This is a genomic window from Streptomyces composti, from assembly GCF_012034205.1.
GTDB classification, from domain to species: Bacteria; Actinomycetota; Actinomycetes; order Streptomycetales; family Streptomycetaceae; genus Streptomyces; species Streptomyces composti.
Map to the genome: position 1 here is coordinate 57,260 of NZ_JAATEM010000014.1, position 114,920 is coordinate 172,179.

A 114,920-nucleotide genomic window follows, 5' to 3' on the forward strand; every position below is an offset into this window, starting at 1 on the left:
AGATGCTGCGGGCTCTGGACGGGTCGTACGTGCTGAAGCCGACGGGGAACGGGGCGACCGAGGTCACGTACCAGCTGACGGTCGACGTGAAGATCCCGATGCTGGGGATGATCAAGCGGAAGGCGGAGAAGGTCATCATCGACCGGGCCCTGGCGGGGCTGAAGAAGCGGGTGGAGTCCGGCGTCTGAGCCCTCGTTTCCGGGGACCGGCGCCGCGGTGAGGTGCGCCGTTCCCCGCGCCCCCGAGCGGGTGGCCCGGCGTTGCGGTAACCGGGGTCCGTTACCGTTCACGTTCATGCGGACCCTCCTGATCACCGGCCCCGGGGGCAGCGGACGTACCACCGCTGCCGCCGCCACCGCGGTTGCCGCGGCGCGTGCGGGCAACCGGACGCTGCTGCTGGCCACCGACCGGACCGACACGGTGACGCCGGTGCTCGGTGCCGGGGACGTTCCGGGGCTGACCGTGCGTCTCCTGGACGCCGCCGCCGGCTTCCGGGAGGACCTGGCCGCCCTGCAGGAGCGTGCCGCCTCCGCCCTCGACCTGCTGGGGGCCTCCCGCCTGGATCCGGAGGAGATCACCCCGCTGCCCGGTGCCGAGGAGCTGGCGCTGCTGCGGGCACTGCGGGACGCCGCGTCGGCCGAGGCGCACGATCTGCTCGTCGTCGACCTGCCCCCCGTCGCCCGCGCCCTCGATCTGCTCGCCCTCCCCGAGGAGCTGCGGCGCTGTCTGCGCCGGCTGCTGCCGCCCGAGCGGCAGGCCGCCCGTGCGCTGCGCCCGGTGCTCGGACGGCTGGCCGGAGTCCCGCTGCCCGCCGAGTGGCTGTACGAGACGGCGGCACGATGGGACGTGGAGCTCGGCGCCGCCGAGGCGGTGCTCGCCGATCCCGGCACCTCCGTGCGTCTGGTGGCCGAGCCCGGTCCGGCCGGCGCCGACGCGGTGCGCACCGCCACGCTCGGCCTGGCCCTGCGCGGACTGCGCACCGATCTGCTGATCGCCAGCCGGGTCCTGCCGGAGCAGGTGGCGGACGCCTGGCTGGCCACTCCGGTCGCCCAGCAGCGCAAGGTCCTGGACGAGTGGCGGGAGACCCACCGGGTCCACGTCGTTCCGCATCTCGGCCGCGATCCGCGCGGACCGGACGACCTCGCCGAGCTGGGCCTGCCCGGCGCCGATGCCGCGCCGGGCCGGGTCGAGTGGCCGGTCACCGACCGGCTCACCCGGGACGGGGTGCTGGTCTGGCACATCCCGCTGCCCGGCGCCCGCCGCGAGGACCTGGACCTGATCCGGCGTGGCGACGAACTCGCGGTCACCGCGGGACCCTTCCGCAGGACCGTTCCGCTGCCCTCGGCGCTGCGCCGCTGCACCGTGGACGGCGCGTCCCTGCGCGAGGGCGAGCTGCGCATCCGGTTCCGGCCGGATCCCGGGCTGTGGCCGCGCGGCCGGTGATGGCCGTGCGGCCGTTCGGGTAACGTCGGAGGGGCTCACCGCAGTCAGGAGTCCGTCATGAGCGAACAGCTCCCCCCGCCCGACGACGCACGCGAGGGCGCTCGCGACCACGCAGGGGACGAGGCCCCGGACGACGTACGGGCGGACAAGGCCCGCGAGGAGGACGTCCCCGCCGAAGACGTGCCCGTGGTGGAGGCGCCCGCTGCCGGACGGTCCGGCCAGGCCGATCCGGATGCCTGGGCGACCGCCGTCGCCGAGGACCTGGAGGCCGAGAAGGCCCGCCGCCGCGCCCAGCACGGACCGCCCCCCGGCTCCGCCGCCGAGGAGCTGAAGAAACTCGTCGACACCGTGGCCGAGAAGCTCTCCGGACTGCAGTCACCGCTGCTCGGCGCCGTCGCCGGGCCCGCCGCGCAGCAGGTCGTGCGCCAGGTGGTGGAGCAGGCCAGGGCCGCGGTGGAGCCGGTCATCGAGCGCAACCCGGACGTCTTCGACCACCTCGCCGCCGCCGGCAACGAGCTGCTCGCCGCCTACCGCTCCGCCGTGCAGGGCCAGGAGCGCCGCTGGACCTCCGGCGGCCGGCCCGACCCCCGCGACGTCACCGATCGGCGCGACGGCGGGGACGACTCCGGGCCCGGCGAGCGCATCGACCTCGACTGAGACGCCCGGGAGGCGAGCCGGTCCCTCGGTACCCGTTCACCGTACGGACGCCGCGAAATCCGGGGCAGCGCCTCGGGTACCGTGGGCGGTAGCGGGGCTCGACCGAAACTGAGGGATTCATGGGACTCACCATCGGCGTCGACATCGGCGGCACGAAGATCGCGGCCGGCGTGGTCGACGAGGAAGGCAACATCCTCTCGACCCACAAGGTGCCGACCCCGGGCACGCCCGAGGGAATCGTGGACGCCATCTCCTCCGCGGTGGAGGGAGCGCGCGCGGGACACGACATCGTCGGCGTGGGGATCGGTGCGGCCGGCTACGTCAACCGTCAGCGTTCCGAGGTGTACTTCGCGCCCAACATCCACTGGCGCAACGAGCCGCTGAAGCAGAAGGTCGAGGCCCGGGTGGGCCTCCCGGTCGTCGTGGAGAACGACGCCAACGCCGCGGCCTGGGGCGAGTACAAGTTCGGCGCGGGCAAGGGACACCGCAACGTCATCTGCATCACGCTGGGCACCGGCCTCGGCGGCGGCATCATCATCGGCAACAAGCTGCGCCGCGGGCACTTCGGTGTGGCGGCCGAGTTCGGTCACATCCGGATGGTGCCGGACGGCCTGCTGTGCGGCTGCGGCTCGCAGGGCTGCTGGGAGCAGTACGCCTCCGGCCGCGCCCTGGTCCGCTACGCCAAGCAGCGCGCCAACGCCACCCCGGAGAACGCGGAGCTGCTGCTCTCCCTGGGCGACGGCACCCCGGAGGGCATCGAGGGCAAGCACATCTCCATGGCCGCCCGCCAGGGCGACCGGGTCGCCGTCGACTCCTACCGCGAGCTGGCCCGCTGGGTCGGCGCGGGCCTGGCCGACCTGGCCTCGCTCTTCGACCCCTCGGCGTTCATCGTCGGCGGCGGCCTCTCCGACGAGGGCGAGCTGGTCCTCGGCCCGATCCGCAAGTCCTACAAGCGCTGGCTGGTGGGCGGCAACTGGCGCCCGGTGGCCGAGGTCCTCGCCGCCCAGCTGGGCAACAAGGCGGGCCTGGTGGGCGCGGCGGACCTGGCCCGCGAGCCCGACCCGATCATGTAACGCCGTCCGGAGAACCACGGGACCGCAAGGCGGCAGCCGTACCTTCAGGGGCGCGGGGACTGCGCGGCCGGGGCGCGACGCACCGGCACCGGCGCACGACCTCGCGCCCCGGTCCGTGGGCGTACATTGACCTGCATGGAGCCGCTGCCCAACTCCCGCACCGAGCCGGACGGTTCTGCGATTCTGCGCGTGCTGAGCTACAACGTCCGCTCGCTGCGCGACGACACGGCCGCCCTGGCCCGGGTCATCAAGGCCTGCGCCCCCGATCTGGTCCTGGTCCAGGAGGCACCCCGCTTCTTCCGCTGGCGCAAGAAGCTCGCCCGGCTCGCCCACGCCGCCGACCTGGTGATCCTGACCGGAGGTGCCACCGCCGCCGGGCCCGCGATCCTCTGCTCGCTCCGGGCCGCGGTCGAGCGCACCGAGGACGTGCTGCTGCCGCTCACCCCGGGCCTGCACCGGCGTGGCTTCGCCACCGCCGTCGTCCGGTTCGCCGGGGCCCGCCTCGGTGTGCTCAGCTGCCATCTGTCCCTGGACCGTGAGGAGCGCTACGAGCAGGGCGGCATGCTGCTGGACCGGCTGGCGGCCCTGGGCACCGAGCACGCGATCGCCGGCGGCGACCTCAACGAACGCCCGGACGGCCGCACCTTCCGCCGGCTGGCCGCAGGACTCCAGGACTGCTGGGCCGCCGCCCCCTGGGGCACCGAGCACACCTGGACGCCGGGCAACCCCTACCAGCGCATCGACGCGATCTTCGCGACCAAGGGCGTCGAGGTCCTGGGCTGCGGCGTCCCCACCGGGCATCCCGGGGTGACCGAGGCGGACCTCTCCGCGGCCAGCGACCACCTGCCGGTGCTGGCCGCGCTCCGGGTCCCGGCGGGGTGACCGGCGGCCGGCCCGGCAGTGGCTAGACGACCGCGCCGCGGCCCGGGTCGTCGTCCTCCTCGTCGCCCGTGCGCATCCGCATCACCAGCGTGGCGACGCCGCCCAGGAAGCCGCCGATGGTCACCGTGGTCAGCCACCACGACATCTCCCAGCCCAGCACCACCGCCAGCAGGAGCAGCACCGGACTGCCCAGCACGCCCAGCCAGGCGAACTTGGCGGTGGTGTCGGCCTCCGGCAGCGGGGGCGGCTCCGGCGGCACGAAGTGGCCCTCGTCGCTCTCGTCGAGGTCGTCGTCGGACGGCTCGGCCACGCTGTAGTCGCGCGGTCCGACACCGGGGGCGAAGGCGACCGAGCTGCCGAGCGGCCGGGCCGGACCGCTCTCCGGCTTCTTCGGCGTCTCCTGCGTGGGCGCCTCCCCGTCCACCGGGCCGTCGCCGTTGGTCCCGGACTCCAGCAGTGCCAGGTCCTCCACCGACTTGAAGGGCTTGGCGCCCGGCGGGTCCGGCGGCTCCTCGCCGTAGCCTGCGACGATCGCCGCCCAGGCGGCCTCCTCGTCGAAGGGGACGCTCTGCTCCCCGGGCTCACGGCCCTCGCGCCGGTCGCGGCCCTCGCGCTCCTCGCGGTCCTCGCGCTCCGAGTCGTGCTCAGCCACGTGCGGTCGTCCCTTCCTTGCCGAGACCGGGCTCCTTGACGGCTCCGGGCAGGCACCCCTCGGGCGCGAGCCGGTCGATGAACGCGGTGCTCTCCTCGAAGATCCGCGCCGCGTCGTGGTCCAACGTCGCCACGTGGTAGCTGTGTTCCAGCAACACCTCGGTGACGTCCGTCGAGGAGATCCGGGCGAGGATCCGGGCCGTGTCGGCGGGCGGCACCACATGGTCCTGCGGGCTGCGCAGCACCAGCAGCGGCTGGGTGACCTGCGGCAGCTCCCGGTCCACCAGCCGCAGGAAGGCGCGCAGGGAGTGCGCCGCGTGCAGCGGCACCCGGTCGTACCCCGGCTCCCGCTGGACCGGCTTGGCGATGTCGCTGCCGATGCCCCTGGTGGTGGGCACCAGATGCCGCAGCACGGGCAGGGCGCGCGCCCCGAGACCGTGCACCCGGTTGGCCGGGTTGACCACCATCACCCCGCTCACCGCGTCACCGTGCCGTGCCGCCAGCCGCAGGGCCAGCGCGCCGCCCATCGACAGACCGGCCACGAACACCCGCTCGCACCGCTCCCGCAGCAGCCGCAGCTCCCGGTCCACCTCCGCGTACCAGTCCTGCCAGCCGGTGACCCGCAGGTCCTCCCAGCGCGTGCCGTGCCCGGGCAGCAGCGGCAGCGAGACCGTCAGCCCCTGCCCGGCCAGGTGCGCGGCCCACGGGCGCAGCGACGCGGGCGACCCCGTGAAGCCGTGGCAGAGGAGCACGGCGGTCTCGCCGCCCCGGTGGTGATACGGCTCGGCTCCGGTCAGGAGCGGCACGTCGGCCTCCTGTTCCTGGGACGGCGGTTGCAGGACCTTCACCGTACGCGACCGCACTGACACCGACCAGGGCCGTCGGAGCTGTCGGCCGGGCTTGGGGTTAAGGTCTGAGCGACACATACAGGAGGCACTCGGTTGTTGTACGGCGCGATGAAGGTGACCATCGGGGGGCCGCTCAGGCTCGCCTTCAGGCCCTGGGTGGAAGGCCTGGAGAACGTCCCCGCCGAGGGTCCCGCGATCCTGGCCAGCAACCACCTGTCGTTCTCCGACTCGTTCTTCCTGCCGGCCGTGCTGGACCGCAAGGTCACCTTCATCGCCAAGGCCGAGTACTTCACCACGCCGGGAGTCAAGGGCCGGCTCACCGCCGCCTTCTTCAAGGGCGTGGGCCAGCTGCCCGTGGACCGCTCCGGGGCGCGCGGCGCCGGTGAGGCCGCCGTCAAGAGCGGCATCGAGGTGCTGGAGCGCGGGGAGCTGTTCGGCATCTACCCCGAGGGCACCCGCTCGCCCGACGGCCGCCTCTACCGGGGCAAGCCCGGCGGCCTGGCCCGGGTGGCGCTCGCCACGGGCGCGCCCGTGATCCCGGTGGCCATGATCGACACGGAGAAGATCCAGCCGCCCGGCAAGATCGTCCCGAAGCTGATGCGCCCGGGCATCCGGATCGGCAAGCCGCTGGACTTCAGCCGCTACCAGGGCATGGAGCACGACCGCTTCGTGCTGCGGGCGGTGACCGACGAGGTGATGTACGAGATCATGAAGCTGTCCGGCCAGGAGTACGTCGACATGTACGCCACCGCCATGAAGCGGCAGCTCGCCGAGGCGGCCAAGGCCGAGAAGGCGGCCAGGGCCAAGCTCGCGCAGGCGGCGAGGGAACAGCGGCAGCCGGAGTAGGCTTCGGCCCTCCGATCGGGGGTGGGGGAGTTGGCCAAGCGCGAGCGGGTCATGCGGATGTCGGTCGAGCTGCCGCTGTGGCGTGCCCTGGCCGCGTACCGCGTGCTCACCATGGTGTACGCCATCGGTCTGTTCGTCACCGCGCACGAGGAGTTCGCCCGGCCCTGGGTCGCCGTCGCCTACTACGCGGTGCTCGCCGGGTGGACGCTGGCCACGCTGCCGCGGGTGCAGAACGCGGCGAGCTGCACCAAGGGCTTCCTCGCCGCCGACCTCACCATCGCGCTGTCCGGCATCCTGCTCACCCTGGTCGCCGACTCGCCCGAGCGGATCGAGTCCGGCGGGCCCACCCTGCCGTCGATATGGACCGCCGGTTCGGTGCTGGCCTTCGCCATCAAGGGCGGCTGGCGCTGGGCGGCGCTCGCCTCCACCCTCGTCGCCGTGGTCAACCTGATCGAACGCGGCAGCCCGGCCCGCGACACCGTGCACAACGTGATCCTGGTGTGGGTCGCCTCCATCGCCATCGGCTACGTCGTCGAGGTGGCCCGCGCCTCCGAGCGCACCCTCGCCCGCGCCCTGGAGATCGAGGCCGCGACCCGGGAGCGGGAACGGCTCGCCCGGGACATCCACGACGGCGTCCTCCAGGTGCTGGCCATGGTGCAGCGGCGCGGCGCGGTGATCGGCGGCGAGGCGGCCGAGCTCGGCCGGCTGGCCGGCGAGCAGGAGGTCGCGCTGCGCACCCTGGTCTCCGGCGGCGTGGTGCCGGTGTCCCGGGCGTCGGAGGACGCCGCCGAGGGAGCGGTGGTGCGCACCGTGGAGGAGCCCGACGAGGACACCGGGGACGAACCGGTCGACCTGCGGGCCCTGCTCGCCCCGTACGCCGGGGCCCGGGTCAGTCTCGCCGAGCCGGGCGCCCCGGTGCGGCTCGCACCGGCCGCGGCGCGGGAGGTGGCCGCCGCCGTCGGCGCGGCCCTGGACAACGTGCGCAAGCACGCCGGGGAGCAGGCGCGGGCCTGGATCCTGGTCGAGGACGAGCCGGACGAGGTGATCGTCACCGTCCGCGACGACGGACCCGGCATCCCCGAGGGCCGGCTCGCCCAGGCCGAGGGCGAGGGCCGGCTCGGGGTGGCCCTGTCCATCCGGGGCCGGCTGCGCGACCTGGGCGGCAGCGCGGAGGTGATGTCGGTGCCCGGCCAGGGCACCGAGGTCGAGCTGAGGATTCCCAGGGCCGGCAACGGCCCGGACGACACGAAGGACGCGCGGGGGAAGGCGGAACGCAGATGACGGACACGAACGAAGGCGGCGGCCCGGTCAAGGTCATGGTGGTCGACGACCACCCGATGTGGCGCGACGCGGTCGCCCGCGACCTGTCCGAGTCGGGTTTCGAGGTGGTCGCCACGGCCGGCGACGGCGACCAGGCGGTCCGCCGCGCCAAGGCCACCGCCCCCGACGTGCTGGTCCTCGACCTGAACCTGCCCGGCAAGCCCGGCGTCCAGGTCTGCAAGGAGGTCGTGTCCGGCAACCCGGCGATACGGGTGCTGGTCCTCTCGGCAAGCGGGGAGCACGCCGACGTACTGGAGGCGGTGAAGTCGGGCGCCACCGGCTACCTGCTGAAGTCGGCGTCCACCGAGGAACTCCAGGACGCGGTCCGCCGCACCGCCGCCGGCGACCCGGTGTTCACCCCGGGCCTGGCCGGGCTGGTCCTCGGCGAGTACCGCCGCCTCGCCTCCGAGCCGGCCCCCGCCCCCGACGAGGAGCGGTCCCGGGCACCCCGGCTGACCGAGCGGGAGACCGAGGTGCTGCGCCTGGTCGCCAAGGGGCTGAGCTACAAGCAGATCGCCGAACGGCTCGTCATCTCCCACCGCACCGTGCAGAACCACGTGCAGAACACCCTCGGCAAGCTCCAGCTGCACAACCGGGTCGAACTCGTCCGCTACGCCATCGAACGCGGCCTCGACGACGCGTGAGACGCGGGTCACACTGACTCTTCGTCAGGCATCCGCGGCGAAGGGACTGTGCCATGCGCGTCGGAGTACTGACCGGGGGCGGCGACTGCCCCGGCCTCAACGCCGTCATCCGGGCCGTCGTCCGCAAGGGCGTCCAGGAGTACGGCTACACCTTCACCGGCTTCCGGGACGGCTGGCGGGGCCCGCTGCAGGACCGCACCGTCCCCCTCGGCATACCGGCCGTCCGCGGCATCCTGCCCCGCGGCGGCACCGTCCTCGGCTCCTCCCGCACCAACCCGCTGAACGAGGAGGACGGCATCCGCCGCATCCAGGACACCTTGCGGCGGCGGGAGATCGACGCCCTCGTCACCATCGGCGGCGAGGACACCCTCGGAGTGGCCGCACTCCTCTCCGAGGAGCACGGCATCCCCTGCGTGGGCGTCCCCAAGACCATCGACAACGACCTGTCCGCCACCGACTACACCTTCGGCTTCGACACCGCCGTCAACATCGCCACCGAGGCCATCGACCGGCTGCACACCACCGCCGAGTCCCACATGCGGGTCCTGGTCGTGGAGGTGATGGGCCGTCACGCCGGATGGATCGCCCTGCACTCCGGACTGGCCGGCGGCGCCAACGTCATCCTCATCCCCGAGCAGCCCTTCGACATCGACCAGGTCTGCGCCTGGGTGACCTCCCGCTTCAAGGCCTCCTACGCGCCGATCGTGGTGGTCGCCGAGGGCGCCGTGCCCAAGGACGGCGACCTGGTGCTCAAGGACCAGTCGCTGGACTCCTTCGGGCATGTGCGGCTGTCGGGCATAGGGGAGTGGCTGGCGAAACAGATAGAGAAGCGGACCGGCCACGAGGCCCGCACCACCGTCCTGGGGCACATCCAGCGCGGCGGCACGCCCAGCGCCTTCGACCGCTGGCTCGCCACCCGCTTCGGCCTGCACGCCATCGACTGCGTGCGCGACCGCGACTTCGGGAAGATGGTCGCCCTGCGCGGCACGGACATCGTGCGCGTGCCGCTCGCCGCCGCCACCGCCCGCCTGAAGACCGTCGACCCGGCGCTGTACCAGGAGGTCGGCGTCTTCTTCGGCTGACACCCCTCGCGTTCTTCCTCGGCTGACACCCGCGCGTCCACGGGGACCGACGGCGGCGAACCAGGGACCATCGGCCGCAGACCGGCCCCGCGGCCGGCGGCGAGAGTGGTGACGGAGCGGACAGCAGACCCGGTACGACCCCGGAGGGCAGCCGTGGACATCCTGGCGTTCGGCGTGCAGGCCGACGAGAAACCCCTGCTGGAGAGGGCCTTCCGGGGCCACCACGAGGTGCGCTGCCTCGACGTCTTCCTCAACGCCGACACCGCCCCCATCGCGGCCGGCCACGAGGCGGTCTCCACCAGCGTCAACTGCGACCTCGGCCCCGAGGCGCTCGACTGCCTCGCGGCCGGCGGCACCCGGATGATCGCCCAGCGCTCCACCGGCTTCAACAACATCGACCTGGAGGTCGCCGAACGGCTCGGCCTGACGGTCGCCCGGGTGAAGTACTACTCGCCCTATTCGGTGGCCGAGTTCGCCTGGGCGCTCGCCATGGCCGTCAACCGCCGGATCGTGCGCGCCTCCCGGCGCACCCGCGACTTCGACTTCCGCCTCGACGGCCTGATGGGCCGCGACATGCACGGCCGCACCGCCGGCGTCCTCGGCACCGGACGGATCGGTGCGGCCTTCGCCCGCATCGCCCACGGCTTCGGCATGCGGCTGCTCGGCTGGGACGTCGCCGAGAACCCCGCCTGCCTGGACCTCGGCATGACCTATGTGCCCAAGGAGCAGCTGCTGGCCGAGTCCGACCTGGTCAGCCTGCATGTGCCGCTGGTGCCGGAGACCAGCCGGCTCATCGACGGGCCCGCCCTGAGGACCATGCGGGACGACGCCATCCTGATCAACTCCAGCCGCGGCGGCCTGATCGACACCGCCGCCCTCGTCGACGAGCTGCGCGCCGGCCGCTTCACCGGCGTCGGGCTCGACGTGTACGAGGCGGAGGCGGGCCTGTTCTTCCTGGACAAGTCCCTCACCCCCATCGAGGACGACGTCCTGGCCCGCCTCGTCACCTTTCCGAACGTGCTGGTCACCTCGCACCAGGCGTACTACACCGTGGACGCCGTCACCGAGATCATCGAGACCACGGTGCGCAACGTCCTCGACTACACCGCGGGCCGCCGCTCGGAGAACGTGCTGGTGCCTCGCAGCTGACCGATCAGCTCACGGACGATCGCCGCCCCGTTCAGCGTCAGCACCGACTCCGGGTGGAACTGCACGCCCGCGAAGCCCGGGCCGCGCAGCGCGTGCACCTCGCCCGAGGAGTCGCGGCTCACCTCCACCCGGTGCGCGGCCAGTTCCCCGGCCGCCTCGTCGTCGCAGTGCGCCACGAAGCTGTTGTAGAAGCCGACCGTCTCCGGCCGCCCGAACAGGTCGATCCTGGTCTGCGCCCCCTGGTACGGCACCTCCTTGCGGACGATCTCGAGCCCCAGCTCCGCCGCGATCAGCTCGTGCCCGAGGCAGACCCCCAGCACCCCGTGCCGGTGCGCCGCCAGCGCCTCCCCGGTCAGGGCGCGCAGCAGGCGCATCTTCGGGTCGCCCAGGTCGGAGGGGTCGCCGGGTCCGGGTCCGAGCACCAGCGGCCCCCCGTGCCCGCGTACCGCCTCGCGCAGTCCCGGCTCGTCGTAGCGGCGGACCGTCACCTCGAGGCCGCCGGAACGCAGCACGTGGGCGAGCATCGCGGTGAAGGTGTCCTCCCCGTCCACCACCAGGGCGTGCCCGGTCAGCTCGGCGGACCGCTGCTGCATCCGCAGCCAGAACGGCGCGAGCGAGGCCCGCCGCCCGTCGAGCGCGGCCCGCACCCGTGGGTCGTCGGCCAGCCGGGGACGCGCCCGCTCCGCCCGCGGACGGGCGGGCCGCACGCCCAGCGCGGCGAGCACCCCGGCCGCCTTGGCGTGGGTCTCCGCCACCTCGCTCGCCGGGTCCGAGCCGCGCACCAGCGTGGCCCCGACCGGTACCCTCAGCCGGCCGGCCGCGTCGATGTCGGCGGTGCGGATGAGGATGGGCGAGTCCAGGGTCTGGGCGCCGCCCGCGTCCCGGCCGAGCAGCGCCAGCGCGCCCGCGTAGTAGCCGCGCCCGCCGGGCTCGTACCGCTCGATGACCCGGCAGGCGTTCTGCACCGGCGAGCCGGTGACGGTGGCCGCGAACATGGTCTGCCTGAGCACCTCGCGCACATCCAGCGTGGACCGGCCGCGCAGCTCGTACTCGGTGTGCGCCAGATGGGCCATCTCCTTCAGCCGGGGCCCCACCACCACGCCGCCCATGTCGCCGACGGTGCACATCATCTTCAGCTCCTCGTCGACCACCATCGACAGCTCCTCGATCTCCTTGCCGTCGGCGAGGAAACCGAGCAGGTGCTCGGGCGTGGGGCCCTCGGCGGGGTAGCGGTAGGTCCCGCTGATCGGGTTCATCACGACGGTCCCGCCGGAGACCCGCACATGCACCTCGGGGCTGGCGCCCACCAGCGTGCGGTCCCCGGTGTGCACCACGAAGGTCCAGTAGGCGCCCCGCTCGCTGACCAGCAGCCGCCGGAACAGGGCGAGGGCGTCGGCCCTGCCGAACCCGGGGATGCCGCCCCGGTAGGTCCGCCGGATCACGAAGTTGGCGCCCTCGCCGCGCCCGATCTCGTCCCGCAGCACCCGGCCGACGATCTCGCCGTACTCCTCGTCACCGACGTCGAAGCCGCCGCCCTCGACCCGCACCGCGTGGTCCGGGAGCTGCCCCAGCGCCTCGGCCAGCGGCAGCGTGCCGGACTCCTCGGGCGTCAGCACACAAAGCGGCGTCCCGTCGTCGCGGACGTCGAAGCCGCGCTCGCGGATCTGCCGGAACGGGACGAGGGCGAGGCCCTCGCCGGGCAGATCGGCGAGGCGCTCGTGCCGCGTGACCGGGCCGACGAGGACCTCGACCGTGTCGTGGTCGTGGCCCGGGGTGCGGCGGCGCAGCAGGGCGAAGGGGCGGGGATCGTCGAGCAGACCGAGCAGGTTCACGGGTCCGGGCTCCTTGTCGGGGTGTGGGAGACGACCGGGAGAGGGAGCGGGCCCGCCGCGAAACGCCGAAGGCCGCCCCTCGGGCGGCCTTCGCGGAGTCTGGGTACGCGCAGTCAGTGGGCCGCCGGACGAGCGGTCCACCACCAGTTCTGGTTCTGGGTCGAATGCGCGAGCATGCCCCGACCCTAGCGCATCGGCGCCGCCCGCGGCGGCGGCACGGCGAAGCCTCGTCTCATTTGGTGAGCGGCGGGATGGACGGGACGGCCGACCCCGTAATGTGGAAGTCGTGACCGTGAACGCTAAGACCAGCACGAGCGCTGGCAACACCTGGCGAAACCTGCCCGCGGCGCAGCAGCCCGAGTACCCCGACCCCGAGGCTCTGCGCGCAGTGATCGCGGACCTCGAGTCGTATCCGCCGCTCGTCTTCGCGGGCGAGTGCGACCAGCTGCGCGCCCGGATGGCGGCCGTCGCCAAGGGAGAGGCGTTCCTCCTCCAGGGCGGCGACTGCGCCGAGGCGTTCGACGCGGTGTCCGCCGACCAGATCCGCAACAAGCTCAAGACGCTGCTCCAGATGGGCGCCGTGCTCACGTACGCCGCCTCGGTGCCCGTGGTGAAGGTGGGCCGGATCGCCGGCCAGTACTCCAAGCCGCGCTCCAAGCCGACCGAGACCCGCGACGGCGTGACCCTGCCGTCCTACCGGGGCGACTCGGTCAACGGTTTCGAGTTCACCGAGGAGGCCCGCGTCCCGGACCCGGAGCGGCTCAAGCGGATGTACCACGCCTCGGCCTCCACGTTGAACCTGGTGCGCGCCTTCACCACCGGCGGCTACGCCGACCTGCGCCAGGTGCACGCCTGGAACCAGGACTTCGTGAAGTCGTCCCCGTCCGGCCAGCGCTACGAGCAGCTCGCCCGCGAGATCGACAACGCGCTGAACTTCATGCACGCCTGCGGGGCCGACCCGGAGGAGTTCAAGACCGTCGAGTTCTACTCCTCGCACGAGGCGCTGCTGCTCGACTACGAGACGGCGCTCACCCGCGTCGACTCGCGCACCGGGCTGCTGTACGACGTCTCCGCGCACATGGTGTGGATCGGTGAGCGCACCCGGCAGCTGGACCACGCGCACATCGAGTTCGCCTCCAGGATCCGCAACCCGATCGGCGTCAAGCTGGGCCCGACCACGACGGCCGAGGAGGCGCTGCAGTACATCGAGCGTCTGGACCCGGAGCGCGAGCCGGGCCGGCTGACCTTCATCGTCCGGATGGGCGCGGACAAGATCCGCGACAGGCTTCCCGAGCTGGTCGAGAAGGTCACCGCCTCCGGCGCCACCGTCGCCTGGGTGACCGACCCGATGCACGGCAACACCTTCGAGGCGGCCTCCGGGCACAAGACCCGCCGCTTCGACGACGTGCTCGACGAGGTCAAGGGCTTCTTCGAGGTCCACAAGGCGCTGGGCACCCATCCGGGCGGCATCCATGTGGAGCTGACCGGCGACGACGTCACCGAGTGCGTGGGCGGCGGCGACGAGATCTTCGTCGACGACCTGCACCAGCGGTACGAGACGGCCTGCGACCCGCGGCTCAACCGCAGCCAGTCGCTGGATCTGGCCTTCCTGGTCGCGGAGATGTACCGGGACCAGTGAACCGGCCGACGGCCGCCCGGAGTGGTGACGGAAGCAAAGACTCCGAGCGGTGACGTAAGCAAAGAGTGGGGCGCGGATCACATGCGATCCGCGCCCCACGGCACTTTTCCGGCCACCCGCCGGCGGGTAAGGTTAGGTTTGCCTCACCGATCCAGGGGTCGGGACGGCACGGCCCATGGACTCGATCGGGAGGTGACCGCGTGTACGTCTGCAGTTGCTTCGGCATCACCGAGCAGCAGGTCAAGAAGCACGCGGAGGACGGCGCCTGCACCCCCCGGCAGATAGCGTCCGCCTGCAAGGCCGGCACCGACTGCGGGTCGTGCGTACGCCGTATCCAGGCGCTCCTCGGCCGCGGCGGCTGCCCGCGGCGCGACCTGGCCGACCAGGGCAAGCCCGTGCTCGCCGAGGTCACCGCCCTGAACGAGGCCGCCTGACCCGCCCCGCCCGGCGGCGATCCGGCCGGCGACCCCGCCGGCGCCGCGGTCAGCTCTCCGGCTGCTCGATCACCTGGGAGATGTAGAGCGCCTCGCCGAGCTTCTCCACCAGATCCAGCTGGGTGTCCAGGTAGTCGATGTGGTGCTCCTCGTCGGCGAGGATCGACTCGAAGATGTTCGCGGATGTGATGTCGCCCTTCTCGCGCATCAGCTTGATCCCGCGGCGCAGCCGGTCGATGGCCTCGACCTCGATCTGCTTGTCCGCCTCGAACATCTCCTTGACGGTCTGGCCCACCCGCACATGGAACAGCCGCTGATAGTTGGGGAGCCCCTCGAGGAACAGGATCCGGTCGGTGAGCACCTCGGCGTGCTTCATCTCGTCGAACGACTCGGCCCGTGTGTACTTGGCCAGCTTGTACCAGCCGAAGTTCTCCTGCATCTTCGCGTGCAGGAAGTACTGGTTGATCGCGGTCAGCTCGGCGGTCAGCTGCTCGTTGAGGTACTCGATGACTTCGGGGTCGCCCTGCATCGCGAAGGCTCCTTCCACGCGGACTGGCGGGTTGCGCCGCATGATTCCACCCGTGCAGAAGATCGTCCAGTAAGTCTCTACTTAGTAAGTAAGTGCAGGCTTAGTCCGTTTTGACCGGTCTTTTCAGTCTCTTTCGCTTTGCCCTGCTGTAAGGGGGGCAGGTCATGGGCATCGGTCCGGGTCTGTCAGGATGGAGACATGGGTCAGCCGGCGGAACGCGAATCGGGGGAGCGCGCAGGAGAAGGAGCGGCACGGCTCGAGCTCCCGCCGGGACAGCGACTGCAACGGGGCTGGCCGGTCACGCACTACGGACCGGTCCCGAAGTTCCGGCCCGAGCGCTGGGAGTTCCGGGTGTTCGGCGCCACCGCCGACGGCGAGAAGCACTGCTGGACCCACGAGGAGTTCACCGCGCTGCCGTACACCACCGTGGTGGCGGATCTGCACTGCGTCACCAAGTTCAGCATGGTCGGCGCCGAGTGGGGCGGCATCCCCGCCCGCACCATCCTCGAGACCGCACCGCCCGCGGACGACGTCACCCATGTGATGGTGTGGGCCGAGTACGGCTACAGCGCCAACCTGAGACTCGACGACTTCGCCGCCGAACGCACCCTGTTCGCCACGCACAAGGACGGCGAGCTGCTCACCGCCGAGCATGGCTTCCCGCTCCGGCTGATCGTCCCCCATCTGTACGCATGGAAGGGACCCAAATGGGTCCGCGGCGTGGAGTACATGACCGCCGACCGCCGGGGCTTCTGGGAGGAGCGCGGCTACCACAACATCGGCGACCCCTGGAAGGAGCAGCGCTACTCCTACCAGGAGGAGCCCGGGGACGGGCCCGAGCTCTGAGACCCCGCGGAGTCTGGCGGGTCAGTCGTCGCGCAGCTTCTTCAGGCGCTCCACGTCCGCCGCGTGCCCCTCCTTGCCGCCCGGGGTCTCGATGATCAGCGGGACGCCCTCGGTCGCCGGGTGGGTCATCAGCGCCCGGAACGGCTCCTCGCCGATATGGCCGGCGCCGATGTTGGCATGCCGGTCCTTGTGCGCGCCCACCACGTCCAGCGAGTCATTGGCGTGGATCAGCCTCAGCCGGCCCTCGCCGACGGTGTCCACCAGCTCGTCCAGCGTCCGGTGCATCCCGTCCGGTCCGGTCAGGTCGTGGCCGGCCGCGAAGACATGGCAGGTGTCCAGGCACACCCCGAGCCGCGGATGCGCCTCGAGCGCCTCGAAGTACGGCCCGAGGTCCCGGACCAGCGAGCACAGCGAGGCGCCCTGGCCCGCCGTGGGCTCGAGGAGCAGATACGGATCGTCGGGGTGGGTCAGCTCGTCCAGCAGCGGCAGCATGCGCTCGCGCACCTGCCGGAGCGCCACCGGGCGCTCCCGCCCGCCGGTCGCGCTGCCGGTGTGCACCACCACACCGAGGGCGCCGATCTCCCGCCCGCGGCGCAGCGAGTGCCGCAGCGAGGCGACCGAGGAATCGACGGTCGCCTCCGTGTGGGAACCGAAGTTGATCAGATACGGGGCGTGCACATACGCCGGGACGCCCTCCTCGGCGCAGGCCGCCCGGAACGCCTCGTCCTGCCGCGGGCTGCCCCCCGGGGTGGCCCAGCCGCGGGGGTTGGCGACGAAGACCTGCACGGCCTCGGCGCCCATCTCACGGGCGTAGGCCAGGCCGGTGGAGTGCAGACCGCCGGCCACGGGCACATGGCCGCCGACCGGGTTGCGGGGGAGACGATCCTTCACCCGTTCAGGGTGTCATGACCGCCGGGGCACCCGGGACGGGGCCTGCACCTTCGCGCACCTCACCTGATCTTGATGGTGATCGTCGAGCCCTTGGGCGCCTTCTCTCCGCCCGCCACCGACTGGTCCTTGACGGTGTCGCCGAACAGCCCGAGCAGACCCCGGTCCTCGTCGACCTCGAACCCGGCCCCCTCCAGCTTCTCCCTGGCCTCGTCCACGCTGTCGCCGACCACGTCCGGCACCTCGACCATCTCCGGGCCCTTGGACAGCGTCAGCGTCACCGTGTCGCCCTCGGCCGCCCGGCCGCCAGGAGCCGGGTTCTGCCGGGCCACCCGGCCCGCCTCGTGCTCGGAGGTGACCCGCTGGGGAGCCACCTTCACCTTCAGCCCGGCCTCCCGCAGCGCCGCCCGCGCGTCCGCCAGGTCGTCGCCGGTCACGTCCGGTACGTCCACCGGGCTGCCCTTGCTCACCGTGAGCGCCACCGCAGCGCCGCCGCGGACCTTGGTGCCCTTGCCCGGCCTGGTGGAGATCACCGAGCCGCGCGGCACGGAGTCGCTGAACTCGCGGGTCACCATGCCCGGCTCCAGGCCCTCCTCCTTCAGCAGGGCGCGCGCCTTGTCCAGCGGGTAGCCGTCCAGATCGGGCACCCGCACACGCTGCGGGCCCTTGGAGATCACCAGCGACACCGAGCCGTTGCCCCGGATCCGGGCGCCCGCCTTCGGGTCCGTGCTGATCACGGTGCCCCGCTCCACGGTGTCGCTGTACTCCTCGGTGACCTCACCGACCTCGAGGCCCTCCTCGGCCAGCCGGTCCCGGGCCTGCTGCTCGGTCTTCGCCAGCAGCGGCGGCACCTTGGTGAACTGGCCGGAGTTGATGTACCAGATGCCGGTGCCGAGGCCGAGCACCAGCAGCACCGCCACCACCACGGTCATCGGGCCGCGCCGCAGCGCCGGGCGCCGCCGGGGCGGCAGCGGCGGTGACGCCAGCCGGCTGGTGCGGTGCACGTCACCGGCGTCCGGGTCGTCCGCTTCGTCCCCGTCGATCGGCAGCGGCCGGGGCATGGTCAGCGACCTGGGGATGACGCTCGTACGGTCCTCGGAGATGTCGTGCTCCGAGGACAGGGCCTGCGGCGGCACGGCGTCCAGCTGCTCGTCGTCGAGCCGGGCGCGCGCCTCGCGGACCCGGGCCAGCAGCGCCACCGCGTCCTGCGGGCGGATCGCGGCCGAGCGCGCCGTCGCGGCGGCCACCAGCTCGTCCAGCTCGTAGGCCATGCCGGGCACCACGGCCGAGGGCGGCGGCACGTCGTCGTGGAGATGCTTGTACAGCACGGTCGCGGGGGAGTCGCCGTCGTGCGGCTTCTCGCCGGTGAGCATCTCGTAGAGCAGGATGCCGCAGGCGTAGACGTCGACCCGGGGATCGGCGGTGCCGTGCTCGATCTGCTCGGGCGCGAGGTAGGAGACCGTGCCGAGCACGGTACCGGTGGTGTTGGTCACCGAGTCCACGGCACGTACCAGACCGAAGTCGGCGACCTTGACCCGGCCGTCGTCCCCGATGAGGACGTTCTCCGGCTTCATGTCCCGGTGCACGAAACCGGCGCGGTGCGCGGCGCCGAGCGCGGCCAGCACCGGCTCCAGCACGTCCAGCGCGGCCCGCGGCTGGAGCGCGCCCCGCTCGCGCAGCACGTCGCGGAGGGTGCAGCCGGCGATGTACTCCATCGCCAGGTAGACGTACGCCCCGTCGGTGCCCTGGTCGAAGACCTGCACCACATTGGGGTGGGCCAGCCGCGCGACCGACTTCGCCTCCCGGATGAACCGCTCGACGAACGAGGCGTCGGCGGCGAGGGAGGGGTGCATCACCTTGACGGCGAGCACCCGGTCCAGGCGGGTGTCCAGGGCCCGGTAGACCGTTGCCATCCCGCCGACCGCGATCCGGGCGTCGACGCGATACCGGCCGTCGAGCACCTGCCCGACCAGAGGGTCCTGAAGGGTCGTGTCCACGCAGGGAGTCTACGAGCCGCAACCGGCCCCCCGACCCCGTCCACCCCTGTCCAGGGCCCTATTGCAGCGGAGCTGTGACGCGTCTCGCACATCCGCGCGCACCCGGGAGCCCCTCAGAAGGCGGGCCGCTCCGGGTCCAGGGCCGCGAGTCCCTCGGCCGGGGAGGACGCCTCGGCGAAATGCCGCTTGGGGATGCGTCCGGCCAGCCGGGCGAGCCTGCCCGCCTCCACCGCGCTGCGCATCGCCTGGGCCATCAGCACCGGCTCCTGGGCCCGGGTCACCGCGGAGGCCAGCATCACCCCCGCACAGCCCAGCTCCATCGCCAGGGCCGCGTCCGACGCCGTACCGGCGCCGGCGTCCAGGATCACCGGCACCCCGGCCCGCTCCACGATCAGCTCGAAGTTGTGCGGGTTGCGGATGCCCAGCCCCGACCCGATGGGGGAGCCCAGCGGCATCACCGCCGCGCAGCCCACGTCCTCCAGCTTCCGGGCCAGCACCGGATCGTCATTGGTGTACGGCAGCACCGTGAACCCGTCGTCCACCAGCGTCTCCGCCGCGTCCAGCAGCTCCACCGGGTCCGGCAGCAGGGTCCGCTCGTCGGCGATGACCTCCAGCTTGATCAGATCGGTGCCCAGCGCCTCCCGGGCCAGCCGCGCGGTGAGCACCGCCTCCCCGGCGGTGAAGCAGCCGGCCGTGTTCGGCAGCACCTGGATGCCCAGCCTCTGCAGCACCGACAGCACGGATCCGTGCACCGAGGGGTTCACCCGCCGCATCGCGACGGTGGTCAGCTCCGTCCCGGACGCCACCAGCGCCCGCTCCAGCACCTCGAGGCTCGGCGCCCCTCCGGTGCCCATGATCAGACGGGACGTGAAGGACGCGCCGCCGAGAACGAGAGGATCGTCGGCCATGGTCAGCCTCCCTGGACGGCGGTGAGCACTTCCACCCGGTCCCCTTCGGACAGGGGGGTGGAGGACCACCGGTCGCGGGGGACGACGGTCTCGTTGAGAGCGGCGGCCACCCCCGACGGCGCCGCGGTGAGCGAGGCCACGACGGCATCCAGCCGGGTGCCGGGCGCCACCTCGCGGGGCTCTCCGTTGACCGAGACGGTCAGAGCCCGCTGCCCGTCGGTCTGTGTGTGGGGGTGCGTGTCCGTGCTCGGGTTCGTGCTCATGCGTGTGTCCATGCGGGCTGCTCCCTGACTCGCTGCTCCATGACTGTGCCGGCGGTGAAGCGCCGGGGGGTGAAGGGGCGGGCCTCCTCGGGCAGTTCACCGGTGGTCAGGACGTGCGCCAGCACGTCCCCGGTGACCGGCGTCAGCAGCACTCCGTTGCGGTAGTGCCCGGTGGCCAGCAGCAGCCCTTCCAGGTCCGTCGGCCCGAGCAGCGGCGCGTTGTCGGGGGAGCCGGGCCGCAGCCCCGCCCGGGTCTCGGTGAGCGGCAGCTCGGTGATGCCCGGCACCAGCTCGTGGGCGTCCCGCAGCAGCTCGTACACCCCGCCCGCGGTGACGGTGGTGTCCCAGCCCAGCTCCTCGCTGGTCGCACCGATCACCAGCTCGCCGCTCTCGCGCGGCACCAGATACACCTGGCTGCCCCGCACCACCGCCCGCACCGTCCGGCTCAGGAACGGGCCGTGCTCCTCGGGCATCCTCAGCCGCAGGACCTGACCCTTCACCGGCCGCACCGGCGGCAGCACCTCCTCGGGCACCCCCGCGAGCCGCCCGCTCAGGCTGCCCGCGGCCAGCACCACCTGCCCGGCGCTCAGCCCGGTGCCGTCCGCGGCGACCGCCCCGGCCGCCCGCCCGCCGGTGACCACCAGCCGCTCGGCCCGGGTGCGGTGCAGCACCGCACCCGCCCGCTCGCAGGCGGTGACCAGCGCGGCCGCCAGCCGCCGCGGGTCGATCTGGTGATCGCCGTCGACCCGCAGCCCGCCGCGCACCCCCGGCGCCAGCATCGGCTCGAGCCGCCGGCACTCGCGCCCCGACAGCCATTGCGAGTCCAGCCCCGACCGCTGCTGCAGCGCGTGCAGCTCGCGCAGATGGGCCCGGTCGTCGGCGTCCAGCGCCACCGCGAGGGTGCCGCAGCGGCGGTAGCCGGGGTCGTGGCCGGAAGCCTCGATCAGCTCGGCGACGAAGGCCGGATAGCGGCGGGCCGAGGCGAGATTCAGGCCGAGCAGCATCTCCTCGCCGTAGTGCAGCTCGGTGACGGCGGCCAGCATCCCGGCGGCCACCTGGGCGGCTCCGCCGCCCGGCTCGGGGTCGAGCACGGTGACCGACAGACCGCGCTGCGCGGCCCGCCACGCCGTGACCAGACCGATGACACCGCCCCCGATGACGAGGACGTCGGACGTACGCGTGGGCGACATGGGCGTCCAGCCCCTCCCTTCGCCGGCATGACCCGGATCAGGTTCGTACGGTCGGAGGCCGCCAGCCTCCCTCTCAGCCCGGTGCGTCCGGGCTCCCGCGAGTGCTTCACCCGCCACCCTAGCCCGCGGCCGATCGCAGCGGTAAGGGAGCCTCCGCGAGCACGGGCGGGGGAGCGGAGGAACGCGGCGCGGACGGCGGGGGTCGTGCAGAGGCGCGCGGAGGGCGATGCGGAGGAGACCACGGCGCGGAGGGGCTGACCGAACCGGAAGCCGGATGTCTATGGTGATCAGGTGAGCGAGCAGACGCAGGGTTCTCAGCCGTCCGGGCCGGGGCGGGTGGTGGTGGCCGGAGCGGGCATGGCCGGGGTGCAGACCGCGGTCGCCCTGCGGGAGCAGGGCTACACCGGCACCGTCACCCTGCTCGGCGCCGAGCCCCACCAGCCCTACGACCGGCCGCCGTTGTCCAAGGCCGTGCTGCTCGGCAAGGCCGAGGACTCCGCCCTCGACGTCGACTTCGAAGGGCTGGACATCGAACTGCGCCTGGGCTGCGAGGTGTTCGGCCTGCGTCCCGGCGAGCACGAACTGGACACCGGGGCCGGGACCGTCCGGTACGACGTCCTGGTGATCGCCACCGGGGCGGAGCCGGTCCGGCTGCCCGGCGCGGACGGGGTGCCCGGCGTGCATCTGCTGCGCACCCTCGACGACGCCGAGCGGCTGCGCCCGGTGCTGGCCCGGCAGCACGACATCGTGGTGGCCGGGGCCGGCTGGATCGGCGCCGAGTTCGCCACCGCCGCGCGCGAGGCGGGCTGCGCGGTCACCGTCGTCGAGGCCGCCGACCGGCCGCTCGCCGAGGCGCTGCCCGCCGAGGTGGCCGCCCCGATGACCGCCTGGTACGCCGAGGCCGGCGTCGAGCTGCGCACCGGGGTGCGCGTGGAGCGAGTGGAGCCCGGCACGGTGGTGCTGGCGGACGGCTCGCGGCTCGCCGCGGGCGCCGTGGTGGTCGGCATCGGGGCCCGCCCGGCCACCGGCTGGCTGGCCGGGTCCGGCATCGCCCTCGGGGAGCACGGAGAGGTCCTCGCCGACCGCACCCTGGCGACCTCGCTGCCCGATGTGTACGCGGTCGGCGACTGCGCCTCCTTCCCCTCCGGCCGCTACGGCAAGCGGCTGCTGGTCCATCACTGGGACAACGCGCTGCAGGGGCCGCGCACGGTCGCCGCCAACATCCTCGGCGCGGCCACCGGTGAGCCTTCGGCGGTGTACGACCCGGTGCCGTACTTCTGGTCCGAGCAGTTCGGGCGGTTCGTGCAGTACGCCGGTCATCACGAGGACGCCGACCGGACGGTGTGGCGCGGGGATCCGAACGGACCGGCGTGGACGGTGTGCTGGCTGCGGGAGTCCCGCCTGGTGGCGCTCCTCGCGGTGGGCCGCCCCCGGGACCTGACGCAGGGGCGCCGGCTGATCGAGGCGGGTGCGCGGCTCGACCCGGAGCTGGTCGCCGACCCGGCCCGCCCCCTGAAGTCGGCGACCGCCTGACCGACGGCGGACGTCGTCGCACCGCGACGCGTCCACGCAGGCGGACCGGGCCCGCTTCCGGCTGTCAGTGGCAGATGGCAGGCTTGTCCCGTGACCGAGATTGACGCAAAGATCGATGCTCTCGTCCCCGCCTGGCTCACCCTGCCCGACATCGCCGAGAAGCTCGGCGTCGAGGTGACCCGCGTCCGGCAGCTGGTCAAGGAGGGCCAGCTCATCGCCGTGCGCCGGGGTGAGAACCGCGCGCTGCACGTGCCCGCCGACTTCATCGACGGGGACAGGGTCGTCAAGGGCCTCTCCGGCACCCTGACGCTCCTCAGGGACGACGGCTTCACGGTCGAAGAGATGCTGGAGTGGCTGTTCACCCCCGACGACTCCCTGCCGGGCACGCCCGCGCAGGCCCTCCGCGAGAACCGCGGTACGGAGGTGAAGCGCCGCGCCCAGGCCCTCGCGGTCTGATCGAGCGGGACCCCGAGAGCCCCACGGACAGCCCGTCCGGCGCTCCCGGAAACGGCCGGCGCCGGACGTTCGGAGCGAGACGGCCGCCGCATCCCGCCCGGGCGGCGGCCCCAGACCCTCGTGTGCCGTCTCCGGCGGGCCGTTCCGGTCCGTCCCTGCCGGCCCCGGCAGCCGACGCCGGTGCGGACCCGGGGGAGGCGGCACCCACCCGCGCCGCCCCGGGCGGCGCGCATGCCCGCAGCCGCGGGCGATCCCGGGCCGGCCCGCCGCCGACCTCGTACCGTGGTCGTCCGCACAGCCCGCTCGCACCGGCCCGATCGCGGCCGGTACCGAGATCCGACCGACCCCTGGGGGACTCCCGCATGTCCGACGCCGCCGTCACCGCCCGGGCCGGGCTCGCCGACGCCCGGCTCTATCTGTGCACCGACGCCCGCAAGCGCCAGGGCGACCTCGCGGAGTTCGCGGACGCCGTGCTGGCCGCCGGTGTCGACATCGTGCAGCTCAGGGAGAAGGGCATGGAGGCCGCCGAGGAGCTGGAGCACCTCGCCGTCCTCGCCGAGGCCTGCGCCCGGCACGGCAAGCTGCTCGCGGTCAACGACCGCGCGGACGTCGCCCATGCCGCAGGGGCCGACGTCCTCCACCTCGGCCAGGGCGACCTGCCCGTGCCCGCCGCGCGGGCGATCCTCGGCCCGGACGTGCTCATCGGCCGCTCCACCCACGCCGAGGCGGAGGCGGCCGCGGCCGCCGTCCAGGACGGCGTCGACTACTTCTGCACCGGGCCCTGCTGGCCCACCCCCACCAAGCCCGGCCGGCCCGCGCCCGGCCTCGGCCTGGTGCGCTACGCCGCCTCCCTGGACACCGACCGCCCCTGGTTCGCCATCGGCGGCATCGATCTCACCAACCTCGACCAGGTGCTGGACGCCGGCGCTCGCCGGATCGTGGTCGTGCGGGCCGTCACCGAGGCCGACGACCCCGGCGCCGCGGCAGCCGAACTGGCCCGCCGGGTGCGCGAGGCGCAGGACCACTGACCGGACCGCCGGCTCGGCCGCGTCGTCTCAGGTGTGTCCAAGGAGTGGACAAGAAGTCGGCGATTCAGACAAATCTCCCGCATGTGGTTGGGGGACCGCCGACCCCTGGTTAACCTGCGAGTATGGCCCTCGGCACCGCATCCGTCCGGACGGATCACGCGCGAACCGTGCGCGAGATGCTCGCGACGGGAAAGACGACGTACTCGTTCGAGTTCTACGCGCCCAAGACGCCGAAGGGCGAGCGCAATCTGTGGAACGCGCTGCGCCGGGTCGAGGCCGTGGCCCCCGACTTCGTCTCCGTGACCTACGGCGCGGGCGGCTCCACCAGGGCCGGCACGGTCAAGGCGACCGAGCGGATCGCCTCGGACACCACCCTGACGCCGATCGCCCACCTCACTGCGGTCGACCACTCCGTCGCCGACCTGCGCAACATCATCGGGCAGTACGCCGACGCCGGGATCCGCAACATGCTCGCGCTGCGCGGCGACCCGCCCGGCGACCCCATGGGGGAGTGGGTCCCGCACCCGCAGGGCCTCACCTACGCCGCCGAGCTGGTGGAGCTGATCAAGTCCTCCGGTGACTTCTGCGTGGGTGTCGCCGCGTTCCCCGCGATGCACCCGCGGTCCACGGACTGGGACACCGATGTCCGGCACTTCGTCGACAAGTGCCGGGCCGGGGCCGACTACGCGATCACCCAGATGTTCTTCCACCCGGAGGACTACCTGCGGCTGCGCGACCGGGTTGCCGTGGCCGGCTGTGACACCCCTATCATTCCCGAGGTCATGCCGATCGCGAGCGTGAAGACGCTGGAGCGGATCCCGTACCTCACCAACGCGTCGTTCCCCGAGGACCTGAAAGAGCGGATCCTCACAGCGAAGGACGATCCGGCCGCTGTACGCTCGATCGGGATCGAGTTCGCCACAGAGTTCTGCGCCCGGCTGCTGGCCGAAGGAGTGCCCGGTCTGCACTTCATCACGCTGAACAACTCCACGGCGACGCTGGAAATCTACGAGAATCTGGGTCTGCACCACCCGCCGCAGGCCTAGACCGGTCGCACCGGCATACGACACACTGCGTAGCGGCCACTGGGAGAGGGGCGTACATGGGCTGGACGGTCCTCTATATCGCGTTCGGCATCGTCGCGCTGTGGCTGCTCGGCGAGGTGCTGCTGCAGTACAAGGCGCGTCTGCGCTGGCGGCTGCTGGCCTTCGTCGGCTTCCTCGGAGTCGTGGCCGGTGTGCTCACCGCGTCCGTCGTCGTCATCGGACTCGGCGCCGCCGCCTTCGCGGTCGGCCAGACCTATGTCACGCTGTCGTTCCGCCGCGGCTTCGCCGCCGGCTGGGCGGTGAACGCGCCGGTGCTCGGCGGCCGCCGGGACCACGAGCACGAGGAGCCCGTGCTGGAGGTCTCCGATCTCGAGGCGTCCGCGGGCGACGCGTACGAGGAGGACTCCGGACGCGGCCGCGACCGGTCCGCCTATGACGCGGTCGACGACTACGACCGCGACGACGTCTTCACCCCGGGCCGCCCCGACCGGCAGACGGCCGCCGAGACCACCGCGGTCTACGCCCCCCAGCCGATGCCCGACGACACCGGCTCGTACGGCATCTACGACACCGGGTACGGCACCCAGACCCAGGACCAGTACGCCGCCGCCACGCAGAGCGCGGACCAGGGCTACGGCTCCTACGACTACTCCGGCTACGGCCAGCAGGCCTACGACACCGGCCAGCAGCAGTACGCCGCCTACTCCGACCCGTACATCGGCACCGGCACCTACGGCGGCGCCGGGTACGACACCGGCTACACCGACCCGAACCAGTACGGCCAGCAGGCGGCCTACGGCCAGGACCAGTACGGCACCTACGGCGGCGACACCCAGGGCGGCGGCCTGTGGGTCCCGCAGCAGCGGACCACCGACGACCCGTACGGCGGCGAGCTGCCGCCCGAGCAGCAGGCCTACCCCTATCAGGGCGGCGGCCAGCAGCCCCCGGCGGGCGGCTACGACGAGCAGTACCGCTTCTGACCGGCCTCCGGGCGGCCGGCCCCGGTCTCACTGTCTGATCCGGTCACGGGCGCCGGCCCCGGTCTCACTGCGAGCCGCGGAAGTCGGGACCCTCCACGATCAGCCCGGCGACCAGCGCCCCCGACATCCCGGCATGCGCCAGTCCGCCGCCGGGGTGGGACCAGCCGCCCACCGTGAACAGGCCAGGAGTACGGGTGCTGTTGGCGGGATGCAGCCGGCGTCCGCCGTCCGCGGCCAGGGCGGGGGGCGGCACCGCGCCGTCCTCGGCGCCCGTCTCCTCGGCGATGTCGGCCGGGGTGTGCACCTGGTGCCACAGCAGCCGCTCGCGCAGATCCGGAATGGCGCGTCCTGCGACGGTGATCAGCTCCTCGGCCAAGGCGGCCGGGTCCCCGCCCCGGGCCGGGACCGCCGCCGTCAGCGTCACCGACTCGTGCCCCGCGTCCGGCACCAGCGCCGGATCACCGGGCCGCAGCACCGTCACCGTGGGCGCGGCGGACCGCCCCGTGCCGCCCGACAGCGCCTCCAGTGCGGCGTCCCGGTCCGCGGAGTGCACCACCGTGCGGTGGGCGGCGCCGTCCGGGCGTGCCCCGCGCAGCGCCAGCAGCACCGTCAGCCGGCTCGCCCCCGGCCGCTGCGCCGGAACCTCGCCGTCGCCGCGCACCGGCGTCCCCCGGTTCAGCCGGTCGAGCACCGCCGGGGAGACCCCGGCCACCACGAAGTCCGCCTCGGCGACCGTCCCGTCGGCCAGCTCCACACCGGCGGCCCGGCCGTCCTTCTCCACCAGCGCCGTGACCTCGGCACCGAAGACGAACTCCACCTTCCGGGCCAGGCACCGCTCGTACACCGCCCGCGCCAGCTCCCGCATGCCGCCCCGCACGTACCAGGTGCCGAAGGCGTGCTCCATGTACGCCAGGATCGCCGCGTTCGCCGGGGCGGTGCGGGGATCCAGACCGAAGGCGAGGGCGTGGCTCTCGAGCAGCGCGATCAGCCGGGGTTCGCGCAGCTCCCAGGCGCCGACCTCGGCGAGGGTGCCCGCCACCCGGGTGCGCAGCAGCCTGCGGTGCGGCACCGCCGGGTAGGGCTCGCGCTCGGCCAGCACCTGCCAGTTGGGCCACAGCGGCTCCTCGAGCAGCGGCCTGCGCATCCGGTTCCATGCCTCGCGGGCCCGGACCAGCAGGTCGCCCCAGCGCCGGCCGGCCCCGGCGCCGAGCGCCTCGTCCAGGGCCAGGACCACGCCCGCCCGGGAGGCGTTGGGCAGTGACACCCGGGTGCCGTCCGCGAAGACATGGTGCGAGGACGGGTCGACCTGGACCAGCTCGACGCACTCCTCCAGCGGCTCCCGGCCGGTCTTCAGGAACAGATCGCGGTACACGGCGGGCAGGGTGAACAGACCGGGGCCGGTGTCGAAACCGAACCCGTCCCGCTCCAGCCGGCGCACCGCACCGCCGTAGGTCCCGGTCCGCTCGTACACCACCACCCGGTGGCCCGCCACGGCCAGCCGGGCGGCGGCCGCCATCGCGCCCATCCCGGCGCCGATCACCGCAATACGTGCCATGTCAGCGACTGTATCCGCCGCCCTCCGGCGCCCCGGAGGCGAGTACCCGCGCCCATGCGCCGGTGACCAGGCGGCGCCGGCGCGCCGTGGGCCCGGGCACACAGCCGTGAGTATCCGTACCTAGGTGCCGAGATGAGTACCCGGGCGGATGGGCCGCGACCTGCGGGACGACACAGTGGAGACCACGGAGAGAGGCACCGGGACGGCACCGGCGACACGGGGCGCCGGAACGGCCCGGGCCATGATCCGCTCCTTCCGCCGGCCGCAGTCGGCGGGAGCGAGACGGGGGAACCGGGGGGACGACCGAACGGGGCAGCCCCGCGGGGGAACGTACGGGGTGCAGGCGCCGGTCCGGCGGTGGCCCGCGGGGGACGCGGCCACACCGGGCCGGCGTCATCGTTCCCCGTCCGTCCGGACTCTCGTGCACCGCCCGCCCGCCGCTCCGGCGCGCCGCCCCCGAGGCGTGGGCGCACCGCCCGCCTCAGCGGCGGCCGCTCACCCGGCCCTGGAGCAGCCGGGACAGGGCCGCATGCACATCGTCCAGGGACCGCTCCGGCTGGAAGGACTTCCAGTCCAGCGCCGCCACCAGCACCATCCCCACCAGCGCGGCCGCGGTCAGCGGAACGTCGATCTCCTCGCTGAACTCGCCGTTCTCCACGCCCTCGCGCAGCACCTCCTCGACCACCGCCACGGCCTGCTGCCGCACCACCATCAGCGTGGACTGCCAGGCCCGGTTGGTGCGCCACAGCTCCGCCACGTACAGCTGGGTGAAGGCCGGGTAGCGGTCGATGAAGACAAGGCCCGCGCGGATCATCGCGTCCAGGGCGTCCACCCTGCTGCCGCCCCGCGCCGCCGTCTGCTCCGCCGCCTCCTTCAGGGAGGCGGTCAGCAGGCCCACTCCGTGCCGCAGCAGCTCCTCGAAGAGGACCGACTTGCTCGCGAAGTTGTAGTAGACCGTGCCCTTGGCCACCCCGGCCCGCTCGGCGATCTCGTCCACCGTGGTGGCGGAGAAGCCCTGCTCGGCGATGAGGGTGACGGCCGCCTCGTAGAGCTTCTGCCGGGTGGCCTCACGGCGGGCCCTGCCACCCGGGGTGGTGCTGCTGCTTTCCATGGTCCTGATTCTCACAGCACGGCCGGACCGCCCGCGGGCGGGCCCGGTGGCCCGCCCGCTCACAGGGTCAGCTCCGGGTGCAGCTTGTCCAGCGTCCACACCTGGCGGCGCCGGGCCGACAGCGCGGTCAGCGCCAGCGCGCCCAGGGTGAACGCCGTCAACACCGCGCACGCCTGCCACACCGGCCCGAGACCGCCGCCGGTGATCAGCCTGCGCAGCGCCTCCACCACATGGGTCATCGGCAGGAAGGGATGCAGCGCGTTGAAGAAGCCCGGGCTGGTCTGCACCGGGTAGGTGCCGCCGGCCGAGGTCAGCTGGAGCATCAGCAGCGCGAGCACGAGGATCCGCCCGGCCGCCCCGAAGCGGGCGTTGCACCACTGCACGATCGCCGCGAAGCAGGCCGTCACCAGGAACAGGAATCCCACCGTCCCGGCGGCCCTGGCCATCTGCAGCCCGATCGCCCAGTGCAGCACCGACATCAGGGCCACCGTCTGCAGCACCCCGATCGCCACCACCGGCAGCCAGCCCGCCAGCGCGATCCGCCAGGCCGAGGCGCCCGCGACCAGCGCCCGCCGGTTCATCGGCGCGATCAGCATGTAGGCCACCATCGCGCCCACCCACAGCGACAGCGGGATGAAGTACGGGGCGAAACCGGTGCCGTAGTTGGGTGCCCTGTGCAGATCCTGCGTCGCCAGCCGCACCGGGTCGGCCATCACCTCGGTGCGCCGGTCGCGCTCCTGCTTGTCGTAGTCGGGGATCTGCTCGGCGCCGTCGCGCAGCCCGCCGGCCAGTTTGCCGGAGCCGTCGACGAGCTTGTAGATGCCGCCGTTCAGATCCTTCGCGCCGGCCCGCAGATCGCCCACGCCCTCGTCCAGGTCGACGGCGCCCTTCTTGGCGGTGCCGAGCCCGGAGTGCAGCTTCTTCAGACCGGCGGCCACCTTGCCGGCCCCGCTGTTCAGCTTGTTGACCTTGGTGACGGCGTCGTCCAGGTCCTCGGAGAGATGCGGCGCCCGGTCGGCGAGGGCGTCGGCCTGCTTCTCCAGCGTGCGCAGATGACCGTCCAGCTTCTTCAGGTCCTCGCGGTGACCGGTGACCAGCGCGCTCGCGTCCTCCGCGGCCGTCGCCGCCGAGGCCGCCGCGTCCTTGGCCTTCTTCAGGTCGGAGCAGGCGGGGTCGGGCAGGGCCGCCTCCTCGCACCGCTGCCGGTACACCTCGTCCATCGCACCGGACGCCTCCCGGGCGTCCTTCGCCGCGCCCGGGGCCTTCTTCTGCAGGGAGTCGAGGTCCTCGCGGAGCTTCTTGGAGGCGTCGGCGACGAACCGGGCCGTCTTCGCGATGGTCTTCTCGTTCTTCTTCAGGAACGGGCCGGCCTTGGCGTCGATCGCGTTCACCTTGTCGGCGAGTGACTGCGTGCCGTCCGCGACCTTGCGGGAGCCGTCCTTGAGCGAACCGGCGCCCTTGTGCAGGTCCTTCAGGCCCTTGGCGAGCTTGCCGCTGCCCTGCTCCGCGTCCCCCAGCTTGTCGGCGAGCCGCTTGGAGCCCTTCTCCGCCTTGCCGATGCCGCCGTTGAGCCTGTCCGCCCCGTCGGCCGCCTCCTTGGTCTTGCCGTGGATGTCGGAGAACGAGACGAAGATCTTGTCCAGGAAGGAGCGGGAGGTCTTGGCGGACGCTGCCTGGCGCACCTCGGAGAACACCGAGCGGGAGATCTGCCCGACGATGTAGTTGTTGGCGTCGTTGGTCCGCACCTGGAGCGCGCCGGTCTCCGGGGCGTCGCCCGAACTGGACGCAATACGGCGGCTGAAGTCGCGCGGCATGGTCAGCGACAGGTAGTAGGTGCCGTCCTCGACACCCCGGCGCGCCTCCTCGGCGCTCACCTCGTGCCAGTCGAAGACCTTGCTGTCGCGCAGGCCCTCGGCGATGTCGTCGCCCGCGGTGATTCGCTTCCCGTCCGCCGTCGCCCCCGCGTCGTCGTTGACGAGCGCAACGGGGACGCGGTCGAGCCGGCTGTACGGGTCCCAGAACGACCACAGGTACAGCGCCCCGTAGAGCAGCGGCAGCACCAGCAGTGCGACCAGCGCGGCGCGCGGCAGCTTGCCGCGGCCGAAGCGCCGGAGCTCAAGAGCGGCCAGTCTCGGCGAGCGCATCGGCCGCCTCCTTCTCTGCGTGGTCGCCTTCGTCGGCCGGGCCGGTGGCGGTGGTGTCGGTCCTGGTGCCGGTTCCGGTGGCGGTTTCGGTGGCGGTTCCGGCGGCGCCGGCGCCGCCGGAACCGCCGTTCGCGCCGGCCTTGTGGCTCGTCCCGCCGTCGCCGTCGCCGCCGGCACAGGACCCGGCCCCGGCGGAAGACCCGGCCCCGGCGGTGTCGCCGGGCTCGCCGGCCTCGCCGGTGCTGTCGGCCTCGCCGGTCTGGCCGGTCTGGCCGGTCCTTCCGGTCTTTCCGGTGTCCGTGCGCACCACCACCGCGTCCTCGGGCGGCTCGCTGCACACGGCGACCACCGTGATGCCCCGCTCGGTGAGCGACCTCAGCTGGTTCCAGATCTCCGCTCGCTCGGCGGCCGACAGCTTCAGGTCCGTGTCGTCCACCCCGAGCAGCCGCGGACGCCCGATCAGGGCCAGCGCCAGGGACAGCCGCAGCGCCTCCGTCCGCTCCAGGTCCCGGACCGCCGTCCGCGCCCCCTTGGGCAGCGACTCGATGTCGAGCCCGGCGGCGGTGAGCGCCGCCTCGATGTCCCGCCGCGTCCGGGCCGCCCGCTCCCGGCGCGGGCGCAGCAGCGCGCGCAGCGAGGTGAAGCGGCGCTGCAGCAGCGCCCGTTCGCGCAGATGCTCGCCGACGGTCAGTGCCGGGTCGAGGTCGGTCACGCCGGTGACGTGCGCCAGCGCGCTGACCCGGCGCAGTGCCGCCATGCGCTTCGGCAGCTCGTGACCGCCCACCGAGGCGGACCCGGCGGTCGGCTTCATCCGCCCGGTGAGCGCCAGCAGCAGACAGGTGCGGCCGGAGCCGGACGGTCCCGCGACGGTGATCAGCGAGCCGGGCTCCGCCTCCACGGTGATGCCGCGGAACACCCAGCCCCGCGGTCCCTTGAGCCCGAAGTCCCGGGCGGAGACGGCGAGTCCGGGCGGACCGCCCACAACGCCCCCCATGCGTCCCTCATTTCAGAAGCCCCCGAAGGGGACTGTTTTTGAACTGACTGGTCAGTGCAAAAGCTAACCCGAACGGTCGATCGAGGCAAAACCCCTGGTCAGAACGGATTGTCAGTGCCATACCGCACGATGAGGGCATACGGCACCCCCTCACCGGGCGTGCCGTCACGAAGACGACAGGAGGTTCGTCATGGCCCACTCGTCCGCAGCTGCCGCCCGCCGGCGCCGCGCCACCGGCCCTGCCCCCTCACTGACCGGCCCGGCGAGCGACATCCACCCCGTGCTCCGCCGTGCCGCGGCCCCGCCCGCCGCCCTCGACCTGCTCGCCCAGGCCCGTGCCGGACTCGACGAGGCCGCCGTCCTCGACACCCCCAACGAGCGCTACGCCACGGCCCACCTCGCGGCCCTGCGCACCGCGGCGGCCGTCCTCGCGGCGCGAGGCAGGCCCGAGACCTCGCCCCGGGCCAGGGCGAAGATCAGGAGCGCCTGGGAAGTGCTCCCCGAGATCGCACCCGAACTCACCGAGTGGTGCGCCCTCTTCGCCTCCGGCGCCCGGCGCCGCGCCCTGGCGGAGGCGGGTGTCCAGGGCGCGGCGAGCCGACGGGACGCCGACGACCTGATACGGGACGTGGCGATGTTCCTGCGCCTGGTGGAGCGGATGCTGGTCCTGCAGCCGGTCCTGCCCCAGCCGCGCCCCGACACGGACGCCCCGTCGGGCGAGGGCACGGCACGCGGCGTCCCGCCCCGCAGCCAGGGGATGCCCGACCAGGGGATGCCGGACGCCGGCTGACGGGCACCCGCGCGGGCGACGGCCCCGCGGTCGCACCGCAGGCAGGTGACCGGGTACCGCCGCATAGGCAATAGGGTGGGAGTCGCCTGAAGCCTTCGCCCCGCCGCCCCCGCCGAGGGGGCCGGGGGAGACAGACCGATCGCTCCGCCGAGAACGAGGCGGTGCCGCGCCGAGGAGTCAACTGCCGTGTCGGACCTGCGCCCCCGCGCCGCCCTGCGTACCGCCGTGGTCTGGGAGGTTCTCCAGGACGCCCTGGAGCGCCGGGTCAAGGCGACCGGACGGCAGGCCCTGGACGTGCTCGACACCGGCGGCGGCAGCGGCAACTTCGCCGTGCCCCTCGCCCGCCTCGGCCACCGGGTCACCGTGGTCGACCCCAGCCCCAACGCGCTGTTCGCCCTCGAGCGCCGTGCCGCCGAGGCCGATGTCGCCGAGCGCGTCCGGGGCGTGCAGGGCGACGCCCACGGCCTGCTCGACGTGGCCCGGCGCGGCGGCTACGACATCGTGCTCTGCCACGGTGTCCTGGAGTACGTGGACGACCCGGCGGAGGGCGTGCGCAACGCGGTCGCCGCGCTGCGGCCCGGTGGTGTGCTCAGTCTGCTCGCCGCGGGGCTCGGCGGTGCCGTGCTCGCCCGCGCGCTGGCCGGGCACTTCGCCGAGGCCCACCAGGCGCTCACGGACCCGAACGGCCGATGGGGCTCGGGTGACCCCGTGCCGCGGCGCTTCACCGCCGAGCAGCTCACCGGGCTCGTCGAGCAGGCCGGCCTGCGGGTCGGGGCGGTGCACGGCGTGCGGGTCTTCTCCGACCTCGTGCCCGGAGTGCTCGTGGACACCGAGCCCGGCGCCCTCGACGCCCTGCTGAAGCTGGAGGCCGCCGCGGCCGAGCTCGCCGCCTTCCACTCCGTGGCCACCCAGCTGCACGTGCTCGGCGAGGCTGCCGGGTCCGCGGCCGGATGAGCACCGCGGCCGGCTCCCCGGCAGGGCGCCGCTGATCAGCGCCCCGTCGCCGGGCCGTACCCCTCGCCCATGGAGTCCGCCACAGGCCCCCCGAATGGCGGCCGAGCGCCGTATGATCGAGGGAGACCGTCCGGCATGACGGGTCGGCTCCAGGGGAATGTGAACCTCAGCGAGCCGGGACGTCACTGGCGGATCCGGTTGGCCAATTGGCGCAGAGGGGCGGGTTTCACGGGGGCGATTCCCTGCCTATCCTGAAGAGACCCCCCCGGTCGCCCCGGCGACTGCACGATGAGGAGGACTCCGTGCCGCTCTCGGAGCACGAGCAGCGCATGCTCGAGCAAATGGAGCGAGCGCTGTACGCCGAAGATCCCAAGTTCGCGTCGGCGCTCGAGGGAAGCGGGCTGCGTACGTACACCCGGCGGCGGGTCTACCAGGCGGTCGCGGGCTTCCTCGCAGGTATTGCGCTCCTCATGGCCGGTATGGTCGCCCAGCAGGTCTGGCTCAGCGTGGTGGGGTTCCTCGTCATGCTGGGCTGCGCGGTCCTCGCCGTGACCGGCTGGCGCAAGGCCCCCAAGCCCGGTGAACAGCAGCCCCCCGGCGCGGCCCCGCACACGGGCCGGCAGGGCAGGCAACGGCGCTCGATGATGGACCGCATCGAGGAGCGCTGGCAGCGCCGCCGCGACGAACAGGGCGGCCACTGACCTGACGCCCGCGGCAGCATCCGCCGGCCGGCGGCAGCAGCCTGCTGTGCACAGACGAAGACGCGAAACGTCGGTCAGGGGGTGACCACCCCGGAGGGTGGTCACCCCCTGACGCATGTCGGGTGGCCGTGAGCACGGGTGGTTCCAGCGGCCGTCCCCCCTGATCCACGGGCGGGGCCGGGGACGTGGGCCCCGCGCCGGCTGTGTGTGCCGCCGCCACCACGACGACCTGCCCGCGGCCGGGACCCGCCCGCTGGACCCGCCCGCTGCCGGGACACGCCCGCCTCCGGGACCTGCCCCGGCCGGGGTTGCGTTCTCAGCTCTGCTGCCGTGACGGGCGGCGCCAGGCCGGCGCCCTGGTGAGCCATGCGGGGCGCAGGGCCGCAGCCCGTCCCCGCACGCCGGCCCACCAGGAGGACACCGCCCAGCTCACCCGGGCCGTGGAGCGCGGGGCGAAGAGGGCGCGGAGGCGGGTGGCGCGGCCCGCCGTGGAGCGCAGGCCGGTGATCACCCGGCGGACGTCCTCCGTGAGCCCGGCGACCGGGCGGGGCTGCGGGGCGTACAGCACCTGCTCCACCGCGCCGGCCACCCGGTGCACCGAGGCCGCGGCGGCCTCGTCGAGGTGGCCCAGGCGCACGATCCGGGCGGCCGCCTTGCGCGGGGTGAGCGACTCGTCCGGCAGGATGCCGTAGTCCCACGCCGTGTCGATCAGCTCGTCCCAGACGGCCATGATGTGCGGCGCCGCGTCCGCGTCCGAGCGGCCGTGCGCGCCCAGGCGCACCGCGCGCGTGCGCAGCCGCCACAGCAGCGGCGTCAGCGGCACCGCCAGCACGGCCAGCCCGGCCAGTGCCCACATCAGCAGCGCGTACCACTTGGGGCCGTCCCCGTCACCGGGCAGCGCGGCCTGCGCCGACTCGCCGGGGCACCCGCCGTCCAGCTTCCGCTGCTCCACCGGGCAGCTCTCGCTCTGCGAGGGGGCCGCCGACGGTGCCGAGGAGGACTCCTGGGCGGACGGCCGGGCCGGGTCCGGCAGCTGGCTGTCGTCGGTGTCCGGGACCGTGTACGCGGGGATGGAGCCGCGGGTGGGGGTGGGCTCGAAGCGGGTCCAGCCGACTCCCTCGAAGTACAGCTCGGGCCAGGCGTGCGCGTCGCGCAGCCCCACCGACACCGTGCCGTCGGCCTGCGGGGTGCCCGGCGCGAAGCCCACCGCGACCCGGGCCGGTATGCCCAGGGAGCGGGCCATCGACGCCATGGCGAAGGAGAAGTGCACGCAGAAGCCCTGCTTGTCCCGCAGGAAGCGGGCGATCGCCCGCGAGCCGCTGCCCACGTCCACCTGGGTGTCGTACTCGAAGCCCCCGGTCACGGCGAAATAGTCCTGGAGCTTGACCGCCTGGTCGTAGGGGGTCTTCGCGCCCTGGGTGACCTCGCGGGCGGTGCGGGAGACCACCGAGGGCAGGGAGTCCGGCAGCTCGGTGTACTCGCGGCGCAGAGCGGGCGGCGGTGCCGGGGCGTCGGACAGCTGCTTCGCCGTCGGCCGCACGTCCAGGCCGCGCACCGAGTAGGTCAGATCCCGGGTGTTCTGCCCGTGGTCGCCGACCAGCGTCATGCCGACCGGCTCGTAGCGCCAGTTGCCCCGGATGTCCACACCGCTCGGCGGGTACGGCATCGGCAGCCAGTCCTGCCCGTACCACTCGGCGGTGGAGATGGTGGTCGCGAACTCCTTGCGCGCCACGTCCGGGCCGAGGCCCGCCGGGGTCGGGAAGGCACCCTCGGGCACCGTGGTGATCGACCGCTTCGACGGCTTCCAGGTGGTGCCGTCGAAGTCGTCCAGGGACACGATGCGCAGGTACAGGTCCGACAGGTTCTCGATCTCGGTGCGCACCGACATCACCTGACGGTCCTCGTCCACGTTCAGCGAGTCGCGCAGCGACACCAGCGGGTTCACCGCGGAGATGGTCCCGCCGCCGCCGGGGCCCGAACCGACGCCGGCGCCCGCCGGGTCCAGCAGCCCGCCGTTCATCGCGGGCAGACCGAGCGGCACCACCAGGGCGATGCCCAGCGCCAGTACCCCGATCCGCCTGCCGGTTCGCACCGGAGCGGCCGGCCCGGTCGGCTCACCCGGCCCGCGCGAGGTACCGCTGAAGACCCGCCCCCACGCCGAGAGCCGGTCGCGGCCCTCGGCCAGCAGCAGCATCAGATATCCGGCCGCCGCCAGCAGGAACCACACCCAGTCGCTGCCGCCGTCGGACAGACCGGCCGCCACCGAGTACAGGGCGAGCAGCGGAAGCCCCGCCGGGGCCGCGCTGCGGAAGGTCACCGCGAGGACGTCCACCAGCAGCCCGATGATCAGCACCCCGCCGATCAGCATCAGCCGGATGCCGTCGGTCAGCGGCGCCGGGATCGCGTACCGGCTGACGTCCTCGCCGCCCCGCTCCAGCAGCTCGGCGAGGGACCGGAAGGCGTCCGGCCCCGGCAGCACCCCGGCGAAGGCGTGTTCCCGGGCGAACACCAGGGTCATCAGCAGCAGCGTCACCAGCGCCTGCGCCGCCACCGTCAGCGGGCGCGGCAGCGGCACCCGCCGGGCCGCGGCGCCCACGCCCGACTGCACGGCGAGCAGAAAGGCCGCCTGGATGATCCAGGTGGCCGGCTTGACCAGGGGCAGCAGCGCGCTCGCCGCCAGCAGCGTGGCCAGCCACGCGGCCAGCGTCAGCCGTACCCGCCCGCTCATGAGCGTCCCTCCCCACCGCTCGCCGCGGCCAGGCCGGAACGCTCCTGCTCGGCCCGCCGCCACAGCTCGTTCAGTGACGCGCCCCGCGGCGCCGCCAGGGCCGTCCAGCCCGCCTCGCGCAGCAGCCGCAGCTGATCGGCGCCGCGGTCCCGGCCGCCGGGCGCCGGGGCGGCGTCCCGCATCCATGAGGCGCTGTCCAGCAGGAAGGCGAGCGCGCCCCCGCTGCGCTGCCGCATCCGCCCCAGCACCGCGGCCTGCTCCTCGTCGAGATCCCCGAGGAACGCCACGAGCAGCCCCTCGTTCCCGCCGCGCAGCACGTCGTAGGCGCGCGACAGGCCCGCCCCGTCGGAGTGGTCCACGACCGCCAGGGTGTCCATCATCAGCCCGGCCGCGTCCGCGGACTCCTGGTTCGCCCCCGCGAAGCCGTCGGAGCCCTCGCCCGGCACCACCTGTCCGGTGTCGGTGAGCAGCCGCACCGAGAAGCCGCGCTCCAGCATGTGCACCAGCACCGAGGCCGCACCGGAGACCGCCCACTCGAAGGCCGAGTCGGGGCCCGCGCCCTGGTAGGCGACGGCCCGGGTGTCCAGCAGCACGGTGCAGCGAGCCCGCTGCGGCTGCTCCTCGCGCCGCACCATCAGCTCGCCGTAGCGGGCCGTGGAGCGCCAGTGCACCCGGCGCAGGTCGTCGCCGTAGCGGTAGCCGCGCGGGATCACGTCGTCCTCGCCGGCCAGTGCCAGCGCCCGCTGCCGGCCGTCCCCGTAGCCCTTGGCCTCGCCGCTCAGCCGCACCGGCGGCAGCGGCTCCACGCGCGGGATCACGGTGAGCGTGTCGTACGTGGAGAAGGAGCGGGTCAGCTCGCACATCCCGAACGGGTCCGAGAGCCGCAGCTGCAGCGGCCCCAGCGGATAGCGGCCGCGCAGATCCGAGCGGACCCGGTAGGACACCTCGCGCCGTCCGCCGGGCTCCACCCGGTCCAGCACGAAGCGGGGCCGGGGTCCGAGCACATAGGGCACCCGGTCCTGCAGCATCAGCAGCCCGGTGGGCAGCCGGGAGATGTTGTCCATCCGCAGGTGCACCCGGGCCTCGCTGCCGGCCGGCACCCGCGCGGGGGAGAGCCGGCGGCTGCCGGCCACCCGGTAGCGGGTGCGGAACAGCACCACCGCGCACACCAGCGGCAGCACCGCGAGCAGCAGGCCGACCCGCAGCAGATCGCTCTGGCCGAGGACGTAGGCGCAGATCGCGGCGGCCACCCCGGCGGCCAGGAACGAGCGCCCGCGGGTGGTCAGCCCGGCCAGGGCCGTGCGCAGTCCGCCCCGGCCGCCGTCGGCGCCCTCGGTGTGGACCGCACCCGCGGTGGTCATCACAGCCTCCGCGGCGGCTGCTGGCCGAAGGCCGCGCCCCGGCCGCCCACACCGAACGCGGTCTGCTGCGGGGCCGCCGCCGGCACCGGGGTGCGCTGCAGGATGTCGTGCACCACCTGCTCGGCGGTACGGCGGTTGAGCTGGGCCTGGGCGGTGGGCAGCAGCCGGTGCGCGAGCACGGCCACGGCGAGTGCCTGCACGTCGTCCGGCAGCGCGTAGTCCCGCCCGCTGAGCGCCGCGGACGCCTTCGCCGCGCGCAGCAGGTGCAGCGTGGCGCGCGGGGAGGCGCCGAGTCTGAGCTCCGGGTGGGTGCGGGTGGCGCCGACCAGGTCCACCGCGTAGCGGCGCACCGGCTCGGCCACATGGACCCCGCGCACCGCCTCGATCAGCTTGAGGATCTCGTGCGCGTGCGCCACCGGCTGGAGGTCCTCCAGCGGGGAGACGCCGCCGTGCACGTCCAGCATCTGCAGCTCGGCCTCGGCGCTCGGATAGCCGACCGAGACCCGGGCCATGAAGCGGTCGCGCTGGGCCTCGGGCAGCGGATAGGTGCCCTCCATCTCGACCGGGTTCTGCGTGGCCACCACCATGAACGGGCTGGGCAGCTCGTAGGTCTGCCCGTCGATGGTGACCTGGCGCTCCTCCATGGACTCCAGGAGCGCGGACTGCGTCTTGGGCGAGGCGCGGTTGATCTCGTCGCCGATCACCACCTGCGCGAAGATCGCGCCCGGTTTGAACTCGAAGTCGCGGCGCTGCTGGTCCCAGATGGACACACCGGTGATGTCCGAGGGCAGCAGGTCCGGCGTGAACTGGATGCGCCGCACCGAGCAGTCGATCGACCGCGCCAGCGCCTTCGCCAGCATCGTCTTGCCGACCCCCGGGACATCCTCGATGAGCAGATGCCCCTCGGCGAGCAGTACGGTCAGCGAGAGCCGTACGACCTCGGGCTTGCCCTCGATCACGCCCTCCACCGAACTCCGCACGCGCTCCGCGACGGCGGTCAGATCAGTGAGGCTCGCTCGATCGTCATAGGTCGTCACCCGGCCCTCCTCGGCCTTTCCCCGCGCTCCTTGTCGAGCGGAGGACCCCATATTTCCCGGGCCGACGCATGCAGTGCGGACCGGCCCACCCCGAATCTCGTGTGCCCCACGCGAACAGCTTCGCGTGGCGCCACCCCCGCATTCTTGCTGCCGTTACCGATTCGTGTCACTCGCCTGTGGGCAACTGACGGCGATATGTCGGATCTTACGACGTTTGTGAAACCCGGGGGATCGGGCCGGTCCAGACGGGCGGGCAGGTCAGGCGGGGTCGATCTCGCGCAGCAGACCGGTCTTCACATCGAACACGAACCCGCGCACGTCGTCGGTGTGCAGCAGGAACGGCGAGGTCCGCACCCGCTGCATGGACTGCCGTACGTCCTGGTCGACGTCCCGGAACGCCTCCACCGCCCAGGCGGGACGCTGGCCCACCTCCATCTCCAGCTCGTGCCGGAACTCCTCGGTGAGCGACTCCAGACCGCAGTCGGTGTGATGGATCAGCACCACGCTGCGGGTGCCCAGCGCCCGCTGGCTGATGGTCAGTGAGCGGATCACGTCGTCGGTGACCACACCGCCGGCGTTGCGGATGGTGTGACAGTCGCCGAGCTCCAGGCCCAGCGCGGCGTGCAGGTCGAGGCGGGCGTCCATGCAGGCCACGATCGCCACCCGCAGCACCGGCCGGGCGTCCATCCCGGGGTCGGTGAAGACGTCGGCGTACTCCCGGTTGGCCTCGACCAGACGATCGGTGACCGTGCGGCCGCCGGTGGAAGCGCTCGCGCGGTCCGCAGGAACCGATGCAGAAGTCGTCATACTTCCGACGGTACTGGTCACGCCCGTGCCGGGCTCGCCGTGAACTAGGGACAAAGCCGGGACAAGAGTGTCATCGCGACGCGCTGTGAGGGAATCCACACGAGTGGTGTGAGCTCCGTCTTCCGGGTGTTTCCCGGGCCCCCGGCCGTGTCCCGCCGCGCCCCTGCGCCCCAGCCCTGCACGGGACCGCGACGCGCAGGCCGGTTGATTGACCGGGCCCCGCGGTGGACTAAAGTGGCGCGAAGCGGGAGGCGTGACTCCCCGCTGCACTGATCTCCCCGGAAACCCGGGCCGCGCCCGGAGATCCCCCGCGTGCGCGGCGCGTACGTACGGCTCGGCCTCCTCCCGCTCCCGGTCGGCCGACGCCCCAGGCGCCGGCAGGCCGCCCCCTTCCCGGGACAGGGGCGAGGTGACCCGGCCCTGCGTCGGCGTCGCGCCGGACATGAGAGGGCCCCTTGAGCCAGAGTCGACACGTCCCGGTGATGCTCCAGCGGTGTCTGGACCTGCTGGCGCCCGCCCTGGAGCGGCCCGGAGCGGTCGTCGTCGACTGCACCCTCGGCCTCGGCGGCCACAGCGAGGCGCTCCTCGAACGCTTCCCCGAGGTCCGCCTGGTCGCCCTGGACCGCGACAAGGAGGCCCTGCGCCTGTCCGGCGAACGCCTCGCCCCCTACGGCGAGCGCGCCACCCTGGTGCACGCCGTCTACGACGAGCTGCCCGAGGTGCTCGGCCGGCTCGGCGTCCCGCGCGTGCAGGGCGTCCTGTTCGACCTCGGGGTGTCGTCCATGCAGCTCGACGAGGCCGACCGCGGCTTCGCCTATGCCCAGGACGCTCCGCTCGACATGCGGATGGACCAGACGACCGGCATCAGCGCCGCCGAGGTCCTCAACACCTACCCGCCCGGCGAACTCGTCCGCATCCTGCGCTCCTACGGCGAGGAGAAGCAGGCCCGGCGCATCGTGGCCGCGATCGTCCGGGAGCGCGAGAAGGAGCCGTTCACCACCAGCGCCCGCCTGGTCGAGCTGATCCGCGACGCGCTGCCCCAGGCCGCCAAGCGCACTGGCGGCAACCCGGCCAAGCGCACCTTCCAGGCCCTCAGGATCGAGGTCAACGGCGAACTCGCCGTGCTGGAGCGGGCGATCCCGGCCGCCGTGAAGGCGCTCGCCGTGGACGGACGGATCGCCGTGCTGTCGTACCACTCGCTGGAGGACCGGCTGGTCAAGCAGGTGTTCGCGGCCGGCGCAGCCACCACCGCGCCGCCCGGTCTTCCGGTGGTCCCGGAGCGCTACCAGCCCCGGCTCAAGCTGCTCACGCGCGGTGCCGAACTTCCCACCGAGGAGGAGATCGCCGCGAACCGGCGGGCGGCCCCCGCCCGGCTGCGCGCCGCCCAGCGCATCAGGGAGGACGCCGACGACTGAGCGGGGCGGACCCGGCGGAGCTGTGTGACGACTCAGGGAGCGTGAGTGACCAGGAAACCCGAACTGAAGGGGAGGGCGGCCCGCCTCGCCCGGCTCATCCCCTCCGGACGTGCCCAGGCGGCCCGCACCCCGTTCGTCCTCCTCGTCGTCCTGCTCCTCGGCGGCGGTCTCATCGGGCTCCTGGTGCTGAACTCCGCGCTCAGCGAGGGCGCCTTCGAGCTCGACGACCTCCAGCGCGAGACCAAGAACCTCACCGACGAGGAGCAGTCCCTGCAGCGGGACATCGACGCCTACTCCGCGCCCGACGCCCTCCAGCGCCGCGCCGGGGAACTGGGCATGGTGCCCGGCGGCGACCCCGCCTTCCTCGGCCCCGACGGCAAGGTCAAGGGCGTGCCCCGGCCCGCTCCTGGCGCCCCGGTCCCGATGGTCCTGCCGCCCGAGGCGCTGACCTCGGCGACCTCCCCGCCCCCCGAGGCGACACCCCCGGCCCCCGAGGCCGGCCCCACCACCCCCGCCCCCGCGACGACCCCCGGCAGGTGACGGAAGTGTCCGACAGGGAAGCGCCGCGCCGCCGCGTACCCGGACCCGCCAGGCCCGTCCGCCCGGGCGAGCGGCGCCCCGGGCCCGGCGCCCGCCCCGCCCGCCGCCCGGGACCGCCCCGCCCGGCCCCGCGCACCATCCGCCTGGGCAGCCCGCGCCCCCGGCTGCGCCTGGTCGGCCTGGCCCTGACCCTCGTCATGATCGCCTTCGTGATCCGCCTGTTCCAGGTGCAGGCCGTCGACGCGAGCACCTACGCGGCCAAGGCGGCGCAGAACCGCTATGTCGGCCAGGTGCTCGCCGCCGAGCGCGGCGAGATCACCGACCGCAACGGGGTGGCCCTGGCGACCAGCGTGGACGCCTACGACATCACCGCCGACCCCACCATGTTCACCCCGGAGCAGCTGAAGACCGGCGACGGCCCGGAGCAGGCCGCCGCCCTGCTCGCCCCGATCCTCGGCCAGAGCGAGGAGAAGCTGGTCGCCAAGCTCCGCCCGGAGAACAAGGGGCTGCGCTACGTCAAACTCGCGGGACGGCAGACGCCGCAGGTCTGGAAGCAGATCAAGGACCTGAAGTCCGCGCTGGCCAAGAAGGCGCAGCGCGACAAGTCCACGGTCAACGTACTGTCCGGGGTCTTCTCCGTGCCCACCAGCAAGCGGGTGTACCCCAACAACGAGCTGGCCGCCGGGATACTGGGCTGGGTCAACGCCTCCGGCCGGGGAGGCGGCGGCATCGAGCTGCAGCTGGACGAGGAGCTCACCGGCAAGGACGGCAAGATCCGCTACGCCCAGTCGGGCGGCCGGCTGGTGCCCACCGCCGACTCCACCGAGACCCCGGCGGTGCCCGGCAGCGACGTCGAGCTGACCATCGACCGCGACATCCAGTGGGCCGCGCAGAACGCCATCAGCAAGCAGGTGGCCAAGTCCCGGGCCGACCGCGGCTATGTGATCGTCCAGGACACCCGCACCGGCGAGGTCCTCGCCATGGCCAACGCGCCCGGCTTCGACCCCAACAACCTCTCCGAGGCCGACCCGGACGCGCTCGGCAACGCCGCCCTCCAGGACGCCTACGAGCCCGGCTCCACCGCCAAGGTGCTGTCGATGGCGGCCGTGCTCGAGGAGAACGCCGCCACTCCGCTCACCCATGTCGTGGTGCCCAACCGGCTGCACCGCGGCGACCGTCTCTTCAAGGACGACGTCGACCACCCGACCTGGTACCTGACCCTCAACGGGGTGCTCGCCAAGTCCAGCAACATCGGCACCATCCTGGCCACCGGACAGCTCGGCAAGACCCAGTCCGCCGCCAACAAGGTGCTCTACGACTACCTGCGCCGCTTCGGCCTCGGCGGCCCCACGGGACTGGGCTTCCCGGGCGAGACCAAGGGCATCCTGGCGCCGCCCGAGCAGTGGTCGACCTCGCAGCAGTACACGATTCCTTTCGGCCAGGGCGTGTCCATCAACGCGATGCAGGCCGCCTCCGTGTACTCGACCATCGCCAACGACGGGGTGCGCGTCGAGCCCACCCTGGTGCGCGGCACCAAGGGACCCGACGGGACCTTCACCCGCGCACCCGAGCCCCGGAAGAAGCGGGTGATCAGCGAACGGACGGCGAAGACCCTCGCCCGGATGCTGGAGTCGGTGGTGGACGACGAGGAGGGCACCGGCACCAAGGCGCGCATCCCCGGCTACCGGGTCGCGGGCAAGACGGGTACGGCGAACCGCGTGGATCCGGCCACCGGGAAGTACCGCGGATACACCTCGTCCTTCGCCGGCTTCGCGCCCGCCGACAAGCCCCGGATCACCGTCTACTGCGTCATCCAGAACGCCACCAAGGGCAGCTACTTCGGCGGCCAGATCTGCGGACCGGTGTACAAGCAGGTCATGGAGTTCGCCCTGAAGACCCTGCAGGTCCCCCCGACCGGGGCGAAGCCCGCGAACTACCCGGTCACCTTCAAGCCCTGACCGACCACGCTCCCAGGAACCACCTCGTGACGACGACCTCCCCGCAGCCCGGGAACTCCGGCACCTCCACCCCCTCGCTTCGCCCCGGGGCGGTGACGCCGGGTACGCTCACCGCCGTGCCACACGCTGATCAGTCCCAAACCACCCAGAAGGGCCACCCCGTGACATATCCGGGACCGCCCAGGCCGGAACGGGTCTCCCCGACACCCCTCGCGGAGCTCGCCGGCCTGCTGGGTGCCCCCGCACCGGAGCAGGCCGCCGAGGTCACGGGCATCACCCACGACTCGCGCGCCGTCCGGCCCGGAGACCTGTACGCCGCCCTGCCGGGCGCCCGCGCGCACGGCGCCGACTTCGTCACCCAGGCCGCGGGCCTGGGGGCGGCCGCCGTGCTCACCGACCCGTCCGGCGCCGAACGCGCCGCCGCGACCGGCCTGCCCGTGCTGGTGATCGACGACCCGCGGGGCCGGATGGGCGAGCTGGCCGCCACGATCTACGGCCACCCCGGCCGCGACCTGCTCCAGATCGGCATCACCGGCACCTCCGGCAAGACCACGACCGCCTACCTCGTCGAGGGCGGGCTGCGCACCGCCCGCAGCACGGGGCTGATCGGCACCGTCGAGATGCGCATCGGCGACGAGCGCATCAAGTCCGAGCGCACCACCCCCGAGGCCACCGACCTGCAGGCCCTGTTCGCCGTGATGCGCGAACGCGGCACCGAGGCGGTCGCCATGGAGGTCTCCAGTCACGCCCTGGTCCTCGGCCGGGTCGACGGCTGCGTCTTCGACATCGCCGTCTTCACCAACCTCAGCCCGGAGCACATGGAGTTCCACTCCGGCATGGAGGACTACTTCCGGGCCAAGGCGCAGCTGTTCACGCCGGGACGCAGCAGGCTCGGCGTGGTCAACATCGACGACGAGTACGGCCGCCGCCTGGTCAAGGAGGCCGGCGTCCCGGTCGTCACCTACTCCGCCGAGGGCCACCCGGACGCCGACTGGCGCGCCGAGGACGTCGAGGTCGGGCCGGTGGACTCGGCCTTCACCGTGATCGGTCCCAAGGACGAGCGGATCACCGCCCGCTCGCCGCTGCCGGGCCCCTTCAACGTGGCCAACACCCTGGCCGCGATCGTGGCGCTGGCCGCGGCCGGACTCGACCCGCAGTCCGCCGCCGACGGCGTCGCCGCCGTCCCCGGTGTGCCGGGCCGTCTGGAGCGGGTCGACGCGGGCCAGCCGTATCTCGCGGTCGTCGACTACGCGCACAAGACCGACGCCGTCGAGTCCGTGCTCCGCGCCCTGCGCAAGGTCACCGAGGGCAAGGTGCACGTGGTGCTCGGCTGCGGCGGGGACCGGGACCGGACCAAGCGGGCGCCGATGGGCGCCGCCGCGGCCCGGCTCGCCGACACCGCCGTACTCACATCGGACAACCCCCGCTCCGAGGACCCGCTCGCGATCCTCGCCACCATGCTCCAGGGCGCGGCCTCGGTGCCCGCCCACGAGCGCGGCGAGGTGCAGGTCTTCGAGGACCGGGCCGCCGCGATCGCCGCCGCCGTCGCCCGGGCGCAGCCCGGTGACACCGTGCTGGTCGCCGGCAAGGGCCACGAGCAGGGGCAGGACATCGCCGGGGTGGTGCGTCCCTTCGACGACCGCCAGGTGCTTCGCGAAGCAATCCAGAAGACCCAGGGATGAACTTGTGATCGCCCTCTCCCTCGCCGAGATCGCAGAAGTCGTCGGCGGGCAGACGCACGACATACCGGATCCGTCCGTGCAGGTCACCGGGCCGGTCGTCCGGGACTCGCGGGAGGCGGGTCCGGGCAGCCTCTTCGTCGCCTTCGTCGGCGAGCGCGCCGACGGCCACGACTTCGCGGCCCAGGTCGTCGAGGCGGGCGCGGCCGCCGTGCTCGCCTCCCGGCCGGTGGGCGTGCCCGCGATCGTCGTCGACGACGTGCAGACCGCCCTCGGCGCCCTCGCCCGCCATGTCGTACGGCGCCTCGGCACCACCCTCGTCGCACTGACCGGTTCGGCCGGAAAGACCAGCACCAAGGACCTCGTCGCCCAGGTGCTGGGGCGCAAGGCGCCGACCGTCTTCACCCCCGGCTCGCTCAACAACGAGATCGGTCTGCCGCTGACCGCGCTCAGCGCCACCGAGGAGACCCGCTACCTCGTTCTGGAGATGGGGGCCCGCGGCCTCGGCCACATCAAGTACCTCACCGAGCTGACCCCGCCGCGGATCGGCCTGGTCCTGAACGTCGGCTCCGCGCACATCGGCGAGTTCGGCGGGCGCGAGCAGATCGCCCAGGCCAAGGGCGAGCTGGTCGAGGCGCTCCCGTCCGCCGAGGACGGCGGGGTGGCGGTCCTCAACGCCGACGACCCCCATGTGCGGGCCATGGCCGATCGAACGAAGGCGAAGGTGATCTTCTTCGGGGAGTCCGGCGAAGCGGACGTTCGGGCCGAGAACGTGCGACTCACGGACAGCGGACAGCCCTCCTTCAGGCTTCACACACCCTCCGGTGCAAGCGATGTGACCATGCGCCTGTACGGTGAGCATCACGTGTCGAACGCGCTCGCCGCGGCCGCCGTCGCCCACGAGTTGGGCATGTCCGCAGACGAGATCGCCCTCGCGCTCTCCGAGGCGGGCTCCCTCTCCCGCTGGCGGATGGAGGTCACCGAGCGCCCGGACGGCGTGACGGTCGTCAACGACGCCTACAACGCGAACCCCGAGTCCATGCGGGCCGCCCTGCGTGCGCTGGCGGCGATGGGCAAGGGGCGCCGGACGTGGGCGGTGCTCGGCAAGATGGCCGAGCTCGGGGACGAGGCGCTCGCCGAGCACGACGCGGTCGGACGGCTCGCCGTCCGGCTCAACGTCAGCAAGCTCGTCGCGGTCGGGGGCAGGGAAGCCGCCTGGCTGCAACTGGGCGCATATAACGAGGGTTCGTGGGGTGAGGAGTCGGTGCACGTGTCCGACGCACAGGCGGCGGTCGACCTGCTGCGCAGCGAGCTGCGCCCGGGGGACGTCGTACTCGTGAAGGCGTCCCGGTCGGTCGGGCTCGAGAGCGTGGCGCAGGCGCTGCTCGAGACCGGTGCCGAGGGTGAGGTCGCCGCCCGATGATGAAGCAGATCCTGTTCGCAGGAGTCATTGGCCTCTTCCTGACACTGATCGGCACCCCCCTGCTGATCAAGCTCCTGGCCCGCAAGGGCTACGGCCAGTACATCCGCGACGACGGGCCGCGCGAGCACGCCAGCAAGCGCGGTACGCCGACCATGGGCGGCATCGCCTTCATCCTGGCCACGGTCGCCGCCTACTTCCTGTCCAAGGTGATCACCGGCTACACCCCGTCCTACTCGGGTCTGCTGGTGCTCGGCCTGATGGTCGGCATGGGCATGGTCGGCTTCCTGGACGACTACATCAAGATCGTCAAGCGGCGTTCGCTGGGCCTGCGGGCCAAGGCGAAGATGGCCGGCCAGCTGATCGTCGGCATCGCCTTCGCCGTGCTCTCCCTGCAGTTCGCGGACGCCCGCGGGCAGACCCCCGCCTCCACGAAGCTGTCCTTCATCACGGACTTCGGCTGGACCATCGGCCCGGTGCTGTTCGTCGTCTGGGCGCTGTTCATGATCCTCGCCATGTCCAACGGCGTGAACCTCACCGACGGTCTGGACGGTCTGGCCACCGGCGCCTCGGTCCTCGTCTTCGGTGCCTACACCTTCATCGGCGTCTGGCAGTTCCAGGAGTCCTGCGCCAACGGCGAGACCCTGACCAACCCCAACGCCTGCTTCGAGGTGCGCGACCCGCTCGACCTCGCCGTGGTCTCCTCTGCGCTGATGGGCGCCTGCCTCGGCTTCCTGTGGTGGAACACCTCACCCGCAAAGATCTTCATGGGCGACACCGGTTCGCTGGCGCTCGGCGGTGTGCTCGCCGGCCTCGCGATCTGCTCGCGCACCGAGCTGCTGCTCGCCATCCTGGGCGGCCTGTTCGTCCTCATCACCATGTCGGTGGTCATCCAGGTCGGCTCCTTCCGGCTCACCGGGAAGCGGGTCTTCCGGATGGCACCGCTCCAGCATCACTTCGAACTCAAGGGCTGGTCCGAGGTTCTCGTGGTGGTCCGCTTCTGGATCATCCAGGGCATCTGTGTGATCGTCGGACTCGGCCTCTTCTACGCGGGATGGGCAGCGGAAAAGTGACCTCCTCGGTGACCCGGGACTTCCAGGGCAAGCGCATCACCGTCGCCGGGCTCGGCGTCTCCGGCGTCCCGGCGGCCAAGGTGCTGCACCGCCTCGGCGCTTCGGTCACCGTCGTCAACGACGGCGACGACGACCGTGCCCGCGAACAGGCCGCCGCGCTCGAGACGCTCGGGGTCACCGTGCGCCTCGGCGACGGCGACACCCTGCCCGAGGGCACCGAGCTGATCGTCACCGCCCCCGGCTGGAAGCCGGACAAGCCGCTCTTCGCGGCGGCCGAGGCGGCCGGGGTCCCGGTCTGGGGCGACGTCGAACTCGCCTGGCGGCTGCGGAAACCGGACGCCGCCCCCTGGCTCGCGGTCACCGGCACCAACGGCAAGACCTCCACCGTCCAGATGCTCGCCGCCATCCTGAAGGCGGCCGGCCTGCGCACCGCGGCCGTCGGCAACATCGGCGTCTCCCTGCTGGACGCGGTGCTGGGCGAGGAGGAGTACGACGTGCTCGCCGTGGAGCTGTCCAGCTACCAGCTCCACTGGGCGCCCTCGCTGCGCGCCCACTCCGCCGCCGTGCTCAACCTCGCCCCCGACCACCTCGACTGGCACGGCTCCATGGAGGCCTACGCCGCCGACAAGGGCCGCATCTACGAGGGCAACCGGGTCGCCTGCGTCTACAACGTGGCCGACAAGGCGACCGAGGACCTGGTGCGCGAGGCCGACGTGGAGGAGGGCTGCCGCGCCATCGGCTTCACCCTCGGCACCCCCGGCCCCTCCCAACTCGGCGTCGTGGACGACCTGCTGGTCGACCGCGCCTTCGTGGCGGACCGGTACAAGAACGCCCAGGAGCTGGCCCAGGTCTCCGACGTCCGCCCGCCGGCCCCGCACAACATCGCCAACGCGCTGGCCGCCGCGGCGCTGGCCCGCGCCTTCGGCGTGCCCGCCGCTGCCGTGCGCGAGGGGCTGCGGTCCTTCACCCCGGACGCCCACCGGATCGCGCACGTGGCCGACATCGACGGCGTCTCCTACGTGGACGACTCCAAGGCCACCAACACCCATGCCGCCGAAGCCTCGTTGGCGGCATACGAGAAGATCGTATGGATTGCGGGCGGACTGGCGAAGGGCGCGACCTTCGACGAGCTGGTCGCCAAGTCCGCCGAGCGCCTGCGCGGGGCGGTGCTGATCGGCGCCGACCGCTCCCTGATCCGTGAAGCCCTGGCGCGACACGCCCCGGAAGTACCCGTCGTGGACCTCGAGCGGACCGACACTGGGGCGATGCTCCAGGCTGTCCAGGAGGCGAAGCGGCTCGCACGGCCCGGTGACACGGTCCTGCTGGCCCCCGCCTGCGCCTCGATGGACATGTTCGCCAACTACAACCGGCGTGGTGAGGCGTTCGCACAGGCGGTGCGCGAACTCGGCGCCTGACCCGGACGCCTGCGCCGGGCGACCTTGGGAGGGACGCGTGGGACCGTCGAGGCGCTGTCCGGCCTGCCGAGGAGGCCGGGATGTCCGGTAGCCGTACCTCTCGCCCGCCCGTGCGACGGGCCGCACGCCTGCCGCGCGAGAACCCGGCCCTCGGCCTGGTGGCCAGGCTGCGCCGGGCCTGGGACCGGCCGCTGACCGCGTACTACCTGATCCTCGGCGGCAGCGCGCTGATCACCGTGCTCGGCCTGGTGATGGTCTACTCGGCCTCCCAGATCACCGCGCTGCAGATGTCGCTGCCCGGCTCGTACTTCTTCCGCAAGCAGCTGCTGGCCGCGGTGATCGGCTGCGGGCTGCTGCTGGTGGCCTCCCGGATGCCGGTCCGGCTGCACCGGGCGCTCGCCTACCCCATCCTGGCGGGCGCCGTCGGACTGATGGCGCTGGTGCAGGTGCCGGGGATAGGAGTCGCGGTCAACGGCAACCAGAACTGGATCGCCGTCGGCGGCTCCTTCCAGCTCCAGCCCAGCGAGTTCGGCAAGCTGGCCCTGGTGCTGTGGGGCGCCGATCTGCTCGCCCGCAAACAGGAGCGGCGGCTGCTGACCCAGTGGAAGCACATGCTGGTGCCGCTGGTGCCGGCCGCCTTCATGCTGCTCGGGCTGATCATGCTCGGTGGCGACATGGGCACCGCGATCATCGTCACGGCGATCCTCTTCGGCCTGCTGTGGCTGGCCGGGGCGCCCACCCGGCTCTTCGTCGGGGTGCTCGCCGTCGCCGGGCTGATCGGCGCCTTCCTGATCCGCACCAGCCCCAACCGCATGGCCCGCCTGGCCTGCCTGGGCGCCACCGAACCCCAGTCGGGCCCGGTGGACTGCTGGCAGGCCGTGCACGGGATCTACGCCCTCGCCTCCGGCGGAATCTTCGGCTCCGGGCTCGGTGCGAGTGTGGAGAAATGGGGGCAACTCCCGGAAGCCCACACCGACTTCATCTTCGCCGTCACCGGTGAGGAACTGGGCCTGGCGGGGACGCTGTCGGTGCTCGCTCTCTTCGCCGCTCTAGGCTATGCGGGTATCCGCGTGGCCGGACGCACGGAGGACCCCTTCGTCAGGTATGCCGCGGGAGGCGTGACCACCTGGATCACGGCCCAGGCCGTGATCAACATCGGTGCGGTGCTCGGTCTGCTGCCGATCGCCGGTGTTCCGCTCCCGCTGTTCTCCTACGGGGGATCCGCCCTGCTGCCGACCATGTTCGCCATCGGGCTGCTGATCGCCTTCGCGCGGGACGAGCCCGCTGCGCGGGCGGCGCTTGCGATGCGGCAACCCCGCTTTGGTAGAAAGCGGAACGGGGGTTCTCGACGGCCCCGGAGATGGAACACGATGCGACGGCGCGCCACGGCGGCGCGTACGTCCGGAGAGCGGTGAATTTCGGTGCATGTCGTACTCGCCGGCGGAGGAACCGCGGGCCACATCGAGCCCGCGCTCGCCCTCGCGGACGCCCTGCGCAGGCAGGATCCGACCGTGGGCATCACGGCCCTGGGCACGGAGCGCGGCCTCGAGACGGAACTCGTACCCCAGCGCGGGTACGAACTGGCGCTGATCCCCGCCGTGCCGCTGCCACGCAAGCCCACCCCCGAGCTGATCACCGTCCCGGGGCGGCTGCGCGGCACCATCAAGGCCACCGAGCAGATCCTGGAGCGCACCAAGGCGGACGTCGTGGTCGGCTTCGGCGGCTACGTCGCCCTGCCCGGCTACCTCGCCGCCAAGCGGCTCGGTGTGCCGATCGTGGTGCACGAGGCGAACGCCCGCCCGGGCCTGGCCAACAAGATCGGCTCCCGGTACGCGGCCCAGGTCGCCGTCTCCACGCCCGACAGCAAGCTGCGCAACGCCCGCTACGTCGGCATCCCGCTGCGCCGCTCCATCGCCACCCTGGACCGGGCCGCGATGCGCCCCGAGGCACGCGCCGCCTTCGGTCTGGACCCCAATCTGCCCACGCTGCTGGTCACCGGCGGCTCGCAGGGCGCCCGCCGGCTCAACGAGGTGGTCCAGCAGGTCGCGCCCTGGCTGCAGCAGGCCGGCATCCAGATCCTGCACGCGGTCGGCAAGAAGAACGAACTGCCGCAGGTGCAGCAGATGCCGGGAATGCCACCTTATGTCCCGGTACATTATCTGGACCGGATGGACCTCGCGTACGCCGCGGCCGACATGATGCTGTGCCGCGCGGGCGCGATGACCGTCGCCGAACTCTCCGCCGTCGGACTGCCGGCCGCCTACGTCCCGCTGCCCATCGGCAACGGCGAGCAGCGGCTCAACGCCCAGCCGGTGGTCAAGGCCGGTGGCGGTCTGCTGGTCGACGACGCCGATCTCTCCCCGCAGTGGGTGCAGCAGAACGTCCTGCCCGTGCTGGCCGACCCGCACCGGCTGTACGAGATGTCCCGCGCCGCCGCCGAGTTCGGCCGCCGGGACGCCGACGAGCTGCTGGTCGGCATGGTGTACGAGGCGATCGCCGCCCGTGCGCACCGCTAGGCGTCTATGACGAAGGGCAGGGACGGTGGCCGGACCGACGACCGAGGAGCGGACGCCGCGCCGTGAACGCCGGCCGGAGCCGTCCGGCCGGCCGCCCCTGCGGCGTCTGCTGCGGCGGCACCTTCGAGGGATCGTCGTCCTGGCCGTCGCCCTCGCCTTCCTGGGCAGCGGCGCCTTCTGGCTGCTCTACGGCTCCGACCTCGTCCGCGCCGAGAAGGTGTCCGTCTCCGGGACCCGGGTCCTCACGCCGGAGCAGGTGCGCGAGGCGGCCGACGTGCCGCTGGGGAAGCCCCTGATTTCCGTGGACACCGACGCCGTCGCGTCACGTGTCGGCCGGAAATTGCCCCGAATTGACACGGTGGACGTGGAGCGTTCCTGGCCTCGTGGAATCACGCTGAAAGTGACGGAGCGCACTCCGGTTCTGCTGGTGCAAAAAGGCGGAAAGTTCATCGAAGTGGACGATGAGGGCGTCCGATTCGCCACGGTTTCCCGGGCTCCGGAGGGCGTTCCCACTCTGGAATTGGACCTCGCCCGAAGCGGTTCCGCCGCCGCGAGCCTGCGCCGCTTCGGCGAGGCCCGGCTGGTGCGCGAGGCGGTGCGGGTCGCCGGTGCCGTTCCCGGCCCCGTCGCCCGCCTCACCCGCACCGTCAAGGTCCGTTCCTACGACGACATCTCGCTGGAGCTGAAGGACGGCCGCACCGTCGCCTGGGGAAGCAGCGAGGCGGGTGCGGCAAAGGGCCGTACGCTCACCGCCCTGATGAAAGCGGCGCCCCGCGCGCGGCACTTCGACGTCTCCGTTCCCACCGCCCCTGCGTCATCAGGGAGTTGACGGGCATCAGCGCAGGCCAGCACCCTGGTTGGGCAGCGCTACGCCTGATCACATAGGGTGAAAAGAAAAACGGGAGGTTCGGCGTGTTCGTTGAACGTGCGCCACTTGTCGACTTACTGTCCTGTTCAGAAGACTCCAGGGAACAGACACACTGGTAACCCTAAACTTCAACGTTAGGGTTCGGGTCGGCGATACGGACCGTCCCATTCGGCATCAGTCGTCGCACCGCGGCAAGGCCGTGAGGCGGCGACACGTAACTCGAGGCGAGAGGCCTTCGACGTGGCAGCACCGCAGAACTACCTCGCAGTCATCAAAGTCATCGGTGTCGGCGGCGGTGGTGTCAATGCCATCAACCGGATGATCGAGGTCGGTCTCAAGGGCGTCGAGTTCATCGCCATCAACACCGACGCGCAAGCTCTGTTGATGAGCGACGCCGACGTCAAGCTGGACGTCGGCCGTGAACTCACCCGCGGACTCGGCGCCGGAGCCAACCCGGCCGTGGGCCGCAAGGCCGCCGAGGACCACCGAGAGGAGATCGAGGAGGTCCTCAAGGGGGCCGACATGGTCTTCGTGACAGCCGGTGAAGGCGGCGGCACCGGCACCGGCGGCGCGCCCGTCGTGGCCAACATCGCCCGCTCGCTGGGTGCCCTCACCATCGGTGTGGTCACGCGCCCGTTCACCTTCGAGGGACGGCGCCGCGCCAACCAGGCCGAGGACGGCATCGCCGAGCTCCGTGAAGAGGTCGACACCCTCATCGTCATCCCCAACGACCGGCTGCTGTCCATCTCGGACCGCCAGGTCTCCGTCCTCGACGCCTTCAAGTCGGCGGACCAGGTCCTGCTCTCCGGTGTCCAGGGCATCACCGACCTGATCACCACGCCCGGCCTGATCAACCTCGACTTCGCCGACGTCAAGTCGGTCATGTCCGAGGCCGGTTCGGCCCTGATGGGCATCGGCTCGGCCCGCGGCGACGACCGTGCGGTGGCCGCCGCCGAGATGGCGATCTCCTCCCCGCTGCTCGAGGCCTCCATCGACGGCGCCCGAGGCGTGCTGCTGTCCATCTCCGGCGGGTCCGACCTCGGCCTGTTCGAGATCAACGAGGCCGCCCAGCTGGTCAGCGAGGCCGCCCACCCCGAAGCCAACATCATCTTCGGCGCGGTCATCGACGACGCCCTCGGCGACGAGGTCCGGGTGACCGTGATCGCCGCCGGTTTCGACGGCGGCCAGCCGCCCTCCCGCCGCGAGAACGTGGTCGGATCGGCCTCCGCCAAGCGCGAGGAGCCGGCCCCGTCGCGGCCCGCCGAGAGCCGTCCGTCCTTCGGCTCGCTCGGCAGTGTCACGCCGAAGGAGGAGACCGAGCCGGTCACCCCGGAGCCCGTGGCGGACCTGCCGTCGCCCCAGCCGCCGGTCCCGCCGTCGCGGACCTACGCGGACAGTGCGGCCGAGGAACTGGACGTACCGGACTTCCTGAAGTGATAGGACAGCGCGGACACGTGAGCGGCGCGCACTTCGCCTTCACCGACCGGTGGGGCGGGGTGAGCGCCGCTCCGTATGAGGAGCTCAATCTCGGCGGCGCGGTCGGCGACGACGGCGATGCCGTGCGCACCAACCGCGAGCTGGCCGCGAAGTCCCTCGGGGTGGACCCGGCCCGGGTGGTGTGGATGAACCAGGTGCACGGCGCCGCCGTCACCGTCGTCGACGAACCCTGGGGCGACCGCCCGGTCCCCGGGACCGACGCCGTGGTCACCACCCGGCGGGGGCTGGCGCTCGCCGTCCTCACCGCCGACTGCGTGCCGGTGCTGCTCGCCGACCCGGTGGCCGGGGTGGTCGCCGCGGCCCACGCCGGACGGCCCGGACTGGTCGCCGGGGTGGTCCCCGCCGCCGTGCGCGCCATGACCGGCCTCGGCGCCGACCCCGCCCGCATCGTCGCCCGCACCGGACCCGCGGTGTGCGGCCGGTGCTACGAGGTGCCGGAGGCGATGCGCGCCGAGGTGGCCGCCGTGGAGCCGGCGGCGCACGCCGAGACGAGCTGGGGCACGCCCGCGGTCGATGTGGGCGCCGGAGTGCACGCCCAGCTGGAACGGCTCGGGGTGCGCGACCGGGAGCAGTCGCCGGTGTGCACGCTGGAGTCGGACGATCACTTCTCGTACCGCCGCGACCGCACCACCGGTCGGCTCGCGGGCTATGTGTGGCTGGACTGATGGGGCATGACGGATCGTAAGGACGAACTCGCCGCGAATCTGGCGAGAGTGGAGGAACGGATCGCCGCGGCCTGCGCCGCGGCCGGACGTGCGCGCGACGAGGTCACCCTCATCGTGGTCACCAAGACGTTCCCGGCGAGCGATGTGCGCATCCTGTCCGAGCTCGGCGTGCGGCACGTCGCCGAGAACCGTGACCAGGACGCCGCGCCCAAGGCCGCCGCCTGTTCGGATCTGCCGCTTTCCTGGCACTTCGTCGGCCAGCTTCAGACCAACAAGGTGCGTTCCGTGGTCGGTTACGCCGATGTCGTGCACTCCGTCGACCGCGCCAAGCTGGTCAACGTGCTGTCCAAGGAGGCGGTGCGGGCCGGGCGCGAGGTGGGCTGCCTGATCCAGGTCGCCCTCGACGCCGGGGCGAGCGGCCGGGGCGAGCGCGGCGGCGTGGCGCCCGAGGGAGTCGCGGAGCTGGCGGATCTGGTGGCGGGGGCCGAGGGGCTGCGGCTGGACGGTCTGATGACCGTGGCGCCGCTCACCGGGGAGTACGCGGGACGTGAACGGGCGGCGTTCGAGCGGTTGATGGATTTGTCGACCGACCTGCGCAGGAACCATCCGGCTGCCAACATGGTCTCTGCGGGGATGAGTGCGGACCTCGAACAGGCCGTTGCCGCCGGGGCGACACATGTGCGCGTCGGCAGTGCGGTACTCGGAGTCCGCCCCAGGCTCGGGTAACGTCGCCAAGAAGTCGGACCACAGCAGAAAATATGGTCATTGCCGCCGAAAGGCGGACATGAAGACCACGTGGATCGCGGGCACTTGGCGGTCGTCAGCGAATCCACCACAGAGCGGAGGACTCAGAGAATGGCCGGCGCGATGCGCAAGATGGCGGTCTACCTCGGCCTCGTGGAGGACGATGGGTACGACGGCCGCGGATTCGACCCAGACGACGACTTCGAACCCGAACTCGACCCGGAGCCCGAGCGGGACCACCGGCGGCACGAGCAGTCCCACGGGTCGCACAGCGCTCACAGCGCACATGGTGCACATCAGTCCCAAAGGGACGAAGAGGCACGCATCACACAGCCGCCGGCCCCCCGCGAACCGGTCGCCCGTTCCACCTCTCTTCCCGCGGAATCGGCCCGCCCGGCACGCATCGCGCCCGTGGCGTCCATCACACAAGAACGCGCAAGTCTGGAGAAGAACGCACCGGTGATCATGCCCAAGGTGGTGTCCGAACGAGAGCCGTACCGGATCACCACACTTCACCCGCGGACCTACAACGAGGCCCGTACCATCGGGGAACACTTCCGTGAAGGCACCCCGGTGATCATGAATCTGACTGAGATGGATGACACAGACGCGAAGCGACTTGTCGACTTTGCGGCCGGTTTGGTGTTTGGTCTTCACGGCAGCATCGAGCGGGTGACGCAGAAGGTGTTCCTGTTGTCGCCTGCTAACGTCGATGTCACGGCGGAGGACAAGGCCCGCATCGCAGAGGGCGGGTTCTTCAACCAGAGCTAGAAGACGCAGACCGGATCGAGCAGGGCACAGGGGAGAGGGAAAGACAGGCCATGAGCGTGTTCGCGCAGGTGATCTACATCGCGCTGATGGTGTTCCTCATCGTGCTCATCTTCCGTCTGGTCATGGACTACGTCTTCCAGTTCGCCCGCTCGTGGCAACCCGGCAAGGCGATGGTGGTCGTCCTGGAGGCCACCTACACTGTCACCGATCCACCGCTGAAGCTTCTGCGGCGGTTCATCCCGCCGCTGCGTCTCGGGGGCGTGGCGCTCGACCTGTCCTTCTTCGTACTGATGATCATCGTCTACATCCTGATCTCGATCGTGGGCAATCTCGCGAGGTGACTGTGGACGATACGGTCTTGCCGACTGCCGAATGACTACGTTGAGGTGAAGAGATGCCGTTGACCCCCGAGGACGTGCGGAACAAGCAGTTCACGACCGTCCGCCTCCGAGAAGGCTATGACGAGGACGAGGTCGATGCCTTCCTCGACGAGGTCGAAGCCGAACTGACCCGCCTGCTCCGCGAGAACGAGGACCTGCGCGCCAAGCTGGCCGCGGCCACCCGCGCCGCCGCCCAGAACCAGCAGAACATGCGCAAGCCCCCGGAGCAGCAGGACCAGCAGGGCCCGCCGCAGGGCATGCCCCAGCAGGGCATGCGAGGCCCGGGCGCTCCGGTGCCCGCCGGGATATCGGGCCCGCCGCAGCAGCAGATGGGCGGCCCCATGGGTGGCCCGCCCCAGCTGCCGAGCGGTGCTCCCCAGCTGCCCGCCGGCCCCGGCGGACAGGGCGGCCCGCAGGGCCCCGGCCCGATGGGTCAGGGCGGTCCCGGGCCGATGGGCCAGGGCGGCCCGATGCAGGGGCAGATGGGTCCCGGTGGCCCGATGGGCGGCCCCATGGGCGGCCCCGGTCTTCCCGGTCAGGGCGGCCCCGGCGGCGACAGCGCCGCGCGCGTGCTGTCGCTGGCCCAGCAGACCGCCGACCAGGCGATCGCGGAGGCCCGTGCCGAGGCCAACAAGATCGTGGGCGAGGCGCGTTCGCGCGCCGAGGGCCTGGAGCGGGACGCCCGCGCCAAGGCCGACGCCCTGGAGCGGGACGCGCAGGAGAAGCACCGCGTCGCGATGGGCTCCCTGGAGTCCGCCCGCGCCACGCTGGAGCGCAAGGTCGAGGACCTGCGCGGCTTCGAGCGCGAGTACCGCACGCGTCTGAAGTCCTACCTGGAGTCGCAGCTGCGCCAGCTGGAGACCCAGGCGGACGACTCGCTGGCCCCGCCGCGCCAGTCGTCGCCGTCGGCCCCGTCGCTGCCGCCGTCCCCGGCGCCGTCGATGGCGTCCGCCGGTGCCGGTGGCCCGTCCTACGGCGGCAACCAGACGATGGGCGGCAACTCGCAGAGCCAGTCCGGCCCGTCCTACGGCGGCCAGCAGCAGATGCAGCCGGCGATGACCCAGCCCATGGCGCCGGTGCGTCCGCAGGGCCCGTCGCCGATGGGGCAGGCGCCCTCGCCGATGCGCGGGTTCCTCATCGACGAGGACGACAACTGAAGATCAGCTGAGGACGTTCCGGGGCCCAGGCCTCGGTGGTCATGAATACGGCGTAGCAATCGGCAGATCAAGGGGCGGGGCCCCGGGTGAACTCCCGGGGCCCCGCCCCTTGTGCCGGCCGAGCCCGGGAAGCTTGCTCTGCGGGGGACCGGGAGCGCCTCGTGCGGGCCCGGCGGCCGGACCCGCCGGATGAGATGTTCTTTCGAAGAACGCGGACCTGTCCTACGGACACAACGCCGAAGGCCCGGACCCGCCAAGATTCTTCCGGCGGGCCGGGCCTTCGGCGTGTGCCTTACGCCTTGCGCAGGCGGAAGGTGAGGGTCAGGGCGTCGTCGGTGAAGGGACGGCCGTAGGAGTCGTCCGCCTCACCGCGGGCGAAGTCCGTCGCCAGCACCTCCTCGGCGATCAGCCCGGCGTGCTCGGTGAGCGCGGCGACGGTCGCCTCGTCGGACGCGTCCCAGCGCAGGGCGATCCGGTCCGCCACGTCGAGGCCGCTGTTCTTGCGGGCCTCCTGGATCAGGCGGATCGCGTCCCGGGCCAGGCCGGCGCGGCGCAGCTCTTCGGTGATCTCCAGGTCCAGGGCGACCGTGGCGCCGGAGTCGGAGGCCACCGACCAGCCCTCGCGCGGGGTCTCCGTGATGATCACCTCGTCGGGGGCGAGGCTGATGGTCTCACCGTCGACCTCGACCGAGGCGGTGCCCTCGCGCAGCGCCCGGGACAGCGCGGCGGCGTCCGCGTTCGCGATGGCCTTGGCCACGTCCTGGACCCGCTTGCCGAAGCGCTTGCCGAGCGCGCGGAAGTTGGCCTTGGCGGTGGTGTCGACCAGCGAGCCGCCCACCTCGGACAGCGACGCCAGCGACTCGACGTTCAGCTCCTCGGTGATCTGCGTGCGCAGCTGAGGGTGCAGCTCGTCGAATCCGGCGGCCGCGATCAGCGCCCGCTTCAGCGGCTGGCGCGTCTTGACGCCCGACTCGGCGCGCGTGGCGCGGCCCAGCTCCACCAGGCGCCGCACCAGCGCCATCTGCCGCGACAGCTCCGGGTCGATCGCCTCGCGGTCCACCTCGGGCCAGGAGGCCAGGTGCACCGACTCCGGGGCGCCCGGGGTGACCGGGACGACCAGGTCCTGCCACACCCGCTCGGTGATGAACGGGGTGATCGGCGCCATCAGCTTGGTGACCGTCTCCAGCACCTCGTGCAGGGTGCGCAGCGCGGCCTTGTCGCCCTGCCAGAAGCGGCGGCGCGAGCGGCGGACGTACCAGTTGGACAGGTCGTCGACGAACGCGGACAGCAGCTTTCCGGCCCGCTGGGTGTCGTAGCCGTCCAGCGCCTCGGTGACCTGGTCGGTCAGCGCGTGCAGCTCGGACAGCAGCCAGCGGTCGAGCAGCGGGCGGTCGGCCGGGGCCGGGTCGGCCTCGGACGGGGCCCAGCCGGAGGTGCGGGCGTACAGGGCCTGGAAGGCGACCGTGTTCCAGTAGGTCAGCAGCGTCTTGCGCACGACCTCCTGGATGGTGCCGTGGCCCACCCGGCGCGCCGCCCAGGGGGAGCCGCCGGCCGCCATGAACCAGCGCACCGCGTCCGCGCCGTGCTGGTCCATCAGCGGGATCGGCTGCAGGATGTTGCCCAGGTGCTTGGACATCTTGCGGCCGTCCTCGGCGAGGATGTGACCGAGGCAGACCACGTTCTCGTACGAGGACTTGTCGAAGACGAGCGTGCCGACCGCCATCAGCGTGTAGAACCAGCCGCGGGTCTGGTCGATCGCCTCGCAGATGAACTGCGCCGGGTAGCGGGCCTCGAACAGCTCCTTGTTCTTGTACGGGTAGCCCCACTGCGCGAACGGCATCGAGCCCGAGTCGTACCAGGCGTCGATCACCTCCGGCACGCGCGTGGCGGTCCTGCCGCAGCCGTCCTGCGGGCACGCGAAGGTGACCTCGTCGATGAACGGGCGGTGCGGGTCGAGGCCGGACTGGTCGGTGCCGGTCAGCTCGGTCAGCTCGGCGCGTGAGCCGACGCAGGTGAGGTGGCCCTCCTCGCAGCGCCAGATCGGCAGCGGGGTGCCCCAGTAGCGGTTGCGGGACAGCGCCCAGTCGATGTTGTTGTTCAGCCAGTCCCCGTAGCGGCCGTGCTTGACCGTCTCCGGGAACCAGTTGGTCTTCTCGTTCTCCTCCAGCAGCCGGTCCTTGATCGCCGTGGTGCGGATGTACCAGGACGGCTGGGCGTAGTAGAGCAGCGCGGTGTGGCAGCGCCAGCAGTGCGGGTAGCTGTGCTCGTACGGGATGTGCCGGAAGAGCAGACCGCGCTCGTCGAGGTCGGCGGTGAGCTTCTCGTCGGCCTTCTTGAAGAAGACCCCGCCGACCAGCGGCACCTCCTCGGCGAAGGTGCCGTCGGGGCGGACCGGGTTGACCACGGGCAGGCCGTAGGCGCGGCACACCTTGAGGTCGTCCTCACCGAAGGCGGGGGACTGGTGGACCAGACCCGTACCGTCCTCGGTGGTGACGTACTCGGCGTTGACCACGAAGTGAGCCGGCTCGGGGAACTCCACCAGCTCGAAGGGGCGCCGGTAGGCCCAGCGCTCCATCTCGGCGCCGGTGAAGGTCTGCCCGGTGCGCTCCCAGCCCTCGCCGAGGGCCTTCTCCAGCAGTGGCTCGGCGACGACCAGCTTCTCCTCGCCGTCGGTCGCCACCACGTAGGTGACCTCGGGGTGGGCGGCGACGGCCGTGTTGGAGACCAGGGTCCACGGGGTGGTCGTCCACACCAGCAGCGCGGCCTCGCCGGCCAGCGGGCCGGAGGTGAGCGGGAAGCGGACGTAGACGGACGGGTCGACGACCGTCTCGTAGCCCTGGGCCAGCTCGTGGTCGGACAGGCCGGTGCCGCAGCGCGGGCACCAGGGCGCCACCCGGTGGTCCTGGACGAGCAGGCCCTTGTTGAAGATCTCCTTCAGCGACCACCAGACCGACTCGATGTACTCGGGCTCCATGGTCACGTACGCGTCGTCGAGGTCGACCCAGTAGCCCATGCGGGTCGTCAGCTCGGCGAAGGCGTCGGTGTGGCGCAGCACGGACTCGCGGCACTTGGCGTTGAACTCGGCGATGCCGTACGCCTCGATGTCCTTCTTGCCGGAGAAGCCCAGCTCCTTCTCCACCGCGAGCTCCACGGGCAGGCCGTGGCAGTCCCAGCCGGCCTTGCGGGCCACGTGGTAGCCGCGCATGGTGCGGAAGCGGGGGAAGACGTCCTTGAAGACGCGGGCCTCGATGTGGTGGGCGCCGGGCATGCCGTTGGCGGTGGGCGGGCCCTCGTAGAACACCCACTCCGGGCGGCCCTCGGACTGCTCCAGGCTCTTGGCGAAGATCTTCTGCTCACGCCAGAACTCGAGCACCGCGTGCTCGAGGGCGGGCAGGTCGACCTGGGCGGGTACCTGGCGGTACGTCGGCGATGTCATCAGCGCGCTTCCTCCGGCGGACTTGCTGCCTTCCGTCCGGAGGGACGAGAGCCGTGTTGCCCTTACGCCGGTCTCGGCGTGCTCCCGCGGTACCACCCTCCTTGACCCCCCGGTGCGTCGTGTGCGCCGAAGAGCCCCCTCATTGGGATCGCGAAGCCGGTTCTACTCGCCGCGGCCCCTGCCGGGCGTCCGCGGTTTTCTTCCGGCGGCTCCGGGGTGATCTTCACGTCGCGCTCGCCCCCGGGCTCACACCGTCCCCGGGTCGCTCTGGGCTGCGTACGCCGCTACTCGTCCCCATCATCGCTTTTCGCTCCGCCCAGTGTACGGCGCGCCGGGGACCGGAGCCGACCGGTTTCCGGCGCGGCATGCCCCGAATGGGGCGGTGGCGCCCATCGAGTGCAGCGGCCTGCGGCTCGGTGGCATACCCGGCGGGGAGCTGGGCACAACGGATGCAGGCCGGCCGCGCGGCGTCCGCGAGGCGAGGGAATCGGGCGGTGTGCCCCGTTGCCGCGGGACTCGAGTCGATTTATCGTCCCAGCACGATTCGCGCACAAGATCACAATATGTGAAGGGGCCGCGGCCATGGTGGCGAAGAAGACCGCCGACCAGCAGTCGGCGTCCGGCAGGCCCGGACCCGCGCGGGGCGGTGGGGCCAAGGGGGTGGGCGGGAGGACGGGGACGCATGCGGCCCCGCCGAGCAGCTCCGCGCCCGGGGACGCGGCGACGCCGACGACGCTCACCCTGACGGAACGGCCCGGGCGGCGCAGCTCCGCCGCGGGGGAGGCGGCCACGGGGAAGAAGGCGGGGAAGCCCGCTGCGCGGAGCTCCTCGAAGAGCTCTGCGCGCTCTTCGAGGAAGACCACCACGGGCAGGGACGCGCCGGCGACGAGCGCCACGGGAACGAGCGCCACGGGGAAGAAGGCGACGGCGGGGAAGGCGAGCACGGCGAAAGCGGCTCCGGGGGGAGATCCGGCCGCCGGCACCGGGAAGGCCACCGCCGGCGGGGCCACCGCGGCCTCCGGCAGGGGCGCCGGGGGTGTCGCGGGCGCGGAGACCGCGGCTGAGACGTCATCGCAGGGGGCGGCCGGGGCGGCGCGCCCCGAGGACCCGGCCGACGGGTCGGCCGGAGGCAAGGCCGGGACCGGGAAGGCGGCACCGGCGAAGCGGGCGGGGACGAGGAAGACGCCGGCGGCCGGGAGGAAGGACAGGTCCGAGGGCACGGCCCCGGGTGAGCCGGCCGAAGACACCGGGGCGGAAGGCGACAGGGCCGCGGCGGAGGCGGCGGCCTCGGCCGGGAGGGCGACGGCGGGGAAGGCCGCCTCGGCCAGGAAGGCAACCGGGAAGAAAGCTGAGGCCGCGGCGAGCGAGGCGAACGGGGCGGCGGGTGCCGAGTCGCGGGCTGCGGGCAAGCGGACCGCGAAGCAGGCCGCGCCGGCCGGGAAGACGTCCCCGGCCGGCCGGAGGGACGAGGGCGAGGACGCGGTGGCGCGCGGGGGAGCTGCCGCTGAGGGCACCCCGTCCGGCGCCGCGCCCGGGACCGTCGCGTCGGCCGCCGGGGAGACCGCGGGCCGGAAGCCGGCATCGGCCGGCAGGGCGGGGACCGGGGCGAAGGCGGCGGCCTCGGCCGGGAAGGCGACGGCGAGGAAGCCGGCGGCGGCCGGGAGGAGAACCGCGGCTCAGGAGGCCGCGGCTCGGCAGGCCGTGCCGGGGGAGGCGAGCGTGGCTGAAGAGGCGGTTTCGGGTGAGGAGTCGAGGGCTGCGGGCAAGCGGGCCGCGAAGAAGGCCGCGTCGGCCAGGAAGGCGGCCGCGAAGAAGGCGACGGGGCGGAAGCCTGCGGCGGCCGAGGAGGCCGTGCCGGGCGAGGCGGGCGTGTCCGGGGCTGCCGAGCCGGAGGCCGAGAAGGCAGCCAGGAAGACGGCAGCCAGGAAGACGGCAGCCAAGAAGACGGCGAAGAAGGCCGCGGCGAAGAAGGCCGCGGCGAAGAAGGCGCCCGCCAAGGAGACCGCCGCCGAGAAGTCCACCGCCAGGAGGACCGCGGCGAAGAAGGCCACCGCCGGGAAGGCCGCGGTGGAGGAGCCCGCCGAGAGGGCTCCGGCCAGGAAGGCGGCCGGGAGGAAGACGGCCGCGGCGGCAGGCGGCGGTGAGGCGGAGGGCTCCGGGGTGAGCGGGGGAACACAGGACATGGCCGGGCGTGGCACGGCCACTGACGCGGGCGCGGACGAGACCGCACCGCAGACGGGAGCGACGACGGTGGGTGCGAAGAAGACTCCTGGCTCGGCCACGGCGGCGAAGACGACCGCCGTACCCAAGGCACGGCTCGCCGCGGCGGAGCCCGGCGAACTCGCGGTGCGCCCGGGCGAGGACCCCTGGACGCCGGAGGAGGTCGAGGAGGCCCGGGCCGAGCTGATGGCCGAGGTGCTGCGGCTGCGCGAGGAGATCAGCTCGGCCGAGCAGTCGCTGGCCGGCCTGATGCGGGACTCCGGCGACGGCGCGGGCGACGACCAGGCCGACACGGGCACCAAGAACATCACCCGCGAGCACGAGCTGGCGCTCACCGCCAACGCTCGCGAGATGCTCACCCAGTCCGAGCGCGCCCTGCAGCGCCTGGACGCCGGCACCTACGGACTCTGCGAGAACTGCGGCAACCCCATCGGCAAGGCCCGCATGCAGGCCTTCCCCAGGGCCACCCTGTGCGTGGAGTGCAAGCAGAAACAGGAGCGTCGGTACTGACCAGCCGGCGTGACGTACCCTCGTCCTCAGTCAAGGACCTAGGGCTGAGGGACTCACGTGGCAGAGGCGGAGCGCATCATCGGTACGCCGGAAACCCCGGACGCGGACCGGGACGGGCAGGAGCGGGCTGCCGATGCCCACGAGACCGGTGCCCGCGGGGCCAGCGCGCACGACGCGACGGCCCCGGCCGGTGAGTCCGGTGCCGAGGAGACGGCGGAGCAGAACGGGCGCCCCCGCGGCAAGCGGCGGATCGCCGTGCTGTTCGCCGTCGCCGCCTTCGCCTACGCCCTCGACCTGATCAGCAAGATGATCGTGGTGGCCAGGCTGGAGCACCACGAGCCCATCGAGATCATCGGGGACTGGCTGCGCCTCGAGGCGATCCGCAACGCCGGCGCCGCCTTCGGCTTCGGCGAGGCCTTCACCGTGATCTTCACGGTGATCGCGGCCACGGTGATCGTGGTGATCGTCCGGCTCGCCCGCAAGCTGTACAGCCTGCCCTGGGCGATCGCCCTCGGGCTCCTGCTCGGCGGCGCCCTGGGCAACCTCACCGACCGGATCTTCCGTTCGCCGGGCGTCTTCAAGGGCGCCGTGGTCGACTTCATCGCGCCCAAGCACTTCGCGGTGTTCAACCTGGCGGACTCGGCGATCGTGTGCGGCGGCATCCTGATCGTCCTGCTGTCCTTCCGCGGCCTCGACCCCGACGGCACCGTGCACAAGGACTGAGCGAACGAGGGCTCTCGTACGGGAGTGCCCCGGCCGTCCGGCATACTCGACGGGTGAGCACGATTCCCGAGATCCGTACCCTGCCCGTGCCCGACGGCCTGGAGGGCGAGCGTGTCGACGCCGCCATCTCCCGCATGTTCGGCTTCTCCCGCACCAAGGCGGCCGAGCTGGCCGCGGCGGGGAAGGTCACGGTCGACGGGTCGGTGGTCGGCAAGTCGGAGCGGGTCAGCGGCGGTGCGTGGCTCGAGGTGGAGATGCCCGCCCCGCCCGCCCCGGTGCAGGTGGTGGCCGAGCCGGTCGAGGGCATGGAGATCGTGCACGACGACGAGCACGTGGTGGTGATCGTCAAGCCCGTCGGGGTCGCCGCGCACCCCTCGCCCGGCTGGACCGGCCCGACCGTGATCGGCGGTCTCGCCGCCGCGGGCTTCCGCATCTCGACCTCCGGCGCCGCCGAGCGCCAGGGCATCGTGCACCGTCTGGACGTCGGCACCTCCGGCCTGATGGTGGTCGCCAAGTCGGAGCGGGCGTACACCTCGCTGAAGCGCCAGTTCAAGGAGCGCACGGTCGACAAGCGCTACCACGCGCTCGTCCAGGGCCACCCCGACCCGACCAGCGGCACCATCGACGCACCCATCGGCAGGCATCCGAACCACGACTACAAGTGGGCGGTCACCGCCGACGGCAAGCCGTCCGTCACCCACTACGACCTGATCGAGGCCTTCCGCGCCGCCTCGCTGCTGGACATCAAGCTGGAGACCGGCCGCACCCACCAGATCCGCGTCCACATGGCCGCCCACCGGCACCCCTGCGTCGGCGACCTGACCTACGGCGCGGACCCCACGCTCGCCAAGCGGCTGCGCCTGACCCGTCAGTGGCTGCACGCGGTGCGGCTCGGCTTCGAGCACCCCGGCGACGGCCAGTGGGCCGAGTTCTCCTGCGACTACCCCGAGGACCTGCAGCGGGCCCTGGACCAGGTCCGCGAGGAGACCTGGGCATGACGGTGCCCTACACCGTCCGCGAGGCCCGGGACAGCGCCGACCGCGAGGCGTGCTTCGCGGTGCGCAAGGAGGTCTTCGTCGCCGAGCAGGGCGTTCCCGAGGACATCGAGTACGACGCGTACGACGCCGGGGCCGTGCATGTGCTCGCCGTCCGGGACGACGGCACCCCGCTCGGCACCGGCCGGCTGCTGCACGGCGAGGCCGCCGCCGCGAAGAACGGAGGGGACGCCTCCGTGGGTGCTCTGGGACGGCTCGCGGTGCTGCGCCGGGCCCGCGGGCTCGGCGTCGGCGCGGCACTGGTGCGTGCCGTCGAGGACCTGGCCCGCGAGCGCGGCCTCACGGCCGTCGACCTGCACGCCCAGACCCACGCCCTCGGGTTCTACGAGCGGCTCGGGTACGTGGCGTACGGGCCGGAGTTCGAGGACGCGGGCATGCCGCACCGGGCCATGCGGCGCGTGCTGTAACAGCACCCTGGCCGTGCGGCGTGCGCGGTGAGTGCACTGGGCGGGGCACGCGGGCAGCGGGGGCCGTGCGGTGCGTGGTGGAGCGCGCGAACACCCTGGTGAGCGCCCGGTCGTGGCAGGCTGGAACCGGCTGTCCGATCGTCGACCTCCCGGAGCGCTGACCGTGGATCAGTTGGCCCTGCTGTTCGCCCTGTTGCTCGGTGCCCTGGTGAGCGTTCCGGTCGGGGACCGGCTGGGGCTGCCCGCACCGGTGCTGATGACGGTGTTCGGGATCGTCCTGGCGCTGCTGCCGTTCGTGCCGAACGTCGACATCCCGCCGGACCTGATCCTGCCGCTGCTCCTTCCGCCCCTGCTCTACGCGGCGGTGCGACGCACCTCCTGGCGGCAGTTCGCGGCCAACGTCAAACCCATTCTGCTGCTGGCGGTGGCCCTGGTCCTGGTCACCACGCTGTGTGTGACCACCGTGGCTCACGCGATCGTGCCCGGCCTGCCGCTGGCCGCCGCCGCCGCGCTCGGCGCGCTGGTCGCACCGCCCGACCCGGTGGCGGCCACCGTGGTCGCCGGAAAGCTGGGGCTGCCACGCCGTCTGGTGTCGATCCTCGAGGGCGAGGGGCTGTTCAACGACGTCACGGCGATCGTGCTGTACCACGTGGCGATCGCCGCCGCCGTGACCGGGACGTTCTCCGCCTGGGAGGCCGGGCTCGACCTGGTGCTCTCGGCCGTCGTCGCCGTGGTGATCGGGCTCGCGCTGGGCTGGGGCGCCAACAAGCTCATGGACCTGCTGGACGAGCCCACCCTGCAGATCGGCCTGAGCCTGCTCGTCCCCTACGCCTCCTACGTCCTCGCCGAGGAGCTGCACGGCTCCGGGGTGCTGGCGGTGCTCACCACCGCGCTCTTCCTGGTGGAGTACGCCACCGACGCCGACAACGTGATGACCCGGCTGGCCGGGCACACCTTCTGGGACATCGTGGACACCCTGGTCACGGGCGTGGCGTTCGGTCTCGTCGGGCTCGAGCTGCACAACGCGATCAACACCGCCTCGGGCCGGTGGGGCGAGTTGCTCGGCTGGGCGGGCGCGGTGGTGGGCGTGGTGATCCTGGTGCGGCTGCTGTGGCTGTTGCCGGCGACCTGGCTGGCGCAGCGGCTGCACGCGGCACGCGACGTCGACGAGGAGATCCCGGTCAGCTGGCGGGAGACCGTGGTCATGTGGTGGGCGGGGATGCGGGGCGTGGCCTCGGTCGCGCTGGCCCTGGCCATCCCGCTGGAGACGGACGCGGGGGAGGCGTTCCCGGTCCGGGACGAGATCGTCTTCATCGCCTTCGGCGTGATCCTGACCACGCTGCTGGTCCAGGGACTGACGCTGCCGTGGCTGGTCAGGCGGCTGCGGGTGCAGGCCGACACCGAGCAGGAGCAGCGGATGGAGCACGAGCTGGCGGTGCGGGCCGCCCGGGCGGCCAAGCAGAGGCTGCGGGAGATCGAGAAGGAAGAAGGGCTGCCCGACGACCTGGCGGAGCAGATGATGCGGCGGGCCTTCGACATCGCGGTGCGGATCAGCCCGGAGATGGCGGAGGACGAGCGGCGTGAGGCGCACCGGCAGCGGGCGGAGCGGCTGAAGCGGCTGCGCCGGATCGAGAGCGAGATGCTCAGCGCCGCCCGGCACGAGGTGCTGGCGGCCCGGAGCGAGCCGGGGGCGGTGCCCGAGGTGGTGGACCGGGTGCTGCGCCACCTGGACGTGCGCAGCCTGCGCTGAAGCAGGCGGCGGGCGGGGGCTCGTCCCACCAGCGGCTTCCCGGCGTGGCGGCGCGGTCCGCGTTTCCCTCGCGCGGCCTGACGCCTCCGGCGGCTCCTGCTCCGTAGGGTGCCCTCATGACTCGGAACGTTGTGATCAGTGGTGGCGGCACCGGTATCGGTCTTGCCGCCGCCCGGATGTTCGCCGCCGACGGGGACCAGGTGCTGCTGATCGGGCGCCGACGGGAAGTGCTGGAGCGGGCCGGGGTGCCCGGGGCGCTGACCTTCGCCGCGGATCTCGCCGACCCCGAGGCGGTCGGCTCGGCCGCCGCATTCGTGGGCCGGGAGTTCGGCGCCGTGGACGTGCTGATCCACAGTGCCGGCGGCAACGGGCTGCTGGAGCCCCCGGTCGGGGGCGACGACCCGCTGGACGCCGTCGCCCGGCACTGGACGGTCAACTTCCGGCTCAATGTGCTGACCGCGGTCCTGCTCACCGAGGCCCTCAAGCACCGGCTCGCCGAGCCGGGCGGCCGGGTGCTGTTCCTCAGCTCCATCGCCGCCTACCGCGGTTCCGGCCAGGTGGCCTACGCCGCCGCCAAGGCGGGGCTGCACCCGTACGCCCACGCCCTGGCCCGGGAGCTGGGCCCGCACGGCATCACCGTGAACGTCGTCGCGCCCGGCTATGTGGAGGACACCGCGTTCTTCGGCGACGGCATGGACGAGGAGCGGCGGGCGCGGCTGATCGCCGAGACCCTGGACAAGCGGGCCGGCACCCCCGGTGACATCGCCGCCACGCTGCACTGGCTGGCCTCACCGGGCGCCGCGCACATCACCTCGCAGATCATCCAGGTCAACGGCGGCGCCGAGCGCGGCCACTGAGCCCGCTGCCCGCCGCCCCCGGTTCATCCGTCGGACGGCGGCCCCTGGGTGTTGCGCGCCGCGGATATCCCGGCCGGGGCGGAGAACGAGGCGGAGGAGCGCCGGCCGTCCAGGACGGGGCGCGGGGCCGCCTCGGCCGTGCTGATGCGGGGCAGGGCGTACGGGTGCTTCTCGGCCAGCCAGCGGATCATCTGCTCGCGCACGGTGACGCGCACCGTCCAGATGTCGTCCGCGTCCTTCGCCGTCACCAGGGCCCGCACCTCCATGGTGCTGGGCGTGGTGTCGGTCACGGTCAGGTTGTAGGCGCGGCCGTCCCAGGCGGGGCACTCGCGCAGGATGTCGCGGAGCCGTTCGCGCATCTCGTCCAGCGGGGCGGCGTGGTCCAGGTGCCAGAAGACGGTGCCGGTCATCTGCGGGGTGCCGCGCGACCAGTTCTCGAACGGCTTGGACGTGAAGTACGACACCGGCATGGTGATCCGGCGCTCGTCCCAGGTGCGCACGGTCAGGAAGGTGAGGGTGATCTCCTCGACGGTGCCCCACTCGCCGTCCACCACCACCGTGTCGCCGATGCGCACCATGTCGCCGAAGGCGATCTGCAGCCCGGCGAACATGTTGCTCAGCGTCGACTGGGCGGCGACACCGGCGACGATGCCGAGGAGGCCGGCCGAGGCGAGCAGCGAGGCGCCGGCGGCGCGCATCGCGGGGAAGGTCAGCAGCATCGCGGCGACGGCGACCACCCCGACGATCGCCGAGACCACCCGCCGGATCAGCGTCACCTGGGTGCGCACCCGGCGGACCCGCGCCGGGTCGCGCTGGGCGTGGGCGCTGGCGTAGCGGGTGTAGGAGGTCTCGACCACGGCCGCGGCGATGCGGATGACCAGCCAGGCGGCCGAGCCGATCAGGACCAGGGTCAGGGTCCGGCCGATGCCGACCTGGTGCTCGGGGAGGACCCTGGTCTCCTCGTAGGACCCTCTGAGCAGAACCGCGCACAGCAGCAGCTGGTAGGGGACGCGGCCGCGGCGGAGCAGCCCCCACAGCGGGGTCTCCGGGTGCCGTTGGTCGGCCTTGCGCAGCAGCCTGTCGGTGGCCCAGCCGAGCAGCAGCGTGAGCACGACCGAGCCGCCGACCACGATCAGCGGGCGAAGCACGTCATCCATGCCTGCGAACCTAACCGGCCCGGAGCGGTATGAACATGTGACGTCCGCGGCGTCGCGGGCAGGCCGCGGTCCGGCGCGGCCGTCTCCGGCTGGCACCATGGACGGCATGAACATCATGCTCTTCCACTCGTCCTACGGTCTCCGGCCCGCGGTGCGACGGGCCGCCGAGGGGATGCGCGCGGCCGGACACGAGGTGTGGACCCGCGACCTCTTCGAGGGCCGCACGTTCGACACCGTCGAGGAGGGCATGGAGTACAAGGACGAGGTGGGCAAGGACGAGCTGCTGAAGCGAGCCGTGCTGGCCGCCGCGCCCTACTCGGAGCGCGGGCTGGTGTACGCGGGCTTCTCGCTCGGCGCCTCGATCGCGCAGACGCTGGCCCTGGGCGACGACAAGGCGCGGGGCCTGCTGCTTCTGCACGGCACCTCGGACCTCGCACCCAACGCCGCGGTGGACGAGCTGCCGGTGCAGCTGCATGTCGCCGAGCCGGACCCGTTCGAGACGGACGACTGGCTGAGCGCCTGGTACCTGCAGATGCGCCGGGCCGGGGCGGACGTCGAGGTGTACCGGTACCCCGGGGCCGGGCACCTGTACACCGACTCCGACCTGCCGGACTGGGACGAGGAGGCCGCCGAGGCCACCTGGCGGGTGGCGCTCGGCTTCCTCGACTCCCTGGACTGACCGGGGCCGGTCGTCGGTCCGGACCGACCGGGAGCCGACGAGCCCGGCCCGTCGTTCCCGGCCGGCCGGTCCCGGTCAGACCGGGTCGTAGCTGCGCTCGACCTTCTGGGTGCCGCTGCGGGTGCGGTAGGACCGGGCCCAGGCGGCGGTGGCGTCCGCGGTCCGGGCGGAGAGCACGTAGTAGTCCATCTGCGCCCGCTCGGCGGTGATGTCCAGCACGCCGTAGCCGTGGCGGTCGGTGTCGACCCAGCGCACATGCCGGTTGGCCGCCTTGATCAGCGGTGCGGCGACCGAGGAGATGCCGCCCTCGCGGACCTTCAGGATGTCGTCGAGGTTGTCGGAGGTGACCGAGGTGACGACGAACTCCGTGGCGGCCGAGGCGGACAGCGGGTACGTACCGGCGTTGACGGGCACGTCGTTGGCCCACGCCATGTGGATGTCCCCGGTGAGGAAGACGGTGTTGCGGATGGCGTTGTCGCGCAGATGCGCGAGGAGTTCGCGGCGGTCGTCGGTGTAGCCGTCCCACTGGTCGGTGTTGAGCGCGATGCCCTCCTGGGGCAGCCCGAGCAGCTTGGCGAGCGGCTTGAGCAGGCTCGCGGGAAGCGACCCGACGGCGAACGGCGAGATCATCACCGAGGTACCGACCAGCCGCCAGGTGGCGTCGGAGGCGGACAGGCCCGCCTTCAGCCAGTCGAGCTGGGCGCGGCCGGTGATGGTGCGGTCCGGGTCGTCGACCTCGCCCTTGCCGAGGGAGACCTGCTGGGAGCGGAAGGAGCGCAGGTCCAGCAGGGAGAGGTCGGCGAGCTTGCCGAAGCGCAGGCGGCGGTAGGTGGTGCCCTCGATCGCGGGGCGGACCGGCATCCACTCGAAGTAGGCCTGCTTGGCGGCGGCCTGACGGGCGGCCCAGGCGCCCTCGACGCCCTCGGTGTGGTTCTCGGCGCCGCCCGACCAGGCGTCGTTGGCGAACTCGTGGTCGTCCCACATCGCGATGACCGGGGCCTTGGCGTGCAAGGCCTGCAGGTCGGGGTCCGTCTTGTAGGTGCCGTGCCGCAGACGGTAGTCGGCGAGGGTGACGATCTCGTGGGCCGGCGAGTGCGGGCGGACGACGGTGCCGCGGGTGCCGTAGCCGCCGCTGGCGTACTCGTAGATGTAGTCGCCCAGATGCAGCCAGGCGTCCAGGTCGCCGCGGGCGGCGAGGTGGCGGTAGGCGGCGAAGTGCCCTGCCTCCCAGTTGGCGCACGAGACGACACCGAAGCGGAGTCCGCCGACGGCGGCGTCGGCGGCCGGGGCGGTGCGGGTGCGGCCGACGGGGGAGTCGGTGCCGCCGGCCGAGAAGCGGAACCAGTACTCGGTGGCCGGCTTCAGGCCGCGGATGTCGGCCTTCACGGTGTGGTCGGAGGCGGCGGTGGCGAGGGTGGACCCCTTCGCGACGACGTCGGTGAACGCCTTGTCCCGGGCGACGGTCCAGCTCACCTCGGTGTCCGGGCCGATCCCCGAGCCCGGCGTCGCCTCGGGCACCGGCGTCACCCGCGTCCACAGCAGGATGCCGTCCGGCAGCGGGTCGCCGGAGGCGACCCCGTGCAGGAAGGCGGGCGCCTGAGCGGCGGCCCGGGCGGGCAGCGCGGCGGCCAGCGGCCCGGCCAGCACCGCGGTGGCGGCGGCAGCCTTGACGACCGAACGGCGGCGCGGAGAGAGGGACTTCACGTCCGCGGTGGCGGAAACAGAGCTCTCTGATGATCTGTGTCGACTGGTCACAGCCCATCAGGCTACTGGCAGGTACATGCAAGAGCGGGTGAACTCGCCAAAGTTCACCCGCTCTTCCACAGTGATCAGGCCCGGATCATCCGGGCGTCACTTGGTGACGCCCGCGTCCTTCAGGGCCTTCTGGAATTCGGCGGGTGTGCCCGGGGTTTCGATCACCTTGCCGTTGATCTTGACGGTGGGGGTCGACTCGACGTCCTTGGCCTTTTGGAAGGAGTCGCTCATCTTCAGTGCCCAGGCGTCGTAGGTGCCCTTCTTCACGGCGTCCTGGAACTCCTTGTTGCCCTTCAGGGCGGCCACCGTGTCGGCCACCTCGAGCAGGTAGTCGTCCTCGGCGAACTTGTCCTCGGTCTCCTCGGGGTGGTGCTCGGCCGAGTAGAGCGCCTCCTTGTAGTCGAGGAAGGCGTCGGTGCTCACGTTCAGCGCGGCGCCGAGGGCGCTGAGGGCGTTCTTGGAACCCTCACCACTCAGCCGGTCGTCCAGGAAGGTGCCGATGGTGAAGCTGAGCTTGTAGTCGCCGTCCTTCATGCCCTTGTTGACGGCCTCGCCGACGCTCTGCTCGAAGGCCGCGCAGCCTGGGCAGCGCGGGTCCTCGTAGAGGTGAACCACGTTGTCGGTCCCGGACTCGCCGATGGTGACGGTGGTGCCGTTCTTGCCCGAGGTGTTGGCGGGGGCGACCACCTTCGCCTTGGCGGCCTTGTCCCAGCCCGAGGGCTTGTTCGCCTGGACGATCGCGTAGCCGACGCCGCCGGCCGCGGCGAGCACGCCGACGATGGAACAGGCGACGATGATCTGCCGCCTCAGCTTGGCCTTCTTCGCCTGGCGTTCGCGTTCGGCGCGGAGGCGTTCGCGGGCGGCGGTCTTGGCTGCGTGGCTGTTTCGCTTGCTCATGGGTTTTCGCTCCAGAGGGCGCACCCAGGGGTGCGGATGTGTGGCAGGGACTGTCGTGCTCGGTTCAGGTCACACGGACGTGACCGGGCACGGGGGTCCCCTGCGGCCCGGGGAGTGCGACAGGAGCAGCAGGCGGATCGTGGAGACGGGCGCCGTCGGGCGGGAGGGGCGGCGGATGCGGGGCGCACGGTGCGCCGTGATCACCGCCACCGCGAGCAGCAGCGGGCGGAAGGTCGTCGCCGCCACCGCCCGCAGGAGCTGCCCCAGTGCCCGCTCGCCCCGCCGCAGCCAGGCCGCCGCCACCAGGCCGACCCCGATGTGCGCGCCCAGCAGCAGCCAGGCGGTGCCCGGGCCGGCCTGCGCGAGGAGCGCCGGCAACCGGTCCCCGCCGCCCGCGGGGCCGGTCACCCGGGCCAGCGGCGCACCCACACTCGTGCCGTCGCCGCACAGCACGTCGAAGCCGACCTCGCGCAGCGGGCCGGCGACCGGCCCGCCCGCCCGGCCGTAGCAGATGTGCTGCCCGGTGGTGAAGACCGTGTCGGCGGCCAGCTCCAGCGGGATCAGCAGCGCGGCGATGTGCCCGAAGGACCGCTCACGGCCGGCCAGGGCGAACGCCAGGGCGAACACCGCCCCGGCGATCGCGGCCACCGTGTTCAGCGGCAGCGGAGCCCCGGACAGCAGCACGTGCGACGCGGTGCTGAGCGTCACGACCACGGCCGTGAACAGCGCCGCGCGCACGGCTCTGAGCTGGGTTCCGGATATGTCCATGGCGGGGAAAGTGTGTCACGTGCTCCGGTAAGGGAGCGCTAAAGGGTCGAAGGAGCAGCAGCCGGATCACAGGCCGGGGATGCGGCCGTTGCGGAACAGGTCCAGGAAGATCTGGTGGTCGGCGCGGGCCCGCGCGCCGTAGGTGTGCGCGAAATCGACCAGCAGCGGCGCCAGTCCCTCCTCGTCCGCGGCGATCGCCGCGTCGATGGCCCGCTCCGTGGAGAACGGCACCAGGGACTCGCCCGAGGTGTCGTCCGCCGCCGCGTGCATCGCCGCCGTGGCCCGGCCGAGATCGGCCACCACCTGCGCGATCTCCTCCGGCTCGTCGATGTCGCTCCAGTCCAGGTCCACCGCGTACGGCGACACCTCGGCGACCAGCTGCCCCGCGCCGTCCAGCTCGGTCCAGCCCAGCCAGGGGTCGGCGTGCGCCTGCAGGGCGCGCTGGGAGATCACCGTGCGGTGCCCCTCGTGCTGGAAGTACTCCCGGATCGCCGGGTCCGTGACGTGGCGCGAAACCGCCGGTGTCTGGGCCTGCTTGATGTAGATCACCACATCGTTCTCCAGGGCGTCGCTGTGTCCCTCGAGCAGGATGTTGTACGACGGCAGCCCGGCCGAGCCGATGCCGATGCCGCGGCGCCCCACCACGTCCTTGACCCGGTAGGAGTCCGGGCGGGCCAGCGAGGCGTCCGGCAGCGTCTCCAGATAGCCGTCGAAGGCGGCGAGCACCTTGTAGCGGGTGGCCGCGTCCAGCTCCACCGCGCCGCCGCCGGGGGCGAAGCGGCGCTCGAAGTCCCGGATCTCGGTCATCGAGTCCAGCAGCCCGAACCGGGTCAGCGAGCGCGCGTCACGCAGCGCGTCCAGCAGCGGACCCTGGGCGGTGTCCAGCGTGAACGGCGGCACCTCGTCGCTCTTGGCGCCCGTGGCCAGCGCGTGGATGCGCTCGCGGTAGGCGGCCGCGTAGATCTCCACCAGCTCGGTGATCTGCTCGTCGCTGAGCGCCTTCGCATACCCGATCAGCGCCACGGAGGCGGCGAACCGCTTCAGGTCCCAGGTGAAGGGACCGACGTAGGCCTCGTCGAAGTCGTTGACGTTGAAGACCAGGCGGCCGTTGGAGTCCATGTAGGTGCCGAAGTTCTCCGCGTGCAGATCGCCGTGGATCCACACCCGCGAGGTGCGCTCGTCCAGGTACGGTCCCGAGCGCTTCTCCGCCTGCAGGTCGTGGTAGAAGAGGCACGCCGTCCCCCGGTAGAAGGCGAAGGCCGAGGCCGCCATCTTGCGGAACTTCACGCGGAACGCGGCCGGGTCGGCGGCGAGGAGCTCGCCGAAGGCGGTGTCGAGGACGGCGAGGATCTCCTCACCGCGGTGCTCGTCGTTGAGCTGCGGGACCGACATCGCTCAGTGCCTCCTGGTGCGGGACGGGTGGTGGTCGGACGCCCGGGCCGGGCCGTCCCGGTGTCCAACGTGTGACGCTGCCCAGGAGTGCCCGTGACCCCCGCCCGAAGGTACGTGTGGAAGGGCCGCGAGTGTCAGTGCCGGGGCATAGACTTCGACGCTGACCAGAAGACTCGCCGCCTGTCCGTCACCAGCTGTTCTCCTTGGAGGCCGCACCGTGTCAAAGCCGCCGTTCACGCACCTGCACGTCCACACCCAGTACTCGCTGCTGGACGGTGCCGCGCGGCTGAAGGACATGTTCGACGCCTGCAACGAGATGGGCATGACGCACATCGCCATGTCCGACCACGGCAACCTGCACGGGGCGTACGACTTCTTCCACTCCGCGCAGAAGGCCGGAATCACCCCGATCATCGGGATCGAGGCCTATGTCGCCCCCGAGTCGCGGCGCAACAAGCGCAAGATCCTCTGGGGCCAGCCGCACCAGAAGCGCGACGACGTCTCCGGCTCCGGTGGCTACACCCACAAGACGATGTGGGCGGTGAACAAGACCGGTCTGCACAACCTCTTCCGCCTCTCCTCGGACGCCTACGCCGAGGGCTGGCTGCAGAAGTGGCCCCGGATGGACAAGGAGACCATCGCCCAGTGGTCCGAGGGCATCGTCGCCTCCACCGGATGCCCCTCCGGCGAGATCCAGACCCGGCTGCGCCTCGGCCATTTCGACGAGGCGCTCAAGGCCGCCGCCGACTACCAGGACATCTTCGGCAAGGACCGCTACTTCCTGGAGCTGATGGACCACGGCATCGAGATCGAGCGCCGGGTCCGCGACGGCCTGCTGGAGATCGGCCGGAAGCTGGGCATCCCGCCCCTGGTCACCAACGACTCGCACTACACCTACGCGCACGAGGCCAGTGCCCACGACGCGCTGCTGTGCATCCAGACCGGCAAGAACCTCTCCGACCCCGACCGCTTCAAGTTCGACGGCACCGGCTACTACCTGAAGTCCACCGAGGAGATGTACGCCATCGACTCCTCGGACGCCTGGCAGCAGGGCTGCGCCAACACCGCCCTGATCGCCGAGATGGTCGACACCACGGGCATGTTCGAAAAGCGCGACCTGATGCCCAAGTTCGACATCCCGGAGGGCTACACCGAGGTCAGCTGGTTCCGCGAGGAAGTCATGCGCGGCATGCACCGCCGCTACCCGGACGGCATCCCGGAAGACCGCATGAAGCAGGTCGAGTACGAGATGGACACCATCATCTCGATGGGCTTCCCCGGCTACTTCCTCGTGGTCGCCGACTTCATCATGTGGGCCAAGAAGCAGGGCATCGCCGTCGGCCCCGGCCGCGGCTCGGCGGCAGGCTCGATCGTCGCCTACGCCCTCGGCATCACCGACCTCGACCCCATCCCGCACGGCCTGATCTTCGAGCGCTTCCTCAACCCCGAGCGCATCTCCATGCCGGATGTCGACATCGACTTCGACGAGCGCCGGCGCGTCGAGGTCATCCGGTACGTGACCGAGAAGTACGGCGCCGACAAGGTCGCCATGATCGGCACCTACGGCACCATCAAGGCCAAGAACGCCATCAAGGACGCCGCCCGCGTGCTGGGCTACCCGTACGCGATGGGCGACCGCATCACCAAGGCCATGCCCGCCGACGTCCTCGGCAAGGGCATCCCGCTGTCCGGCATCACCGACCCCAGCCACCCCCGCTACTCGGAGGCGGCCGAGGTCCGGGCGATGTACGAGAACGAGCCGGACGTGAAGAAGGTGATCGACACCGCCCGCGGTGTGGAGGGCCTGGTACGGCAGATGGGCGTGCACGCGGCCGGCGTGATCATGTCCAGCGAGACCATCACCGAGCACGTCCCGGTCTGGGTGAGGCACACCGACGGCGTGACCATCACGCAGTGGGACTACCCGAGCTGTGAGTCGCTCGGCCTGCTGAAGATGGACTTCCTGGGCCTGCGCAACCTCACGATCATGGACGACGCCGTCAAGATGGTGAAGGCCAACAAGGGGATCGACATCGATCTCCTGAGCCTCCCGCTCGACGACCCCAAGACCTTCGAGCTGCTCCAGCGCGGCGACACCCTCGGCGTCTTCCAGTTCGACGGCGGCCCGATGCGCTCCCTGCTCCGGCTGATGAAGCCGGACAACTTCGAGGACATCTCCGCCGTCTCGGCCCTGTACCGGCCGGGCCCGATGGGCATGAACTCGCACACCAACTACGCGCTGCGCAAGAACGGCCAGCAGGAGATCACACCGATCCACCCCGAGCTGGAGGAGCCGCTCAAGGAGGTCCTGGACGTCACCTACGGCCTGATCGTCTATCAGGAGCAGGTGCAGAAGGCCGCCCAGATCATCGCCGGCTACTCGCTCGGCGAGGCCGACATCCTCCGCCGCGTCATGGGCAAGAAGAAGCCGGAGGAGCTGGAGAAGAACTTCGTCATCTTCCAGGCCGGCGCCCGCAAGAACGGTTACAGCGACGAGGCCATCCAGGCGCTGTGGGACGTGCTGGTGCCGTTCGCCGGCTACGCCTTCAACAAGGCGCACTCCGCCGCGTACGGACTGGTCTCCTACTGGACGGCCTACCTCAAGGCGAACCACCCCGCCGAGTACATGGCGGCGCTGCTCACCTCGGTGAAGGACGACAAGGACAAGTCGGCCGTCTACCTCAACGAGTGCCGCCGCATGGGCATCAAGGTGCTCCCGCCGAACGTCAACGAGTCCGAGGCCAACTTCGCCGCCCAGGGCGACGACGTGATCCTCTTCGGCCTCTCCGCGGTGCGCAACGTCGGCACCAACGTGGTGGAGTCGATCATCAGGTGCCGCAAGGCCAAGGGGAAGTACACCTCCTTCCCGGACTACCTCGACAAGGTCGACGCGGTCGTGTGCAACAAGCGCACCACCGAGTCGCTGATCAAGGCCGGTGCCTTCGACTCCCTGGGCCACACCCGCAAGGGGCTGATGGCCCAGTACGAGCCGATGATCGACAACGTGGTGGCGGTCAAGCGCAAGGAGGCCGAGGGGCAGTTCGACCTCTTCGGCGGCATGGGAGAGGACCAGAGCGACGAGCCGGGCTTCGGGCTCGACGTCACCTTCACCGACGAGGAGTGGGACAAGGCCTACCTGCTCGCCCAGGAGCGGGAGATGCTCGGCCTGTACGTCTCCGACCACCCGTTGTTCGGCCTGGAGCACGTGCTGGCCGACAAGGCCGACGCGGGCATCTCCCAGCTCACCGCCGGGGACTTCGGCGACGGCGCGGTCGTCACCATCGGCGGCATCATCTCCGGCCTGCAGCGCAAGATGACCAAGCAGGGCAACGCCTGGGCGATCGCCACGGTGGAGGACCTGGCCGGCTCCATCGAGTGCATGTTCTTCCCTGCGACGTACCAGCTGGTGTCCACGCAACTCGTCGAGGACGCGGTGGTCTTCGTCAAGGGCCGACTGGACAAGCGGGAGGACGTGCCGCGTCTCGTGGCGATGGAGCTGATGGTCCCCGACCTGTCCAACGCGGGGACCAACGCGCCCGTGGTGCTCACCATCCCGGCGGCCCGGGTGACCCCGCCGATGGTCAGCCGCCTCGGCGAGATCCTCAGCCACCACAAGGGCGACAGCGAGGTGCGGATCAAGCTCCAGGGGCCGCGCAAGACGACGGTGCTGCGGCTGGACCGGCACCGGGTCAAGCCCGACCCGGCGCTCTTCGGTGACCTCAAGGCCTTCCTCGGGCCGTCCTGCCTGGCCGGCTGAGCGGACGGGCTCGTCGTGCGTGAGGGGCGCCCCCGGTTCCGGGGGCGCCCCTCGTGCCGTGCCTGGGCCTCAACGGCCCGGTGCGCCGATGTCAGTTGTGGCCGAAGCGCTTCTGCCGGCCCTTGCGCGCGATCTCGTCGGGGGCCGCCTGCGAGGTGCGCTGCTCGTCCGGGGTCTCGATCGCGGTCGGCTGCTGCGCCTGCTGGGCACGCTGGTTGTGGGCCTGCTTACGGTCACGGTTCTTGTTCTTGGCCATGGGATGCCTCCTGTGGGGGATCTAGGGGCCAGGGCCGGAACCAGGTTCACATAGTCATATAACCCGCGCGAGTCGGACAATTACCGTGTGTGACAAGTGCGGTCGGGGGAGGAAGTGTGGAAACGCCACGCCGAAGATCGAGTTCGAGCCGTTAACCCCGGCGCGGTCGGGCAGACTCGAATCAAGCCCGAAGCAAACCTCCCGGAAAGAGGGTGGATCGCGTGGACCGCTGCATCGTCCTGGTGGACGCCGGGTATCTGCTGGGGGCCGCCGCCAGTCTCCTCGCCGGGGAACCCTCACGGTCCCGGATCACCGTGGATCACGCCGCTCTCATCCAGGGCCTGCGCGAACGCGCCGAGTCCGACACCCGGCAGCCGCTGCTGCGCATCTACTGGTTCGACGGCGCCCCCGACCGCGTCCCGCAGCCCGAGCACCGGCGGCTGCGCGTGATGCCCCGGGTCACCGTCCGCCTCGGTGCCCTCACGCGCAGTGACGGCCGCTGGGCGCAGAAGGGCGTGGACGCCGCCATGCACGCCGAGCTGACCGAACTGGCCCGCAACCGCGCCTGCTCCGACATCGTGCTGGTCACCGGCGACGGCGACCTGCTGCCCGGCATGATGGCCGCCAAGGAGCACGGCGTCGCCGTCCATCTGTGGGCCGTGCAGGCCGCCGACGGCGACTACAACCAGTCCGAGGACCTGGTCGCCGAGGCCGACGAGCGCCGGGTGCTCGACCGCGCCTGGATCGTCAAGGCGGTACGGGCCAAGGACATCAGCGGGGTGTGCGCGCCCCCGCCCGTCGCCCGCCCCGAGATCGCCGCGATCCTCTCCGCCCCGCTGCCCGAGTCCGCGCTCCCCGCCGCAGGCGGACGCGCCGCCCAGCCGGCCGCGCACCCCGCGCACCCCGCGTCCGCAGCGGCCAACGGTGCGGCGGAGCGCACCCCGGTGGCCAGGGCCGTGCCCACCCCGAAGGACGTGGCCGCCCTGCGCGCCCCCGGCACCGCAGCGCCGCCCGCGCCGCCCGCCTCCGCCACCCTGCGCTGGTCCTCCGACAAGGGCTGGGTGGACCGGCCCGTCACCGAGCCGCCCGAGGCCGCGTCCATGCCGACCCTCGCCCAGCTCACCACCGCCGAGCAGCGGTGGGCCGACCGCGAGGAGGACATCACCACCGTCGGCGGCGACCCCTACGAGGTGGGGCAGGTCTTCGCCCGGCGCTGGGTGGAACGTCTCGGCGACCAGAGCCACCTGCAGAAGCTGTCCGGCATGTACCCGCGCATCCCGCACCGCATCGACGGCGAGCTGCTGCGCTACGCCGCCCGCTTCGGCCTGCTCGCCCACAAGGACGACCAGATCGACGAACGCGACCGTTACGCCATCCGTGCGGGGTTCTGGCGCGAGATCGACGTGCGCACCGGCACCGAGCGGGCGGCAGCCGCCGAGTAACCTCCGCCCCGGAAGCCGGGCGGGCCCGCCGACCCCGTAGTCTCGTCCCTTGTGAGTACGCGCGCGGCACAGGCATTCCGGCACGGCGGTGAGGCCGTGTGCACGGTGCGCGGGCTGACCAAGACCTACCCGGCGGCGCGCGGCCGCCGCGGGGTGCCGGACACGCCCGAGGTCAGGGCCACCGACGACGTGGACCTCGACATCCGGCGCGGCGAGATCTTCGGACTGCTCGGGCCCAACGGCGCCGGCAAGTCCACCCTGGTGCGCCAGCTCACCGGGCTCATGCGCCCCGACCGCGGCACGGTCGAGATCCTCGGCCACGACATCGTCCGCCACCCCGAGCGCGCCTCCCGCATCCTCGCCTACCTCGGCCAGGAGTCCACCGCCCTGGACGAGCTGACGGTGTCCCTCGCCGCCGAGACCACCGGACGGCTGCGCGGCCTCGGCGCCCGGCGAGCGCGGGCCGAGCGCGACGCCGTGCTGGAGGAGCTGGGCCTGACGCCGCTCGCCGGGCGCCCGCTGCGCAAGCTGTCCGGCGGCCAGCGGCGGCTCGCCTGCTTCGCCGCCGCGCTGGTGGGCGAGCGCCCCCTGCTGGTGCTCGACGAGCCCACCACCGGCATGGACCCCGTGGCGCGGCGCGCCGTGTGGTCCGCCGTCGACCGGCGGCGCGCCGAGCACGGCTCCACGGTGCTGCTGGTCACCCACAACGTCATCGAGGCCGAGACCGTCCTCGACCGGGTCGCCGTGCTCGACCGGGGCCGGGTCATCGCCTGCGACAGCCCCGCCGGGCTGAAGGAGCAGATCGCCGGCGAGGTCCGGGTCGAGCTGGTGTGGCGCGAGGCCGCGCCGCTGCACGTGCCCGAGGTCGCCGCGCTGCGGGACCGGGCCGCCGAGTCGGGCCGCCGCTGGACCCTGCGGCTCGCCCCCGAGGAGGCCCGCACGGTCGTCGCCACCGTCACCGGCGGGGCCGCCTTCGCCGCCCTGGACGACTTCACGCTGGCCACGCCCAGCCTGGAGGACGTCTATCTGGCGCTCGGCGGGGCGGTGCGGCGAGGGCTGGTGAAGGCGTGAGCGGCACGGTGAGCACACCCCGCACGGCATCCGTACGGAACAGGGCGACCGCCTCGGCGCGACCGGACGCACCTTCCGGTGGCCCCGCGAGGACCCTGCGAGCGAATCTTCTGGCGAAGGGGAGCAGCACGACGTGAGTGTCGTACCCGCCGATGTCCTGCCGGGCGGCGCCCTGGCCGCGGAGGAGACCGCCGGCCGGCCGGCCGAACTCGGTCCGCGGGCACGGCTGTGGCCCTCGCTGGCGGCCGTGTACCGGGCGCAGCTGTCCCGGGCGCGGGTGGCGCGCATCCCGCTGCTGTTCGTGGCGACCTTCCAGTCGGTCGGGATCATGATCCTGATGCGCGGTGTCGTCGACGGCGGCGGCGAGGCGCGGGCGGTGGTCGCCGGCTCCTCGGTGCTGGTCGTCGCCTTCGTGGCGCTGAACCTGCTGGCGCAGTACTTCGGCCAGCTGCGGGCGAGCGGCGGGCTCGACCACTACGCCACGCTGCCGGTGCCGCCGGCCGCGGTGGTGCTGGGCGCGGCCGGCGCGTACGCCTCGTTCACCGTGCCCGGCACGGTGGTCACGGCCGTCTTCGGCTGCGTGCTGTTCGGGCTGCCGCTGGCGCATCTGTGGGTGCTGGCCGCGGTGATTCCGCTCGCCGGGGCCGCGCTCGCCGGGCTCGGGGCGGCGCTCGGACTGCTCGCCCCGCGGCCCGAGCTGGCCACCCTGCTCGGCCAGCTGGGCATGTCCGCCGTGCTGCTGCTGGGGGTGCTGCCGGCCGAGCGGATGCCCGAGGCGGTGCGCCTCGCCCGGGACCTGCTGCCCTCGACCTACGGGGTGGACGCCTTCGCCCGCACCTTCGCGGAGCGGCCCGCCTGGGGGCTGGTGCTCGGCGACCTCGCGGTGTGCGGGGTGGTCGGGGTCCTCTCGCTGGGCGTCGCCACCTGGGCCTACCGCAGGGCCGCCGTCCGGTGACACACGCCGGGGCGGAGCCTGGCACGATGGCAGGGTGAGCGCACCTCTGACACCACCACCGCCGCACGAACACTCCTCGCCCGACGGGTGGCGGGGTCAGCCGCCGACGTCGCCCGCCGCGGGGCAGCTCGCCGCGGCGACGCCCAAGGACGCCGGGCCGGGCAAGCCGGGGCATACCGCGGACACCGGGCTCGGGTGGTACGGGCAGGACGGGCCCGGGATGAGGACGGAGATGCGGGAAGCCGCGGTGACCGCGGTCGCGGTGGCGCTCAGCGGGGTGCTGCTGGGCCTGCTGTGGTGGTGGCTGGCGCCGCGCGTGGCGTATGTGGGCGATGTGACCGGTGACAGCTGGGTCGTCTACGTCAAGGACACCGAGGGCGAGCAGGCGGTGGGCGCCGACGGCACCTTCACCCTCCTGGCCCTGGCCTTCGGCGCGGTGAGCGCGCTGGTCGTCTTCCTGCTGCGGCGGCGCGGGGGAGTGCCGCTGGTGGCGGGAATGGCGCTCGGCGGGCTGCTGGGCTCGCTCCTCGCCTGGCGGGTCGGCGTGTGGCTGGGGCCGGAGCAGGACCTGATCGCCCAGGCCCGGGAGGCGGGCCGGGGCGTCGCCTTCGACGCGCCGCTCAAGCTGGGTGCGAAGGGGGCGCTGCTGGCCTGGTCCATGGCGGCCCTCGTGCTGCACCTCGGCCTCACGGCGCTGTTCGGCCCGCGCGACCCCGAGCCCCTCCCGCCGCCCCCGGAGCAGAACGGACCCGTGCGCCTGGAGAAGTAGCACCGGGCGGCCGGAGAACCCTCGCCCTCGTGAGGCGGCACCGGGCCCCGGCCCCCGTACGGCAGGTACGGAGGGCCGGGGCCCGGTACGTCGCGCCCGTGCATGAGGCCGTCCGCGGCGGCTCGCCGGCGGACGGCGGGTCCCTCGGCCTACGCCGGCCGGCGGCCGTGGTTCGCGCGGCCCTTCCTGGTGCGCCACCTGCGCTTGCGCGTCCTCTTCGACATGTCCTTTCTCGATAGCCGAGGAGGAGTCCGGCGTCGAGGTGCCCCGCGCCGACACCGGAAGCACGTCCGAAAACGCGCGCCCGCCGCGAGCCGCGCGCGGCCCGCCCGGGCAGGTTCGCGAAGTGCCCGCGGTGCGCCCGCCCCGGGCGCCTTCGCGACAGCCCCGCGGGCGCCACCCGCCGGGCTACGGGCGGGCGATCGGCGCCAGCGTCGCCGAGGTCAGCTCGGCCAGGGTGTCCGGGGCGAGTTCCACCTCCAGGCCCCGGCGGCCCGCGGAGACGCAGATGGTGGCGTGCCCCCGCGCCGACGCGTCCAGGACCGTGGGCAGCTTCTTGCGCTGGCCCAGCGGCGAGATGCCACCGCGGACATAGCCGGTGGTGCGTTCCGCGAGCGCCGGGTCGGCCATCGCCGCCCGTTTGCCGCCCACCGCCGCCGCCAGGGCCTTCAGGTCCAGCTGGCCGGCCACCGGCACCACGGCCACCGTCAGGCTGCCGTCGATCTCGGCGACCAGGGTCTTGAACACCCGGTCGGGGGAGACGCCCATCGCCTCGGCCGCCTCCTCGCCGTAGGAGGGGTGGGACGGGTCGTGCTCGTAGGAGTGGAGCGTGAACTCGGCGCCCGCCGCGGCCAGAACCACCGTCGCCGGTGTGCCGCCGGACTGCTGCTTCTTGGACTTCTTCGCCATCAGGGCACAGACCTCAGTTGAGATTCGTCGGGCCGCGCGTCAGGTCCGGCGCGGGCAATGACGGCAGGCTACGGATGATCGCCGTCTCCGCGCGCAGGAGTTTCAGCTCGTCGCGGAGCCGGGACGCGGTGTCCGGGGCCTGCAGCAGCCGCTGCTTCGTCGGCGTGTCCAGCACCATCGCCGCGGCGACCAGATAGGAGACGACGCCCGGCTCGTCCGGCAGCTCAGCGCCGGTCGCCAGGGACCGCTCCCGCGCGCCCGCCAGCCGCTTCTGGTACTGCCGGAACGCCCGCAGCACCCCCTCCGCCAGGGCACCCGCCTCGTCGCCGGGCTCCTCGGGCACCGGCTCGAGCTCGGCGGTGAGGAACGGCCCCGAGGCGTCCACCGACAGCAGCCGCACCCGGGTCGTCCCGGTCGCGAGCACCTCGAAGGTGCCGTCCGCCCGCTCCCGGACGGTCGCCGCGTCGGCCACACAGCCCACCTTGTGGAAGGCCTTCATCGGGCCGGGGCCGAAACCCGCCGCGGGGCCGCGCTCCGGCAGCGCCGTCGGGTCGGGCATGCCGGGGGCGCTCGGCGCGACCTCGTGGCCGTCACGGATCGCCACCACGGCGAACCGGCGGGGCTCGTCCTCGGGCGTCTTCAGCAGCTCGCGCATCATGGCGCGGTAGCGCTCCTCGAAGACGTTGAGCGGAAGCACGAGCCCCGGGAACAGCACCGAGTTCAGGGGAAAGAGCGGGAGCCGGACGGTGGTCACGACGCAAAAGCCTAATGGTCGCCGGAGCGCATGTGCCGTCGCTGTTCACGGAGTGGATGGCCGGACCCGCCACCCGCGGCCACGGCCGCCCGCACCTTCCGGCGCACCTGGAGGAACCGGCCGAGCGGATCGGCCGCGTCCCGGTCCCAGGGGAAGCTCGTGGCGTACACGCCGATGAGGCCCAGCTGCTCCAGCGCGTCCGTCCAGCGCTCCAGGCGGACGAGCACGTACGTCAGCAGATTGCGCGGCTCGGCCGGCCAGGCGTGACGCGCGGGGAACCGGGCCGACAGGGCCATGGCCCGGTCGGCCGCCGCGTCGAGCCGCGCCCGCGGCAGCGGGGGACCGCAGCCGTCGGTGAGGTAGCCGAACGCCGCCCGCAGCGGCAGGGCCTGGGTGAGCGAGTCGTCCGGCGCGTCCTGGGCGGCCGGCTCGGCGAAGTCGAAGCACTCGCGGTGCGAGCCGTGCCAGGAGGACGCGAGATAGCCCAGGGCCGCGACATGGCAGCCGTAGTGGTGCGGGTCGCGGCGGACGGCCGCCGCCCACAGCTCCTCGAAGTAGGTGTGGCCGGCGCGGGCGCCCCGGGCGTGGTCCAGGGCGAGCCGCCAGGGCACCGGATCGCCGTTGTCCGCCTTGGCCGCTGCGGTGATCAGCGGGCTCACCTCGCGCAGCAGTTCGGCGCGCGCGGGGGAGTCCCAGGCCCGGTCCACCGCCAGCTGGGCGTCGACCAGCAGCGCGTCCCCGTCCTGCGGGGCGGCGGCCCGCCAGGAGGCCAGCCAGTCGGGGCGCGAACGCGCGAAGACCGCCAGGCGCCGTACATAGCGGTCCCGGCGCTCCCAGGCCCTGGTGCGCCGGGTGGCCGCGAGCAGCTCAGCGGCCGGGACGAAGTCCCCCTGCGCGGCGCCGAGCAGCGCCGGGCCCAGCGCGTCGTCGGGGGCGTCGAGCAGGACCTCGTCGTCGGCGGGCAGCACGGCACCGACGGCGGGTGCGTCGGCCGTCCTTCTTCGCACCCGGGGGGAGCGGGTGAACGCGTGCAGCGGAGCCATGGTCCAACCATTGAAAGTCCGCTGGTCACGGGCGCGCCAGAGGCTTCACCGAAGTCGCGGAAGGTTGTACGGCGGCCGGTCAAGGGCAGGTAAAACAACGTCAGGTGAGAAGGAGGCCGGCCGCCACAGCGAACCGCTAGTTGCGCCGCAGGGCGCGGGTCACGCCCGCCGCCACCGTCGTCGCCAGGATCCAGCCCATCAGGATGAACCCCGCCGCCAGCCACTGCCAGCCGCCGCGCAGCTGCCAGAAGCCCGCCTGGCCCAGGTCGATGACCGGCAGCAGCAGGTCCAGGGCGAACAGCGACGGATTCCACGCCGGGTGCTCGCCCTCCTTGATCGGCGGATGCTCGGCGCGGGCGAAGGCGACCGAGCCGGCCGCCCACAGCACCGCCATCCACACCGCGGCCCGGCCCGGCCGGTAGCCGTAGGCGACGGTCCAGTCCTGGGCGTACCCCCACAGCTTGGCCGCGAGCGGCAGGCTCTCGCGGCGCCGGCGCTGCTTGGCGAGCAGGACCTCGCGGGCGTCCTCGTCCGCGCCGCTCGCCCGCAGCACGGCGGCCAGCCGCTCGTAGGGCTCCGGGTTGTACTCGGCGCTCGCCGCCCCGGCCCACCGGATCCGCTTCTCCAGCGGGAAGGGGCCGCGTGGCACCAGGTTCTCGTAGGTGAAGCCGCCCAGCTGCAGCCGGCCGGGGCCCGGCCAGCTGTCCACCCGGTCGATCAGATTCACCACCCGGGCCCCCGACAGCACCGCCCGGCCACGCACCGGCCGCGCGCAGAGGAAGCGCAGCTCGGGCGTCTGCACCCGGCGCAGCGACAGCTCCTGCTCGTCGGTGAAGGCGAACCGGGCCCCCTCCAGGTCCACCGCGTCCCCGAAGCGCCCGTCGTCCAGCCGCACCCCGCCCTGGCACTCGAAGCGCTGGATCCGGGTGCCGCGCGCCGGGGTCATCCCGCTCCTGGCGTGCGGGCCGAGGCCCGCCGGGGTCAGATACAGCGACCGCCCGACCGTCAGCTGGGGCGCATTGAGCGCGTGCCGGGTGTTCGGGTTGAGCAGGCGGGCGCCGCGCAGGTTCAGCGAGACGCCGATCGTGGCGCCGCGCAGGCTCAGCTCCCCGTGCGACTGGAGCATCTCCGCCTGCAGGTCCTGACCGACCGTCAGGCCGTCCCCGGCGAGCGAGCGGCCGCTGCGGTCGCGGTGCACCACCGCCTGGTTGAGCAGCAGATCGGTGCCTATCCGGGCGTCGGTCAGCCGGATGCCGCGCAGGAAGCGGCAGCGCGGCAGATGCAGATCGCCCTCGGTGTGCAGCCGGGCCGCCTCCAGGCGCGGCACCGCGCAGTCCACGAGGCGCACCGTGGTGAAGCGGGCCTCCGGCAGCAGTACCTCCCGCTCGAAGCGGCAGCCGCGCATCTCCACGTACGGGACCACGACCCCGCCGGCCAGGTCCATCGTGCCGCTGATCAGCACGCCGGACAGCTTCAGCGAGGAGACCCGGCCGGCCAGCGGGGGCGGACCGTCCAGCAGCAGCCAGCACACGACCCGCGCCCGCACCGTGCGCTCGGGACCCCACGGGTGGCCCCCGTGCGGATCGTCCACGACCGTGTCGCCGCTGCTCAGGTCGTACAGACTGCCGCTGCGGAACGCCTGCCACATGCCCGCCTCGACGGCGGTCAGGTCCTCCGGCGGCGGCCCGGCGCCCGGTCCCGCCCCTGTCGGCACGGCTGCCCCCCTCCTCCCCGGCTACTTGCTGGTTCATCGCTTCATACAGCCGTTGTGCCCGGTCGTGTCACCGCTTGAACACGGAACGTGAGCCGGATCGCGCCGATGTGTGCGGAGGGTCACCGCGTGACACGCGTATCAGCCATTGGAACGCGCGGACGTCCGCACGCACGGGTCTGAGAGAATTGAGCACGTGATCTCCCGAATCGATCTGCGCGGCGACGCCCTCCCCGAGGGCCCCGCCCTGCGTGACCTGCTGCCCCGAGCCGACTTCGACGTCGCGGCCGCCCTGGAGAAGGTGCGTCCCATCTGCGAGGCCGTGCATCATCGTGGCGACGCGGCGCTGATCGACTTCGCCGAGAGGTTCGACGGGGTACGGCTGGAAAGCGTCCGGGTCCCGGACCAGGCGCTCACCGACGCCCTGAAGCAGCTGGACCCGGCCGTGCGCGCGGCCCTGGAGGAGTCCATCCGCCGCGCCCGGCTCGTCCACCGCGAGCAGCGCCGCTCCACCCGCACCACCCAGGTCGTGCCCGGCGGCACGGTCACCGAGAAGTGGGTCCCCGTCGACCGGGTGGGCCTGTACGCGCCCGGCGGCCGCTCGGTCTACCCCTCGTCCGTGATCATGAACGCGGTCCCGGCGCAGGAGGCCGGCGTCCCGTCGATCGCGCTGGCCTCGCCGGCCCAGGCCGAGTTCGGCGGGCTGCCGCACCCCACGATCCTCGCCGCGTGCGCGCTCCTCGGCGTCGACGAGGTGTACGCGGCCGGCGGCGCCACCGCCGTCGCGATGTTCGCCCACGGCACCGAGTCCTGCCCGCCGGCGAACATGGTCACCGGCCCCGGCAACATCTGGGTCGCCGCCGCCAAGCGCTACTTCACCGGGAAGATCGGCATCGACGCCGAGGCCGGCCCCACCGAGATCGCGATCCTCGCGGACGCCACGGCCGACCCGGTGCACGTAGCCGCCGACCTGATCAGCCAGGCCGAGCACGACCCGCTGGCCGCCTCCGTCCTGGTCACCGACTCCGCCGAGCTGGCGGACGCGGTGGAGAAGGAGCTGGAGCCGCAGGTCGAGGCCACCAAGCACATCGACGACCGGATCGTGCCCGCGCTCGGCGGCAGGCAGTCCGCCATCGTGCTGGTCGACGGCATCGACGAGGGCCTGCGGGTGGTCGACGCCTACGGCGCCGAGCACCTGGAGATCCAGACCGCCGACGCCGCCGCCGTCGCCGACCGGGTGCGCAACGCCGGCGCGATCTTCGTCGGCCCCTGGGCGCCGGTCTCGCTCGGCGACTACGCGGCCGGATCCAACCACGTCCTGCCCACCGGCGGCTGTGCCTGCCACTCCTCGGGCCTGTCCGTGCAGTCCTTCCTGCGCGGCATCCACATCGTCGACTACACCGAGGACGCGCTGGCCGAGGTCGCGCACCACGTGGTGACGCTGGCGGAGGCCGAGGACCTCCCGGCGCACGGCGCGGCGATCAAGGCGAGGTTCGGCTGGAAGGTGCCCGAGAGCAAGTGAGCGACGTGAGGATCGACGACCTGCCCGTGCGGGACGAGCTGCGCGGCAAGTCCCCCTACGGGGCGCCCCAGCTCGACGTGCCCGTACGGCTGAACACCAACGAGAACCCCTACCCGCTGCCCGAGCCGCTGGTCGAACGGATCGCCGAGCGGGTGCGCGAGGCCGCCCGCGGCCTCAACCGCTACCCGGACCGGGACGCGGTGGAGCTGCGCACCCGCCTCGCCGAGTACCTGACCCGCACCTCCGGTCACCGGGTCGGCGCGGAGAACGTCTGGGCGGCCAACGGCTCCAACGAGGTCATCCAGCAGCTGCTGCAGACCTTCGGCGGCCCGGGCCGCACCGCGATCGGCTTCGAGCCCTCGTACTCGATGCACGCCCTGATCGCGCGCGGCACCGGCACCGGCTGGATCTCCGGCCCGCGCGCCGACGACTTCACCATCGACCTGCCCGCCGCCGAGAAGGCGATCGCCGAGAACCAGCCGGACGTCGTCTTCGTCACCACCCCCAACAACCCCACCGGCAACGCGGTGCCCCGCGAGACCGTCCTCGCGCTGTACGAGGCGGCGCAGGCGGCCAAGCCGTCGATGGTGGTGGTGGACGAGGCGTACATCGAGTTCAGCCACGGCGACTCGCTGCTCGGGCTGCTCGAGGGCCGGCCGCACCTGGTGATCTCGCGGACCATGTCCAAGGCGTTCGGCGCGGCCGGGCTGCGCCTGGGCTATCTGGCCGCCCACCCGGCGGTGGTGGACGCGGTCCAGCTGGTCCGGCTGCCCTACCACCTCTCGGCGGTGACCCAGGCCACCGCGCTGGCCGCCCTGGAACACACCGACACCCTGCTCGGTTATGTCGAGCAGCTGAAGGCCGAACGGGACCGGCTGGTCGCCGAGCTGCGCGCGGCCGGCTACGAGGTGATCGAGTCGGACGCCAACTTCGTGCAGTTCGGCCGGTTCGACGACGCCCACCGGGCCTGGCGGCAGATCCTCGACCGGGGCGTGCTGGTCCGGGACAACGGCGTGCCGGGGTGGCTGCGGGTCACCGCCGGCACCCCGGAGGAGAACGACGCGTTCCTCGACGCGGTACGGGACATCAAGAAGGAGCAGAGCGAATGAGCCGCGTTGGACGCGTGGAGCGCACCACCAAGGAGACCTCGGTGCTGGTCGAGATAGACCTCGACGGCACCGGGCGGACCGAGATCTCCACCGGGGTCGGCTTCTACGACCACATGCTCGACCAGCTCGGCCGGCACGGTCTGTTCGACCTGACCGTGAAGACCGAGGGCGACCTGCACATCGACTCCCACCACACCATCGAGGACACCGCCCTCGCGCTCGGCGCCGCCTTCAAGCAGGCGCTCGGCGACAAGAAGGGGATCTACCGCTTCGGCAACTGCACGGTCCCGCTGGACGAGTCCCTCGCCCAGGTCACCGTCGATCTCTCCGGCCGCCCCTACCTGGTGCACACCGAGCCGGAGAACATGGCGCCGATGATCGGCGAGTACGACGTGACGATGACCCGGCACATCCTGGAGTCCTTCGTCGCCCAGGCCCAGATCGCGCTGCATGTGCACGTGCCGTACGGGCGGAACGCGCACCATATCGTGGAGTGCCAGTTCAAGGCCCTGGCCCGGGCCCTGCGCTACGCCTCCGAACGCGACCCGCGTGCAGAAGGGATCATTCCGTCCACGAAGGGTGCGCTGTGAACGGGCTGTCCACCGTCCTGATCGTGGTCGGGCTCTTCCTGGTCGGCGGCATCATCTCCTTCGTCAAGCAGAAGATGCCCACGAGCCTGATCGTGCTGCTCTCCATCGGCGCCGCGATGTGCCTCCTCGCCGGCGTCCTCAGGCTGGAGGTGTGAGGTGAGCACCACCAAGAAGGTCGTGGTCTTCGACTACGGCTTCGGCAACGTGCGCTCCGCCGAGCGGGCCCTCGCCCGCGCGGGTGCGGACGTCGAGATCACCCGCGACTTCGACACGGCCATGAACGCCGACGGTCTGCTGGTACCGGGCGTCGGCGCCTTCGCCGCCTGCATGCAGGGACTGAAGCAGGCGCGCGGCGACTGGATCGTGGGCCGCCGGCTGGCCGGCGGCCGCCCGGTGATGGGCATCTGCGTCGGCATGCAGATCCTCTTCGCCCGCGGCATCGAGCACGGGGTGGAGACCGAGGGCCTGAACGAGTGGCCCGGCACGGTCGGCCCGCTCGAGGCCGACATCGTGCCCCACATGGGCTGGAACACCGTGGACATCGCGCCCGGCTCCCAGCTGTTCGCCGGTCTCGACGACGGCACCCGCTTCTACTTCGTGCACTCCTACGCCGTCCACGACTGGCAGCTGGAGGCGCACAACCCGGCGATGCAGGCGCCCAAGGTCACCTGGGCCACGCACGGCAAGCCGTTCGTGGCGGCGGTGGAGAACGGCGCCCTGTGGGCCACCCAGTTCCACCCCGAGAAGTCCGGCGACGCCGGTGCCCAGCTGCTGAACAACTGGATCGGAATCCTCTGATGGCTGCCAAGCTCGAACTCCTCCCCGCCGTCGACGTCCGCGACGGCCAGGCCGTCCGCCTGGTGCACGGCGAGTCCGGCACCGAGACCTCCTACGGCTCGCCGCTCGAGGCCGCCCTCGCCTGGCAGCGCTCCGGCGCCGAGTGGCTGCACCTGGTCGACCTGGACGCCGCGTTCGGCACCGGGAACAACCGGGAGCTGATCGCCGAGGTCACCCGGGCCATGGACATCAAGGTGGAGCTGTCCGGCGGCATCCGCGACGACGAGACCCTCGCCGCCGCGCTCGCCACCGGCTGCACCCGCGTCAACCTGGGCACGGCCGCCCTGGAGACCCCCGAGTGGGTCGCCAAGGTCATCGCCGAGCACGGCGACAGGATCGCCGTCGGCCTCGACGTGCGCGGCACCACCCTGCGCGGCCGCGGCTGGACCCGCGACGGCGGCGACCTCTACGAGACGCTGGAGCGTCTCAACAAGGAGGGCTGCGCCCGCTACGTCGTCACCGACATCGCCAAGGACGGCACCCTGCAGGGTCCCAACCTGGAGCTGCTGAAGAACGTCTGCGCCGCCACCGACCGCCCGGTCGTCGCCTCCGGCGGGGTGTCCTCGCTGGACGACCTCAGGGCGATCGCCGAGCTGGTGCCCCTCGGTGTCGAGGGCGCCATCGTCGGGAAGGCCCTGTACGCGAAGGCGTTCACCCTGGAAGAGGCCCTGGAGGCTGTGTCGCGATGACCATCGATGCCGTGCGGCGGGTGCAGAGCGGAAACCCCTGGGAGGAGTCCTTCGGCTTCGCACGCGCCGTCGCGGCGGGCGACCTCGTCCTGGTCGCGGGCACCACCGCGTTCAAGGGCGATGTGCTCTACGGCGAGGGCGACCCGTACGAGCAGGCCAAGGTCGCCTTCACCACCGCGCTCGAGGCCATCGGCGAGTTCGGGCTCGGCGTGGAGTCCGTGGTCCGCACCCGGCTGCACCTCGCCCACGCCCGCGACGTCGACGAGGTCGCCCGGGCCCACAAGGAGCTGTTCGACCGGGTGCGACCGGTCACCACCGTGCTGGTCGTCGAGGGGTTCGTCGACGCCCGCGTCCTGGTCTCGGTGGAACTGGAAGCATTCCGAGGAAATCACCAAGGAGCCGTGACTTCATGACCCTGGCGGTCCGAGTCATCCCCTGCCTGGACGTGGACAACGGCCGGGTCGTCAAGGGCGTCAACTTCAAGAACCTGCGCGACGCGGGCGACCCCGTCGAGATGGCCAAGGTCTACGACGCCGAGGGCGCCGACGAGCTGACCTTCCTGGACATCACCGCCTCGTCCGGCAACCGCGAGACCACCTACGACGTGGTGCGCCGCACCGCCGAGCAGGTCTTCATCCCGCTCACCGTGGGCGGCGGCGTGCGCACCGCCGACGACGTGGACAGGCTGCTGCGCGCGGGCGCCGACAAGGTCGGTGTCAACACGGCCGCGATCGCCCGCCCCGAGCTGATCCGGGAGATCGCCGAGCGCTTCGGCCGCCAGGTCCTGGTGCTGTCGGTGGACGCCCGCCGCACCCCGGGCGGCGGCTTCGAGGTCACCACCCACGGCGGTCGCCGCGGCACCGGCATCGACGCCGTCGAATGGGCCCACCAGGCCGCCGAACTGGGCGCCGGGGAGATCCTGCTCAACTCCATGGACGCCGACGGCACCAAGGACGGCTACGACCTGGAGATGATCACCGCGGTCCGCAAGCACGTCACCGTCCCGCTGATCGCCTCCGGCGGCGCCGGCAAGCTCGCCGACTTCCCGCCGGCCATCGACGCGGGCGCCGACGCGGTCCTCGCGGCCTCCGTCTTCCACTTCGGCGACCTGCGGATCGGCGAGGTCAAGGACACCCTGCGCGAGGCAGGCCACCCGGTCCGCTGACGCCGGCGCTCACTCGAGCGGCTGGATCAGCTGGATCAGATTGCCCACCGTGTCGTCCGCGACGGCCGTGAGCACCCCGCCGCGCTCCTGCGGATCCTCCACGAAGTGGACGCCCTCCCCGCGCAGCCGTTCGTACTCCGCGCGGAGGTCGTCCACCGAGAGCACGATCGCGGGCAGCCCCGCCTCGCGCACCGCCCTGCGGTACGGCTCGGCGATCGGCCCCTGGCCGGACTCGAGCAGCAGTTCCAGATCCGGCTGCGCACCGTCCCGCGCGCCCACCGTGACCAGCAGCGCGCCGTCGCCCAGGTCCCGCCGCCTGCGGGTCTCCAACCCCAGGACGTCGGTGTAGAAGGCGTGCGCCTTCGCGACGTCATCCACGTAGACGCTGGTCATGGCGACCTTGATCATGACGGGGCCTTTCGGGTCGTGCGGCGATCAGATCCCGAGCTGCTTGGTCTCCCGCAGCTTGGCGATCGCGTCCTCGTCGCCCTCCAGCTCCACCCTGGCCGCGCCCTGCCGGCCGTAGGCGAACAGCACCAGCTCCGACGGCTCCCCGGTCACCGTGACCACCGGGGTGCCGCGGCGGGCCACCGCCGTCTGGCCGTCCGGGCGGCGCAGCACCAGACCCGTCGGCACGCCCCGGCCCATCAGCCGGGCGCTGCGCTCGAGGCGGGACCACAGCGCGTCCTGGAACACCGGGTCCAGCTCCCGCGGGGTCCAGTCGGGCTGGGCGCGGCGGACGTCCTCGGTGTGGACGTAGAACTCCACGATGTTGGACAGCTCGTCGACCTGTTTCAGGGAGAACGGCGAGAAGCGCGGCGGGCCGGTGCGGATCAGCTGGATCAGCTCCGCGTACGGCTTGTCGGTGAATTCCGCCATCACCCGTTCCAGGCGCGGCGCCAGCTGCTTGATCAGGATGCCGCCGGCCGCATCGGGGCGGCGCTCGCGCACCACCACGTGCGCGGCCAGGTCCCGGGTCGTCCAGCCCTCGCACAGGGTCGGGGCGTCGGGGCCCGCGGTCTCCAGCAGATCGGCCAGGAGAAGTCGTTCACGCTTCGCATGGGTCGACATGCCTGCCAGCCTACGGCCGCCCCACCGGTCCGGACAGTGGACGCCGTCCGGGCGGCACCGGCCGGCGCGGCACAATGGACCGCATGACCAGCACGCCCGCCCGCCGCCCGGCCACCACCCGGGAAGGCGCTCCCTCCAGCGGCCTCGACCCGGAGATCGCCGCACGGCTCAAGCGCAGCCCCGACGGCCTCCTGCCCGCCATCGCCCAGCAGTACGACACCGGGGAGGTGCTGATGCTCGGCTGGATGGACGACGAGGCGCTGCACCGCACCCTCACCACCGGCCGCTGCACCTACTGGTCGCGCAGCCGCCAGGAGTACTGGGTCAAGGGCGACACCTCCGGGCACGTCCAGCGGGTGAAGTCGGTCGCCCTGGACTGCGACGCCGACACCGTGCTGGTCAAGGTCGACCAGGTCGGCGCCGCCTGCCACACCGGCGCCCGCACCTGCTTCGACGCCGACGTGCTGCTGAAGGACGGCGATCACGGCGTCCCCGGCGACGATCAGTAAGGTCAGCCGTCATGGACCTCGAGACGTTCCGCAAGCTCGCCGCCGACCGGCGGGTCATCCCGGTCACCCGCAAGCTCCTCGCCGACGGCGACACACCGGTGGCGCTCTACCGCAAGCTCGCCGCCGAGCGCCCCGGCACCTTCCTGCTGGAGTCCGCGGAGAACGGACGCTCCTGGTCCCGCTACTCCTTCGTCGGCGTGCGGTCGGCCGCCACCCTCACCGAGCGCGACGGGCAGGCCCACTGGCTGGGCACGCCGCCCGTCGGCGTCCCCACCGCCGGCGACCCGCTGGCCGCGCTGCGCGCCACCCTCGAAGCCCTGCACACCCCCCGCGACCTCGCCCACGACCTGGGCCTGCCGCCCTTCACCGGCGGCATGGTCGGCTACCTCGGCTACGACATCGTGCGCCGCCTGGAGAAGATCGGCCCCGGCGAGCGCGACGACCTGGGGCTGCCCGAGCTGACCATGCTGCTCACCAGCGACCTCGCCGTGATGGACCACTGGGAGGGCGCCGTCTGGCTGATCGCCAACGCGATCAACCACAACGACCTGGAGACCGGCGTCGACGAGGCCTACGCCGACGCCGTGGCCCGGCTCGACGCCATGCAGGCCGACCTCTCCCGCCCCGTCGCCCAGCCCCCGGCCGCGCTGCCGCCCTCCGAACTGCCCGAGTACACCGCCCTGTGGGGCGGCCCCGACTTCCAGGCGGCCGTCGAGGACATCAAGGAGCGCATCCGCGCCGGCGAGGCCTTCCAGGTCGTCCCCTCCCAGCGCTTCGAGACCCCCTGCACGGCCACCGCGCTCGATGTCTACCGGGTGCTGCGGGCCACCAACCCGTCCCCGTACATGTACCTGTTCCGGTTCGACGGCTTCGACGTGGCCGGCTCGTCCCCCGAGGCGCTGGTGAAGGTCGAGGACGGGCAGGCCATGGTGCACCCCATCGCCGGCACCCGGCACCGCGGCAGCACCCCGCAGGAGGACCAGGCCCTCGCCGAGGAGCTGCTCGCCGACCCCAAGGAGCGCGCCGAGCACCTGATGCTGGTCGACCTCGGCCGCAACGACCTCGGACGGGTCTGCGAGCCCGGCTCGGTCGAGGTGGTCGACTTCATGTCCATCGAGCGCTACTCGCACGTCATGCACATCGTCTCGACGGTCACCGGGCGGGTCGCCGCCGACCGCACCGCCTTCGACGTGCTCACCGCCTGCTTCCCGGCCGGCACCCTCTCCGGCGCGCCCAAGCCGCGCGCCATGCAGATCATCGACGAGCTGGAGCCGTCCCGGCGCGGCCTGTACGGCGGCTGCGTCGGCTACCTGGACTTCGCCGGCGACTCCGACACCGCCATCGCCATCCGCACCGCCCTGCTGCGCGACGGCACCGCCTATGTGCAGGCGGGCGCCGGGATCGTCGCCGACTCCGACCCGGTCGCCGAGGACACCGAGTGCCGCAACAAGGCCGCGGCGGTGCTGCGGGCGGTGCACACCGCGAACCGCCTGGGCACGGCCTGAATCAGGCCGGGAGCCAACCCCCGGATGTCGGTCCGCGCGGCTTTCAGGCGATAGTGGAGGGCGTGACTGCCGTACCTCACCCCCGTTCCGAAGCCGCCGGACCCGCTCGCGCGGGGCGGATCAGCCTCGCCGCCGCCCTGCTCAGCGGCGCCCTGGGCGCGGCCGTCGCCCTGCTCGCCACCCGGCAGCAGTGGTCCGAGGGCACCGCGACGGTCGCCGGCGGCGCGTTCCCGCTGACCGCCAAGGGCAGCGACGTCACCGGCGTCCCCGCCGCCCTGGCCGTGGTCGGCCTCGCCGCGCTGGTCGCCGTCTTCGCCGTCCGCCGGGCCGGGCGCGTCACCGTCGCCGCGCTGCTCGCGCTGTGCGGGGCCGGCACCGTGGTCGCGGCGCTGCTCGGCGCCTCCGACAGCTCCGCCCTCGACGAGAAGGCCGCACAGGCCTCCGGCGACACCTCCGCCACCGTCGAGGTGCTCAGCCACACCGCCTGGCCCTATGTCGCCGCCGTCGGCGGCGTGCTGCTGCTGCTCGCCGGGCTGCTCGCGCTGCGCTACGGCCGCCTGTGGCCGGCCATGTCCGGCCGCTACGAGCGCGCCGGCGGCACGGCGCGCCCCCGCCGCCGGGCCGTCCCCGCCGACCCGGACCGCCCCGAGGAGATGTGGAAGGCGCTGGACAGGGGAGAGGACCCCACCGGAGCCTGAGCGCGACCCGCGCGGAGTGCACCCCCGAGTACGGCACGCCCGCGCGTGCGGGACAATGAGGCCGAGCGTCCTGCTCAGACACGCACACAGCAACGAGGAGCAAGCAATGGCGGGCAGCAGCCACGGTCACACCCCGGCCGCCTGGACCGGTGTCATCATCGCCTTCATCGGTTTCTGCGTCGCGGGCGCGTTCATGGTGATGGCTCAACCGGTGGGCTTCTGGGCAGGCATGGGCATCGTGCTCCTCGGCGGCGTCGTCGGCGCCGTCATGCGCTCGATGGGTCTCGGCCAGCCGAAGCACGCCCACCCCGTGCACCAGACCACCGGCGACCGCGCCAAGGCCGGCGCCGAGAGCTGACGCACCGGGCGGCACCGGGGAACGACCCGGGAAGCACCGCACGGCACCCCGGCGAAGGCCCGCCGGGACAGGGGCGGCCGGCACCCACGGTGCCGGGACCGCCCCTGACGCATGCGACGGGCGGGGCCGGGCCGGTGCGGGCACAATGCACGGGTGAACGCCGCCAGCAGCCCGCCCGCCACGCCCCGCCGAGCCAGGGCCGCCCGGCTCGCCGTCCCCGCCGGTGTGCTCGCGGCCGTCGCCGGGGCCTTCGCCTATGTGGCGGCCGTCGACCCCAATGAGCCCGGCCACTACCCGGCCTGCCCGCTGCTGCGGCTCACCGGCCTGTACTGCCCCGGCTGCGGCGGCCTGCGCAGCGCCCACGCCGTCGCCCACGGCGATCTGCCGGCCGCCCTGCAGGCCAACGCGCCCGCGGTGCTCGGCTACGCGGCCTTCGCCGTGCTGTGGACCGTCTGGGTGGTCCGCGTCCTGCGCGGCCGGCCCTTCCGGTTCGACCCGCCGCCGCTGCTGATGTGGTCCCTGGGGGCGTTGCTGCTGGTCTTCACGGTCGTGCGCAACCTGCCGTTCGGCGGCTGGCTGCACCCCTGACCAGGGTCGTCCGTCCAGCTGGTGGGACCCGGACCGACCGGATGCGGGGTCGGCCGCCCGCGGCGGATACCATCGCAGTGACCATCGGTTTCAGTCCGACGAACCGACCGAAGCCCGACCTTCTGGAAGGGGGCCGCTCGCGTGAGTGTGCTCGACGAGATCATCGACGGAGTCCGTGCCGACCTCGCGGAGCGGCAGGCGCGCGTCAGCCTCGACGAGCTCAAGGAACGCGCAGCGAAGGCCCCGGCGGCCAAGGACGGCGTGGCCGCCCTGCGCGGCGAGGGCGTCAAGGTCATCTGTGAGGTCAAGCGCTCCAGCCCGTCCAAGGGCGCGCTGGCCGCGATCGCCGACCCGGCCGGGCTCGCCGCCGACTACGAGGCGGGCGGCGCCGCCGTCATCTCCGTCCTCACCGAGCAGCGCCGGTTCGGCGGCTCGCTGGCCGACCTGGAGGCGGTGCGCGCACGCGTGGACATCCCCGTGCTGCGCAAGGACTTCATCGTCACCTCCTACCAGCTCTGGGAGGCCCGCGCCTACGGCGCCGACCTCGCCCTGCTGATCGTGGCCGCCCTCGAGCAGCCGGCCCTGGAGTCCCTCATCGAGCGCGCCGAGTCCATCGGCCTCACCCCGCTCGTCGAGGTGCACGACGAGGAGGAGGTCGAGCGCGCCGTGGACGCGGGCGCCAAGGTCATCGGTGTCAACGCCCGCAACCTCAAGACCCTCGAGGTCGACCGCGGCACCTTCGAGCGGGTGGCCCCCGAGCTCCCGGCGCACCTGGTCAAGGTCGCCGAGTCCGGAGTGCGCGGCCCGCACGACCTGATCGCCTACGCCAACGCGGGCGCCGACGCGGTGCTCGTCGGCGAGTCCCTGGTCACCGGCAAGGACCCCAAGACGGCCGTCGCCGACCTGGTGGCCGCGGGCGAGCACCCCGCACTCCGTCACGGCCGCTGAACACCCCGCTAGGCTTGCCCCGATGTCCCTTCCGATCACCCTGGCGACCAGGGACCCGTACGCCCGCCTCGCGCGCGGCTGCCGGCCCCGTGGCTGCCGCGCGCCCGCCCGCCGGGTGCACGGCCGCCGGGTGCGCTATGTGATCGGCGACGAACCGGGGCAGGTCAACGGCATGCGATGGCAGCGGCCCGGCCGAGGGGCGCGGGGTCTTCCCGCGAGCACGTTCTGACGCATCCGCGGCCGGCCGTCTCCGGCACACCGGCGGCCCGGCCGTCCGTTCCCCGCCCCCACGGCGCTCAGTGTTCCGTCACGCACTCACCGTGAGGTTTCGCATGCCCAGCACCTTCTTCATCCCCGACCCGGAGGGCCAGGTCCCCTCGCCCGAGGGCTACTTCGGCGCGTTCGGCGGCAAGTTCATCCCCGAGGCGCTGGTCGCCGCGGTCGACGAGGTCGCCGTCGAGTACGACAAGGCCAAACAGGACCCGGAGTTCGCCCGGGAACTGGACGACCTCCTGGTCAACTACACCGGTCGCCCCAGCGCCCTCACCGAGGTCCCGCGGTTCGCGGAGCACGCCGGGGGCGCCCGGGTCTTCCTCAAGCGCGAGGACCTGAACCACACCGGCAGCCACAAGATCAACAATGTGCTCGGCCAGGCCCTGCTCACCAAGCGCATGGGCAAGACCCGGGTCATCGCCGAGACCGGCGCCGGCCAGCACGGCGTCGCCACCGCCACCGCCTGCGCCCTGTTCGGCCTCGACTGCACCATCTACATGGGCGAGATCGACACCAGGCGCCAGGCCCTCAACGTCGCCAGGATGCGCATGCTCGGCGCCGAGGTGGTGGCCGTGAAGTCCGGCAGCCGCACCCTGAAGGACGCCATCAACGAGGCGTTCCGCGACTGGGTCGCCAACGTCGACCACACCCACTACCTCTTCGGCACCGTCGCGGGCCCGCACCCCTTCCCGGCGATGGTCCGCGACTTCCACCGCGTCATCGGCGTCGAGGCCCGCCGCCAGCTGCTGGAGCGCACCGGGCGCCTGCCCGACGCCGCGATCGCCTGCGTCGGCGGCGGCTCCAACGCCATCGGCCTCTTCCACGCCTTCGTCCCCGACACCCAGGTGCGTCTGATCGGCTGCGAGCCCGCGGGCCACGGCATCGAGACCGGCGAGCACGCGGCCACCCTGTCCGCCGGCGAGCCCGGCATCCTGCACGGCTCGCGCTCCTACGTCCTGCAGGACGACGAGGGCCAGATCACCGAGCCCTACTCGATCTCGGCCGGCCTGGACTACCCCGGCATCGGCCCCGAGCACGCCTATCTGAAGGACACCGGCCGCGGCGAGTACCGCGCGGTCACCGACGACGCCGCGATGCAGGCTCTCAGGCTGCTGTCGCGCACCGAGGGCATCATCCCGGCCATCGAGAGCGCCCACGCCCTGGCCGGTGCCCTGGAGGTCGGCAAGGAGCTGGGCAGGGACGGGCTGATCGTGGTCAACCTCTCCGGGCGCGGCGACAAGGACATGGACACCGCCGCCCGCTACTTCGGCCTGTACGACACCGACGCGGAGGTCGCCCAGGACGCCTCCGGCACCGCCGAGATCGAGGAGGACGCCAAGTGAGCGGGAACCTGCAGCTGCTGGCCGACACCCTCGCGGCGGCCAGGAACGAGGGCCGCGCCGCCCTCATCGCCTACCTCCCGGCCGGTTTCCCGACCGTGGACGGCGGCATCGAGGCGGTCAAGGCCGTCCTGGACAGCGGCGCCGACGTGGTCGAGGTGGGCCTGCCGCACAGCGACCCGGTGCTCGACGGTCCGGTCATCCAGACCGCCGACGACATCGCGCTGCGCGGCGGCGTGAAGATCGCGGACGTGATGCGCACGGTGCGCGAGGCGCACGCCGCCACCGGCAAGCCGGTCCTGGTCATGACCTACTGGAACCCCGTCGACCGCTACGGCGTGGAGCGCTTCACCGCCGAGCTGGCCGAGGCGGGCGGCGCCGGCTGCATCCTGCCGGACCTGCCGGTGCAGGAGTCCGCGCTGTGGCGGGAGCACGCCGAGAAGCACAACCTGGCGACCGTGTTCGTGGTGGCGCCCAGCAGCAAGGACGCCCGGCTCGCCGAGATCACCGCGGCGGGCAGCGGCTTCGTCTACGCGGCCTCCCTGATGGGCGTCACCGGCACCCGTGAGTCGGTCAGCTCGCAGGCCGAGGACCTGGTGCGGCGCACCCGGGCCACCGGCACCGGCCTGCCGGTCTGCGTGGGCCTCGGCGTCTCCAACGCGGCCCAGGCCGCCGAGGTGGCGGGCTTCGCCGACGGCGTGATCGTCGGCTCGGCCTTCGTCAAGCGGATGCTCGACGCCCCCGACGAGGCCGCGGGCCTCGCCGCGGTCCGCGAACTCGCCGCCGACCTGGCCGAGGGCGTGCGCGGACGGGCGCCGCAGGCCGGATAGCCGGGCCGGCGGCGGCAGCCGCGGCCAGTCGCACGCGTCCCTCGTAAGGGTGGACCTGGGGCCGGGGAGGCGCGGTGCGCCTCCCCGGTTCGTTCTGCGGGGTGTGAGCGAGAAGAACCGTGACGGAAAGCGCACCGCCCGGGAGCGGCTGGCGATCGAGCGTGAGAAGCAGAAGGCCGCCGAGAAGCGGCGCCGCACCCTGATCGTGGGGGCGAGCGTGGTCTGTGTCCTGGGCCTCGCGGCGGTGATCGGCGTGGTCGCCGCCAACGCCGGGAAGGACGAGGGCAGCGACTCCGCGGGCCCGGTCGTGGCGCCCTCCGGCGCCCTCGGCGAGGACGCGCTCGCCATCCCGGTCGGCAAGGAGGACGCCAAGTCCACGCTCACGGTGTGGGAGGACTTCCGCTGCCCGGCCTGCAAGTCCTTCGAGCTGGCCTACCGCCCCACGCTGCACGAGCTGACCGAGTCCGGTGACCTCAAGATCGAGTACCGCCTGGTCACCCTCATCGACGGCAACCTGGGCGGCACCGGCTCCCGCAACGCCGCCAACGCCGCGGCCTGCGCCCAGGACGCGGGCAAGTTCGCCGCGTACCACGACGTGCTCTTCGACAACCAGCCGCCCGAGACGGACGACGCCTTCTCCGACAACGCCAAGCTGATCGAGCTGGCAGGCAAGGTGCGCGGCCTCGACACGCCCGCCTTCCGCTCCTGTGTGGAGGACGGCAAGCACAACAGCTGGGTCGTGAAGTCCAACGACGCCTTCCAGAAGGGCGGCTTCTCGGGCACCCCGACCGTGCTCTTCGACGGCAAGAACATCTACGAGGACCGATCGATGACACCGGAGAAGCTGAAGAAGATGGTGCAGGAGGCGAACCGCTAGGTGCGCGAGGCCGGCACGGGCCCTGTTATGGAGCCGTAGCCGGGCTGCCTGCCGTGTGCCGGGCCCGGCACGGTAGCGTCGACCTTGCCATGGAACTTGCCTACATTCCCAGCCCGTCGAGCGGGGTGCTGTACCTCGGCCCCGTTCCGCTGCGCGGCTACGCGTTCTGCATCATCATCGGCGTCTTCGTTGCCGTCTGGCTCGGCAACAAGCGCTGGATCGCCCGGGGCGGACGGGCCGGCACGGTGGCCGACATCGCTGTCTGGGCCGTCCCGTTCGGCCTGATCGGCGGAAGGCTCTACCACGTCGTCACGGACTACGAGCTGTACTTCAGCGAGGGCCGCAACTGGGTGGACGCCTTCAAGATCTGGGAGGGCGGTCTCGGCATCTGGGGCGCGATCGCGCTCGGCGCGCTGGGCGCCTGGATCGGCTGCCGGCGCCGGGGCATCCCGCTGCCCGCCTACGCCGACGCGGTCGCGCCGGGCATCGCCCTGGCGCAGGCCCTCGGACGCTGGGGCAACTGGTTCAACCAGGAGCTCTACGGACGGGCCACCGACCTGCCGTGGGCACTGGAGATCACGTCCTCCGCCGACGGGCGGGTGCCCGGCACCTACCACCCGACCTTCCTGTACGAGTCGCTGTGGTGCGTGGGCGTGGCGCTGCTGGTGATCTGGGCCGACCGCAGGTTCCGGCTGGGGCACGGGCGGGCGTTCGCGCTGTATGTCGCCGCCTACTGCACGGGCCGGTTCTGGATCGAGTACATGCGGGTCGACGAGGCCCACCACATCCTGGGTCTGCGGCTGAACAACTGGACGTCGATCCTGGTGTTCCTGCTGGCGGTTCTGTACATCGTGCTCTCCGCCAGGAAGCGGCCCGGCCGCGAGGCGGTCGTGGAACCCGCCGCCGTGGGCTCCGCGGGTTCCGCGGCCGAGGGCGAGGAGGCCACCGGGGACACCGACGGCGAGGTGTCGCTGCGCAAGAGCGAGGCCGGTGGCACCGTGGCCGCGGACAGCGACAAGGACGAGGCGGCCGACAAGGACGGGGCGGGCTCGGCAAAGAAGCGCTGACGCCAGACCGTCCGCCGTACGCGCGCGAGGGCGCCCGGACACTCTCCGGGCGCCCTCGGTGTCTCTGCGGGGCGTGCGGCGCGTGCGGGCGCGTCACCCGACCCCGGCCCCCGGCCTCGGCCACACCCGGCCGACGCGCTGCCGAGGTGCTGTGCGAGAGTGCGCGTGGTGATCGGAAACGGAGAAACCGCAGGTTAGCGCAGCCTTTCCTTGCTGGCGGCGAGCCCGCCGGAGGCGTAGATTAGTGGTCGTCGAAAAGTAGAACCAGTCCAAAGAAGTGGCGACCCGACGACTCTGGGGGATCGTATGGCCATCATCGAGACCGAAGCCGTCCTGCACGACGCCCACCGTGACAACCACACGCACCGGGACGTCAACGGAGGCTGGCTGCGGCCCGCGGTGTTCGGCGCCATGGACGGCCTGGTCTCCAACCTCGCCCTGATGACCGGGGTGGCCGGCGGCTCGGCGAGCCAGCAGACCGTGGTGCTCAGCGGCCTCGCCGGACTCGCGGCCGGCGCCTTCTCCATGGCGGCCGGCGAGTACACCTCCGTCGCCTCCCAGCGCGAGCTGGTCGAGGCCGAGCTGGACGTGGAGCGCCGGGAGCTGCGCCGCCACCCCAAGGACGAGGAGGCCGAGCTGGCCGCGCTCTACCAGGCCCGCGGGGTCGAGCCCGAGCTGGCGCGCGAGGTGGCGCGGCAGCTGTCCAAGGACCCCGAGCAGGCCCTGGAGATTCACGCCCGCGAGGAGCTGGGCGTGGACCCCGGCGACCTGCCCTCGCCCACCGTCGCCGCCTTGTCCAGCTTCGGCTCCTTCGCGCTGGGCGCCCTGCTGCCCGTGCTGCCCTACCTGCTCGGCGCGAGCAGCATCTGGCCGGCCGTGGTGGTGGCGCTGCTGGGGCTGTTCCTGTGCGGTGCCGTGGTGGCCAAGGTGACGGCGCGGACCTGGTGGTTCAGCGGGCTGCGGCAGCTCGCCCTCGGCGGGGCCGCGGCCGGTGTGACGTACGCCCTGGGCTCCCTGTTCGGAACGGCCATAGGATGACCCGGCCCGGTACTATGCGACAGCCCGCATAGATTTTCATTACTCGCTGGTTTCGACCGCGTGACAACTGGGCATGAGCCGTAAGCACTGCGGGCAATGAGGCCCCCAGTGCGTCCGTGGGGCGGGCGACGAGGCCCGCTCCGCGCCCCGGACCGGCGGACACCGATCTGTCCCGCCCGGTCCCCCCACTTCCACCGCCAGGCGCGCAACCCTGTCGCGACCCCCGGCGGTGTCCGCATGCTGGAATGGGATATCCCGGTTCCCGAGAACCAGTCCATCATGTAACCTGCGTGAAATTTCGCATCCCAACGCAGAGGGCCAACGTCGTCCCTCGGCACCTTGCACATGCCACATGACGACGACGGGAGAGCCGATGCGTACGCCGCGCCAGCCGTCCCAGCACTCCGCGAATGGCCAGAACTGGTCGTTCATGGATGCTCGCCCTGCTGCGCAGGGTATGTACGACCCCCGCAACGAGCACGACGCCTGCGGCGTCGGCTTCGTCGCCACCCTCACCGGCGAGGCGTCCCACACCCTGGTCGAGCAGGCCCTGACCGTCCTGCGCAACCTCGAGCACCGCGGAGCCACCGGCTCCGAGCCGGACTCCGGTGACGGTGCAGGCATCCTCTCCCAGGTCCCGGACGCCTTCTTCCGCGAGGTGGCCGGATTCGAGCTGCCCGAGGCCAGCGCCTACGCCGTCGGCATCGCCTTCCTGCCCACCGAGGGCACCGACGAGGCCGCCGCCCGGATCGAGGCGATCGCCGGCGAGGAGGAGCTGAACGTCCTCGGCTGGCGCGAGGTCCCGGTCGCGCCCGACCTGCTCGGCGCCACCGCCCGCTCCACCATGCCGGTCTTCCGCCAGCTCTTCGTCGCCGACGGCCGCAGCAAGGGCATCGACCTCGACCGCAAGGCCTTCGTGCTGCGTAAGCGCGCCGAGCGCGAGGTGAACGTCTACTTCCCCTCGCTGTCCGCGCGGACCATCGTCTACAAGGGCATGCTGACCACCGGCCAGCTCGAGCCGTTCTTCCCGGACCTGTCCGACCGCCGCTTCGGCACCGCGATCGCGCTGGTGCACTCCCGGTTCTCCACCAACACCTTCCCGTCGTGGCCGCTCGCGCACCCGTACCGCTTCGTCGCGCACAACGGTGAGATCAACACCGTCAAGGGCAACCGCAACTGGATGCGCGCCCGCGAGTCCCAGCTGATGTCCGACCTGTTCGGCACGGGGAAGGACCTCGAGCGGATCTTCCCGGTCTGCACGCCCGACGCCTCCGACTCCGCGTCCTTCGACGAGGTGCTCGAACTGCTGCACCTCGGCGGGCGCTCGCTGCCGCACTCCGTGCTGATGATGATTCCGGAGGCGTGGGAGAACCACGAGTCCATGGACCCGGCCCGGCGCGCCTTCTACCAGTACCACTCCACGATGATGGAGCCCTGGGACGGCCCCGCCTGCGTCACCTTCACCGACGGCACCCAGGTCGGCGCCGTGCTCGACCGCAACGGTCTGCGCCCCGGCCGCTACTGGGTCACCGACGACGGCCTGGTCGTCCTCGGCTCCGAGGTCGGCGTCCTCGACATCGACCCGGCCAAGGTCGTCCGCAAGGGCCGCCTGCAGCCCGGCCGGATGTTCCTCGTCGACACCGCCGAGCACCGCATCATCGAGGACGACGAGATCAAGGCGCAGCTCGCCGCCGAGCACCCCTACGAGGAGTGGCTCGAGGCCGGCGAGATCGAGCTGTCGGACCTGCCCGAGCGCGAGCACATCGTGCACACCCACGCCTCGGTCACCCGCCGCCAGCAGACCTTCGGCTACACCGAGGAGGAGCTGCGCGTCATCCTGGCGCCGATGGCCAAGTCCGGTGCCGAACCGATCGGTTCGATGGGCACCGACTCGCCGATCGCCGCGCTCAGCGAGCGCCCGCGGCTGCTGTTCGACTACTTCACCCAGCTGTTCGCGCAGGTCACCAACCCGCCGCTGGACGCCATCCGCGAGGAACTGGTCACCTCGCTGCGCAGCTCGCTGGGCCCCGAGGGCAACCTGCTGGAGCCGACCGCCGCCTCCTGCCGCAGCGTCGTGCTGCCCTTCCCGGTCATCGACAACGACGAGCTGGCCAAGCTCATCCACATCAACGCCGACGGCGACATGCCCGGCTTCAAGGCCGCGACGCTCTCCGGCCTGTACCGGGTGCACGGCGGCGGTGACGCGCTGGCCGCGCGGATCGAGGAGATCTGCGCCGAGGCCGACGCCGCCATAGAGAACGGTGCCCGTCTGATCGTGCTGTCCGACCGGCACTCGGACGCCGAGCACGCGCCGATCCCGTCGCTCCTGCTCACCGCGGCCGTCCACCACCACCTCATCCGCACCAAGCAGCGCACCCAGGTGGGTCTGCTGGTCGAGGCCGGTGACGTCCGCGAGGTCCACCACGTGGCCCTGCTCATCGGCTACGGCGCCGCCGCCGTCAACCCGTACCTGGCGATGGAGTCCGTCGAGGACCTGGTCCGGGCCGGCACCTTCCTGCCCGGCATCGAGCCGGAGAAGGCCATCCGCAACCTGATCCACGCGCTCGGCAAGGGCGTGCTGAAGGTCATGTCCAAGATGGGCATCTCCACCGTCGCCTCCTACCGCGGCGCCCAGGTCTTCGAGGCCGTCGGTCTCGACGAGGCCTTCGTGGACAAGTACTTCAACGGCACCGCCACCAAGATCGGCGGCGTGGGCATCGACGTCATCGCCAAGGAGGTCGCCGCCCGCCACGCCAAGGCCTACCCGGCCTCCGGCATCGCCCCGGCGCACCGCGCCCTGGAGATCGGCGGCGAGTACCAGTGGCGCCGCGAGGGCGAGCCGCACCTGTTCGACCCGGAGACGGTCTTCCGCCTGCAGCACTCCACGCGCACCGGCCGCTACGACATCTTCAAGAAGTACACCGAGCGCGTGAACGAGCAGTCCGAGCGGCTGATGACGCTCCGCGGACTCTTCGGCTTCAAGAGCGACCGCAAGCCGATCCCGGTCGAGGAGGTCGAGCCGGTCTCCGAGATCGTCAAGCGGTTCTCCACCGGCGCCATGTCGTACGGCTCCATCTCCCAGGAGGCGCACGAGACCCTTGCCATCGCCATGAACCGGCTCGGCGGCAAGTCCAACACCGGTGAGGGCGGCGAGGACCCGGAGCGCCTGTACGACCCGGAGCGCCGCTCGGCGATCAAGCAGGTCGCCTCCGGCCGCTTCGGCGTGACCAGCGAGTACCTGGTCAACTCCGACGACATCCAGATCAAGATGGCCCAGGGCGCCAAGCCCGGCGAGGGCGGCCAGCTGCCCGGCCACAAGGTCTACCCGTGGGTGGCCAGGACCCGGCACTCCACGCCGGGCGTGGGACTCATCTCCCCGCCGCCGCACCACGACATCTACTCCATCGAGGACCTGGCCCAGCTGATCCACGACCTGAAGAACGCCAACCCCCAGGCGCGCATTCACGTCAAGCTGGTCTCCGAGGTCGGTGTGGGCACCGTCGCCGCGGGCGTCTCCAAGGCCCACGCGGACGTGGTGCTGATCTCCGGCCACGACGGCGGCACCGGCGCCTCGCCGCTGACCTCGCTGAAGCACGCCGGCGGCCCCTGGGAGCTGGGCCTGGCCGAGACGCAGCAGACGCTGCTGCTCAACGGCCTGCGCGACCGGATCGTGGTGCAGACCGACGGCCAGCTCAAGACCGGCCGTGACGTGGTGGTCGCCGCGCTGCTCGGCGCCGAGGAGTTCGGCTTCGCCACCGCGCCGCTGGTGGTCTCCGGCTGCGTCATGATGCGCGTCTGCCACCTGGACACCTGCCCGGTCGGCATCGCCACCCAGAACCCGGTGCTGCGCGACCGCTTCTCCGGCAAGGCCGAGTACGTGGTGAACTTCTTCGAGTTCATCGCGCAGGAGGTCCGCGAGCTCCTCGCCGAGCTGGGCTTCCGCTCCATCGACGAGGCCGTCGGCCACGCCGAGGTCCTCGACGTCACCCGCGCGGTGAACCACTGGAAGGCCCAGGGCCTGGACCTGGCCCCGCTGTTCCACGTGCCCGAGCTGCCCGAGGGCGCCGTCCGCCACCAGGCCGTGCCGCAGGACCACGGTCTGGAGAAGGCGCTCGACAACGAGCTGATCAAGCTCGCCGCCGACGCGCTCTCCGCCTCCGGTGCCGAGCAGGCCCAGCCGGTGCGCGCCCAGGTGCCCATCCGCAACATCAACCGCACCGTCGGCACCATGCTCGGCCACGAGGTGACCAAGAAGTTCGGCGGCGCGGGCCTGCCCGACGACACCATCGACATCACCTTCACCGGCTCCGCCGGCCAGTCGTTCGGCGCCTTCGTCCCGCGCGGTGTCACGCTGCGCCTGGAGGGCGACGCCAACGACTACGTCGGCAAGGGCCTGTCCGGCGGCCGGATCATCGTCCGGCCGGACCGCAGCGCCGACCACCTCGCCGAGTACAGCGTCATCGCGGGCAACACCCTCGCCTACGGCGCCACCGGCGGCGAGATGTTCCTGCGCGGCAAGGTCGGCGAACGCTTCTGCGTGCGCAACTCCGGCGCGCTGGTCGTCTCCGAGGGCGTGGGCGACCACGGCTGCGAGTACATGACCGGCGGTCACGCGGTCGTCCTCGGCGAGACCGGGCGCAACTTCGCGGCCGGCATGTCCGGCGGCGTCGCGTATGTGATCGACCTCGACCGGGACAACGTCAACGCCGGCAACGTGGACGCCGTCGAGGCGCTGGACGAGGCCGACAAGCAGTGGCTGCACGACGTCGTCCGCCGTCACCAGGAGGAGACCGGATCCACCGTCGCCGAGAAGCTCCTGGCCGAGTGGGACACGGCGGTCGAGCGCTTCAGCAAGATCATCCCCAAGACGTACAAGGCAGTGCTCGCCGCCAAGGACGCCGCCGAGCGAGCCGGTCTCTCCGAGTCCGAGACCCACGAGAAGATGATGGAGGCGGCGATCAATGGCTGACCCGAAGGGCTTTCTGAACCACGGCCGCGAGGTCGCCAAGTCCCGTCCGGTCGCGGAGCGCGTCAAGGACTGGAACGAGGTCTACGTCCCCGGCTCCCTGCTGCCGATCATCAGCAAGCAGGCCAGCCGGTGCATGGACTGCGGCATCCCGTTCTGCCACAACGGCTGCCCGCTCGGGAACCTCATCCCCGAGTGGAACGACTACGCCTACCGCGAGGACTGGCAGGCCGCGTCCGAGCGGCTGCACGCCACCAACAACTTCCCGGAGTTCACCGGGCGGCTGTGCCCCGCTCCGTGCGAGTCGGCGTGCGTGCTCGGCATCAACCAGCCGCCGGTCACCATCAAGAACGTCGAGGTCTCGATCATCGACAAGGCGTGGGAGTCCGGCAATGTCGCGCCGCAGATCCCCGAGCGGCTGTCCGGCAAGACGGTCGCGGTCGTCGGCTCCGGCCCGGCCGGTCTGGCCGCCGCCCAGCAGCTGACCCGGGCCGGCCACACGGTCGCCGTCTACGAGCGCGCGGACCGCATCGGAGGCCTCCTCCGGTACGGCATCCCCGAGTTCAAGATGGAGAAGCGGCACATCAACCGCCGGATCGAGCAGATGCGGGCGGAGGGCACGAAGTTCCGCACCGGCATCGAGATCGGCCGGGACATGCCGGCGACCGCGCTGCGCAAGCGGTACGACGCCGTGGTCCTCGCCGTCGGTGCCACCACCCCGCGGGACCTGCCGGTGCCGGGCCGTGAGCTCAAGGGCATCTACCAGGCCATGGAGTACCTGCCGCTGGCCAACAAGGTCCAGGAGGGCGACTACGTCACCTCCCCGGTCTCCGCCGAGGGCAAGCACGTGGTGGTGATCGGCGGCGGTGACACCGGTGCCGACTGCGTGGGCACCGCCCACCGCCAGGGCGCGGCCTCCGTCACCCAGCTGGAGATCATGCCCCGCCCGAACGACGAGCGGGACCCGGTCACCCAGCCGTGGCCGACCTTCCCCATGCTCTACAAGGTCACCAGCGCGCACGAGGAGGGCGGCGAGCGGGTCTACTCCGTCTCCACCACCCACTTCGAGGGCGACGAGGACGGCAACGTCCAGTGGCTGCACATGACCGAGGTGGAGTTCGTCGACGGCAAGCTCCAGCAGAAGCCGGGCACCGAGCGCAAGATCCCCGCCCAGCTGGTCACGCTGGCCATGGGCTTCACCGGCACGGACCGGGAGAACGGCCTGGTCGAGCAGTTCGGCCTGGAACTGGACGAGCGGGGTAACATCGCCCGCGACGCCGACTTCCAGACCAACGTCCCCGGCGTGTTCGTCGCCGGTGACGCGGGCCGCGGCCAGTCGCTCATCGTCTGGGCGATCGCCGAGGGCCGGTCCGCCGCACGGGCCTGCGACCGGTACCTGACCGGGGCCAGCGATCTGCCGGCGCCGATCCGCCCGACCGACCGGGCCCTGGCGGTCTGACGGCACCCGCACAACCCCAAGGACGTCCCGCACAAAGGCGTGCGGAACACTGACGGCGCCTGCCTCCCGTCCCCGACCGGACACTGGGCAGGCGCCGTCGCACGTCCGGACGCCCCACGGCCCGCCGCCGGCGACCCGGTGGCAGAGGACGCCGGGACTCAGCCGCCGTGGGCCACCAGGGCCCGGCACTCCTGCGGGGTGCCCCAGGCCGTGCGCAGGCGCGGGCCTGGTGAGCCGCAGGGGCAGGTCGTACTCCGCCGTGCAGCCGATCGCGCCGTGCAGCGGAAGCGCCGTGCGGACCGAGCCGTACGCCGCCTCACAGGCGGCGGCCTTCGCCGCGGCCACGTCCTCCGGGGTCATGGTCAGGGCCGCCCCGAGGACCAGCGGGCGGGCGAGGTGCGGGGCGATCGCGGAGTACGCGAGCCGGTGCCCGGCCCTCTGGAAGGAACCCACCGGGACGCCGAACCGGGTGCGCTGCCGGACGTGGGCGACGGTCCGGTCGAGCAGCGCGAGGCCCACGCCCGGCGCCTGCGCCGCCGTGGCCGGGCGGGCCCGGGTCACGGCCGGGGGCAGGGCGGGGCGGTGGTGAGCAGCTTCACCGCCGGGGGAGAGGAGGGTGAGCCGGCGCGCCGGGTCGGGGCCGGACCGGACCGGCCCGTGCCCGGGGCCGGCCGCAGGCCCTCGGCGGACCAGGGGCCGGCGTCCCGGCACCACCACCGGCAAGGGCACCCGCCTCACCCCCGAGGAGGCCGACGAGACGGCCCGCACCCTGCCGGCGGCGGCCCGGGCCCCGGAGCGGGTGGACGGGGATCGATGACGACCGGGCCCGTCGCCTGCTCGGAGGCAGCGGGCGGCCCCGTCGGCGTCTCGGGTGAGGGGCCGGCCCGGCCGCCGTCTCAGGTGTCGCACTCCAGCACCGTCCGGCACAGCCCGCAACGGGCCCGCACCCGGCCCCGGACCGGGATCCGGATGCGCTGATGACACGTCGGGCACGGGAAGGACACCCGCAGCGAGCCGTGGCCGGCCGGGGTGAACGCGTAGGGCGCGTCGGCGCGGGACGGGGCGGCGCCGGGGAAGTCCTGGGCGTGACGGCGGTCGCGGGCGTAGCGGCGGCGGCCCGCCCAGCCCGCCGCCGTCAGCGGGGGCTGCTGCTCGTCGCGCCGGGCCAGTGCCATGCCCTTGCCGTACGCCTCGTACGCCTGCGGGCTGGTGAACCACACCGCGGGGTCCTCGCCGAACAGCAGCGAGCGTTTGGCCAGCACGTACCCGAACTCCTCCGGGGTGAGGTACCCGAGCTTCTGCGAGGAGGCCCCGTCCTCCCGGAACGCGTCGAGCAGCAGCCAGCCCGCGCCCAGATAGGTCGCCGCGGTGTCGGTGAGGATCTCGTTGTCCCGGGTGCCGGGGAACGAGAGGCCGAGGCGGTGCAGATAGACGTGCATCACCTCGTGCGCGAGGGCCGCCCCGATGTCCCGCCGGTGCGTGCGGAATCGGTCGTTCAGCTCCACGAAGTACTCGGGCCCGGAGGTGAGTTCGATGTTCGCCGCATGCGTCATCTCGCGGAAGCAGACCACCAGGCGCGCGTCCGGCAGGCGGTAGTGCCGCACGATCTCCCGCGCCACCCGGTGCGCGCCCAGATGCAGGTCGTCCACGTCGGAGAAGGCCACGTCCGCCGGGGCGACGCTGGTGTCGAAGGTGCGGATCGTCTCGTACGAAAGGCGCCGGTACAGCGCGGTGACGGCCGCCCGCACCGTCCCGAGGTGTGGATAGCCGTGCTCGACCGGTCCGCCGTTCGCCACGCCTCACCCCCGGACGCCTGAACCCGTCTTCCACTGTACGGGCCGGCACCCCGCCCGCAGCGGAGGCGAGCGGCACGGAGCCGTGGCGCGGCGCGCGGGCCGCGCCACGTGCTGAGACGGCCCGCTGCCGGGCGCCCCGCGCGCCGTAGGCTGGCCCACCATGACCACCAGCAACACCGGTTCCCCGGGCGGCGGGATCGACCCGGCCGTGCACGAGGAGCTCACCCGGCTGCGGGACAGCATCGACAACATCGACGCGGCCGTCGTCCACATGCTCGCCGAGCGCTTCAAGTGCACCCAGCAGGTCGGCCGGCTCAAGGCCGAGCACCGGCTGCCGCCCGCCGACCCGGCCCGCGAGGCCCGCCAGATCGCCCGGCTGCGCGCCCTCGCCGAGGACGCCAAGCTCGACCCGGCCTTCGCCGAGAAGTTCCTCAACTTCATCGTCGCGGAGGTGATCCGGCACCACGAACGGATCGCCGACGACACCCTGGGCGGCTCGGCCCGTACCGGCGGCCGGACCCGCACACCCGTCCAGGGGGAGTGACAGGGCGGCCCGGGCGCGGCATGCTGCTGTGCACTCCCCGTCAGCCGACGAGCACCACGCGTCAGCGCCGACAGGGTGTCCGCACCCCCGGGGACAGCACCACGGTCCATGCCCGGTCCACCAGCCGGACCGCACATTGGTCCCTTACGAGGAGGGACGGTCCGCCATGCAGCCGGATGCCCGCATCCTCATCGTCGACGACCACAAGGACAGCCTCTACGCACTGGAGAGCGCCCTGGCCCCGCTGGGCCATCCGCTGGGCCGGGCCACCTCCGGCGACGAGGCCCTCAAGCAGATCCTGCGCGGGAACGTGGGCCTGCTGCTCCTCGACGTCCGGGTGCCCGGCGCCGGCGGCCTGGAGGTCGTGCGCTACATGCGGCGTCTGGAACAGACCCAGCACATCCCCGTGATGCTGCTCACCGCC

At 72.5% G+C, this 114,920-nt stretch carries 104 protein-coding genes, 2 pseudogenes and 1 riboswitch (2 of these 107 running past the window's edge); of the genes and pseudogenes, 73 read left to right on the forward strand and 33 right to left on the reverse strand.

The window, feature by feature from the left end:
• From HCJ93_RS13265 to HCJ93_RS13285, 5 genes are all read left to right on the forward strand, one after another.
• A protein-coding gene (locus HCJ93_RS13265; RefSeq protein WP_167994576.1) for an SRPBCC family protein crosses the window boundary here: on the forward strand, window positions 1–188 show its 3' end. The gene continues 253 nt to the left of window position 1, outside the view; only the last 188 of its 441 coding nucleotides appear in the window; its start codon lies off the left edge, out of view; it ends in the stop codon at window positions 186–188.
• Window positions 189–294: 106 nt separating this feature from the next.
• Complete coding sequence (locus HCJ93_RS13270) at window positions 295–1,443, forward strand: ArsA family ATPase (RefSeq protein ID WP_167994578.1); 1,149 nt, start codon at window positions 295–297, stop codon at window positions 1,441–1,443.
• A gap of 57 nt (window positions 1,444–1,500) precedes the next feature.
• A complete protein-coding gene (locus tag HCJ93_RS13275) occupies window positions 1,501–2,100 on the forward strand; it encodes a DUF5304 domain-containing protein (protein ID WP_167994580.1) in 600 nt (199 codons plus the stop codon).
• Window positions 2,101–2,219: 119 nt separating this feature from the next.
• Window positions 2,220–3,173 (forward strand): ROK family glucokinase, encoded by a 954-nt coding sequence (locus tag HCJ93_RS13280; RefSeq protein ID WP_167994589.1) that lies wholly within the window; start codon window positions 2,220–2,222, stop codon window positions 3,171–3,173.
• A gap of 135 nt (window positions 3,174–3,308) precedes the next feature.
• Complete coding sequence (locus tag HCJ93_RS13285; protein WP_167994591.1) at window positions 3,309–4,055, forward strand: endonuclease/exonuclease/phosphatase family protein; 747 nt, start codon at window positions 3,309–3,311, stop codon at window positions 4,053–4,055.
• A gap of 22 nt (window positions 4,056–4,077) precedes the next feature.
• Here HCJ93_RS13285 and HCJ93_RS13290 read toward each other — a convergent pair whose 3' ends face one another.
• Both HCJ93_RS13290 and HCJ93_RS13295 read right to left on the reverse strand, forming a co-directional pair.
• A complete protein-coding gene (locus HCJ93_RS13290; RefSeq protein WP_167994593.1) occupies window positions 4,078–4,707 on the reverse strand; it encodes a hypothetical protein in 630 nt (209 codons plus the stop codon).
• Window positions 4,700–5,512: an alpha/beta hydrolase gene (locus tag HCJ93_RS13295; RefSeq protein WP_167994595.1), complete on the reverse strand. Its 813-nt coding sequence runs from the start codon at window positions 5,510–5,512 to the stop codon at window positions 4,700–4,702. The genes HCJ93_RS13290 and HCJ93_RS13295 overlap by 8 nt, the downstream gene beginning before the upstream one ends.
• Window positions 5,513–5,662: 150 nt before the next feature.
• On the opposite strand from HCJ93_RS13295, the gene HCJ93_RS13300 reads away from it, so the two are divergent.
• The 5 genes from HCJ93_RS13300 to HCJ93_RS13320 all read left to right on the forward strand — a co-directional run bounded on the left by HCJ93_RS13300 (window position 5,663) and on the right by HCJ93_RS13320 (window position 10,595).
• Window positions 5,663–6,400, forward strand: coding sequence for a lysophospholipid acyltransferase family protein (locus tag HCJ93_RS13300; RefSeq protein WP_167994828.1), 738 nt, complete (start codon window positions 5,663–5,665; stop codon window positions 6,398–6,400).
• A gap of 30 nt (window positions 6,401–6,430) precedes the next feature.
• Window positions 6,431–7,681: a MacS family sensor histidine kinase gene (gene macS / locus HCJ93_RS13305; RefSeq protein ID WP_167994597.1), complete on the forward strand. Its 1,251-nt coding sequence runs from the start codon at window positions 6,431–6,433 to the stop codon at window positions 7,679–7,681.
• Window positions 7,678–8,364, forward strand: coding sequence for a response regulator (locus HCJ93_RS13310; protein ID WP_167994599.1), 687 nt, complete (start codon window positions 7,678–7,680; stop codon window positions 8,362–8,364). The genes macS and HCJ93_RS13310 overlap by 4 nt, the downstream gene beginning before the upstream one ends.
• Before the next feature lie 53 nt (window positions 8,365–8,417).
• Window positions 8,418–9,446 carry a 6-phosphofructokinase gene (locus HCJ93_RS13315; RefSeq protein ID WP_167994601.1) on the forward strand — a complete coding sequence of 343 codons (1,029 nt, stop codon included), beginning with the start codon at window positions 8,418–8,420 and terminating at the stop codon, window positions 9,444–9,446.
• 153 nt (window positions 9,447–9,599) lie between these two features.
• A complete protein-coding gene (locus HCJ93_RS13320; protein ID WP_167994603.1) occupies window positions 9,600–10,595 on the forward strand; it encodes a 2-hydroxyacid dehydrogenase in 996 nt (331 codons plus the stop codon).
• Here HCJ93_RS13320 and HCJ93_RS13325 read toward each other — a convergent pair.
• Window positions 10,547–12,427 carry an anthranilate synthase family protein gene (locus tag HCJ93_RS13325; protein WP_167994605.1) on the reverse strand — a complete coding sequence of 627 codons (1,881 nt, stop codon included), beginning with the start codon at window positions 12,425–12,427 and terminating at the stop codon, window positions 10,547–10,549. The two genes, HCJ93_RS13320 and HCJ93_RS13325, sit on opposite strands and share 49 nt — an antisense overlap.
• 113 nt (window positions 12,428–12,540) lie before the next feature.
• On the reverse strand, window positions 12,541–12,603 hold the full coding sequence (locus tag HCJ93_RS30155) for a trp operon leader peptide (RefSeq protein WP_167994830.1): 63 nt from the start codon (window positions 12,601–12,603) through the stop codon (window positions 12,541–12,543).
• A 110-nt stretch (window positions 12,604–12,713) separates the two neighbouring features.
• Between HCJ93_RS30155 and HCJ93_RS13335 the strand changes: the two genes are divergently transcribed.
• The gene (locus tag HCJ93_RS13335) at window positions 12,714–14,066 is read left to right on the forward strand and encodes a class II 3-deoxy-7-phosphoheptulonate synthase (protein ID WP_167994607.1); all 1,353 of its coding nucleotides are present in this window, start codon (window positions 12,714–12,716) and stop codon (window positions 14,064–14,066) included.
• Between the two features lie 200 nt (window positions 14,067–14,266).
• Complete coding sequence (locus HCJ93_RS13340; RefSeq protein WP_309141395.1) at window positions 14,267–14,500, forward strand: (2Fe-2S)-binding protein; 234 nt, start codon at window positions 14,267–14,269, stop codon at window positions 14,498–14,500.
• Between the two features lie 49 nt (window positions 14,501–14,549).
• On the opposite strand, the gene bfr is transcribed toward HCJ93_RS13340, so the two are convergent.
• Window positions 14,550–15,029, reverse strand: coding sequence for a bacterioferritin (bfr, locus tag HCJ93_RS13345; protein ID WP_167994609.1), 480 nt, complete (start codon window positions 15,027–15,029; stop codon window positions 14,550–14,552).
• A gap of 198 nt (window positions 15,030–15,227) precedes the next feature.
• Here bfr and HCJ93_RS13350 point away from each other — a divergent pair, with 198 nt between their 5' ends.
• Window positions 15,228–15,875: a sulfite oxidase-like oxidoreductase gene (locus tag HCJ93_RS13350; protein WP_167994611.1), complete on the forward strand. Its 648-nt coding sequence runs from the start codon at window positions 15,228–15,230 to the stop codon at window positions 15,873–15,875.
• A gap of 21 nt (window positions 15,876–15,896) precedes the next feature.
• Here the strand turns inward: HCJ93_RS13350 and HCJ93_RS13355 are convergent, their stop codons facing one another.
• From HCJ93_RS13355 to thiO, 5 genes are all read right to left on the reverse strand, one after another.
• The gene (locus tag HCJ93_RS13355) at window positions 15,897–16,766 is read right to left on the reverse strand and encodes a deoxyribonuclease IV (RefSeq protein ID WP_167994613.1); all 870 of its coding nucleotides are present in this window, start codon (window positions 16,764–16,766) and stop codon (window positions 15,897–15,899) included.
• Window positions 16,767–16,825: 59 nt separating this feature from the next.
• Complete coding sequence (gene pknB, locus HCJ93_RS13360) at window positions 16,826–18,760, reverse strand: Stk1 family PASTA domain-containing Ser/Thr kinase (protein WP_167994615.1); 1,935 nt, start codon at window positions 18,758–18,760, stop codon at window positions 16,826–16,828.
• 113 nt (window positions 18,761–18,873) lie between these two features.
• Window positions 18,874–19,668 carry a thiazole synthase gene (locus HCJ93_RS13365; protein ID WP_167994617.1) on the reverse strand — a complete coding sequence of 265 codons (795 nt, stop codon included), beginning with the start codon at window positions 19,666–19,668 and terminating at the stop codon, window positions 18,874–18,876.
• Between the two features lie 2 nt (window positions 19,669–19,670).
• Window positions 19,671–19,871 carry a sulfur carrier protein ThiS gene (gene thiS / locus HCJ93_RS13370; RefSeq protein WP_167994833.1) on the reverse strand — a complete coding sequence of 67 codons (201 nt, stop codon included), beginning with the start codon at window positions 19,869–19,871 and terminating at the stop codon, window positions 19,671–19,673.
• A gap of 56 nt (window positions 19,872–19,927) precedes the next feature.
• Window positions 19,928–21,121, reverse strand: coding sequence for a glycine oxidase ThiO (gene thiO, locus HCJ93_RS13375; RefSeq protein WP_167994619.1), 1,194 nt, complete (start codon window positions 21,119–21,121; stop codon window positions 19,928–19,930).
• Window positions 21,119–21,230: riboswitch (TPP riboswitch) on the reverse strand. It overlaps the preceding gene by 3 nt.
• Window positions 21,231–21,412: 182 nt before the next feature.
• Between thiO and HCJ93_RS13380 the strand changes: the two genes are divergently transcribed.
• From HCJ93_RS13380 to HCJ93_RS29175, 5 genes are all read left to right on the forward strand, one after another.
• Entirely contained in the window at window positions 21,413–22,654 is a 1,242-nt protein-coding gene (locus HCJ93_RS13380) for an NAD(P)/FAD-dependent oxidoreductase (protein WP_309141396.1), read from the forward strand.
• A gap of 90 nt (window positions 22,655–22,744) precedes the next feature.
• Window positions 22,745–23,110: an Rv2175c family DNA-binding protein gene (locus tag HCJ93_RS13385; protein WP_167994621.1), complete on the forward strand. Its 366-nt coding sequence runs from the start codon at window positions 22,745–22,747 to the stop codon at window positions 23,108–23,110.
• Window positions 23,111–23,472: 362 nt separating this feature from the next.
• Window positions 23,473–24,138 carry a thiamine phosphate synthase gene (gene thiE / locus HCJ93_RS13390; RefSeq protein WP_167994623.1) on the forward strand — a complete coding sequence of 222 codons (666 nt, stop codon included), beginning with the start codon at window positions 23,473–23,475 and terminating at the stop codon, window positions 24,136–24,138.
• 122 nt (window positions 24,139–24,260) lie between these two features.
• Complete coding sequence (metF, locus tag HCJ93_RS13395; RefSeq protein ID WP_167994625.1) at window positions 24,261–25,184, forward strand: methylenetetrahydrofolate reductase [NAD(P)H]; 924 nt, start codon at window positions 24,261–24,263, stop codon at window positions 25,182–25,184.
• Window positions 25,185–25,240: 56 nt separating this feature from the next.
• A complete protein-coding gene (locus tag HCJ93_RS29175) occupies window positions 25,241–26,164 on the forward strand; it encodes an SCO2102 family sporulation regulator (protein ID WP_206317348.1) in 924 nt (307 codons plus the stop codon).
• A gap of 64 nt (window positions 26,165–26,228) precedes the next feature.
• Here HCJ93_RS29175 and HCJ93_RS13405 read toward each other — a convergent pair whose 3' ends face one another.
• From HCJ93_RS13405 to HCJ93_RS13420, 4 genes are all read right to left on the reverse strand, one after another.
• Complete coding sequence (locus HCJ93_RS13405) at window positions 26,229–27,719, reverse strand: phytoene desaturase family protein (RefSeq protein ID WP_167994627.1); 1,491 nt, start codon at window positions 27,717–27,719, stop codon at window positions 26,229–26,231.
• A 481-nt stretch (window positions 27,720–28,200) separates the two neighbouring features.
• Window positions 28,201–28,830 (reverse strand): TetR/AcrR family transcriptional regulator, encoded by a 630-nt coding sequence (locus HCJ93_RS13410; protein WP_167994629.1) that lies wholly within the window; start codon window positions 28,828–28,830, stop codon window positions 28,201–28,203.
• Window positions 28,831–28,889: 59 nt separating this feature from the next.
• Window positions 28,890–30,974, reverse strand: coding sequence for a YhgE/Pip family protein (locus HCJ93_RS13415; RefSeq protein WP_167994631.1), 2,085 nt, complete (start codon window positions 30,972–30,974; stop codon window positions 28,890–28,892).
• Window positions 30,946–31,968, reverse strand: coding sequence for an ATP-binding cassette domain-containing protein (locus tag HCJ93_RS13420; protein ID WP_167994641.1), 1,023 nt, complete (start codon window positions 31,966–31,968; stop codon window positions 30,946–30,948). The genes HCJ93_RS13415 and HCJ93_RS13420 overlap by 29 nt, the downstream gene beginning before the upstream one ends.
• A gap of 190 nt (window positions 31,969–32,158) precedes the next feature.
• Between HCJ93_RS13420 and HCJ93_RS13425 the strand changes: the two genes are divergently transcribed.
• From HCJ93_RS13425 to HCJ93_RS13435, 3 genes are all read left to right on the forward strand, one after another.
• A complete protein-coding gene (locus tag HCJ93_RS13425) occupies window positions 32,159–32,758 on the forward strand; it encodes an SAV_6107 family HEPN domain-containing protein (protein ID WP_167994662.1) in 600 nt (199 codons plus the stop codon).
• A gap of 186 nt (window positions 32,759–32,944) precedes the next feature.
• A complete protein-coding gene (locus tag HCJ93_RS13430) occupies window positions 32,945–33,712 on the forward strand; it encodes a methyltransferase (protein ID WP_167994663.1) in 768 nt (255 codons plus the stop codon).
• 302 nt (window positions 33,713–34,014) lie between these two features.
• The gene (locus HCJ93_RS13435) at window positions 34,015–34,413 is read left to right on the forward strand and encodes an SCO2097 family morphological protein (RefSeq protein ID WP_167994665.1); all 399 of its coding nucleotides are present in this window, start codon (window positions 34,015–34,017) and stop codon (window positions 34,411–34,413) included.
• A gap of 316 nt (window positions 34,414–34,729) precedes the next feature.
• On the opposite strand, the gene HCJ93_RS13440 is transcribed toward HCJ93_RS13435, so the two are convergent.
• The 4 genes from HCJ93_RS13440 to HCJ93_RS13455 form a co-directional block, all read right to left on the reverse strand.
• Window positions 34,730–37,141: a transglutaminase TgpA family protein gene (locus HCJ93_RS13440; RefSeq protein WP_167994667.1), complete on the reverse strand. Its 2,412-nt coding sequence runs from the start codon at window positions 37,139–37,141 to the stop codon at window positions 34,730–34,732.
• On the reverse strand, window positions 37,138–38,502 hold the full coding sequence (locus tag HCJ93_RS13445) for a DUF58 domain-containing protein (RefSeq protein WP_167994669.1): 1,365 nt from the start codon (window positions 38,500–38,502) through the stop codon (window positions 37,138–37,140). The genes HCJ93_RS13440 and HCJ93_RS13445 overlap by 4 nt, the downstream gene beginning before the upstream one ends.
• Entirely contained in the window at window positions 38,502–39,539 is a 1,038-nt protein-coding gene (locus HCJ93_RS13450) for an AAA family ATPase (protein WP_167994671.1), read from the reverse strand. Before HCJ93_RS13450 ends, HCJ93_RS13445 begins: the two co-directional genes overlap by 1 nt.
• Window positions 39,540–39,797: 258 nt before the next feature.
• Window positions 39,798–40,346, reverse strand: a complete 549-nt coding sequence (locus HCJ93_RS13455) for a beta-class carbonic anhydrase (RefSeq protein WP_167994673.1) — start codon at window positions 40,344–40,346, stop codon at window positions 39,798–39,800.
• A gap of 455 nt (window positions 40,347–40,801) precedes the next feature.
• On the opposite strand from HCJ93_RS13455, the gene rsmH reads away from it, so the two are divergent.
• The 16 genes from rsmH to HCJ93_RS13535 all read left to right on the forward strand — a co-directional run bounded on the left by rsmH (window position 40,802) and on the right by HCJ93_RS13535 (window position 58,444).
• Window positions 40,802–41,761, forward strand: coding sequence for a 16S rRNA (cytosine(1402)-N(4))-methyltransferase RsmH (rsmH, locus tag HCJ93_RS13460; protein WP_167994675.1), 960 nt, complete (start codon window positions 40,802–40,804; stop codon window positions 41,759–41,761).
• Window positions 41,762–41,806: 45 nt separating this feature from the next.
• Window positions 41,807–42,301: a cell division protein FtsL gene (gene ftsL / locus HCJ93_RS13465; protein ID WP_167994677.1), complete on the forward strand. Its 495-nt coding sequence runs from the start codon at window positions 41,807–41,809 to the stop codon at window positions 42,299–42,301.
• 5 nt (window positions 42,302–42,306) lie between these two features.
• Window positions 42,307–44,259 carry a peptidoglycan D,D-transpeptidase FtsI family protein gene (locus tag HCJ93_RS13470; RefSeq protein ID WP_309141397.1) on the forward strand — a complete coding sequence of 651 codons (1,953 nt, stop codon included), beginning with the start codon at window positions 42,307–42,309 and terminating at the stop codon, window positions 44,257–44,259.
• Between the two features lie 161 nt (window positions 44,260–44,420).
• Window positions 44,421–45,941, forward strand: a complete 1,521-nt coding sequence (locus tag HCJ93_RS13475; protein WP_167994681.1) for a UDP-N-acetylmuramoyl-L-alanyl-D-glutamate--2,6-diaminopimelate ligase — start codon at window positions 44,421–44,423, stop codon at window positions 45,939–45,941.
• Window positions 45,942–45,945: 4 nt separating this feature from the next.
• Window positions 45,946–47,361, forward strand: coding sequence for a UDP-N-acetylmuramoyl-tripeptide--D-alanyl-D-alanine ligase (locus HCJ93_RS13480; protein ID WP_167994683.1), 1,416 nt, complete (start codon window positions 45,946–45,948; stop codon window positions 47,359–47,361).
• Entirely contained in the window at window positions 47,361–48,431 is a 1,071-nt protein-coding gene (gene mraY / locus HCJ93_RS13485; RefSeq protein ID WP_167994837.1) for a phospho-N-acetylmuramoyl-pentapeptide-transferase, read from the forward strand. The genes HCJ93_RS13480 and mraY overlap by 1 nt, the downstream gene beginning before the upstream one ends.
• On the forward strand, window positions 48,413–49,846 hold the full coding sequence (gene murD / locus HCJ93_RS13490; protein ID WP_206317351.1) for a UDP-N-acetylmuramoyl-L-alanine--D-glutamate ligase: 1,434 nt from the start codon (window positions 48,413–48,415) through the stop codon (window positions 49,844–49,846). The genes mraY and murD overlap by 19 nt, the downstream gene beginning before the upstream one ends.
• A gap of 80 nt (window positions 49,847–49,926) precedes the next feature.
• Entirely contained in the window at window positions 49,927–51,261 is a 1,335-nt protein-coding gene (gene ftsW / locus HCJ93_RS13495; protein ID WP_167994685.1) for a putative lipid II flippase FtsW, read from the forward strand.
• 6 nt (window positions 51,262–51,267) lie between these two features.
• A complete protein-coding gene (gene murG / locus HCJ93_RS13500; RefSeq protein WP_167994687.1) occupies window positions 51,268–52,362 on the forward strand; it encodes an undecaprenyldiphospho-muramoylpentapeptide beta-N-acetylglucosaminyltransferase in 1,095 nt (364 codons plus the stop codon).
• A 25-nt stretch (window positions 52,363–52,387) separates the two neighbouring features.
• Window positions 52,388–53,191 carry a cell division protein FtsQ/DivIB gene (locus HCJ93_RS13505; RefSeq protein WP_167994689.1) on the forward strand — a complete coding sequence of 268 codons (804 nt, stop codon included), beginning with the start codon at window positions 52,388–52,390 and terminating at the stop codon, window positions 53,189–53,191.
• Window positions 53,192–53,470: 279 nt separating this feature from the next.
• Window positions 53,471–54,667: a cell division protein FtsZ gene (gene ftsZ / locus HCJ93_RS13510; RefSeq protein WP_167994691.1), complete on the forward strand. Its 1,197-nt coding sequence runs from the start codon at window positions 53,471–53,473 to the stop codon at window positions 54,665–54,667.
• Window positions 54,664–55,392: a peptidoglycan editing factor PgeF gene (gene pgeF / locus HCJ93_RS13515; protein WP_167994693.1), complete on the forward strand. Its 729-nt coding sequence runs from the start codon at window positions 54,664–54,666 to the stop codon at window positions 55,390–55,392. The genes ftsZ and pgeF overlap by 4 nt, the downstream gene beginning before the upstream one ends.
• A gap of 6 nt (window positions 55,393–55,398) precedes the next feature.
• Window positions 55,399–56,118: a YggS family pyridoxal phosphate-dependent enzyme gene (locus tag HCJ93_RS13520; RefSeq protein ID WP_167994695.1), complete on the forward strand. Its 720-nt coding sequence runs from the start codon at window positions 55,399–55,401 to the stop codon at window positions 56,116–56,118.
• A gap of 129 nt (window positions 56,119–56,247) precedes the next feature.
• On the forward strand, window positions 56,248–56,907 hold the full coding sequence (locus HCJ93_RS13525) for a cell division protein SepF (RefSeq protein ID WP_167994697.1): 660 nt from the start codon (window positions 56,248–56,250) through the stop codon (window positions 56,905–56,907).
• A 50-nt stretch (window positions 56,908–56,957) separates the two neighbouring features.
• Window positions 56,958–57,248, forward strand: a complete 291-nt coding sequence (locus tag HCJ93_RS13530) for a YggT family protein (protein ID WP_004932337.1) — start codon at window positions 56,958–56,960, stop codon at window positions 57,246–57,248.
• 53 nt (window positions 57,249–57,301) lie between these two features.
• Window positions 57,302–58,444 (forward strand): DivIVA domain-containing protein, encoded by a 1,143-nt coding sequence (locus HCJ93_RS13535; RefSeq protein ID WP_167994699.1) that lies wholly within the window; start codon window positions 57,302–57,304, stop codon window positions 58,442–58,444.
• A gap of 292 nt (window positions 58,445–58,736) precedes the next feature.
• On the opposite strand, the gene ileS is transcribed toward HCJ93_RS13535, so the two are convergent.
• The gene (ileS, locus tag HCJ93_RS13540) at window positions 58,737–61,880 is read right to left on the reverse strand and encodes an isoleucine--tRNA ligase (protein ID WP_167994709.1); all 3,144 of its coding nucleotides are present in this window, start codon (window positions 61,878–61,880) and stop codon (window positions 58,737–58,739) included.
• A gap of 1,719 nt (window positions 61,881–63,599) precedes the next feature.
• Between ileS and HCJ93_RS29180 the strand changes: the two genes are divergently transcribed.
• The 6 genes from HCJ93_RS29180 to HCJ93_RS13575 all read left to right on the forward strand — a co-directional run bounded on the left by HCJ93_RS29180 (window position 63,600) and on the right by HCJ93_RS13575 (window position 69,402).
• Complete coding sequence (locus tag HCJ93_RS29180) at window positions 63,600–64,610, forward strand: TraR/DksA family transcriptional regulator (RefSeq protein ID WP_309141398.1); 1,011 nt, start codon at window positions 63,600–63,602, stop codon at window positions 64,608–64,610.
• Window positions 64,611–64,667: 57 nt separating this feature from the next.
• A complete protein-coding gene (lspA, locus tag HCJ93_RS13555) occupies window positions 64,668–65,333 on the forward strand; it encodes a signal peptidase II (protein ID WP_167994713.1) in 666 nt (221 codons plus the stop codon).
• Window positions 65,334–65,386: 53 nt separating this feature from the next.
• On the forward strand, window positions 65,387–66,331 hold the full coding sequence (locus HCJ93_RS13560) for an RluA family pseudouridine synthase (RefSeq protein ID WP_167994715.1): 945 nt from the start codon (window positions 65,387–65,389) through the stop codon (window positions 66,329–66,331).
• Window positions 66,328–66,795 carry a GNAT family N-acetyltransferase gene (locus HCJ93_RS13565; RefSeq protein ID WP_167994717.1) on the forward strand — a complete coding sequence of 156 codons (468 nt, stop codon included), beginning with the start codon at window positions 66,328–66,330 and terminating at the stop codon, window positions 66,793–66,795. Before HCJ93_RS13560 ends, HCJ93_RS13565 begins: the two co-directional genes overlap by 4 nt.
• A 163-nt stretch (window positions 66,796–66,958) precedes the next feature.
• Window positions 66,959–68,545, forward strand: coding sequence for a Na+/H+ antiporter (locus HCJ93_RS13570; protein WP_167994719.1), 1,587 nt, complete (start codon window positions 66,959–66,961; stop codon window positions 68,543–68,545).
• A gap of 116 nt (window positions 68,546–68,661) precedes the next feature.
• Window positions 68,662–69,402: an SDR family NAD(P)-dependent oxidoreductase gene (locus HCJ93_RS13575; protein WP_167994721.1), complete on the forward strand. Its 741-nt coding sequence runs from the start codon at window positions 68,662–68,664 to the stop codon at window positions 69,400–69,402.
• Between the two features lie 23 nt (window positions 69,403–69,425).
• Here the strand turns inward: HCJ93_RS13575 and HCJ93_RS13580 are convergent, their stop codons facing one another.
• Window positions 69,426–70,559, reverse strand: a complete 1,134-nt coding sequence (locus tag HCJ93_RS13580) for a mechanosensitive ion channel family protein (protein WP_167994730.1) — start codon at window positions 70,557–70,559, stop codon at window positions 69,426–69,428.
• A gap of 106 nt (window positions 70,560–70,665) precedes the next feature.
• On the opposite strand from HCJ93_RS13580, the gene HCJ93_RS13585 reads away from it, so the two are divergent.
• A complete protein-coding gene (locus HCJ93_RS13585; RefSeq protein ID WP_167994732.1) occupies window positions 70,666–71,238 on the forward strand; it encodes a dienelactone hydrolase family protein in 573 nt (190 codons plus the stop codon).
• 75 nt (window positions 71,239–71,313) lie between these two features.
• On the opposite strand, the gene HCJ93_RS13590 is transcribed toward HCJ93_RS13585, so the two are convergent.
• From HCJ93_RS13590 to HCJ93_RS13605, 4 genes are all read right to left on the reverse strand, one after another.
• Entirely contained in the window at window positions 71,314–72,993 is a 1,680-nt protein-coding gene (locus HCJ93_RS13590; RefSeq protein WP_167994734.1) for an alkaline phosphatase D family protein, read from the reverse strand.
• Window positions 72,994–73,089: 96 nt separating this feature from the next.
• Window positions 73,090–73,890, reverse strand: a complete 801-nt coding sequence (locus tag HCJ93_RS13595) for a DsbA family protein (protein WP_167994736.1) — start codon at window positions 73,888–73,890, stop codon at window positions 73,090–73,092.
• Between the two features lie 69 nt (window positions 73,891–73,959).
• On the reverse strand, window positions 73,960–74,658 hold the full coding sequence (locus HCJ93_RS13600) for a hypothetical protein (protein ID WP_167994737.1): 699 nt from the start codon (window positions 74,656–74,658) through the stop codon (window positions 73,960–73,962).
• A 66-nt stretch (window positions 74,659–74,724) separates the two neighbouring features.
• Window positions 74,725–76,050, reverse strand: coding sequence for a DUF2252 domain-containing protein (locus HCJ93_RS13605; RefSeq protein WP_167994739.1), 1,326 nt, complete (start codon window positions 76,048–76,050; stop codon window positions 74,725–74,727).
• 217 nt (window positions 76,051–76,267) lie between these two features.
• Here HCJ93_RS13605 and dnaE point away from each other — a divergent pair, with 217 nt between their 5' ends.
• Window positions 76,268–79,807, forward strand: a complete 3,540-nt coding sequence (gene dnaE / locus HCJ93_RS13610) for a DNA polymerase III subunit alpha (protein ID WP_167994741.1) — start codon at window positions 76,268–76,270, stop codon at window positions 79,805–79,807.
• A 91-nt stretch (window positions 79,808–79,898) separates the two neighbouring features.
• Here dnaE and HCJ93_RS13615 read toward each other — a convergent pair whose 3' ends face one another.
• Window positions 79,899–80,063 (reverse strand): hypothetical protein, encoded by a 165-nt coding sequence (locus HCJ93_RS13615; protein WP_167994743.1) that lies wholly within the window; start codon window positions 80,061–80,063, stop codon window positions 79,899–79,901.
• A 221-nt stretch (window positions 80,064–80,284) separates the two neighbouring features.
• Between HCJ93_RS13615 and HCJ93_RS13620 the strand changes: the two genes are divergently transcribed.
• The 4 genes from HCJ93_RS13620 to HCJ93_RS13635 all read left to right on the forward strand — a co-directional run bounded on the left by HCJ93_RS13620 (window position 80,285) and on the right by HCJ93_RS13635 (window position 84,300).
• Window positions 80,285–81,505 (forward strand): NYN domain-containing protein, encoded by a 1,221-nt coding sequence (locus HCJ93_RS13620; protein WP_167994745.1) that lies wholly within the window; start codon window positions 80,285–80,287, stop codon window positions 81,503–81,505.
• A gap of 96 nt (window positions 81,506–81,601) precedes the next feature.
• On the forward strand, window positions 81,602–82,576 hold the full coding sequence (locus tag HCJ93_RS13625) for an ABC transporter ATP-binding protein (protein WP_167994841.1): 975 nt from the start codon (window positions 81,602–81,604) through the stop codon (window positions 82,574–82,576).
• A 133-nt stretch (window positions 82,577–82,709) separates the two neighbouring features.
• Window positions 82,710–83,531: an ABC transporter permease gene (locus HCJ93_RS13630; protein ID WP_167994747.1), complete on the forward strand. Its 822-nt coding sequence runs from the start codon at window positions 82,710–82,712 to the stop codon at window positions 83,529–83,531.
• Window positions 83,532–83,565: 34 nt separating this feature from the next.
• Window positions 83,566–84,300, forward strand: a complete 735-nt coding sequence (locus HCJ93_RS13635; RefSeq protein ID WP_167994749.1) for an AAA family ATPase — start codon at window positions 83,566–83,568, stop codon at window positions 84,298–84,300.
• Window positions 84,301–84,708: 408 nt separating this feature from the next.
• Here HCJ93_RS13635 and ybaK read toward each other — a convergent pair whose 3' ends face one another.
• The 4 genes from ybaK to HCJ93_RS13655 all read right to left on the reverse strand — a co-directional run bounded on the left by ybaK (window position 84,709) and on the right by HCJ93_RS13655 (window position 88,720).
• Window positions 84,709–85,209 carry a Cys-tRNA(Pro) deacylase gene (gene ybaK, locus HCJ93_RS13640; protein WP_167994761.1) on the reverse strand — a complete coding sequence of 167 codons (501 nt, stop codon included), beginning with the start codon at window positions 85,207–85,209 and terminating at the stop codon, window positions 84,709–84,711.
• A 13-nt stretch (window positions 85,210–85,222) separates the two neighbouring features.
• Entirely contained in the window at window positions 85,223–85,963 is a 741-nt protein-coding gene (locus HCJ93_RS13645; protein WP_167994763.1) for an LON peptidase substrate-binding domain-containing protein, read from the reverse strand.
• 11 nt (window positions 85,964–85,974) lie between these two features.
• A complete protein-coding gene (locus HCJ93_RS13650; RefSeq protein ID WP_167994765.1) occupies window positions 85,975–87,006 on the reverse strand; it encodes a hypothetical protein in 1,032 nt (343 codons plus the stop codon).
• A gap of 136 nt (window positions 87,007–87,142) precedes the next feature.
• Window positions 87,143–88,720, reverse strand: coding sequence for an oxidoreductase (locus HCJ93_RS13655; protein ID WP_167994767.1), 1,578 nt, complete (start codon window positions 88,718–88,720; stop codon window positions 87,143–87,145).
• A 193-nt stretch (window positions 88,721–88,913) separates the two neighbouring features.
• Between HCJ93_RS13655 and hisD the strand changes: the two genes are divergently transcribed.
• Genes hisD through hisF form a run of 8 tightly spaced genes read left to right on the forward strand, consistent with a single transcriptional unit; the run spans window position 88,914 to window position 94,629 of the window.
• The gene (gene hisD, locus HCJ93_RS13660) at window positions 88,914–90,239 is read left to right on the forward strand and encodes a histidinol dehydrogenase (protein ID WP_167994769.1); all 1,326 of its coding nucleotides are present in this window, start codon (window positions 88,914–88,916) and stop codon (window positions 90,237–90,239) included.
• Entirely contained in the window at window positions 90,236–91,348 is a 1,113-nt protein-coding gene (locus HCJ93_RS13665; RefSeq protein ID WP_167994771.1) for a histidinol-phosphate transaminase, read from the forward strand. Before hisD ends, HCJ93_RS13665 begins: the two co-directional genes overlap by 4 nt.
• The gene (gene hisB, locus HCJ93_RS13670) at window positions 91,345–91,938 is read left to right on the forward strand and encodes an imidazoleglycerol-phosphate dehydratase HisB (RefSeq protein WP_167994773.1); all 594 of its coding nucleotides are present in this window, start codon (window positions 91,345–91,347) and stop codon (window positions 91,936–91,938) included. The genes HCJ93_RS13665 and hisB overlap by 4 nt, the downstream gene beginning before the upstream one ends.
• Window positions 91,935–92,093, forward strand: a complete 159-nt coding sequence (locus tag HCJ93_RS13675; RefSeq protein ID WP_167994775.1) for a CG2302 family histidine operon protein — start codon at window positions 91,935–91,937, stop codon at window positions 92,091–92,093. The genes hisB and HCJ93_RS13675 overlap by 4 nt, the downstream gene beginning before the upstream one ends.
• 1 nt (window position 92,094) lies before the next feature.
• The gene (gene hisH, locus HCJ93_RS13680) at window positions 92,095–92,736 is read left to right on the forward strand and encodes an imidazole glycerol phosphate synthase subunit HisH (protein WP_167994777.1); all 642 of its coding nucleotides are present in this window, start codon (window positions 92,095–92,097) and stop codon (window positions 92,734–92,736) included.
• On the forward strand, window positions 92,736–93,464 hold the full coding sequence (gene priA / locus HCJ93_RS13685; protein ID WP_167994779.1) for a bifunctional 1-(5-phosphoribosyl)-5-((5-phosphoribosylamino)methylideneamino)imidazole-4-carboxamide isomerase/phosphoribosylanthranilate isomerase PriA: 729 nt from the start codon (window positions 92,736–92,738) through the stop codon (window positions 93,462–93,464). The genes hisH and priA overlap by 1 nt, the downstream gene beginning before the upstream one ends.
• Complete coding sequence (locus tag HCJ93_RS13690) at window positions 93,461–93,877, forward strand: Rid family hydrolase (RefSeq protein ID WP_167994780.1); 417 nt, start codon at window positions 93,461–93,463, stop codon at window positions 93,875–93,877. The genes priA and HCJ93_RS13690 overlap by 4 nt, the downstream gene beginning before the upstream one ends.
• On the forward strand, window positions 93,874–94,629 hold the full coding sequence (gene hisF, locus HCJ93_RS13695) for an imidazole glycerol phosphate synthase subunit HisF (RefSeq protein WP_167994782.1): 756 nt from the start codon (window positions 93,874–93,876) through the stop codon (window positions 94,627–94,629). Before HCJ93_RS13690 ends, hisF begins: the two co-directional genes overlap by 4 nt.
• 9 nt (window positions 94,630–94,638) lie before the next feature.
• Here hisF and HCJ93_RS13700 read toward each other — a convergent pair whose 3' ends face one another.
• On the reverse strand, window positions 94,639–95,037 hold the full coding sequence (locus HCJ93_RS13700) for a VOC family protein (RefSeq protein ID WP_167994784.1): 399 nt from the start codon (window positions 95,035–95,037) through the stop codon (window positions 94,639–94,641).
• Between the two features lie 27 nt (window positions 95,038–95,064).
• Window positions 95,065–95,700: a TIGR03085 family metal-binding protein gene (locus tag HCJ93_RS13705; protein ID WP_167994786.1), complete on the reverse strand. Its 636-nt coding sequence runs from the start codon at window positions 95,698–95,700 to the stop codon at window positions 95,065–95,067.
• A gap of 83 nt (window positions 95,701–95,783) precedes the next feature.
• On the opposite strand from HCJ93_RS13705, the gene hisI reads away from it, so the two are divergent.
• From hisI to HCJ93_RS13775, 14 genes and pseudogenes are all read left to right on the forward strand, one after another.
• Entirely contained in the window at window positions 95,784–96,209 is a 426-nt protein-coding gene (gene hisI, locus HCJ93_RS13710; RefSeq protein ID WP_167994788.1) for a phosphoribosyl-AMP cyclohydrolase, read from the forward strand.
• Between the two features lie 11 nt (window positions 96,210–96,220).
• Window positions 96,221–97,714: an anthranilate synthase component I gene (locus HCJ93_RS13715; protein ID WP_167994790.1), complete on the forward strand. Its 1,494-nt coding sequence runs from the start codon at window positions 96,221–96,223 to the stop codon at window positions 97,712–97,714.
• Window positions 97,715–97,767: 53 nt separating this feature from the next.
• A complete protein-coding gene (locus tag HCJ93_RS13720) occupies window positions 97,768–98,412 on the forward strand; it encodes a TIGR02234 family membrane protein (RefSeq protein ID WP_167994792.1) in 645 nt (214 codons plus the stop codon).
• Window positions 98,413–98,518: 106 nt separating this feature from the next.
• On the forward strand, window positions 98,519–98,770 hold the full coding sequence (locus HCJ93_RS13725) for an HGxxPAAW family protein (protein ID WP_167994794.1): 252 nt from the start codon (window positions 98,519–98,521) through the stop codon (window positions 98,768–98,770).
• Window positions 98,771–98,881: 111 nt separating this feature from the next.
• Complete coding sequence (locus HCJ93_RS13730; protein WP_206317353.1) at window positions 98,882–99,358, forward strand: DUF2752 domain-containing protein; 477 nt, start codon at window positions 98,882–98,884, stop codon at window positions 99,356–99,358.
• Window positions 99,359–99,499: 141 nt separating this feature from the next.
• A complete protein-coding gene (gene trpC / locus HCJ93_RS13735; RefSeq protein ID WP_167994798.1) occupies window positions 99,500–100,306 on the forward strand; it encodes an indole-3-glycerol phosphate synthase TrpC in 807 nt (268 codons plus the stop codon).
• A gap of 22 nt (window positions 100,307–100,328) precedes the next feature.
• Complete coding sequence (gene trpM / locus HCJ93_RS13740; protein ID WP_167994800.1) at window positions 100,329–100,535, forward strand: tryptophan biosynthesis modulator TrpM; 207 nt, start codon at window positions 100,329–100,331, stop codon at window positions 100,533–100,535.
• 103 nt (window positions 100,536–100,638) lie between these two features.
• The gene (gene trpB / locus HCJ93_RS13745) at window positions 100,639–101,922 is read left to right on the forward strand and encodes a tryptophan synthase subunit beta (protein ID WP_167994802.1); all 1,284 of its coding nucleotides are present in this window, start codon (window positions 100,639–100,641) and stop codon (window positions 101,920–101,922) included.
• Complete coding sequence (gene trpA / locus HCJ93_RS13750; RefSeq protein WP_167994804.1) at window positions 101,919–102,749, forward strand: tryptophan synthase subunit alpha; 831 nt, start codon at window positions 101,919–101,921, stop codon at window positions 102,747–102,749. Before trpB ends, trpA begins: the two co-directional genes overlap by 4 nt.
• A gap of 103 nt (window positions 102,750–102,852) precedes the next feature.
• Complete coding sequence (locus HCJ93_RS13755; protein ID WP_167994806.1) at window positions 102,853–103,626, forward strand: DsbA family protein; 774 nt, start codon at window positions 102,853–102,855, stop codon at window positions 103,624–103,626.
• An 89-nt stretch (window positions 103,627–103,715) separates the two neighbouring features.
• Window positions 103,716–104,588, forward strand: a pseudogene (gene lgt, locus HCJ93_RS13760) (prolipoprotein diacylglyceryl transferase); the annotation flags it as partial.
• Window positions 104,589–104,999: 411 nt separating this feature from the next.
• Window positions 105,000–105,731, forward strand: a complete 732-nt coding sequence (locus tag HCJ93_RS13765) for a VIT1/CCC1 transporter family protein (protein WP_167994810.1) — start codon at window positions 105,000–105,002, stop codon at window positions 105,729–105,731.
• 373 nt (window positions 105,732–106,104) lie between these two features.
• Window positions 106,105–110,700: a glutamate synthase large subunit gene (gene gltB, locus HCJ93_RS13770; protein WP_167994843.1), complete on the forward strand. Its 4,596-nt coding sequence runs from the start codon at window positions 106,105–106,107 to the stop codon at window positions 110,698–110,700.
• A complete protein-coding gene (locus tag HCJ93_RS13775) occupies window positions 110,693–112,156 on the forward strand; it encodes a glutamate synthase subunit beta (protein WP_167994812.1) in 1,464 nt (487 codons plus the stop codon). The genes gltB and HCJ93_RS13775 overlap by 8 nt, the downstream gene beginning before the upstream one ends.
• A 300-nt stretch (window positions 112,157–112,456) precedes the next feature.
• Here HCJ93_RS13775 and HCJ93_RS30160 read toward each other — a convergent pair.
• Together HCJ93_RS30160 and HCJ93_RS13785 are read right to left on the reverse strand one after the other, a co-directional pair.
• Window positions 112,457–113,149, reverse strand: a pseudogene (locus HCJ93_RS30160) (acyl-CoA dehydrogenase family protein); the annotation flags it as partial.
• The gene (locus HCJ93_RS13785) at window positions 113,053–113,952 is read right to left on the reverse strand and encodes a hypothetical protein (protein WP_167994814.1); all 900 of its coding nucleotides are present in this window, start codon (window positions 113,950–113,952) and stop codon (window positions 113,053–113,055) included. The pseudogene HCJ93_RS30160 and the gene HCJ93_RS13785, both read right to left, overlap by 97 nt.
• A gap of 160 nt (window positions 113,953–114,112) precedes the next feature.
• On the opposite strand from HCJ93_RS13785, the gene HCJ93_RS13790 reads away from it, so the two are divergent.
• Entirely contained in the window at window positions 114,113–114,496 is a 384-nt protein-coding gene (locus HCJ93_RS13790; protein ID WP_167994816.1) for a chorismate mutase, read from the forward strand.
• 166 nt (window positions 114,497–114,662) lie between these two features.
• Window positions 114,663–114,920 carry the 5' portion of a response regulator gene (locus HCJ93_RS13795; RefSeq protein ID WP_167994818.1) on the forward strand. The gene runs 213 nt beyond the window's last position, so only the first 258 of its 471 coding nucleotides appear in the window; the start codon lies at window positions 114,663–114,665; its stop codon lies off the right edge, out of view.

Coding starts and splice junctions, on each gene's coding strand:
- trpB (WP_167994802.1), top strand. CDS start 100,639: ATGCCCAGCACCTTCTTCATCCCCGACCCGGAGGGCCAGGTCCCCTCG.
- HCJ93_RS13300 (WP_167994828.1), top strand. CDS start 5,663: ATGAAGGTGACCATCGGGGGGCCGCTCAGGCTCGCCTTCAGGCCCTGG.
- ybaK (WP_167994761.1), bottom strand. CDS start 85,209: ATGGCGAAGAAGTCCAAGAAGCAGCAGTCCGGCGGCACACCGGCGACG.
- HCJ93_RS13715 (WP_167994790.1), top strand. CDS start 96,221: ATGGACCTCGAGACGTTCCGCAAGCTCGCCGCCGACCGGCGGGTCATC.
- mraY (WP_167994837.1), top strand. CDS start 47,361: ATGAAGCAGATCCTGTTCGCAGGAGTCATTGGCCTCTTCCTGACACTG.
- hisF (WP_167994782.1), top strand. CDS start 93,874: ATGACCCTGGCGGTCCGAGTCATCCCCTGCCTGGACGTGGACAACGGC.
- thiO (WP_167994619.1), bottom strand. CDS start 21,121: ATGTCGCCCACGCGTACGTCCGACGTCCTCGTCATCGGGGGCGGTGTC.
- murD (WP_206317351.1), top strand. CDS start 48,413: ATGGGCAGCGGAAAAGTGACCTCCTCGGTGACCCGGGACTTCCAGGGC.
- HCJ93_RS13350 (WP_167994611.1), top strand. CDS start 15,228: ATGGGTCAGCCGGCGGAACGCGAATCGGGGGAGCGCGCAGGAGAAGGA.
- HCJ93_RS13600 (WP_167994737.1), bottom strand. CDS start 74,658: ATGGACATATCCGGAACCCAGCTCAGAGCCGTGCGCGCGGCGCTGTTC.
- HCJ93_RS13455 (WP_167994673.1), bottom strand. CDS start 40,346: ATGACGACTTCTGCATCGGTTCCTGCGGACCGCGCGAGCGCTTCCACC.
- bfr (WP_167994609.1), bottom strand. CDS start 15,029: ATGCAGGGCGACCCCGAAGTCATCGAGTACCTCAACGAGCAGCTGACC.
- HCJ93_RS13565 (WP_167994717.1), top strand. CDS start 66,328: ATGACGGTGCCCTACACCGTCCGCGAGGCCCGGGACAGCGCCGACCGC.
- ileS (WP_167994709.1), bottom strand. CDS start 61,880: ATGACATCGCCGACGTACCGCCAGGTACCCGCCCAGGTCGACCTGCCC.
- priA (WP_167994779.1), top strand. CDS start 92,736: ATGGCTGCCAAGCTCGAACTCCTCCCCGCCGTCGACGTCCGCGACGGC.
- HCJ93_RS13580 (WP_167994730.1), bottom strand. CDS start 70,559: ATGGATGACGTGCTTCGCCCGCTGATCGTGGTCGGCGGCTCGGTCGTG.
- HCJ93_RS13765 (WP_167994810.1), top strand. CDS start 105,000: ATGGCCATCATCGAGACCGAAGCCGTCCTGCACGACGCCCACCGTGAC.
- HCJ93_RS13440 (WP_167994667.1), bottom strand. CDS start 37,141: ATGAGCGGGCGGGTACGGCTGACGCTGGCCGCGTGGCTGGCCACGCTG.
- HCJ93_RS13650 (WP_167994765.1), bottom strand. CDS start 87,006: ATGGCTCCGCTGCACGCGTTCACCCGCTCCCCCCGGGTGCGAAGAAGG.
- HCJ93_RS13730 (WP_206317353.1), top strand. CDS start 98,882: ATGCGACGGGCGGGGCCGGGCCGGTGCGGGCACAATGCACGGGTGAAC.
- HCJ93_RS13365 (WP_167994617.1), bottom strand. CDS start 19,668: ATGGCCGACGATCCTCTCGTTCTCGGCGGCGCGTCCTTCACGTCCCGT.
- HCJ93_RS13410 (WP_167994629.1), bottom strand. CDS start 28,830: ATGGAAAGCAGCAGCACCACCCCGGGTGGCAGGGCCCGCCGTGAGGCC.
- HCJ93_RS13310 (WP_167994599.1), top strand. CDS start 7,678: ATGACGGACACGAACGAAGGCGGCGGCCCGGTCAAGGTCATGGTGGTC.
- HCJ93_RS13405 (WP_167994627.1), bottom strand. CDS start 27,719: ATGGCACGTATTGCGGTGATCGGCGCCGGGATGGGCGCGATGGCGGCC.
- HCJ93_RS13520 (WP_167994695.1), top strand. CDS start 55,399: ATGACGGATCGTAAGGACGAACTCGCCGCGAATCTGGCGAGAGTGGAG.
- HCJ93_RS13690 (WP_167994780.1), top strand. CDS start 93,461: ATGACCATCGATGCCGTGCGGCGGGTGCAGAGCGGAAACCCCTGGGAG.
- HCJ93_RS13445 (WP_167994669.1), bottom strand. CDS start 38,502: ATGACCACCGCGGGTGCGGTCCACACCGAGGGCGCCGACGGCGGCCGG.
- HCJ93_RS13700 (WP_167994784.1), bottom strand. CDS start 95,037: ATGATCAAGGTCGCCATGACCAGCGTCTACGTGGATGACGTCGCGAAG.
- HCJ93_RS29175 (WP_206317348.1), top strand. CDS start 25,241: ATGGGCTGGACGGTCCTCTATATCGCGTTCGGCATCGTCGCGCTGTGG.
- thiE (WP_167994623.1), top strand. CDS start 23,473: ATGTCCGACGCCGCCGTCACCGCCCGGGCCGGGCTCGCCGACGCCCGG.
- HCJ93_RS13775 (WP_167994812.1), top strand. CDS start 110,693: ATGGCTGACCCGAAGGGCTTTCTGAACCACGGCCGCGAGGTCGCCAAG.
- HCJ93_RS13790 (WP_167994816.1), top strand. CDS start 114,113: ATGACCACCAGCAACACCGGTTCCCCGGGCGGCGGGATCGACCCGGCC.
- HCJ93_RS13425 (WP_167994662.1), top strand. CDS start 32,159: ATGGCCCACTCGTCCGCAGCTGCCGCCCGCCGGCGCCGCGCCACCGGC.
- HCJ93_RS13270 (WP_167994578.1), top strand. CDS start 295: ATGCGGACCCTCCTGATCACCGGCCCCGGGGGCAGCGGACGTACCACC.
- HCJ93_RS13705 (WP_167994786.1), bottom strand. CDS start 95,700: ATGTCGACCCATGCGAAGCGTGAACGACTTCTCCTGGCCGATCTGCTG.
- ftsW (WP_167994685.1), top strand. CDS start 49,927: ATGTCCGGTAGCCGTACCTCTCGCCCGCCCGTGCGACGGGCCGCACGC.
- HCJ93_RS13525 (WP_167994697.1), top strand. CDS start 56,248: ATGGCCGGCGCGATGCGCAAGATGGCGGTCTACCTCGGCCTCGTGGAG.
- HCJ93_RS13595 (WP_167994736.1), bottom strand. CDS start 73,890: ATGAGCAAGCGAAACAGCCACGCAGCCAAGACCGCCGCCCGCGAACGC.
- HCJ93_RS13575 (WP_167994721.1), top strand. CDS start 68,662: ATGACTCGGAACGTTGTGATCAGTGGTGGCGGCACCGGTATCGGTCTT.
- hisB (WP_167994773.1), top strand. CDS start 91,345: ATGAGCCGCGTTGGACGCGTGGAGCGCACCACCAAGGAGACCTCGGTG.
- gltB (WP_167994843.1), top strand. CDS start 106,105: ATGCGTACGCCGCGCCAGCCGTCCCAGCACTCCGCGAATGGCCAGAAC.
- HCJ93_RS13420 (WP_167994641.1), bottom strand. CDS start 31,968: ATGGGGGGCGTTGTGGGCGGTCCGCCCGGACTCGCCGTCTCCGCCCGG.
- HCJ93_RS13275 (WP_167994580.1), top strand. CDS start 1,501: ATGAGCGAACAGCTCCCCCCGCCCGACGACGCACGCGAGGGCGCTCGC.
- HCJ93_RS13585 (WP_167994732.1), top strand. CDS start 70,666: ATGAACATCATGCTCTTCCACTCGTCCTACGGTCTCCGGCCCGCGGTG.
- hisI (WP_167994788.1), top strand. CDS start 95,784: ATGACCAGCACGCCCGCCCGCCGCCCGGCCACCACCCGGGAAGGCGCT.
- HCJ93_RS13415 (WP_167994631.1), bottom strand. CDS start 30,974: ATGCGCTCGCCGAGACTGGCCGCTCTTGAGCTCCGGCGCTTCGGCCGC.
- HCJ93_RS13530 (WP_004932337.1), top strand. CDS start 56,958: ATGAGCGTGTTCGCGCAGGTGATCTACATCGCGCTGATGGTGTTCCTC.
- HCJ93_RS13285 (WP_167994591.1), top strand. CDS start 3,309: ATGGAGCCGCTGCCCAACTCCCGCACCGAGCCGGACGGTTCTGCGATT.
- metF (WP_167994625.1), top strand. CDS start 24,261: ATGGCCCTCGGCACCGCATCCGTCCGGACGGATCACGCGCGAACCGTG.
- HCJ93_RS13535 (WP_167994699.1), top strand. CDS start 57,302: ATGCCGTTGACCCCCGAGGACGTGCGGAACAAGCAGTTCACGACCGTC.
- HCJ93_RS13280 (WP_167994589.1), top strand. CDS start 2,220: ATGGGACTCACCATCGGCGTCGACATCGGCGGCACGAAGATCGCGGCC.
- HCJ93_RS13315 (WP_167994601.1), top strand. CDS start 8,418: ATGCGCGTCGGAGTACTGACCGGGGGCGGCGACTGCCCCGGCCTCAAC.
- HCJ93_RS13725 (WP_167994794.1), top strand. CDS start 98,519: ATGGCGGGCAGCAGCCACGGTCACACCCCGGCCGCCTGGACCGGTGTC.
- HCJ93_RS13605 (WP_167994739.1), bottom strand. CDS start 76,050: ATGTCGGTCCCGCAGCTCAACGACGAGCACCGCGGTGAGGAGATCCTC.
- HCJ93_RS13615 (WP_167994743.1), bottom strand. CDS start 80,063: ATGGCCAAGAACAAGAACCGTGACCGTAAGCAGGCCCACAACCAGCGT.
- trpM (WP_167994800.1), top strand. CDS start 100,329: ATGTCCCTTCCGATCACCCTGGCGACCAGGGACCCGTACGCCCGCCTC.